We start from the raw sequence: 114,315 nt of genomic DNA, 5'->3' as shown, positions 1-114,315 counted from the left end.
CCGCCGAACCACCGCCCGAGCCCCCGGGGATGCGTTCCAGGTCCCACGGGTTATGGGTGGTGAAGTAGCCCGAGTTCTCGGTCGACGAGCCCATCGCGAATTCGTCCAGATTGGTCTTGCCGAGGATCACCAGGCCGGCGTCCTGGACGCGCCGGGTCACCGTGGCGTCGTAGGGCGGACGCCAGCCCTCGAGAATCCGGGAACCTGCGGTGGTCGGTACCCCTTTGGTGCAGAAGATGTCCTTCACCGCGATCGGGACGCCGGCCAGCGGCCCCAGTTCCTCGCCGGCGGATCGCTTCGCGTCGATCACGTCCGCGGCGGCCAGAGCACGCTCGCCGTCCACGTGCAGGAAGGCGCGGACGTCGCCGTCCACCGCGTCGATCCGGTCCAGGTGAGCCTGGGTGACTTCGCGGGAACTCACCTGCCCCGACGCGATCCGGGTGGCCAGTTCGGCGGCACCGGCCGTCAGGAGTTCACTCACTGCTCCTCCCCGAGGATCCGGGGCACTCGGAAACGGTCGTCCTCGACGGACGGTGCTCCGGCTAGCACCTGCTCGACCGGCAGCGACGGGCGCACCTCATCGGCCCGGAAGACGTTGGTCAGCGGCAGCGCGTGGGACATCGGCGCGACGTCCGCCCCGGCTACCTCGGTGACTTGCGCCACGGCGTCCAGGATGACCTCCAACTGCGGTGCGAGTCGCGCCACCTCGTCGGGCGACAGCTCGATCCGAGCCAGCCCGGCCAGCCGGGTTACCTCTGCTGTGGTCAGGGCCACCGTTGCTCCTCGCGCTCGTCTGAGGCGGCCCATCGTAGTGGTGGCGGCCTGCGGTGCAGGCCCGATCTTGAACCGCCGAAGACCTCGCAGCAGGCGGTCGCGAATCACCGACGGAGAGGCAGATACGAGCATCTGTAACAAATTTGCGAAAGACTGACGGGGTGTTCCTGCTGCGCGTGGCCCTACCCGATCGACCCGGTTCGCTGGGCGCGGTCGCAACTGCCATGGGTACCAGCGGTGCCGATATTCAGGCGGTCGAGATCGTCGAAAAGTACGAGGGTTTCGCGGTCGACGATTTCATGGTCGAGGTCCCGGTCGGAACTCTGCCGGACGCGCTGATCACCGCCTGCACCAGCATTTCCGGTGTGACAGTGCTCTGGTTCGCGCACTACCCCGAGGGCTGGGGGCTGCAGGCCGATGTCGCGGTGCTGGACGAGATGACGGAGAGTCCCGAGAAGGCTGAGGCGATCCTGACCCTTGCCGCCCCGACCGTCTTCCGGGTCAACTGGGCCGCCCAAGTCGACCGGATGAACGGCCAGGTGATCACCCGCACGCCGATGGCGCCGGCCGTGGATCGTCTGCCGGTGTCCGCCCTCGGCGGACTGGATGCCTCCGGATGCGCCGAGTTCCCGGACGGCTGGCTGCCCGGCTGGCCCGAGACCCTGGTCGCGACCGCGCCGTTCAAGCACCGGACGGCATTGGTGGTGGCCCGCAAGGGTGGCCCGGCGTTCCTCAAATCGGAACTGGCCCGGCTGCGGCACCTCGCTGCACTAGCCACCTGAGTACCGCAACAAAGAAACTTAGGTGTGCTAAAGTGATCGTCACCGGTTGATAGCCGCTAGTCGGCCCCTGGGGCCCGCGGACGCAGAAGTGCAACGACTGCGCGTCGCCGTCCCGCAGTACGCGCGGCTGTCGAACGGTGAACCGAGGATCGGGGGCCATCGGTGGCGGTTGTGCCGGGGTTTGCACTCGCGGCACAACCGCTGGCCCGGTCAGCCGGAACCGCTCATCATCGTGAAGATGTACCAGCCGTAGCCGAACAGCGCCGCCGCGGCTGCCACGAACCCGAGCGACACCCACCAGCGCAAACGCTTCTTCTGCCTGGTGGACGGCACATCTGCCGGTCCCCACTCGCCCAGCTTCGGCCACACCCGAGGCGGCGCGCCGGCATTGAGATTCAGCTCGCTGTTCAGGCCCTCCACGGCGGTGAGTCTAGTCGGGCCCGAGCAGCGACACTGCGCCTAGGACTCCTTGGCGACCGCACGGGCGGCGTCGGGTCCCTCGGATAGCAGCACCTCGAAACCGGCCGCGTCCAGGATCGGACGCTTCAGGGCAACCGCCTTGTCATACTTCGAGCCGGCGTTCTCGCCGACCACGACGAAGTCGGTCTTGCCGGAGACCGAGGCGGCTGAGCGCCCTCCGCGCGACGTGATCGCCTCGGCGGCACTGTCCCGGGTGTAGCCGGGAATGGACCCGGTCACCACCACCGAAAGGCCGGTCAGCGTCTGCGGCCGATCGTCCCCGCCGTCGACGGGTTCGTCGGCCAGCACGCAGCCGGCCTCCACCCACTTGCGGACGATCTCGGTGTGCCACTCCACGGTGAACCAGTCCCGGATCGCCGCCACCAGCGTCGGGCCGATCCCCTCGACCGCCCCCAGTTCCTCTTCGGACGCCGACCGCAGCGCCTCAATGTCGGGGAAGGCGGCCGCCACATCGGGCGCCACTCCCTTGCCGATGTGCCGGATCGACAGCGCCACCAGGAACCGGGCGAACGGACGCCTCTTCGCCTCGGCCAGGTTGGCCAGCAGCTTCTCGCCGTTGGCCGACAGGTACCGTCCGCCCGCGTCCTCACCCCTGCGCGGACCGCGGGTGAACATCGGCACGGTGACGAGCTTCTCGGCGTCCAGAGCGAACAGGTCGCCCTCGTCGGCCAGCAGGCCAGCGCTGAGCAGCGCGTCGGCCGCCTGCCAGCCGAGCACCTCGATGTCCAGCGCCTGCCGGGACGCCAGATGGAACAGTCGCTCGCGCAGTTGAGCAGGACACGAGCGGGTGTTCGGACAGCGCAGATCGGCGTCCCCCTCCTTCTCGGGCGCCAGTTCGCTGCCACACGCGGGGCAATGGGTGGGCATCACCCACTCGGTCTCGGTGCCGTCACGCAGCGCCGCCACCGGTCCGAGGATCTCGGGAATGACATCGCCGGCCTTGCGCAGCACGACGGTGTCGCCGACCAGCACGCCTTTGCGCTTCACCTCGGACGCGTTGTGCAGGGTTGCCTGCTCGACCGTGGAGCCGGCCACGAACACCGGCTCCATCACCGCGTACGGGGTGACCCGGCCGGTGCGTCCGGTGTTCACCCGGATCTCGAGCAGCTTTGTCGTCACCTCTTCGGGCGGGTACTTGTAGGCGATCGCCCAGCGCGGCGCACGTGAGGTGGAGCCGAGTTGGTCCTGCCGCTCGCGATCATCGACCTTGATCACCACGCCGTCGATCTCATGCTCGACCCCGTGCCGGTGTTCACCGAAGTGGGCGATGTAGGCCCAGGCCTCGTCGACGCTCGGCACCACCCGATAGTGGTCGGAGGTCGGCAAGCCCCAACTCGTCAACAGCTCGTAGCCGTGCGATTGGCTGTCGATGGGTAGCCCGGACACCTCACCGAGACCGTGACACAGGAACCGCAGCTTCCGCGACGCCGTCACCCGCGGATCTTTCTGCCGCAGCGAGCCGGCGGACGAGTTGCGCGGGTTTGCGAACGGGGCCTTGCCGGCCGCCACCAGCCCCTCGTTCAGGGTGGTGAAGTCCTCCGGACGCATGAACACCTCGCCACGGACCTCGACGACGTCGGGTACCTCTCCGCTCAACCGGGTCGGGATGGACGCGATGGTGCGCACGTTCGCGGTGACGTCCTCCCCCACCCGTCCGTCGCCGCGGGTGGCAGCGCTGGCCAGCCGTCCGCCGCGGTACACCAGGTCGAGAGCCAAGCCGTCGATCTTCAACTCGCACAGCCAGCCGGTGACCGGGACGTCCTTGGTCACCCGGTCGGCCCAGCGCCGGAAATCCTCCTCGGAGAACACGTTGTCGAGGCTCATCAGCGGCCGCAGATGGGACACCGCGCTGAAGGTGGCCGACGGCGCACCGCCGACCTTCTGGGTCGGCGAATCGGGCGTCCGCAGTTCCGGGTGCGCGTCCTCGATCGCCTCGAGCTCGCGCATCAGGACGTCGAAGTCGCCGTCGCTGACCGTCGGTGCATCGGACACGTAGTAGCGGAAGCGGTGCTCCTCGATCTCTTGGGAGAGTTCGGCGTGCCGGGCACGGACGTCGTCTGCGATCACGACGCGAAATCTACCGGGCGGGACCGACACTCCAGGGAACCGGCCCGTCCAATCACCAGATCAACTGGCGCGCTCGATGAGCGGATCGCCGGTTCGCGCAGCGGCCGGTCAGCCCACCCTTCTCCGGCACCCACAGCCCAACCGGCTGGCTGCGCAGCTGCCGGCTGGTCGGCGATCTCGACATCGCCACCCGATGCGGGGAAAGCTCGCCAATTTCGTGTCACGACCCGAAATCGGACGGCGATCCCACCACCGGCGAGCGATCTCGACATCGCCGCCCCCGGACAAGCCACCTACGGCACGACAGCGGGAGATGCCGGCCGGCAAGAGACCGGCCCGCTCGGTTAGGGTCGCCGGGTGACTCCACGCATTCGCAACATCGCCGTCGGGCTGGTGGTTCGGGACGGTCGGGTGCTGGCGGAGGAGCATGCGGTCGTCCCTGGTCATCACCGTTTCGCCCGGGCTATCGGCGGGGGAATCGAGTTCGGCGAACGTGCGGAACAAGCGTTGCGGCGCGAGTTTCGCGAGGAGCTGGGTGTCGAGCTGACCAGCCGAACTGCTCGCCGTGACGGAAAATCTGTTCGACCTCGCCGGCGCACCCGGTCATGAGATCGTGCACGTATTCGCCGTCCGCTGTGCCGAACTGGAGTTGATGCCGTTCGCCGCCAGCCGCCCGGTGCTCGACAACGACTCTGTCGCTCGCTGGTACCGGCTCGCCGACCTGGCCGACAGCAACCCGCCCCTCTATCCGGACGGCATGACCCAGTTGGCCCGCAGGTTGCAGAACTGACGAAGCCCGGAGGAGCTGCCGCTCATGGAGGATGGTGTGCTAGCGACGCACCGCCAGCGCGGAATCGATGCCACACGCGGCGATCGCAACCGCACCGTCCGCCGATTCCAACTCGGCCTAGACAGCAGGCGGAAGCACGGCGCTCGTCCGTATCGTCACAACACAGGTGTGGCCACCCGACGAGACGGTCAACCTGCCCGTGTACGTCGCTGCCTGGCCCGCCGGATAGCTCACGGTTATCGCGCGGGTGTCGCCGGGCGCCATCGGCGCGCTATCGGCCAGCACTGCCGTACACGGCGCGGTGACGGTAACGGCGGCATCCGCAAGCGCCAACTCTGTTGTGCCGATATTTGTCAGATAGGCGGAAGCCTCGCCGTTCTGGTTCCCGTTGTAAGGGATTAGGAGCACAGCCGGCGCCAGCGCAAGGTTGTTGTCGGGTTCGGACTTCTCGGTCGACGACAGGATCACATCGACGACACGCTTGATCAGTTCTCGGAAGGTTTCTTCTCGATATCCGACGACGAAGCTGATAACAACCATCACCGCAATCGACGAAGGTGTTGTATTGCTATTGTCGGGAGTAGCTTCCAGAGTGCGCAGTACGAACAAGAGAGTGAGCACTGCCACAGTTCCGGACACTCCACCCAGCAATGGACGCAGCAGGTGCCAGACGCCGTACAGCGGAGCATTCCATTCGTGGTTGTGGCGCGCGACCCCGACGAGACTGATTGTCATGCCGCCAAGTGCGCCTGCCCACGGCACCCAGAGCGGTAGGACCTGCTCGAAGGCGTACCTCGGGACCCACGGCCGCGGCGGAATCCCGTTCGAAATCAGGACGGAGGCCAGCAGAAGGACGAAAACAATGATCTGGACGATCACCACAAAGCCGGGGCTGATGCGGTCGGTCCAGCGGTTTGGCACCTGGTTTGCGGCAAGCATATTTCCTCCTCTGCCGCGGCATGGTACTCCCTTGCAGAGACGCCCGTCCAGATGCCTCGGGAAGTCTTTAGGAACCCCTGATCACTGCTCTCCAGAGCGAGGAAACACACGACCAGATAGGCGATAATACCGACAGTCTCGGTGCATCGGAGTGGGCGGCCCAGAATAGGGCGTCGATAGCTCATGAAATGCCGCAGCAGCGAACGCGTCGTTTCGGCCCTCCGCGTTGCGTGCGGGTGATGATCCCGGTGACGTTGGACGATGCTGAACCTGGCACACCTGCATTCGGGACCCAAGGGGGATGGAGATCTCAGCCCCGGAACAACCCTGCCACCATGACCACAATGCCGATCGCCCCCATCACGAAGCCGAGATACTGCAGCGGTATGAAGAACAGCGAGTGCCGGTTGGTGAGCGCGGCCCGGACTTTGGCGCTCTCCTGCTGCAGCACGTACTCGCCCACCGCCCAAGGGTCGGCCGCCTGCCCGGGCCGCTGCGGGTCGGCCACGTTGTGATAGGCACCCCCGCGCACCTGGGCCGCCACTTCGTCGCGGCGACGCGCGTACCAGCTGTCGAACTCGGCGATCGGCTTCTTCTGGTTCAGATGGTTACCCAGGAACCAGGTGCCGACGCCGCCGGCGATCAGCATCAACCCGACCAGGATCGGAGTCAGCGCACGATTTCCGACCGACATCGCCGCACCCAGCCCGGCCGCCGCGCCGCCGATCAGGATCGCCAGAATGCCCCAGCCACGCCAGATGATCATGCCGGGACTATAGGCAGACGACGGACCGGAGGGCCGAGGCGTCCCGCGGCGTGACCGGTCGTGACCCGTCGACACCCCGGGCGGGCCGCGAATAGTGTGGCCCGATGGGCACGCCGACGTCCGTCCTCGGCGGTGGGATCGCGCGGCACCCGCCGGACGCCGACCGTGCCTGACGCGGCCTGGGGTGAGCGTCTGGAGCGGCTTCGCGCCGCCGGGTTCGTCGGCCGCGCCGCCCCGCTGGCGGCCATCAAGGGCTCGGTCGACGGCCTTCAGCCGCACCGGGTGCATCTGGTGCACGGCCCCGGCGGCATCGGGAAGACCTCGTTGCTCGACGCCGCACAACGGGTGGGTCACGCGGCGACCCGGACGGTTCTGCGGCTGGACGCCCGCGACGTGGTCGGATCGCCCGACTCGGTGATGCGCTGGTACCAGCCGGCGGCCGGCGCAGAGACCCCGACGTTGCTGCTGATCGACGGGTACGAGCTGCTGACGCCGCTGGACGAGTGGTTCCGAGCCGTCTTCCTGCCCACGCTGCCGTCCGAGACCGTGACCGTACTGGCCGGACGCGCCCCGCCGTCCGACGGCTGGTGGCTGGACGCCGGCTGGCGAGCCCTGGCGGCTACCCACGAGCTCGAACCCCTCGATGCGGCCGAAAGCGACAGCCTGCTCGGCGGGCTCGGGGTGCCGCAGACGGCCCGCAGCGAGCTGATCCGGCTGTCCACGGGTCATCCACTGGTGCTGGTGCTGCTCGCGGAGGCGAGCCGGCGGCGGCCCGGGCTCGCCGACTTCGCCGACGCCCCCGACGTGGTGAGCAGGCTCTGTGCCCGGATCATGGACGACGTGCCCACCCCGGCCCACCGCCTCGGACTGGCCACCTGCGCGCATGCGGCGCAGGCGACCCAGGACCTGCTTCGGCGGACCGTGGGCGACGACGCCGAGCCGGTCTGGGCCTGGCTGGCGGCGCGTCCCTACGTGCGGCAGGGCCCGTTCGGCCTGTACTTGCACGACGTGGTCCGGGGACTCTTCGAGGCCGAGTTCCGGCATCGCTCGCCCGAGGCGTACCTCGGGCTGCACCGCACGGTTCGGGAGTACTTCGCCCAGCGCGTCGACGACCCGGGCGAGCCGCACTCATTGCGGGCGGCCACCGAGATCCTGCTGCTGCACCGGCGCAGTCCGCTCGGCCGCGACGTCGCCGATCTGCCGTCCGCGACGGTGCCGCCGGTGGAGCGGGCCACCGCGGCCGATCACGGCTGGATGCTGGACCTGCTGCAACGAACTCAGGGCGAGCGGACCGCCCGGCTGGCCGAGCGATGGTTCGCCGATGTTGCCGGCAGCGGCTACCGCATCGTCGTTCCCGGCGGCCCGCGCGCCTTCGCCTATCACGGCTACCTCGACGCGCCGCCCGACGACCTCGACGACCCGGTCGCCAGCGCGATCTGGCACCTGGTCGACGCTCACGGCGCGCTGCGCCCCGGCGAACGTATTCACGTCAACCGGTTCGGTGGCGTCGAGGGGAGCCTGACCGATCCACTGATGCTGCTGGTCAGCGGCACGTCCAACGCGTTCGAGTGGCGCCGGCACACGGCCGCGTGGACGTTCCTGGTGGCGCCGGCCCCCGAGCACTACGGGCCGTTCTTCGAGTACCTGGGCATGCGGCACATGCTCACCCTCGACCTGGGCGACGGTCCGGTCGGCGGCTGGGGCTGGGACCGCCGGCGCCTCGACGTCGACGGCATGTTCGAAATGATGGCGCAGCGCGAGCTGAGCGGCGAGAGCGGGCCGCCGCCTACCGAGCTGCTCAAGCCCGCCCCGCTCGGCCGTGCCGACTTCGACCGGGCCGTGCGGGCCGCGTTGACCGCGCTTCGGCGTCCCGACGTGCTGGCGGGCTCGCCGCTGCTCGGAACCGCACTGGCCGGCGCCGGCGAGCCCGACGACCTGGCCGATGTGCTCATCTCCGCGATCGCGGGCTTGTCGAGCGAGCCCCGGGGGGCGGAGCATCGCCGGGTGCTGGAACGCACCTACCTGCGCGGCGCGCCGTCCCAGGAGGCGGCGGCCGAGCTGCTCGATCTGCCGTTCAGCACCTACCGGCGACACCTCGGTCAGGCGGTCCAACGGCTGTGCGACGTGCTGTGGGCGGTCGAGATCGGCGCCGTCAGCGCAGCCAGGACTGAGCAGAAACTGAGCAGAGACCGGCCTGGAGGGTGAGCACCGATCGGTCGCATCGTGGAGCTGACCGAAGGAGCCTTTCCGATGACTCACCGACCACTCGACATCGCCGTTCTCGGCGCCGGACCCACCGGCCTGACCGCCGCGCTGCTGCTGGCCCGTGACGGTCACCGCGTCACCGTGTGCGAGGCCGACGCCCGACGGTGCCAAGACGGCTCCGCAACCCCGAGGCCCGGCGTGAGCCAGTTCGGGCTGCCGCACGTGCTGCTGCCGCGCTGGCGCCACGAGATGGATGCGGCCCTGCCCGACCTTGTGCCGGCCCTGCTGACGGCTGGTGCCCGTCCTGTCAACCTGCTGCACCTGCAGGAGCCCGGCACGACCGGTGCCGCGCGCGCCGGGGACGACTGGTTCGGCACCGTGGCCGTCGGCCGGGCGGTGCTGGAGCAGGTGCTCAGCAACCTCGCGGCCGGAGATCCGAACGTCCGGTTCCGCTTCGCGACCCGAGCCACCGGAGTGCTGCCCTCCCCGCGCGGGGAAAGATGCCTGGGCGGGCTGCGCACCGAGGACGATGACGTGCCCGCGGACCTGGTGATCGACGCAGGCGGAGGGCACTCGCCGGTTCCCGGCTGGCTGCACGACACCTACGGCATCCCACCCCAGCAGCGCCGCCTCGGCCCTCGGCTGACGTTCTTCTGCCGCCACTTCGAGGATCCGGGCGGCCCCCTGCCGCAGGCCGGCCCCATCCTGACCCACCATCCGTCGTGGTCGCTGCTGACCCTGCCGACCGGACACCGGCGGTTCGCCATCGTGGTGGCCGCCACGGCCGACGACAGGGCGCTGCGTGCGCTGCGCGACCCGGACGCCTGGCACGCCGCGGTCGAGTCCACCGTCGTCGGGCGGGCCTGGGCCGAGCACGGCCGGCCGGTCTCCGGCGTTCTGGTGCACTCCGCCGCGGACGCGGTTCCCGCAGAGGCCGGGCCAGCCGCCGTCGGCCGGCTCGTCGCCCTGGGCGACGCCCAGACGGTGACCAATCCCCTGCTCGGACGCGGTGTCACCATCGGAGCGCTGAGTGCCGTCACGCTGCGCGACAGCATCCGTGCTGCCGACGACGTGCCCGAGGCCCTCGCCCGCTACCAGAGTGGCTACGCCGAACGGGTCGCGGGCTGGGTCGACTCGTCGCTCTGGTTGACCCGGCACCGCGTCGCCGAGCTGCGGGCGCAGGCCGCGGGTGAGCCGTACCGGGCCGACGACGCCCGCTGGGCCATGACCGTCGCCCTGCGCGTCGGAGCCCTGCAGGATCCGGTGCTGGCCCGGGCGTCCACCCTGGTCGGCGGCATGCTGGCCGACGCGGCCGCGGTCTTCGCGGACCCCGAGGTACGCAACCGCTGCAGCCGCTACCTGGGTGCTCCCGCGACCCCGAGCAGCCCCGTCGGCGCCAGCCAACACGGCGCCGTCCGCCCAACCCCACCGACTTCCCCGATCGGGGAGGAACCATCCACCACCCAAGGAGCCCATCATGTCCACCTCGCTCGATGAACGCACCGCCGATCCCCTGCCGCCGCTGCCACCCGGGTCACTGCGTCTGATCGACCTTCCTCAGCTGACCCGCGACTACCTCGACTCCGTGCAGATCACACTGAACCGGGTCACCGGCAACCTGGTGCCCGGCGACGAGGGGACGTTCTCGGTGCGCGTCACCAACGGCGCGGTGCGTCTGACCAGCTGGACGCTGCACCTGTTCTCCAGCGACGCCGACGTCGCGACCATCAAGGCCGAGCCCGGGCTGGTCATCACCTACCGGCTGACCGGGGACCGGAACACGCCCACCGTCGAGCCCGGCTCGACGCACGATGAGTTGTTCGCCTTCTTCCTGCAGGACACGCCGTCCGAGCCCAACAACGTGCTCGAGCCCGATGAGGTTCGCGACCTGCGGTTCAGCTACGTCGCCGAGGGTGCCGGTGACGCGGTATTCACCGCCCATCTGCACGGCACCGTGGACATCGACTCGCTCTTCCCACGGGGGAACGGAGCGGACGCCACGGGCGACGTCACCGTGCGGCGGCCACCATCCAGCCCGAACTGAAAGCTGAGCTGTCTCGAACTGCTCGCCGTCGCCGAGAACCTGTTCGAGACGGTCCAGCAGTCACCGACCGCAAACAACGATCCGGATCGGGCCGGGACAGACCCGCCCGATCCGGATCCTTGTTTATCCAGTGACGGGCGACCTCCTCGCGCTACTGCCGCAGCGCATCGTCCACGAGCTCGGACGCCCGGCGGAGCGCCGACAACGCCGTCGACGCCTGGCGGGCGGAGAAGCCGGCCAGTCCGCAGGCGGGGGCGAGCACCAGGCGGTCCGCTAGCGCCGAACCCAGTTCGAGTGGCCGCAGCAACCCCAACACCCTGGTGACCAGGGCATCCGGCGTCCAGGTCCGCGTCCGGCCCGATGTCGGCAGACAGCCCAGATACAGTCCGAGCCCTTCATCGACGGCCTGGGCCACGGCATCGATGTCGGTGATCAACTCCTGGTCGACAGACACCGCGGTGAAGCCGGACGCCCGCACCAGATCCACACCCAGACCGGGTGCGCAGCAGTGCAGCACCCCGGACGCCGTCGCCTCAGCGAGCGGCCGGAGCGCCTCGGCGACCTCCGGCGGGTGCACGGCCCGGTGCCGGAAGTAGCCGCCCTCGGTCGGCACCGCCCCGTTCAGCACCGCCGGCAGCGACGGCTCATCGACCTGCAACACCAACGTCGCGGACGGCAGCCGCCGTCGCAGCTGAGCCACCAGGTCACCGACCCCGTCGGCCAACGACTGGGCCAGGTCGCGCCGGGCGGCGCGGTCGCCGAGCACCCGTCCGCCCAGCGGCAGGAACATCGACGCGGCCAGCGTCCAGGGGCCGACCACCTGCAGCTTCACCGTGCCGGCGTAGTCGTGGGCGTCCTCCTCGAACCGGTCCAGATCGTCACGAAGGGTGGCCTGAGCACGCCGCTGGTCGATGCCGGGATGGTCGCTGAGCCGCCACTCCCCCGCCACCAACTCGGCCGGCAATTCGGTCAGCACCGCGGTGCCGCGTCCGATCAGGGACGCCCAAGGCCCACGAGCCGGCAGCTCGGGCAGGTGCGGGATGCCGCCGTCGGCGCCCAGGACGTCCATCACCAACCGGACGGCAGCCGGATAGTCCGTGCCGGGCAGAGACCCGACCCCGGTGAAACCGACCACTGTCAGCGCCCGGTGGCGGCGATGGTGGCCGAGCCGACCACCCGGTCGCCGGCATAGCAGACCACCGCCTGACCAGGGGCGATGCCGTGTGCAGCGGCGTCCAGAGCGACGGTGATGCCGTCCTGGCGGCCGTCGATCGTGGCCGGCAGCGGCTCGCCGTGAGCCCGCAACTGCACCAGACCGCGCCACGGCCCGAACACCGGCTGCTGGGTCCAGGTCGGACGGATCCCCTCGATCAGGCTGATCGCCAACGCTTCGTGCGGTCCGACCACGACCCGGTTACCGACCGGCTCGATGCCCAGCACATAGCGCGGCCGTCCGTCGGACGCCGGGACGCCCAGATGCAGGCCACGTCGCTGCCCGACGGTGAACTGGTGGCTGCCGGCGTGGGCGCCCACCACCTCGCCGTCGAGATCGACGAACTCGCCCGCCGTCGAGCCGAGATGGCGATTCAGAAAGCCCGCGGTGTCACCGGTGGGAATGAAGCAGATGTCGTGGCTGTCCGGCTTCTTGGCCAGGTACAAGCCGCGTGCCGCGGCTTCGGCACGGACGTCGGCCTTGGCGGTGTCGTGGCCGAGCGGGAACAGGCAGCGGCTCAACTGCCGCTGGTCGAGCACCCCGAGCACGTAGCTCTGGTCCTTGGCCGCCTCGGCCGAGCGCCATAGCTGAGTCTCGTCGTCCGACTCGCGCAGCACCGCGTAATGGCCGGTGGCGATGGCGTCGAAGCCGAGCGCGATGCCGCGCTCCAGGACGGCGGCGAATTTGATCTTCTCGTTGCAGCGCAGGCAGGGGTTGGGCGTCCGGCCGGCGGAATACTCGGCCAGGAAGTCGTCCACCACGTCGGCGGCGAAGCGGTCGGAGAAGTCCCACACGTAGAACGGGATGCCCAGCACATCGGCGGCGCGGCGGGCGTCGTGCGAGTCTTCCAGCGAGCAGCAGCCGCGAGCTCCGGACCGGTAGGTCTGCGGGTTCTTGGACAGGGCCAGGTGGACGCCGGTGACGTCGTGTCCGGCGTCGACCATCCGCGCGGCCGCCACCGCTGAGTCGACGCCGCCGGACATGGCTGCCAGAACACGCACCGGAGCAGTCTACAAACCTGGGTTGCCGGACGTTCGCACGCTTCCGGATGCACCTCGCCTCCGGACGTCGCGGCCGTGCTCACCGGCGGGGGGTTAACGGCGCCGTTGATAACGATCTCATCACGATGTGAATTACTGGCCGACGCTTATCCGAAGGCCGCGCGAGCCCGCTCCGCGGCGTCCGGCAGCACCGCGAGCAGCCTCTCGATCGCCGCGGCATCGGTGCCGCGTCCCAGCGAGAACCGCAGTGAAGCGGACGCCTCGTCCGCCGTCCGGCCCATCGCCAGCAGCACCTCACTTGGCTGATGGACGCCGGCGGTGCAGGCCGAGCCGGTGGAGCAGTCGATGCCGGCGGCGTCCAGGATCAGCAGCAGGTCGTCGGCGCGACAACCGGTGAAAGTCACGTTGAGGATCGCCGGGCTAACCGGCTGCGCGCCGTTCAACCGGACGTCGCCGACGCCCGCGACGATCCCCCGCGACAGCGACTCACGCAACCCCTCGAGCCGCGCCGACTCGGTCTCCAGATCGCCCATCGCCACCCGCGCTGCCGCAGCGAAACCCGTAGCCAGGGCCGTCATTGCGGTCCCGGAGCGAACCCGGCGTTCCTGCCCGCCGCCGAACCCGGGCGCGGCCAAGGTCAACTCCCGGCGGATCACCAGCGCCCCGATCCCGACCGGGCCGCCGATCTTGTGCGCCGTCACCGTCATCGCGTCCACGCCCAGCGTCCCGAAGTCCAGCGGCAGGTGCCCGAAAGCCTGGACTGCGTCGGTATGCACCCAGGCATCCACCTCAGCGGCCCGGTCCCGCACCGGCGCCAGGTCGGCCACCACACCGGTCTCGTTGTTCACCAGCATCACCGACGCCAGCGCGGTCTGTGCGCGGATCATCGCCTCGGACCCCTCGGCCAATAGCCCGGACGGCGCCAACGGCAGCACGTCCACCCGGCCCGGCGACCGTTCGACCACACCGGCCACCGAAGGATGCTCTCCCCCGCCGATCGCCAGCCGCGGGCGTTCGGTCCGTGCGCCGGCGGCCCCCAGCAGGACCAGGTTGTTGGCCTCCGTCCCACCTGAGGTGAAGACCACCTCGGTCGGCAAACAGCCCAGGCATTCGGCCAGTGACTCCCGGCTTTCCTCCAGCGAGCGCCGCGCCGCCCGTCCCGCGGTGTGCAGCGAAGACGGGTTCCCGGGCTGCCGCCAGACCGCGGCCATCGCCTCGGCCGCCTCGGCCAGCAGCGGTGCGCCGGCGGCATGGTCCAGGTAGACCCGCTCGGCCATCGCGCCTCCTCGCCGCCGGCTCCCGCGGCAGCCGGACGATGCTTGCTTCGTCACCTACTTACGGCACTATATGAACCCGATACTCCGCGGCGGCGGTTTCATTCGCCGGATCGCGGCGCGTCCGTCCATCGAATCGAAGGCAGCCTATGTCCGAGCCCGTGCCCAGCGCACCGGCCACCAGCGTTCCCCTCGGCGCGCACATGCGCGACAACGGCACCGAGTTCGCCCTCTGGGCTCCGCGCGCCGAACGCGTCGAGTTGGCACTGGTCGACGCGGCCGAGCATCAGACCAACGTCGATCTCAGGCTGAACACCGACGAGGGCATCTGGAGCGTCTTCGTGCCGGGCGTGGGCGCAGGTCAGCGCTACGGCTACCGGGTGCACGGCGAGTGGAACCCTGAGGACGGCCGGCGGTTCAACCCGGCGAAGCTGCTGCTCGATCCGTATGCGCGGGCCATCACCGGCTACGTCGACTACCGCGGCCCGATCAGCGACCACACCACCACGTCCAACTTCGAGAGCGATACTACCGACTCCTTCGGCGCCGTCCCGCTCAGCGTGGTGGTCGCTGACACCCCGCCGCCGACCCCGCTGGCGAACCGGTTGCCGCTGGACGAGATGGTGATCTACGAGACTCATCTCAAGGGCTACACCCAACGCCACCCCGAGGTGCCCGAGGGGCTGCGCGGCACCTACGCCGGCTTCGCCGACGACGCCGTCGTCCGGCACCTGGTCGAAACCGGCATCAACGCCGTGGAGTTCCTGCCACTGCAGCACTTCGTCTCCGAACCGTTCACGGTCGGGCGCGGACTGGTCAACTACTGGGGCTACAACACCCTCGGCTTCTTCGCTCCGCACGCGCCCTACGCCAGCGCGACCGCCGGCACCCTGGGCGGCCAGGTCGCCGAGTTCAAGCACATGGTCAGCAAGCTGCACGAGGCCGGCATCGCGGTGATCCTCGATGTGGTCTACAACCACACCGGCGAGGGCGGCCACGACGGCCCCACCCTCTCCTTCCGGGGCATCGACCACGGCGGCTACTACCGGCTGACCAGCGACAACCGCAACGACTACGACGTGACCGGCTGCGGCAACGCCGTCGACACCTCCAACCCGCGGGTGCTGCAGTTGGTGCTCGATTCACTGCGCTACTGGGTCGCCGAGATGGGCGTGGACGGCTTCCGCTTCGATCTGTGCACCACGCTGATCCGCGACGCGGAGCATCACGTCCGGCAGGATCACCCGTTCAAGCACTGGATCTCCGCCGACGAGGTGCTGGCCGACACGATCATGATCGCCGAACCGTGGGATCTGGGTCCCTACGGCTATCAGGTCGGACGCTGGGGCCAGGGCTGGTCGGAGTGGAACGACCACTTCCGCGGCTACACCAGGGACTTCTGGCGGGGCGCGACCCACGGCGTCCAGGAGTTGGCGACCCGGTTGTCGGGTTCGACCGACACCTTCGACCACGGCGGACGCCCGGCGTCCAGTTCGATCAACTTCGTCACCGCCCACGACGGCTTCACCCTGCGCGACGTGGTCACCTACGACCTGAAGCACAACGAGGCGAACGCCGAACGCAACCGTGACGGCACCGACGACAACCGGTCCTGGAACCACGGCTACGAAGGCGACACCGACGACCCCGCGATCGACGCGGCCCGGCAGCGCACCGCCCGCAACATGATGGCGATGCTGTTGCTGTCGGCCGGCGTGCCGATGATCACCGCGGGCGACGAGATGGGCCGCACCCAGCAGGGCAACAACAATGCCTACTGCCAGGATTCCCCGGTCTCCTGGGTGGACTGGCACACCGGTGAGGAGTGGGGCGGGCAGACCGAGCTGACCCGCAAGCTGCTGCGCCTTCGGGCCGAGCACCCGGTGCTCCGGAACCGATGTTTCCGGACCCACCAAGAGGTGCGCGACGACGCCGGCATCGGGCTGGGCCGTTCCGAAGTCGCCTGGTTCTCCGAGCACGGCACCGAGATGACCATCGACAACTGGCACGATCACTGTCGCCGCACGCTCGGCCAGTACGTCTGCGATGTCGATGAGGCGTTCCTGATCTTCGTGCACGGCGGGGACGCCCCGATCGAGCTGACGCTGCCCGGGCAGCCCTGGTCGGTGGGCTGGCAGGTCGCCGCGCACACCGGGCTGGACACTGAGCTGCCGCACCGGCCGCTGGGGGTCGGGGCGACGATCAGCGTTCCGGGCCAGACGGTGGTGGTGCTGCGCGGACAGGTGCTCAATCATCCCCGGTCGGTCGCGGCATCGCCGGCCAGCCCGGACCCGCAGCTGTTGGCGGCCGAGGACCCACAAGCCGGCGAACTGCCCGCCGAGGCCGGAGCCGGTGAACCGGCCCCGACCGGGCCGGGATCCGGCGAGCAAGCCTGAGCTTCGTACCGGAGTGCGGATTGTTCGGCTCCGGGGTGCAGCACTGGCCGGGGGTCAGCCGGTAGGTTGGCCCGCGTGAGCGAACTGACGAACGCGGGCGCTGATGCCCCCCTCGAGGTTGACTTGTCCCCCACCATGACCGGCCCGTTCGGCTTCGGCCGGATCCCGGTTGCCAAGGTCTCGCCGGTGATCGAAGGCGGCGCCTACGCCGCGAAGGCCGCCGTCGGCGAACTGATCCCGATTCGCGCCAAGGTGTTCCGCGAAGGCCACGACGCGGTCAACGCCTCGGTGATCCTGACCAGCCCGGCCGGCGTGGAGACCCGGGTCGACATGACCGCCACCGAACCGGCCGGCCTGGACGGCTGGGAGGCCTGGGTGCGCCCGGACGCCGAGGGCGCCTGGACCTTCCGGGTCGAGGGCTGGTCCGACCCCTGGGGCACCTGGCACCACAACGCCGAGGCCAAGCTCGCCGTCGGAGTCGACGTGGAGCTGGTCTGCCTGGAGGGCCGCGACCTGCTGGAGCGCACCGCCGCGATCGCGGACGAGGCCGGCGACCCGATCGAGGCGTCCATTCTGCGGGCCACGTCGCAGCTGCTGATCCCGCAGCGTCCGGCGTCCGACCTGCTCGAGGTGGCAAACGGGGCCGGGCTGGCGGTGGCCATGAAGAAGTACGGTCCGCGTGAACTGGTCTCGCCGACCGCCGATTTCCCGCTCTGGGTGGACCGCCGCCGGGCGCTGTTCTCGTCCTGGTACGAGTTCTTCCCGCGCTCCCAGGGAGCCAGCTACGACGACGCCACCGACACCTGGACGTCCGGCACCTTCGACTCCTCGCACGGCCGCCTGGAGGCGGCCGCCGCGATGGGCTTCGACGTGATCTACCTGCCGCCGATCCATCCGATCGGCAACGCGTTCAAGAAGGGCAAGAACAACACCCTGGACGCCACCGACAAAGACCCCGGCTCGCCGTGGGCGATCGGCAGCGCGGCCGGCGGGCACGACGCGATCCACCCCGATCTCGGGGACTGGGAGTCGTTCGACCGCTTCGTCGCCAAGGCGGAAGAGCTGGGCGTCGAGGTGGCGCTCGACTTCGCCCTGCAGGCCAGCCCCGACCACCCGTGGGTGACCGAGCACCCGGAGTGGTTCACCACCCGGATCGACGGCACCATCGCCTACGCCGAGAACCCGCCGAAGAAGTACCAGGACATCTACCCGATCAACTTCGACAACGATCCGGCCGGCATCTACAACGAGGTGCTGCGGCTGTTCAAGCTGTGGATGAGCCATGGCATCCGGATCTTCCGGATCGACAACCCGCACACCAAGCCGGTCGAGTTCTGGGGCTGGATCCTGGACCGGTTGCGCGAGACCGACCCCGATGTGATCTTCCTGGCCGAGGCGTTCACCAAGCCCGAGATGATGCACGCGCTGGGCAAGGTGGGCTACCACCAGAGCTACACCTACTTCACCTGGCGGACGGCCAAATACGAGCTCGAGGAGTACCTCACCGAGCTGTCCACCGAGATGGCGTCGTTCTACCGGCCGAATTTCTTCGTCAACACCCCCGACATCAACCCGTTCCACCTGCAGTCGGGCAATCCGGCGATGTTCGCGATCCGGGCGATCCTGGCGGCCACCCTGTCGCCGACCTGGGGGGTGTACTCCGGTTTCGAGCTGTTCGAGCACGAGGCGCTGGCGGCCGGCCGGGAAGAGTACCTGAACTCGGAGAAGTACGAGTTGCGGCCCCGCGACTACGACGCCCAGCCGAACCTCAACCTGCTGATGGGCACCCTCAACTCGGTCCGCAACGCCCATCCCGCGCTGCAGCAGCTGCGCCGGATCCACTTCCACCACGCCCCGCACGGCGGGGTGATCGCCTACTCCAAGCAGGACGGCGACGACGTGGTGATCGTGATCTGCAGCCTCGATCCGGACAACACCGTCGAGTCCGACGTCTACCTGGACCTGGCTGCGCTCGGGCTGCCCGGGGCGTCCTCGGTGAACCTGCGCGACGAGCTCACCGGCGCCACCTTCACCTGGGGCGAACGCAACTTCGTCCGGCTCAGCCCCGGGTCGCCGGCACACATCCTGCATGTGCGGAGCGCGTCCTGAGGCGTCGCGGATCGGTGGGGCGCTGTTGCGCGGGACGCTTTCCTGACAGGATGAACCGGTGACCGAACAGCCGCTCGCAGCCTGGTGGGGACTGATTTCGGCGGCCCGCTGGTTCGGTGGCAAGGGGCTGGCGGGACGTCTGGAGTCGCTCACCCCGCAGCCCTGGCTGACTGCGCCCGAGCGGCTGCCGGCCGTCCGGGCGGAGATCGCCACCATCGGCTACAGCGACGGTCGCCGCGAGCACTACGCCCTCCTGGCCGGCTACACCGACCAGGACTCCCCGGCGGTCGTCGCCGAGGTGGACGACCCCGGCTGGGGCCCGGTCCGGGTCGTCGACGCAACGGCCGACCAGGAGTGTCTGCGGGCGCTGCTGGAAGCACTGGTCGATCCGGCCCACCCGGCCATGGAGTGGATCGACGCCACCGCGATCGTGCCGACCGAGCCGACCCGGGTGTGGCCGGGCGAGCAGAGCAACACCACGCTCTGCATCGGCGCGGACCGGATGCTGAAGCTGTTCCGCAAGGTCGAGGCCGGCCGCAATCTTGATGTCGAGGTGCTCACCGCGCTCAACGGCTCCGGAGTCACCCCGGCGCTGTACGGCACCCTGGTCGGAGAGCTGCCGGACGGTCAGCTGGCCGATCTGGGCATGTTCGTCGAACGCGTGCAGGGTGTCCGGGACGGCTGGGAGTGGGCCTGCGAGGCCTGCGGTCAGGACCGCGACATCGCGGCCGAGGCGGCCGGCCTGGGCCGGGCACTGGCCCGGGTGCACGCGCGGCTGGCGTCCGCCTTCGGCACCTCGGCCGGCTCCGGGACGGCGCTGGCCGCCACGATGCTCCAGCGGCTGGACGCGGCGGCCACCCAGGTCGGCGAGTTGTCCGCCGTCCGGGACTCGGCCGAGGCGGTCTTCCGCGGCCTGGCCGGCATCGAGCTGGCCTCCCAGCGGGTGCACGGCGACTTCCACCTCGGCCAAGTGCTCTACGCCCCCGACGGCTGGACGATCATCGACTTCGAGGGCGAGCCGCTCAAGCCGCTGGCCGAGCGCCGGCAACCCGACAGTGTGTGGCGCGACGTCGCCGGCATGCTGCGCTCCTTCGACTACGTGCGGGGAGCCCACCCAGATCCCACCTCCAGCCAGGCCCGCGCCTGGTGCCGGTCGGCGCGCCGAGGTTTCCTCGACGGGTACTGCGAGGATGCGGTACCCGAGGCCTCGGTGCTCGACGCCTATGAGCTCGACAAGGCGATCTACGAGGTGGTGTACGAAACACGCAATAGACCCGCATGGGTTCACATCCCACTCGGTGCGGTCCGCGATGTCGCAGGACGGACGGCGCTGTCCGCTACGCACAACCAAGAGGAGAACTGATGGCACACGATCCAAACGGCGGCCTGGCCGGCTGGGATCTCGAAGGATTCCACAGCGGCGGAGACACCGAGGTCTGGCGCCGGCTCGGGGCGCACCCGGTCACGCTGCACGACGACGAGCGCGGCGAGATCCACGGCACCCGGTTCGCGGTCTGGGCTCCCAACGCCCAGGCCGTCCGGCTCAACGCCGATTTCAACTGGTGGACCGGCGATCAGATGCAGCTGGTTCCCGGGTCCGGGGTCTGGGCGCTGTTCGTCGAGGGCGTGGGCGACGGCGCCCTGTACAAGTACAACATCCTCGGCGCCGACGGGGTCTGGCGCGAGAAGGTCGACCCGATGGCGTTCTTCGCCGAGCAGGCACCGGCCAACTCCTCCATCGTCTACACCAGCAAGTACGGCTGGGCCGACGACGAGTGGATGACCCAGCGCGCGGCGACCCGTCCGCACGAGTCGCCGATGTCGATCTACGAAGTGCACCTGGGCTCGTGGCGCAAAGGCAAGACCTACCTCGACCTGGCCGAGGAACTGGTCGAGTACGTCACCTGGCAGGGCTTCACCCACGTCGAGTTCCTGCCGGTCACCGAGCACCCGTTCGAGCCGTCCTGGGGCTACCAGGTGACCAACTACTTTGCACCGCAGTCCCGGTTGGGCAAGCCCGACGAGTTCCGCTACCTGGTCGACCGGCTGCACCAGGCCGGCATCGGCGTGATCCTGGACTGGGTGCCCGGGCACTTCCCCAAGGACGAGTGGGCGCTCGGCCGCTTCGACGGCACCGCGCTCTACGAGCACGCCGACCCGCGCCAGGGCGAGCACATGGACTGGGGCACCTACATCTTCAACTACGGCCGCAACGAGGTGAAGAGCTTCCTGGTCTCCAACGCCCTGTACTGGGTGACCGAGATGCACATCGACGCGCTGCGGGTGGACGCGGTGGCGTCCATGCTCTACCTCGACTACTCGCGCAAGGACGGCGAGTGGGTGCCGAACCAGTTCGGCGGCAACGAGAACCTGGAGGCGATCGACTTCCTGCGCTACGTCAACAAGCACCTCTACGAGCGGGTGCCGGGGGTGTGCATGATCGCGGAGGAGTCGACGTCGTTCGGCGGCGTCACCAAGCCGGTCGACCAGGGCGGGCTCGGCTTCGGCTTCAAGTGGAACATGGGCTGGATGAACGACTCGCTGCGCTACCTGGCGCTCGAGCCGGTGTACCGCCAGTACCACCACCACGAGATGACCTTCGCGATGGTCTACCAGTACTCGGAGAACTTCGTGTTGCCGATCAGCCACGACGAGGTGGTGCACGGCAAGGGGTCGATGATCAACAAGATCCCGCAGGACCCCTGGCGGCAGTTCGCCACCCTGCGCGCCTTCTACTCGTTCATGTGGGCCTTTCCCGGCAAGCAGCTGCTGTTCATGGGCTGCGAGTTCGGCCAGCGCACCGAGTTCAACGAGGCGACCTCGCTGGAGTGGTGGGTCTCCGACCTGTGGGGTCACCACGGCCTGCAGCGGCTGATCAAGGACCTCAACGAGCTGTACACCAAGCATCCCGCGCTGTGGAAGCTCGACTCCGACCCGGCCGGCTTCCGCTGGATCAACGCCGACGACGCCAGTGGGAACACGTTCAGCTGGCTTCGCACCGACGGCGACGGCGAGCAGATCGCGGTGCTGGTGAACTTCTCCTCCGAGCCCTGGCACGGCTACAAGATCGGGCTGCCCAAGGCCGGCGTCTGGAAGGAGATCCTGAACTCCGACGCCGGTATCTACGACGGTTCCGACTCGCACGGCAACCTCGGCCAAGTCGAGGCACACGAGGAACAGTTCAACGGCTGGGACGCCGCCGCCACCGTGACGGTGCCGCCGCTGGGTGCCGTCTTCTTCCGGTACGAGGGCTGACCACGGAGCCCGAGGAGTTCGAGGTCCAGCTCCGGGCCGCCGACGGGGTCGGCGTCCTGGAGTGGGCGGGCCGTGCGTCCCAGGAGACCGTCGACCGGGCGGTCAGCCTGGCCGCCGATGACGGGCTGATCATCCGCGGCCTGCGCCGCATCGAGGTGTCGCTGCCGGCGTCCGACACGGTCGCCCGGCGGGCGGTTCAGCGGGCCGGGTTCCGGCTCGAAGGCGTCCGCCGGGAGGCCGTCGCCGATGCCGACGGCAGCTTCGGCGACGTGGTGCTGTACGCGCGGCTGGCCAGCGACCTGGTCTACGGGCCGGGCGGTTTCACCGGGGTGATGAACTCGGTGCTGCCCCGCAAGCGATTGATCGCGCACGCGCTGATCACCGACCCGTGGGACCGGGTCTGCCTGTTGGAGACCACGTTCAAGCCGGACTGGGAACTGCCCGGCGGCATCGTGAACCCGGCAGAGTCGCCCTGGGCCGGTGCCGTCCGCGAGATCGATGAAGAGCTGTCCCTCGATGTCGGTGTCGGCCGCGTCCTGGTCGTGGACTGGCTGGCACCCTACCTGGGCTGGGAGGACGCCGTCGAACTCATCTTCGACGGCGGCGTCCTGACCCAGGATCAGATCGACGCGATCGTGCCCGATCCGGGCGAGATCCGCGCCGTGCACTGGCTGGCGCCGGACAAGGCCGCCGACAAGATGGCACCGTTCGCCCGCGGCCGGATGCTGGCCGCCGTCGCCTGTCGGGTGGGTGGCGGCACGCAGTATCTGGAGCGCGGGCTCCCCCGCCGCGACTAGGCCCGTTGTCGAGCCGGGCGTCCGCCCCGCGCTCCCCGAACTACTTAGCGCTCGCTGAGTTCAGCGAACCCTAAGCGGGATGGTCGGAGCGGGGTGCTTGGCTCAGAACAGAGCGCTCATCAGGTCTCGGCGCGCCTTGAGCACGGCCGGGTCAGCCGGGCCGACGATCTCGAACAGCTCCAACAGGCGCACCCGGACGGCGTCCCGTTCGGCACCGGCGGTCTCGCGGATCAGCGCGATCAGCCGGGTGAAGCCCTGATCGGGACGTCCGGACAGCACTTCCAGGTCGGCGGCGGCCAGCTGGGCCTCCACCGAGGTCGGCTCGGACGCCGCTCGCGCCAACACCGCGGCGGGATCGACGCCACCCGAGCGGGCCAGCAGGGCGACCTGGGCGCGTCCGATCTTGGCCTCGGGGTCGTTCGGCGTCTGAGCCAGGATCTTGTCGTACTCGGCGAGCGCGGTGGCGAAATCGCCGCGTTCCAGGGCGGAGTCGGCCTCGGCGAACCGCGGATCGGCCTCGTCGGTCTCCCCTGCGCCGCCGGCGACCGGCTCGGCGCGTCCGACCAACCCGTTGGACGCCGCGACCTGCAGCAGCTGCGCGATCACCGTCTCGGCCTCCGCCTTCGACCGGGTGCCCTGGAACAGCGGGGCCAGCTGGCCGGCGATCACCCCGATCACGGTCGGAACGGCCTGGATGCCGAGAGCCTGGGCGATGGTTCCCGAGGCGTCCACGTTGACCCGGGCCAGCAGGTAGGCACCAGCGGCGGCGTTGGCCAGTGCGATCAGATCGTCCGACAGGGCTTGGGCGTTCGCCCGCGGCGAGTACAGCTCGACCACCACCGGATGCCGGGTGGACAGCTGCATCACCGACTCGAAGTTGCTCTCGTCGACCTCGATCACGAACGAGGCGCCCGGGGGTACCGGCGGAGCCTTGGCTGCGGCGGCGATGCCGGAGAGATCCATGGCGCGGGAGGTGAACTTGGGCAGGGTCATGGGGCTCATTGTGTCAAAGTTGGCGGGTGGCACCCGCACCGCTCATCGCGATCATCCAGCATCAGGACGAGTGCCCGCTCGGCCGGCTCACCGGCTGGCTCGACGAGGCCGGTGCTGAGGTGCGCATCGTCCGCCCGGACCTGGGTGTCGAACTGCCCGATCTGAACACCGTCGACGGCCTGGTCGTCCTGGGCGGCGTGATGGGTGCCACCGACGACGCCGTCGCGCCCTGGCTGCCGGCGGTGCGCGGGCTGATCGCGGCGGCCGCCGCGGCCGGGGTTCCGACGCTGGGCATCTGCCTGGGCCACCAGCTGGCCGCCGCCGCCCTCGGTGGCCGGGTGCTGCGCAACCCGAACGGCAAGCAGCGCGGACTCACCGCGATCGGCTTCACCGCCGACGCAGCGACCGATCCGCTGTTCGGCGACACGGCTTTGGGACTGCGCGGCGTGCACTCCAACAACGACGTGGTCACCGCCATGCCCGCGGGCGCGATAGCCCTGGCACTGGCGCCCGGGGGCGAGGTGCAGGCCGCCCGGTTCGCCGCCGCGACGTGGGGCGTCCAGTGGCATCCGGAGGTGGACGAGGAGATCTTCGCCACCTGGTGTGCCATCGATCCGCCGGCGGATGAGACCCGGGCCCAGCAGCTGATCGCCGAGGTGGCGGACGCGCGGGATGAGCTCGCGGCCGCCTGGCGTCCGTTGGCGCTCCGGTTCGTGGAACTCTGCCGCGAACCGTCCCACTGAGGCCTCCTCGCGCCGACGCACGAACGAACCGCCGGGGAAGGCTCGCCGTGCCGCGCTGGCATTGGCATGATGGCGGCATGGTTCATGAACGCGCCGGGCAGGTTGCGCTGCCCGAAGATCTCGTCGACGTCGACGCAATGCTCGCCGCCTATTACGACCTGGTACCGGATCCCGACAACATCGATCAGCGGGTGGTCTTCGGCACGTCGGGGCACCGTGGCTCCAGCCTGAAGACCTCCTTCAACGATCTGCACATCGCCGCCACCACCCAGGCCATCGTCGAATACCGCGCCGCCCAGGGCGTGGACGGCCCGCTGTTCATCGGCAAGGACACCCACGGGCTGTCCCTGCCGGCGTGGAAGACGGCGCTGGAGGTGCTGGTCGCCAACGGGGTCGACGTCCGGGCCGAGAAGGAGGACGAGTACACCCCGACCCCTGCGGTGTCCCGGGCGATCATCGTCTACAACCGCGACAACGAGGGTCCGCGGGCCGACGGCATCGTGGTCACCCCCTCCCACAACCCGCCCACCGACGGCGGCTTCAAGTACAACCCGCCGCACGGCGGACCGGCCGACACCGATGCCACCTCCGTCATCGCGGCCCGGGCGAACGAGCTGATGGCCGCCCCCGACGGCATCAAGCGCGACCTGTCCTACGACGAGATCGCCGACGGCATCGCCCGGCACGACTACCGGACGGCGTACTGCGAAGACCTGAAGAACGCCATCGACCTGGACGCCATCCGCTCCGCGGGGCTGAAAATCGGGGCGCATCCGCTGGGCGGCGCCGCCGTCCAGTACTGGCAGTACATCGCGGACAACCTCGACATCGGCCTGGAGGTGATCGACGCCACCGTCGACCCGGCCTGGCCGTTCATGACGCTGGACTGGGACGGCAAGATCCGGATGGACTGCTCCAGCCCGTACGCGATGGCCTCGCTGATCGAGAACAAGGACAACTACGACATCTCGACCGGCAACGACGCCGACTCCGACCGGCACGGCATCGTCACCCCCGACCACGGGTTGATGAACCCCAACCACTTCCTGGCCGTGGCGATCTCCTACCTGTACACCCACCGTCCCGGGTGGAAGCCCGACGCCGGCGTCGGCAAGACCCTGGTCAGCTCGTCCTTCATCGACAAGGTGGCCGCCGACCTGGGCCGCACCCTGGTCGAGGTGCCGGTCGGCTTCAAGTGGTTCGTGCCCGGGCTGATGACCGGCGACATCGGCTTCGGCGGCGAGGAGTCCGCCGGGGCGTCCTTCCTGACCCTGGACGGCCAGACCTGGACCACCGACAAGGACGGCATCCTGCTCTGCCTGCTGGCCTCCGAGATCCGCGCGGTGACCGGCAAGTCGCCGTCCCAGATCTACGCCGAGATGGAAGCCAAGTACGGCCAGAGCACCTACGCCCGGGTGGACGCCCCGGCCAACCGCGAGCAGAAGGCGAAGCTCGGCAAGCTGTCGCCCGAGGATGTCACCGCCACCGAGCTGGCCGGCGAGCCGATCGTCGACAAGCTGACCCGGGCGCCCGGCAACGACGCGGCGATCGGCGGACTGAAGGTGACCACCGAGCACGCCTGGTTCGCCGCGCGTCCCTCCGGCACCGAGGACGTCTACAAGATCTACGCCGAGTCGCTGAAGGGCCCCGAGCACCTGGCTCAGGTCCAGGCCGAGGCCCGCGAGGTGGTCAACGCCGCCCTCGGCTGAGCTACCCGCCGATCATCGTCGGTTGAGCTTGTCCAGACCTGACCTGTGCGCTCCGGCAGGGGTTTCGACACGCTCAACCCACGGTGGGCACGCTCAACCCACGGTGGTCGGGACACGCTCAACCCATGGCTGGTTGGGTTTGATCGGCGCTTCTGTTCAGCGCACGGCCGAGCGAGGGATCAGTCGCCGCTGGCGATGTCGGCGGCGTCCACCCGTCCGGTCAGCCCGGCGCGGATCACCACCTGCTGGAACAGGTGCAGCCGGGCGTCCGGCTCGCCGACGAAGTCGATCTCACGCAGTCCCTGTTCCTGGGCCGCGCTCTCGAAGACGAAACTGGCATAGCCGAAGATCTGCCCCCAGAACGGACGCTGCATCGACATGTCCAGCACCCGCGACAGCGGCATCGACGCGAAGCGCTGTTCGAGCACCCCGTTGACTCGGAAGACCCGCAGGTTGGTCACCACGAACCTGTCCATGTATTCGACATGCATCCGCCAGAAGCCCTGCACCCCCAGCACCAGGCCGAGCGCCATCGCCGCCCACCAGAAGTGCCCGAGCAGCGGCATCGCGGCGAGCGCGGCCATCCCCAGCAGCACCCGGATCGCCGGCCACAGCCGGGTGACCCAGTGCCGCCTGATCTCGTCGAGCACATACTCGCCCTCTTCGGCGATCAGCCGATCGTCGACGTGCGGGTCGAGGAACCGCGACCAGCCCAGTTTCACCTGAGTGAATCGGGGTACCACCGGAGCGGACACTCGCCGGTCACTTCGACAAGGCGATGAAGAACCGGCCGATCGCGTCGAACGCGCCGAAGAACGACTTCACCGCCTGCGCGGCGGCCTCGGGCCGGTTGAACAGGTAGTACAAGCAGAAGCCGACGACGAGCACCACCAGGATGGTCTTGATCCACTTGCTCATCGATGCCTCCCCAGGCTCGCCCACACCATACGCACCATGCCATTCTGCGCAGCCCGCGCGCCGCCGGCGCCCCGCCACGCCGCGATTCGCGACCGGTTCGGCAAACCCTCAACGACGACTCGAAGGATGTGCCAGGCTGACTGTATGAGCACGGATCTGTTCGTCTGTATTGATCACGTCGGCCTCGCGGTACCCGATCTGGACGAGGCCATCCGCTTCCACACCGAGGTGATGGGGTGGCGCGTCCTGCACCGCGAAGAGAACCAGGAGCAGGGTGTCGCCGAAGCGATGATCGGCACCGGCGACCAGGGTCCGGAGAATGCCCAGATCCAGCTGCTGGCGCCGCTGAACGAGAACTCCACGATCGCGAAGTTCATCAGCCGCAACGGCGCGGGCATGCAGCAACTCGCCTACCGGGTCGACGACCTGGACGCGGTCAGCACGACCTTGCGGCAACGGGGCGTCCGGCTGCTGTACGCCGAGGCGAAGCGCGGCACCCACGGGTCGCGGATCAACTTCTGCCACCCCAAGGACACCGGGGGCGTGCTGCTCGAATTGGTGGAACCACCCAAGGGGTGAGTGTCCCGGCTCCGGCGGGGTCCAGAATGAGTAGCATTCGTCGCGTACACCCCTACGAAAGGACCCCCGGGTGAGCCAACAGCCAGAAGAGACCGTCGGACTCGACCTCTTCGATGAGACAGCCAGTGCTGCAGGCAGCTTCCCGCACTCAATGCTGGGCTACGAACGCCAGGCGGTCGACGCCTACATTCGCGACATCGAACGCCAGCTGAGTTCCGCCAAGCGCAAGGTCCGCTCCCTGCAGCGACAGCTCGCCACCAAAGCTGACGAGACCGACTACTCGCGTCTCGGCACGCACACCGGTGACCTGCTGCGCTCGGCCGAGCGCGAGGCCGCCGAGATCACCCAGTCCGCGCAGCTGCAGGCCGAGCAGATCGTCGAGTCGGCTCGCCGCGAGGCCGCTGAGTTCGCCGCCCACGCGAATCAGGACGCCAGCCAGGCGATGGCCACCGGCCTGGACGACCTGCACCGGCTGCGCGATGATCTCGCCGGACAGACCAGCGCCGAACTCGCCGCCGCCCAGGAGCAGGCCCGTACGCTGCGCGAAGCCGCCCAGAGCCACCGGGCGATGGTTCTCGCCGATGCCGAGCGCAATGCCGCCGCCGTGCGTGAGCAGGCCGCGCTCGAGGCCGATCAGATCCGCCAGTCCGCGCAGCGCGAGGCGGCCGACGTCCGCGCCGCCCTGGCCGCCGAACAGGCCCAGGCGATCGAGTCCCTGCAGAACCGGCATGCCGAGGTGACTCGGACCCTGATCGAACTGTCCGAGCGCGCCCGGCAGCAGTCGGACGAGTTCGGCGTCCAGATGGCCCAGGACGCCCAGCTGGCCGACGAACGTCGGCAGAAGGCTTTCGCCGAGGCCGATCAGATCGTCCTCTCCGCCAATGAAGAGGCCCGCGCGGCGGTCGCCGACGCCCGGGCCAGGGCGGCGAAGCTGATGACCGACGCCGGTGTCGCCGAAGCCCAGAAGATCGAGCAGCTGAGCCAGGAGATCGCCGGTCTCGAGCGGCGCAAGAAGGCGCTGGTGGACGGCATGCGCAGCCTGTCCTCGCTGGTCAGCTCGAGCGTGGCCGACTTCCACGGCGACGATGCGGCCGAGGCCAAGGCGTCCGAGGTGGCCCGGGCTGCCGACGAGGCCGAGACCGCGGTGCTCGACATGGACTCGGTGGCAGCCACCGCCGTGCAGCCCGCGATCGACGCCGACGAAGCCGCGACCCAGGTGCAGCCCGCGACCGCCGGAGGGCAGCAGCGCTGACCATCCAGCCGGACGACGGGCCCGCCCCGGGTGATCCGGGTTCGGCCGGCACGCCTTCGGAGGCGGTTGCGCCGCGTCCGACGGCGACGCCGGGCCGGCCGCGAGGCTGGCTGCACCGGATCCGCCGGGTGACCCAGCCGACCCCCGCCGACCTGGACGCCGACGCGCTCGTGGCCGGGCCGCGGAGCGAGGTCAGCCTGGCCCGGCGCAGCCCGTTCGCGATCGGGTTCTTCATCACCCTGGGTGCGCTCACCGCGGGCGGCCTGGTGTTCGGGCTCTACCGGATCTCGTCGGTGGTGCTGCTGGTGATGCTCGCGCTCTACCTGGCGCTCGGGCTCAATCCGCTGGTCGAACGGCTCTCGTCCGGGGGGCTGCGGCGCGGGGTCTCGGTGCTGCTGGTGGCGCTGGCCGTGCTGTGCGTGCTCGGCCTGGCGGTCTGGGCGGTGTTGCCGGTGGCCACCGAGCAGATCAACCGGTTGCTGCTCAACGCTCCGGCCCTGCTGCAGGAACTGCGGGCCAATCCGCAGATCGCCGACCTGGACACCCGCTACGACATCATCAACCGGGTCAGCACCTTCCTCACCTCGGGCGAGCTGCTCAGCACCCTGTTCGGCGGGCTGTGGGGCGCCGGGCAGGCGGTGATCGGCCTGGTGCTCAGCGGAATAGTGACGATCGTGCTGACGGTCTATCTGCTGGCCTCGCTGCCGAGCTTCAAGGAGGCGATCTACGATCTCGCGCCAGCGTCTCGGCGGCCCCGGGTGCGCTATCTGGCCAACGAGATGTTCGGCCGGATCGGCGGCTATGTCACCGGCCTGTTCATCGTGATCATCTGCTCGACGACAGTCGCCTATGTCTTCCTCAACATCGTCGGGCTGGCCCAGTACGCGCTGGCGCTGGCCGTCGTGGTGGCGCTGTGCGCGATCATTCCGCTGATCGGGTCGACCCTGTCGATGGTGATCGTCTCGACGGTCGCCTTCACCTTCTCCCCCACCCAGGGCTTCATCACCTTGGCCTTCCTGCTCACCTACCAGCAGATCGACAACTACTTCATCCAGCCGCGGGTGTTCCAGCGCTCGGTCAGCGTGCCCGGCCCGCTGGTGATCCTGGCCGCGCTCGCCGGTGGCGTCCTGTACGGCTTGCTCGGCGCGCTGCTGGCGATTCCGTCGATGGCAGCGGCGATGCTGCTCTATCGCGAGGTGCTGATCCCGGCGCTCAACCGGCGCTGATCACCACCGCTGGTTGAGCGAGTCGAAACCGACCCACTCACGCTGGTTGAGCGTGTCGGGGCTCGACCAACGACAGCCAGTCAGAACAGCCGGTCCTCGGCGTTGTCCAGCCCGCGCAGCAGGTCGTAATCGACGCTGACGCAGGCGATCCCCCGGGTTCCGGCCAGGGTTTTCGCTTGCGGCTTGATCAGCTGGGCGGCGAACACGCCCCGGACCGGCGCGAGCAGCGGGTCGGCGTTCATCAGCGCCAGGTAGCGGGTCAGCTGCTCGACGCCGTCGATCTCGCCGCGGCGCTTCACCTCCACCGCGACGTAGCCGCCGGCGGCGTCCCGGAAGAGCAGGTCGACCGGGCCGATCGGGGTCAGGTACTCGCGCTGCACCAGGTTCCAGCCGGCGCCGAAGGTCTCCGGGTGTTCGGCCAGCAGCGCCTGCAGGTGGGCCTCGACGCCGTCCTTGACCAGGCCCGGGTCGACGCCGAGCTCATGGGAGGAGTCGTGCAGCACCTCGGCGATCGAGATCACCAGTGTGTCGGCGTCCTTGTTGCGCAACTCCCAGACCTCGGCGAAATCGGAATCCTCCGGGGTGCTGACGGTCAACGTGCACGGCGGGTTCATCCAGTTCAGCGGCTTGTAGGCGCGGTCGTCGGCGTGGATCGACACCGAGCCGTCCGCCTTGGCGAGGATCAGCCGGGTCGCCAGCGGCAGGTGTGCCGACAGGCGTCCGGCGTAGTCGACCTGACAACGGGCAACGAGCAGACGCACCCGGCCACCGTAGCGCGCGGGGCACTACGCTGACCTGCATGCCCAAACGACCCAGCAAGCACCTGCGCCCGCCGCGGCCGCTGTCGTCGTCGTTCGCCTCGGCGGTGGACAAATCGGACGGCCGCTGGATGACGCAGACCATGCCGGGTCAGGCAGCTACCAAGCAGTATCACTGTCCGGGCTGCGACCGGCCGATCGCGGTCGGCACCCCCCATGTGGTGGTCTGGCCCCAGGTGCCGACGGTGGGCTCCAGCCGGGCGGTCGACGAGCGGCGGCACTGGCACAACTCCTGCTGGAACCGGAGGCGCTGAATGGCTCTGTTCACCCAGTTGATCGGCGACGGACGCCCGGACGTGGTGTTCCTGCACGGCCTGTTCGGACGCGGCAAGAACTGGGCGGGGATCGCCCGGGCGCTGGCCGAACAGGGCCACCCGAGTGTGCTGTTCGACCTGCCCAACCACGGCCGCTCGCACTGGACCGAGAGCGTGGACTACGCGGCGATGGCCGGCGAGGTGGCGGACGAGCTCCGGCTGCGACTGGGCAGCGCCGCGTCGATGACCGTGGTCGGGCACTCGATGGGCGGCAAGGTCGCCATGGTGCTCGCCCTTGAGCACCCCGAACTGGTCAGCCGGCTGGTGGTGGTGGACATCGCGCCGGACGTCTCCGACCAGGTGCGCACCTCGGTCCCGCTGGTCAAGGCGATGCGCGAACTCGACCTGGACGCCGTCGCTAGCCGCGGTGCGGCCGAGCGGGCGCTGGCCGCCGACGTGGACGACGCCGCGGTGCGACTGTTCCTGCTGCAGAACCTGAAGCACACCCGGACGGCGGAGAATCGCAACGGCTGGCAGTGGGAGGTCAACCTCGGCCTGCTCGGCGACCACCTGGACGAGGTGGCCGCCTGGCCGGAGGTGGGCGAGGCCCGCTACGACGGCCCGGTGCTGTGGGTCGGCGGTACCGAATCGCTCTACATCAGGCCGGAGCACGCCGCCGGGATGCGAAGGCTCTTCCCCCGGGTCCGCCAGGTGTGGATCGAAGGCGCCGGGCACTGGGTGCACGCGGACGCCCCGGCCGAGCTGACCGCCGAGCTGCTCGCGTTCCTCGGCGAGGACTGAAGCCAGATCGACGCGGTGTTTCGCCGGTTGAGCTCGAAACCGCCTGCCCGAGAGGTCTCGACAAGCTCGACCAACGAAGATCTGGGCCAAGTCACCCCACGCTGGCGCTGAGGATCCGGAACGCATTGACCGGCTTGCCGGTGCCGTCGCCGTAGCGGTTGTCCTGCCCCTCGGCGGCCATCGTCTTGATCACCTTCAGCGAGGCGGCATCGACCCGTCCGAGCACGGTGTAGTTGGCCGGCAGCGCGGTGTCGCCGTAGACGATGAAGAACTGCGAGCCGTTGGTGTCGGGTCCGGCGTTGGCCATCGCCACCGTTCCCGCCGGGTAGCCGGTGCCGGGAGCGATCTCGTCGACGAAGCTGAAGCCGGGCCCGCCGCGTCCGGTGCCGGTGGGGTCGCCGCACTGGGCCAGCAGCATGGTCGAATCGGCCAGCCGATGACAGGCGGTGTCGTCGAAATAGCCCTGCTTGGCCAAGGACTCGATCGCGTTCAGGGTGCACGGCGTCCGGGCCCGGTCGCCGGTGATGGTCACCTCTCCCCCGGTCATCCGCAGGGTGAGACTCACCATCCCCACGGTGGACGCGACCGCCGGCGGCGCGGTCACCGGCTTCGCCGCCGTCCCCGACGCTGGGTAGGAACAATGCACGGTGCCGGCGGCGGGCGGACCGGCCGGGGCGGCGGTGCCGGAGGAACAACCCGCCAGCACCAGGGCGCCGAGCAGGGGGACGAGCAGACGATTCACCCGGCAGAGTCTGCCACGCCCCCCGCTCGGCATGCAGGTCAGACCGTGGCGGCGGCGATCCGCAACAGGTCCAGATAGCCGTCGATCTGCCAGGCCGAGCGGCCGACGAACAGTCCGGTGACACCATCGACACCCAGCGTCTCCGCGGCGTTGCCCTGGTTCACCGACCCGCCATAGAGGATCGCCTCCACCCGGTCGCCGTACTCGGCATCGAGGGCGGCGAACACCGCGACGATGTCGTCCGGACCGGCTTCGCGGCCATGCTCGCCGATCGCCCAGATCGGCTCGTAGGCGATCAGCACCCGGCCGACGTCGTCGACACCCTCCAGGGCCGCGGCGACCTGCGCCATGATGTGCGCGACGCTGCCGCCGGAGGCGAAGACCTCGGCCGGTTCACCGACGCACAACAGCGGACGCAGGCCGTGCCGCAGCGTCGCCTTGACCTTGAGGTTCACCGTCTGGTCGGTCTCGGCGAAGAACTCCCGCCGCTCGGAGTGGCCGATCTCGACCAGGGACGCGCCGGCGTCCGCGGCCTGGGGCACCGAGATCTCCCCCGTCCAGGCCCCGGCGTCCTCCCAGTGCGCATTCTGGACGCCCACCTCGACCGGCGAATCGGGTCCCAGGATCGCGCGCACCGTGGTCAGCGCGGTGGCCGGCGGGATGATGAACGGCTGGACGCCGGCGGGCGCACCGCCGGCCACCGCGTCCAGCAGGCCGTTGGTGAAGTCGGTGGCTTCGGCCAGCGTCTTGTTCATCTTCCAGCTGGTGCCCACCCACAGCATCAGTCGGCCTCGTAGCTGCAGATCGCGTCCACCTTGGGGGCGGACGGCGAACTCGGGTCGAAGGTGTAGTCGAAGAACTCCTTGGCCAGCCGGCGGGCCAGCTCGATGCCGATCACCCGTGCCCCCAGGCAGAGCACCTGGCCGTTGTTGGAGAGCACCAGCCGCTCGACCGAGAAGCTGTCGTGGGCGGTGCTCGCCCGGATGCCGCTCACCTTGTTCGCCGAGATCGCTACGCCCATGCCGGTGCCACAGATCAGGACGGCCCGGTCGGCATCGCCGGCGGCCACCATCCGAGCGGCCCCGACCGCGGTGTGCGCGTAGGCGGTCTGGTCGTCGGTGGACCCGACGCCGAAGTCGACCACCCTGTCGATCCGGGATCGGCCTCCAGGTCGGCCTTGATCTTGTCTTTGTACTCCACGCCGGCGTTGTCCGCGCCGACCGCTACCACGTAGCCCATCTCATCCCTTTCGTTCATCGGCCGGATCGATCGGCACCGACCCGGTTCCTCCATTGGCCGGTCGGGCCGGCGCCCAGCTGACCGGGCGCCGGCCGCCAGGCTTCAGGCCGTCGCCGCCAGCTTCGCCTCGTGCGCCATCTTCAGGCCGGCGTAGTAGGCGGCCACCCGGGTGGACTCGACCATGCTGCCCCCGTTGGCGATGCCCTTGCCGGCGATGTCGAAGGCGGTGCCGTGGTCGACCGAACTGCGCATGAAGGGCAGTCCCATCGTGATGGTGACGGCCTTTTCGAAGTCCAGGGTCTTGCAGGCGATGTGCCCCTGGTCGTGGTAGAGCGACAGGATGCAGTCGTGCTGGCCGTCCAGGGCGAACGCGAAGATCGAGTCGCCCGGAAAGGGGCCGCGGGCGTTGATGCCCATCGCCTGGGCCTCTTCGACCGCGGGGATCAGGTGTTCGATCTCCTCGGTGCCGAACAGGCCGCCGTCGCCACCGTGCGGGTTCAGCGCGGCCACCGCAATGGACGGGTTCTCGAAGCCGTAGGTGCGCATCTCCCGGTCGATGTCCTTCAGGTACGCCAGCGTCCGCTCCTTGGTGATCTGGTCGCAGGCCTTCCGGACCGACACGTGCCGGGTGAGGAAGAACACCCGCAGCTTGTGCACGTTGAACATGGTGAGGGCGTACGGCGATTCGGTCAGCGCCTCGAAGATCTCGGTGTGCCCGATGTGGTCCACCCCCGCCTCCTTCAGCGCCACCTTGTGGATGGGCGCGGTGGAGACCGCGTCCAGCCGTCCGGCCAGACCGAGCTCGATCGACTTCTCCAGGTAGGAGTACGCGCGCAGGGCGGCGTCGGACTGCACCTCGCCGTAGACGATCTTCGCGCCCGGGGCTGCCCCGGTGTCCAGCAGGTCGACCGTCCCGAACTCGTACTTCGCCTCCTCGGGCTCGCTGATCTCGTTGATGGTCAGCTTCACGCCCTTGACCGCGGCCGCCTCCTCGAGGTGCTCGCGCGCGCCGATCACGAAGGGCTTGCAGACCTCGTAGATCATCTGCGACTGGACCGTGTCCACGACGATCTCCGGGCCGATGCCGGCGGGGTCACCGATCGTGATTGCGGTGACCGGCCTGATTTGGGTTTCTGGCATTTGTCTTTCACTCCATCTTTTCGTCGAAGATCCGATTGACACATTGGATGGCGGTCTGTTCCGTTCCGGTCAGACCACCCTTGCAGATGACCGGTAGGCCGGCCCACGGCCCGCCTACCAGCACGGCCTGATCGGCCTGCGGGATGACGTAGTCGACCAGGCCGAGCCCGCTGGCCTCCAGGGCGGCACAGGTGTGCACCATGATGTCGCCGCCGGTGAGGTACAGACCCGCCAGCTCCTCGGCGAGCGACTGCACGACGCGCCGGGCCAGTTCCCCCACCCGGACCGGGATCAGTCCCTTCGCCTCCCCCGGCTGCAGACCCGCTCGCCTTTCCAGAGCGGCCAGGTCGCCCAGGTCGCCGCTGATCGTCGAGTCGAGGGCGAGCATCAGCACCCGGGGCGGAACCGGCTGACTCATGAACCGGTCCGCCTCGCCCAGCACCCGGGCGGTTTCGCGGGAGTAGTGGCCCTCGTCGCCGATCAGGTCGCCGATGTCCACACCGATCACGTCGGTGCCCGGCACGCCGGCGAGCTCGACCATCTGCAGGTGGGTGACCCGCATCGCGCTGCCGGCGACGACCAGGACCGTGCCGGCGTCGGTGTCGGCGGACGCCGTCCGCAGGGTGCGCTCCTTCACTGGCCGGGTCTCGACCACCCCGCTGCGGATGGCCAGCCGTTCGGTGAACGGTCCCGGGTCGACACAGACGACCTTCCAGTCCAGCCCGGCCAGCGCTTGCGCGATCGAATCGACGTCCTCCAGGGACGCCGCGTCCACCAGGATCAGCCGGTCCCCCGCCTCCCGTCGTGCCACCAGTGCGGCCTGGATCTGGTCGATGCCACCGATCACGGCACTGATCGGGACGTGGCCGACGCCGAGGGTGCACTGCGCTGCCATCAGCGTCGGCAGGTGGGACTCCGTGACCGGGGTGCGGACGTCCTGCGCCACCGGCGTGCGGGCGAGCAGCACCGAGTCGATCAGCGAGTAGCCGTCCACCACGATCCGGCGGGACTGCGGCATGGCAGGCACCATGATGGCGATGTAGTCCTCGGGCAGGGCGCTCAGCATGCCCTCCACCTCGGGACCGATCCCGCCCCGGCAGGTGGTGTCGATCCGCTTGGAGAACTGCCGCGCCCCGGCCGCGACCAGGTGCTCGGTCGCCCGTCGCACCCGGTCGGACGCCTCGGCGGCCGGCAGTGGACGGGAGTCCGAGTTGACGATCAGTGCCTCGTGATCGGAGGTCAGCGAGGACACGCTCGCCGGGTCGAACAGCACCGCCGTGTCCACCCCCACCCTGGCCAGCAGCGCGCCGACCGTGGTGGCGCCGGTCAGGTCATCGGCGACGATGCCTAGCTTCGGCATGCCGGCACCACCGTTCCGGTCGCGGTCGAGCCGGTCACTTGGCCGCAACCTTGTCCTCGACCACGTGTTCGGTCGCCTTCGGCCGGGCCTCGACCAGGCTGAAGATCACCAGCAGGGCGATGACCAAGACGATGGCGAAGTAGCTGAACGCCACCGAGTAGTTGCCGCCCGAGCGGTCGAGCAGGATGCCGACGATGATCGGCGCGAAGAAGCCGCCCAGGTTGCCGCCGGAGTTGATGATGCTGATCGCGAACGGGTAGGTCTTGTTGTTGGTCAGTCCCATCGGGTAGGCGGTGAACATCGGCCAGCCGATGTTCAGGAAGAAGCCGGTGGCGATCAGGCTGGCGACGATGGCCGGAATATTGTTCGGCGCGTTGATGACCAGCACGATCATCACGGCGGCGAAGAAGGCCGTGATGATCATCTGGGGCTTGCGCCGACCCTGGAAGACGCGGTCCGAGACCACGCCGCCGAGCATCGCGCCGATCAGGCCGCCGACGGCCGGTGCCGCGGCGATGAACGCGACGCCGGCCAGGTTGATGCCGCGGGCCTGGACGAGGTACAGCGGCACCCAGGTGAGCAGGCCGTAGTTCACGTTGTTCATGAAGAAGTAGGCCAGCGTGTCGCCCCAGATGTTCCACGACTTCAGCACCTTGCCGTTGGTGTCGAGAGTCTCGGTGTCCCGGAGCCGGATCAGCTTGTCGAGCCAGGGAATCGGCCGGAAGGTGACCTTCTTCTTGGTCGGGTCCTCCGAGGTGTCGTAGATGTGGGCCAGCTCGGCGGCGTTGACGCGGTTGCTCTGCTCGGGACGGTTCCGGACGATGAGCCACCACACCACGGCCATGATGAAGCCCGGGATGGCGAACCAGATGAACACCCAGCGCCAGCCCTGGGTGGTCGCGATCCCGATCACGATGGCCGGGACGATGATCGGGGCGAACTGCGTGGACGCGATGTACAGCCCGGTCGCGGTGCCCTTCTCGCGCGGCGGGAACCACGCGTTGACCGTCGAGGTCATGCCGACCGGCGCCGGGCCCTCGGTCAGGCCGAGCAGCAGGCGCAGCGCCAGCAGCATGACGGCACCGGTGGTGAACCCCATCAACAAGGTGACCAGCGAGAAGGCCAGGATGGCCATCGAGACCACCGCTCGGGTGCCCTTCTTGCCCATCACCAGGCCGGCCGGAATCTGCGAGACCGCGTAGCCGAGGAAGAAGAAGCTGGAGATCGCGCCGATGGTGAAGTTGTCGATGTGGAATTCCTCTTTGATGAACGGCAGTACCGCACCGATGTTGGCGCGGTCGGCCATGCACACCACGTAAGCGGCGAAGATCGTTCCCATCACGACCCAGCGGTACCGGGTCGGCTTGTCGGTTGGAAGGTTGGCGCCCACCGAAGTGGTCGCGCCCGCAGAAGATGACATGTGTCCGTGCTCCTAGTGTCAGTGTCCGAGAGACGGGTCGGCGATCTGCCCCGCGCCCGGTCGACTGCGACCGAACGCGAGGTGGCTCCGACCGACCCGAGGACACCAACCGGGCACCCAACCGACACCAGGTTCGCCGGGTGGGTCACGGTCCGCGCATTGCCGTGACTCCACCGGATCCTGTTGTGCGTCGGTCGCGATGCCGGAACATCGGGCCGCCACCTCCGTGCTGCACTGCCCGGAGCGTGGCGGATTACCAACTCTGCGCAGAGAGTACCCACTGCGTCCGCGCTGCGCCAGTGGTTCGGCACTAGTCCGGTACCGCCGCGGGCCTTGACCTCGCTGGCGCGATGGGACGTCGACGGCGAGCAACACGCTCTGCGCGCTTCGATCATTCATCGCGTACCAATCTGCTCAGATCCTGCGGTTCCGTAGGTCTTGACAGGATTCTATGCTCTGTTCGATCATTGTGTCATCCAATCGTGATCGGACCGCGCAAAGGTAGCTCTGGTTCCGACCCCGGAGACCGAGCACGGATGGCGTCCAGGCTGAGCAGTGGACGATCCGGTGGAACCCGTCTGCTCAACACCCGCTGTCCGCGGGTTCCACCAACCAGCAATTGCAGGAGGATGAGGGGCATGCAGGACCTCGCAGCCACATCCTCCGTCGACATCCACGAGCAACCGGACGCCGGTCCGGCAAAGGCCAGCAAGGGCCAGCGCCGGCGCCAGCGGATCCTCCAGTTGCTCACCACAGATCCGGAGGCGAACGTATCGGTGAGCGACCTGTCCGACACTTTCGGGGTCTCGGTGGCGACCATTCGCCGAGACCTCGCCGACCTGCAGGACCGCCGGCTGGTCACCCGCACCTACGGTGGCGCGGCGCTCCAGCATCGCCCGCGCACGGAGTTGACGATGCGTGAGCGGCTGTCGGCGCACGCCGAAGCCAAACGGGCGATCGGCGCGGCGGCCGCCGCGCTGATCGAGGACGACGACCTGATCATCCTCGACTCCGGATCGACCACCGAGCAGATCGCCGCGGCACTGGGCAACCGCCCGGTCTCGGTGATCACCAACGGCCTGATGGTCGCAAACCAGCTGGTGTCGAACGACCAGGTGGCGGTGACCATCCTGGGCGGCACGCTGCGCGGCTTCAATGCCACCATCACCGGCCCGGACGCCGAATCGATGCTGAACCGCGTCCAGGCCACCTACGCCTTCATCGGCACCGACGCCGTCGATCCGCTGCGCGGGCTGACTTCGCGGACCTATGCCCAGGCCAGGCTGAAGGCCGCGATGATGGACAACGCGCTGCGCACCTACGTGGTGGCCGACTCGTCCAAGCTGGGTGAGCACGGGCTGTTCCATTACTGGTCGGAGTTGCCGGATTCCTGGGGGCTGGTGACCGACGAGGCCGCCGATCCGGCGGTGCTCGCCGGCCTGCGGGACGCCGGCGCCGAGTCGATCATCCTCGCCCCACCACTAGACACCCAGGACTGGTGAGATTCCATGCAGCAAGCCGTGCTGTACCGACCCGACGAACTCCGGGTCGAGGAACGAGACGTCCCCGCCCTCGCCGAGGGCGAGGTCCTGCTCAAGGTGACCGCCGCGCTGTTGTGCGGCACCGACCTGCGGATCTACTCCGGCAGCAAGACCAAGAACGTCACTCTGCCGTCGGTGCTGGGCCATGAGATCGCCGGCGAGGTGGTGGACGCCGCCGGCCCGCTCCCGGAGGGTGTCGCGCTCGGCGATCAGGTGTGCGTCTACCCGTTGGTGCCGTGCGGTGAGTGTGTCGCCTGCCGGAAGAACCACCCCAACATCTGTCGCAGCCGGGTGGCCTTCGGCTATCAGTTGCCCGGGGGTCTCTCGCAGTACATCGTCGTTCCCGCCGACGCTCGGCAGAACATCGTGCCGCTGCCGGGGGTCTCGGCACCCGAGGCGGCGCTCGTCGAACCGCTGGCCTGCGCGCTCAACGGCCAGAATCTGGCCAGGGTCGCCGAGGCCGAGGCGGTTCTGGTGACCGGCTGCGGGCCGCTGGGGCTGATGCACATCCGGCTGGCCAAGGCCCAGGGCGTCCCGACCGTGATCGCCGTCGATCCCAACACCGCGCGGCACCAGATCGCCCGGGAGTCGGGCGCCGACCTGGTCTTCTCCCCCGGCGACGACACTCCTGGGCGGATCTTCGACGCCACCGACGGCGGGGTCGACGTGGTGATCATGGCCATCGGACGGGTGGACGCACTCACCCCCTACCTCGGCATCCTGGCACCGGGAGCCAGGATCTCCGCCTTCGCCGGATTCAACTCCGGCGACGTGCTGAGCATCCTCGCCAACGACATCCACTACAACGAGTACGAGGTGGTGGGGGCCTCCTCCTGTCGGCTGGAGAACTTCCACGCGGTCGCCGGACTCGTGCTCGCCGGCAAACTCCGGGTCGCCGACCTGGTCGGCACCCAGCTGCCGCTGGCCCGCGTCCACGAGGCGCTCGACCTGGTCGCCTCGGGCAAGGACCTGCGGGTCGGCATCGATCCCTGGGCCTGACGCCCGCTCTCTCCTCTCCATTCCTTTCCCACATCACACCGAAGGATTTGTCATGGGCATTTTCGAACTGAACCCCGTCGGCACCACGTCCGCGCTCGGCCGGGAGATCCGGCTGCGCCGGATCATGGGCACCGACGGACGGCTGATGACGGTCGCCCTGGACCAGGCCGTCCCGCGCGGCGTCGCACCCCGGCTGGCCGACCTGAAGACCGTCTTCGACACGATCGCCGACGCCGAGCCGGACGCCTTCACGGTGTTCAAGGGCGTCGCCGGCCACCTGCTGTCCGGACGGGCCAAGCAGGTGCCGCTGATCATCAAGGGCTCCACGTTCTGCGTCGACTTCCACCTCACCTACGACGCCACCGTCGCACAGGTGGCGGACTGCCTGCGGCTCGGCGCGGACGCCATCGCGGTCGGCATCTCGGCAGGCTCGGAGAACCAGGTGGCGATGCTGGAGATGCTGAGCAGTGTCGTCGAAGAGGCGCACAAATGGGGCCTGCCGGTGGTCTGCCACGCGTATCCCAGCGGTGAGCTGTGGGGCGACCGGAAGGGCAGCACCGAGTCGGTGATGTACGCCGCGCGTGCCGCCGCCGAATGCGGCACCGACATCGTCAAGACCTGGTACACCGGCTCGGCCGACGAGTTCAAGAAGGTGGTGGACGCCACCCCGACCCTGGTGGTCGCAGCCGGCGGGGCACCCACCCCGAAGCCGATCGACGTGCTGAACCAGGCCGCCGCGGTGATGGACGCCGGCGGCGCCGGGATGACCGCCGGCCGGAACATCTGGGGTGCCGACGATCCGGGCGCCATGGTGCACGCGCTCAAGGCCGTCATCCACGACGGCGCCGACCCCGGCGAAGCCGCCAAGCTGCTCGGCTGAGCCGCAGCCAGGACAAGGAGACTCAACGGTGAGAACCTTCCTCGGCCTCGATCTGGGCACCTCGGCGACCAAGGGCGTCATCCTGTCCGCCGACGGCCGGGTGGTCGCCCGCGCCCGCGCCGTCCACCCACATTCCCGGGGCGGCGGCGTTGGCCGGGCCGACCCGGCCGCCTGGGAGCAGTCCGTGCTCGCGGTCTGCCGCGCGTTGGGCCCGGAGCTGGCCGGGATCAGCGGGGTGGGCCTCGACACCCATTGCCCCACGGTCGTGCCGATGGGCCTCGACGGCTATCCGGTCACCCTTGCCGTCACCTGGGACAATCCGGCGCTGGCTCCCTACTTCGACCATTACAGCCCGCTGCGCTCGACCAAGGCGATCCGCTCGACCGGGAACCACCCGTCCCGGGCGACCTTCGCGGCCGTGGCCTATCACTACCTGCGCGAGGCCGAGCCGGACGCGTTCGCACGGCTGGCGACGCTGGGGCTGGCGGGTACCTGGCTGGGCCAGTTGCTGACCGGCGCGGTGGCCATCGACCCGACCCAGGCGTCCTACACCGGGGTGTTCGACACGGTCGGCTACGAGGCGTCCTGGCTGCCCAAGACGCTGGCCGAGCTGGGCATCGACGCCTCCGTACTGCCACCGGTCCGGCAGGCGATGGACGTGCTCGGGGAGACCTCCACCGGTTTCGTGGAGCTGGCCGGGATCCCGCTCGGGGTGCCGGTGATCGTCGGCTGCGCGGACACGCCCGCGGCGTCCTATGCGCTGGGGACGGCCCCGGGCACCAGTCCGTTCCTGATCATGGGCACCACCCACGTGGTCAACAGCTGCCTGTCCGGCCCCGACCTCAGGGCCCGGGCGCTGCAGCGCCGCGGGCTGCGACCCGGCGAATGGCTGATCAACGGCGTCACCAACGGCGGCGACTGCCTGGCCGTCGCGGCGAGCCTGCTGGGCTTCGGCGGCAAGGAGTCCGCCGTCCGCGAGGTGATCCGGTTGGCGAGCGGGCTCTCCCCCGATGAGGTCGAGACCGCGCCGTTCTTCATTCCGCATGTGATGCCCGAGCGTGGGCCGTTCTGGTTCGAGCAGCCGAGCGCCGGGCTGACCGGGGTGACCCGGTCGACCACCCGCGAACAGCTGGCCCGGGCGATCGTGGACGGCGTGATCTACGTCGACCGGATGGTGCTGGAGGCCACCGTGCCGCCGGGTGACCAGGCGATCTACCTCACCGGAGCGTTCGGCGAGGACCCGGTGCTGCCCAGGTTGCTGGCGGACGCGACCGGCCGCACCTACGATGTGGCGCTGGAGCCGGACCTGCCGGCGATCGGCGCGGCGGCGATGTGCGCGGAGGCCGTCCATCGGGTGGTGCCCAGGCACCTGTCCACCAGCCGGATCAAGCCGCGCGCGAAACGCCGCGCCATGGCCGAGCGGCGCTGGCACCGTTTCCGCGAAGAATGGTCCAAGGTCACCGGACGCGATCCGCTCGCCCCGCTGCTGCCCGAACCCGCACGATCCAGGAGTTGACTCGAATGTCCGACCGTTTGTACGTCGCCCGCAGGCTCACCGAGGCCGTGATGGAGGAGTTGCCCGCGCTCGGGTTCGACCTGGTCGTCGGCGACGTCGCGCCGCCGTCCCGGGACGCGCTGCTCGGCGGGGTGGCCGGCGCCTCCGGCGCGGTCGTCACCCTCACCGAGCGGATCGACGCCGAGTTCTTCGACGCCGCCGGCCCGCAGCTGCGGGTGGTCGCCAACGCCGCGGTGGGCTTCGACAACATCGATCTGGCCGAGGCCAAGCGACGCGGAGTGGTGATCACCAACACCCCCGGCGTCCTGGACGAGGCGACCGCCGACCACACCTTCGCGATGCTGCTGGCCGTCACCCGCCGGGTGGTCGAGGCCGATCGCTTCGCCCGCTCGGGCGAGCCGTGGATCTGGGGCCCGACCATGCTGGTCGGGCTCGACATCAGCGCCGGTGCGACGCTCGGCATCATCGGCCTCGGCCGGATCGGACGCGCCGTCGCCCGACGGGCGCAGGCGTTCGGGATGCGGGTGGTCGCCAGCCATCCCAGACTCGAGGTGGGCACCCAGCCCGACGGGGTGGAGCTCGTCGATCAGGCGGAGCTGCTGGCGACGTCCGATGTGGTGACGCTGCACGTGCCGCTGCGGCCGGACACCAGGCACCTGATCGACGCCGGCGCCCTGGCGTCCATGAAGCCGGGTTCGTACCTGGTCAACGCCGCCCGCGGCGGCATCGTCGACGAGACGGCCCTGATCGACGCCCTACGCAGCGGCCACCTGGCCGGTGCCGCCCTGGACACCTTCGAGGGCGAACCGGTGATCAACCCGGCCCTGCGCGAACTCGACACCGTGGTGCTGCAACCGCACATCGGCAGCGCCGGGAACGTAACCCGCGACAACATGTGCCGGCTCGCCGTCCACAACGTCACCCAAGTGCTCGCCGGTAAGCCGGCCGAGACCCCCGTCCCGCTCCCGTGACCAAAAGAACCGTCCCCGCGGTCACCGGGGACGGTTCTCTTGGTCACCGGGGACGGTTCTCTTGGTCACCGGGGACGGTTCTCTTGGTCACTTCGCGTGCCGTACGCGCGAACAGAGCCCTCGGCCCACGGTCGGGCGACTCACGTCGAGCGGGCTGCCGGAATCAGCAGCACTGCCAGCGCTCCGGCGATCGTCGCGATCTGGCTCACCACGTTGAGCCACTGGTCGAGCGTCTCGTACACGTCCAGATGAGCGACGTGATAAGCGAAATGCAGACTGGAGAACACCAGCCAGGCCAGCCCCGCGAGCCGAGCGGACGCCACCCCGCCGGTCGTCGCGGCGACCAGCGCGACCACGGCAAGGGCGAGGAACATCGCACCCACGTCGCGGATCAGGTGCTCGTTGAAGGGTCCGTCCACCGCGACCCAGGGCGGGCGCAGCACCGGGAAATCGGAGTAGAAGGACTCCGGCAGAAAGGCCGCCCACACCCCCGGCACCAGGCCGAACAAGACCCCGAGGACGAGCAGCAGGACGCGCGTGATCGGCCGGCTCACCGGACAGCTCCCGCCCGGACGACTTCGGGCCGGCCGGCGCTGCGGCTCAGCCAGTGCTCGAAGCTCTCGGTGCCGCGCGGCCCGGGCTCGGCGGGCACCAGGGCGCCGGACGCCGCGGCGCGCGCCGTGGCGCCGAGGGCAGGCAGCTCCCACACCGGACGGCGCAACCCACGCGTCCGAACCAACCGCCGGGCGAGGTCCGCCATCCGATGGGTCGCCGGCCCGGCGATCTCCGGGGCACGGCCGGCCGGCCGTGCGTCCGCGAGCACAAGCAGATGGGCGGCCACTTCGCGCGCCGCGATCGGCTGGCTCAGCATCCGCGGCACCACCGCCACCGGACCCGGCACCAGCCCCAGCAACTGCTCGGTGAACTCGTAGAACTGGGTGGCGCGCAGGACGGTCCACGGCACCGGACCGCCGGCCACCACCTCTTCCTGGCGCCGCTTACCCGCGTAGTAGCCAGTGTCGACCCGGTCGATGCCGACGATCGAAAGGGTCAGGTGATGGCGCACCCCGGCCCGCCGTCCGGCGGTGAGCAGGTTCCGCGAGACAGTTCCGAAGAACTCGACCGCGGCGGACCGGTTGGCGCTGCCGATGTTGGTCACATCGACGACGGTGTCGACGCCCTCGAGCGCCGCGTCCAAGCCGGCTCCGGTGGTCAACTCCACACCGGTGGAGCGGGCCAGGACGATCGGCGTCCAGCCTCGTTCACCGGCCAGGTCGACCAGCATCCGGCCGATCAGCCCGGTGCCGCCCGCCACGGCGAGTCGTCGTTGAGCGATTGTCATGTCATTCCTTTCAAACTCTGTCGCTGATGGGACACCGCGGTCACGCCGAATGTGACGCGAGCGTGGCGCGGACGCCGTGGCGATAGGGCGTGGGAGTCACCCCGAATGCTTCGGCCGTGGCGCTGCCGTCCACGACGAAGGGTTGTTCGAACTGGTAGATCAGTTCGGCCCCGTCCCGGGCGAGCGGCACGATCGCGCCGAGGGCGCGCAGCTGCCGGCGCGTGACCGCGGTCACCCGGGTTCGGCGGCCGGCCTCGGCAGCAGCCAGCGCAATCAACTCGCGTCCGGTCGTCGGGACAGGATGCGGGACGTGCCACACCCGGGAATCTCCGCTGTCGCGCCGTCCGACGACCGCGATGGTGCGAGCGAAGTCATCGATGTAAGTCGGTGTGATCGGCAGATCGGGGTCACCGAACCAGCGCGCGCCGTGTCCACGGTGCACATTGCCGAAGACCGTGCCCGCGATCATCGACCGGACCTGCGGCCCGTACAGCTCACCGGCCCGGACGATGGACAGCCGCAGCCGACCCGCGGCGGCCGCGTGACTGAGCCGCTCGGCGAGCCAGGCCCGCAGGACGCCGAGGCGACCGACCGGACGGTAGGGCAGGTCCGGCGCCATCGGACCGCTGACCCGGCCATACATCCAGGTGTCGTCGGCGTAGACGACGCGCGCGCCGGTCTCGGACGCGGCCTGGATGATCGAATCGGTCAGCGGCGGGAAGTCGCTCAACCAGCGTCCGATCGGCGGCATCGCGCAGTGGTGAATGGCCGTCGCGCCCTCGGACGCCGCGGTCAGAGCGGCCGGGTCGGCGGCGTCCACGGCTCGAAGCTCAGCCCCCGGCGAACCCACAAGACGACCGTCGCGCGTCAACGCCCGGACCCGGCAGCCGGCCGCCAGCAGATGCCCGACCACGAGCCGTCCGGTCGCACCCGCTGCGCCTACCACGACGTGACGTTCAGCCGTTTCCATGTCTCCTCCTTGACGCTACAGCCGTAGCACTACATTTGTAGCGGCTACACTACACCTGTAGCACGCCACGTCAAGCCAGGAGGATTCTGTGCCCCTCACCACCGAACGTCCGCAACTCTTGGCCGACGCCGCGATCGCACTCATCGCCAGGAACGGCATCCGCGCGCTCACCCATCGCGCGGTCGACGCCGAGGCCGGGGTGCCCAGCGGCACCGCCTCATACCACTTCCGGACGCGCCGTGAGTTGCTGCGCGGTGTGCTGGTGCGGATCGCCGACGTCAACGCGGACCGGTTGGCGGAACTGCCCGGGCCACCCACCGACCCCCACGGGGCGCCGACCGGGCGAGGCGGCCGGGTGGCGGAAGCCGAGCGACTGGCGGAACGGGTCGCGGTGTTCGTCGACGGTCAGATTGGCGAGCGACGGGACAGCACGCTGGCCCGGATGGCGTGTGAGATCGAAGTCGCGTCCGACCCTGATCTGCGCGAAATCCTGCACGCCGGCGGCATCTTCCGGCGGCTCGCCATCGGTGCCGTCACCCGACTGGGCGGCAGCGATCCGGACCGCCAAGCCGACGGCCTGATCGCGCTGCTCGACGGACTCCAGTACGACCGGCTGGTGGGGGTCGGGTCGTTGACCGCGGCCGCGCCGGGAACCCCACAATCGCGCGCCGAGGTCGCGGCGGTCGTCCGGACCTACCTGGTCGGGTTGGTGCCCGACTAGCGCAGACGCCCTCCCGGTGACCAAGAGAACCGTCCCCAGTGACCAAAAGAACCGTCCCCAGTGACCGAAAGAACCGTCCCCGGTGACCAAAGGAACCGTCCTCGGAGCATTCGGGCCGGCATAGGGTGATGGCATGGTCCACCTCACCAAGATCTACACCCGTACCGGGGACGCAGGTCAGACCCGGCTGTCCGACAACTCGGTGGCCACGAAGACCGATCTACGCGTCGAGGCATACGGGCAGGTGGACGAGGCCAACGCCGTTCTCGGCGTGGCGACCGCGCGCGGCGACCTGCCCGGCAACCTGAACGCGGCCCTACGGCTGATTCAGAACGAACTCTTCGACCTCGGCGCCGACCTGTCCACGCCGCTGACCGAGAACCCGCCCTGGGAGCCGCTGCGGATCGTCCAGAGCTGCATCGACCGGCTGGAAGGCTGGTGCGACGAGTATTCCGCCCAGGTCGGGCCGCTGAACTCGTTCATCCTCCCCGGCGGCACCCAGACCGCTGCCCAGTTGCATGTCGCGCGGACCATCGTCCGTCGCGCCGAACGCACCGGCTGGCGAGCCGCCGACGAGTACGGACTGGACGTGGAGGGCGGGCTCAATCCGCTCGCCCTGACCTACCTGAACCGGCTCTCCGATCTGCTGTTCCTGGCCTCGCGGGTCGCCAACGCCGATATTGGGGACGTCTTGTGGGTACCCGGCACTGACCGGACGCCGGACGAACCTCGCGCCGCCGAGCGACGCCGGAAGGCCGCCGAAGCCGGCCGAGACTGAGTGCTGACAGTGTGCCGGTGACCAAAAGAACCGTCCCCGGTGACCACAAGAACCGTCCCCGGTGACCACAAGAACCGTCCCCGGTGACCACAAGAACCGTCCCTGGTGACCGGGAGAACCGTCCCCGGTGACCGGGACAACCGTCCCCGCGTACCGCGGGCTACTCGGGAGAGACCGGTGACGGCCGGTAGCGCATCCCGGGGGGAGCGGCCTCGAGCCAGCTGAGCAGGCCGGTCAGCGAATCCCGGGCCATCGCCAGTTCGACCTGGTCGGGGCCTTGGAGGCTGACGATGCGTTGGTCCTGGGGCAGTTCAACGGCCTCACCGGCGTCCGGGGACCTTTGGTCGCCCGCCCGCACGTGGGCGCGGTCGAAGCGCCGCACCGGCCACAGGGACAGCGAGAATGCCGGGAACCACTGCAACTCGTGGGCCCGGTAACGAGCGACTCCGAGCACCCAGCGGGTCCTCGGAGTCCTCGGTACTGCCTGCAAGCTACAAGCGAACGTGCCGCCGGCACGAGAGAGCCAGCGACGGCGCAGCCAGAGCCAGCTCAACGCGATCGCCAGGGCGAGCGCGGCAATGATCAGCACCCATTCGGCGATGCCGATCAGGTCCACGAGCCGAGCCCCTCTCCCTGCGCGTCAGTGCGTGTCTTGCACCCGGGTGGCGGCGGCGAGCTGGGCCGCTGCCCGGTCGTGATGCTGCCGGGTGGTCTCGCTGGTGTCGCCCTGCTCGAGCTTCTTCTCGGCGTCCATCAGCTCGCGCTCGGCCTCGGCCAGCGAGATCTCGTGCGCCAGCCGGGCGTACTGGCTGAGCACGGCGACCCGGTTCTCGGCGACCGAGATGAAGCCGCCGTCCACGGCGATCACCTCGCGCCGGCCGTCGACGGTCAGCACCTCGGCGGCCGAGGGCACCAGCAGACCGAGGAAGGGCTCGTGGTTGGCCATGATGCCGATGTCGCCCTCGGTGGTGCGGGCGATCACCGAGATGGCTTCGCCCTCCCAGACCCGCCGGTCGGCTGCCACCACCTCGACGAACAGGACGTCGCCTTCGGCCACGATCAGCCTTCCTTCTGGATCCGGTCCCAGTTCTCCATCACCATGTCCATGCCGCCGACGTTGAAGAAGGCCTGCTCGGCGACGTGGTCGACCTCGCCGTCGCAGATCATCTTGAACGACTCGATGGTGTCGGCCAGCGGGACGGTGGAACCGGGGACGTTGGTGAACTTCGTCGCCATGTAGGTGTTCTGGCTGAGGAACTGCTGGATCCGCCGGGCCCGGCCGACCAGGATCTTGTCCTCTTCGGAGAGCTCGTCGACGCCGAGGATGGCGATGATGTCCTGCAGTTCCTTGTTGCGCTGCAGGATCTGCTTCACCCGGGTCGCGGTGTCGTAGTGCTCCTGGCCGACGAACTGCGGGTCGAGGATCCGGCTGGACGAGGTGAGCGGGTCCACCGCCGGGTACAGGCCACGCGAGGCGACCTCGCGGGACAGTTCGGTGGTGGCGTCCAGGTGGGCGAAGGTGGTCGCCGGCGCCGGGTCGGTGTAGTCGTCGGCGGGCACGTAGATCGCCTGCATCGAGGTGATCGAGTGACCGCGGGTCGAGGTGATCCGCTCCTGCAGCTGGCCCATCTCGTCGGCCAGGTTCGGCTGGTAGCCCACCGCGGACGGCATCCGGCCGAGCAGCGTGGAGACCTCCGAGCCGGCCTGGGTGAACCGGAAGATGTTGTCGATGAACAGCAGCACGTCCTGGTTCTGCACATCGCGGAAGTACTCCGCCATGGTCAGCGCCGACAGCGCCACCCGCAGCCGGGTGCCCGGCGGCTCGTCCATCTGGCCGAAGACCAGGGCGGTGTCCTTCATCACGCCGGCCTCGATCATCTCGTGGATCAGGTCGTTGCCCTCGCGGGTCCGCTCCCCCACGCCGGCGAACACCGAGGTGCCGCCGAAGTTGTGCGCGATCCGGTAGATCATCTCCTGGATGAGCACCGTCTTGCCCACGCCGGCGCCGCCGAACAGGCCGATCTTGCCGCCCTTGACGTACGGGGTGAGCAGGTCGAGCACCTTGATGCCGGTCTCCAGCATCTCGGTCTTGGGCTCTAGCTGGTCGAACCTGGGCGCGGCCCGGTGGATCGGCCAGCGCTCGCCGATCTCGACGCCGGACGGGTCCTCGTTCAGGCACTCGCCGGTCACGTTCCAGACCCGGCCCTTGGTGATGTCGCCGACCGGCACCGAGATCGGGGCCCCGGTGTCGACCACCCGCGAGCCGCGGCGCATGCCGTCGGTCGGCTTCAGCGAGATCGCCCGCACCATGTTGTCGCCGACGTGCAGCGCCACCTCGGCGTAGATCGTCCGGCTCTCGTCACCGGCGTCGATGTCGATCAGCAGGGCGTTGTAGATGTCGGGCATCGCGTCGGCGGGGAATTCCACGTCGACGACCGGGCCGATCACCCGGGCCACCCGGCCGACGGCACCCTGGGCGTCGTCGGTGGCGGTGTTGCTGTCCAGTGTCACGGTCATTGATCCACTCTCGTCTCGTGCCCTAGTCCTGGGCGGCCGCATCGGCGAGCGCACCCGCGCCACCGACGATTTCACTGATTTCCTGGGTGATCTCCGCCTGGCGGGCCTGGTTGGCCTGGCGGGTCAGGCTCTCGATGAGCTGTTTGGCGTTGTCGGTCGCCGACTTCATGGCCCGCTGCTGGCTGGCCAGTTGGGACGCCGCCGACTGCAGCAGGTAGAACCAGACCCGGCTGCGGACGTACATCGGAAGCAGCGCGTCGAGGACGGTCTCGGGGTCGGGCTCGAACTCGTACAGCGGCAGGATCTCGTCCTCGGCCGGCTCGTGCACGCCTTCGACGATCTCCAGCGGGAGCAGCCGACGGGCCCGCACCTCCTGGTTGATCATCGAGTTCATCCGGGTGTAGACGCCGTAGATGGCGTCCACGCCGCCGTCCTCGTAGGGGGTGAGGAAGTCCTCGATCAGGGCGTCGGCGATCTCCTGGGCGTGCTGGAAGGTCGGCGCGTCCGAGAAGCCCTCCCAGGACCGCCGGATCGGCAGGTGCCGGAAGTTCATGTAGGCGATGCCCTTGCGGCCGACGGCGTAGCGGACCACCTCGACCCCCTCGCGTTCAAGACGCTCCCGGAGCCGGGCGGCGGTCTTGATCGCATTGGTCGAGTAGGCGCCGTTCATCCCCCGGTCCGAGGTGATCACCAGCATCGCCACCCGGCGGTCCTTGGTGTGCGCCTCGGTCAGCGGGTGCTGATCGTGGGAGTAGGTGGCCACCGCCGAGACGGCCCTGATCAGTTCGGTGATGAACGGCTCGCCCTCTTGAGCCGTCCGCTGCGCCTTGATGATCCGGGACGCCGCGATGAGTTCCATGGCGCGCGTGATCTTCTGGGTCGCGGCCACCGACTTCCGGCGCTGCCGCAACTCACGCAAACTCGCAGCCATCGTCAGTCCTTCTGGGTCTCGATGGTCTCCACGCCGATATCGGAATCGCTCAGCGGCTTGTGACCCCGCTCGGAGGCCTTCACCGTCTGGTCGTCGCGGGCGTGGAACTGGCCCTTGAAGTCGGCGATCGCCTTCGCCACGGCGTTGGCGGTGTCGTCGTCCCAGTTGCCGGTCTCGGCGATCGTGCTGAGGATGTCGGTGCGGTGCCGCAGGTAGCTCATCAGCTCGGTCTCGAACCGCAGGATGTCGGTCACCGGCACGTCGTCGAAGTGGCCGTTGGTGCCGGCCCACACGCTGACCACCTGCTCGGCGACCGGGAACGGGCTGTACTGGGGCTGGCGCAGCAGCTCGGTGAGCCGGGCGCCGCGCTCGAGCTGGCGCCGCGAGGTGGCGTCCAGGTCGGAGGCGAACATGGCGAACGCCTGCATGTCGCGGTACTGGGCCAGGCCGATCTTCAGCGTGCCCGAGACCTTCTTCATCGCCTTGACCTGGGCGTCGCCGCCGACCCGGGAGACCGAGATGCCGACGTCGATGGCCGGGCGCTGGTTGGCGTTGAACAGGTCGGACTGGAGGAAGATCTGGCCGTCGGTGATCGAGATCACGTTGGTCGGAATGTAGGCCGAGACGTCGTTGGCCTTGGTCTCGATGATCGGGAGGCCGGTCATCGACCCCGCGCCCAGCTCGTCGGAGAGCTTCGCGCAGCGCTCGAGCAGCCGGCTGTGCAGGTAGAACACGTCGCCAGGGTAGGCCTCGCGGCCCGGCGGACGACGCAGCAGCAGCGACATCGCCCGATAGGCCTCGGCCTGCTTGGTCAGGTCGTCGAAGACGATCAGGACGTGCTTGCCGTTGTACATCCAGTGCTGGCCGATCGCCGACCCGGTGTAGGGGGCGATGTACTTGAAGCCGGCCGGGTCGGACGCCGGCGCGTGCACGATGGTGGTGTACTCCATCGCGCCGGCCTCTTCGAGCACCCGGCGCAGCGCCGCGATGGTGGAGCCCTTCTGGCCGATCGCCACGTAGATGCAGCGGACCTGTTTGGTCGGGTCGCCGGTTTCCCAGAATTCCTTCTGGTTGATGATGGTGTCGATGGCGATGGCGGTCTTGCCGGTCTTCCGGTCGCCGATGATCAGCTGGCGCTGGCCACGTCCGATCGGGGTCATCGAGTCGATCGCCTTGATGCCGGTCTGCAGCGGCTCCTTCACGCTCTGCCGGTCCATCACGCCGGCGGCCTGCAACTCCAGCGCGCGCTGACCCTCGAGATCGGTGATCTCGCCGAGGCCGTCGATCGGCTGGCCCATCGCGTCCACGACCCGGCCGAGGTAGCCGTCGCCGACCGGCACCGACAGGATCTCGCCGGTCCGCTTGACCGGCTGGCCCTCTTCGATGCCCTCGGACTCGCCGAGGACGACGACACCGATCTCACGGACGTCGAGGTTCAGCGCGATGCCGCGGGTGCCGTTCTCGAACTCCAGCAACTCGTTGGCCATGGCCGACGGCAGGCCCTCGACCTTGGCGATGCCGTCGCCGGAAACAGCCACGGTGCCCAGTTCTTCCCGGGCCGCACCTTCGGTGGAGAAGCTCGAGACGAATTTCTCCAGGGCCTCCCGGATCTCGTCCGGACGAATAGTCAGTTCCGCCATTTCTTGGATCCTTGTCCTGTTCTTCGTTCGCGTTGATGTCGTTCAGCCGAGCTGACGGCGGGCGTTCTCAAGCCGCCCCGCCACGGTGCCTTCGATGATTTCGTCGCCCACGGTGACCCGCACCCCGCCGATCACGTCCGGATCGACCAGGACCTGCAGGACCACCTCGCGGCCGACCTGGCGGGCCAGCGCCGCCGCCAACCGGTCGCGCTGTTCGGCGGTGAGCGGACGCGCCACCACCACGTGGGCCAGAGCACGCCGCCGCAGGGCCGCGGCCAGCGTCAGGTAGCCGTCCACGGTGAGTTCGAAACTGCGGGTCCGGGCCGCGACCGCCCGCCTGGCGAGGGTGGTGGTGGCCGCGTCGGCGCGGTCGCCGATCAGGTCGGTGACCAGTTGCTGCCGAGACTCCAGCGGTGCGCTGCGGTCGCTGATCGCGCTGCGCAGGGCCGCATCGGCGCTGACCACCCGCTCGAACCGGAACAGCTCGTCCTCGACCGCGTCCAGGTTGCCGGCGTCCTGCGCGCTGGTGAGCACGGCCCGCACCCCCTGCCGCTCGAGCGCGGCTGCGAGACCCGAGGCACTGCCCCAGCGCAGGCCGACCGCCGCCCGGACGACGTCCACGGTCGCCGCTCCGAGCCGGTGGCCGAACAGCGCGTCGAGCAGCGCTCCACGCTCGTCCGCACCGGCCCCGGGGTCGGTCAGCGCCCGGCGCAGGGCCGGTTGCCGGTCGAGCAGATCGACCACCGCGAACAACTCGCCGGCGAGCTGTTCGGTGACCTGGACCGAGTCCAGCACCCCGTCCAGCTCACTCAGCCGAGCCTCGCTGGTGCCGGTCATACCCGCTCCGCGTCAGTCGCCTCGAGGTCGGCCAGGAAGCGATCGACGGTGCGCCGGGCCCGGTCCTCGTCGTCCAGCGATTCGCGGACGATCCGGCCGGCCAGGTCGGTCGCCAGCGAGCCGATCTCACCGCGCAGATGCTGAACGGCCTGAACCCGCTCGGCCTCGATCTGAGCCTTGGCCTGTTCGAGCAGCCGAGCCGACTCCTCCTGGGCCTCGGCGCGCATCTCGGCGAGGATCTGCGCTCCTTGGGCCTTCGCCTCTTCGCGGATCCGGCTGGCCTCGTCCCGGGCTCCGGCGAGCTGCTCGCGGTACTGTTCCAGCGCCGCCGCAGCCTCGGCCTGGGCGGCCTCGGCCTTCTCGATGCCGCCCTGGATGGCCTGGGCACGTTCGGAGTAGGTCTGTTCGAATCGCGGCACCACGAGCTTGGCGATGCCGTACCACACCGCGAGGAACAGCAGGATCCCCGCGATGAGCTCGGGCAGCGCGGGCGCCAGGGGCCCGAAACTGATTTCGAGGGTCATCGCGCTGGTCTCAGCCGAGCACGAAGGCCAGGGCGATACCGATGATGGCCAGCGCCTCGACCACGGCGAAGCCGAGCCAGGCGGTGCCCATCAGCGCGCCGCGGGCCTCGGGCTGCCGAGCCGTTCCGTTGATGACGGCGGCGAAGATCAGGCCGACGCCGACGCCGGGGCCGATCGCGGCGAGGCCGTAGCCGACCATGTTCAGCGAGCCGGAGATGTCAAGAAGGGTGAGCATCGATGAGGTCCTTTCGGATGGGTTTCTTTCGGGTGGAACGATTCTCAGTGCTCTTCGGCCAGGGCCGAGGAGATGTACTGGGCGGCCAGAACGGTGAAGATGTAGGCCTGCAGGCAGGCCACGAAGATCTCCAGGGCGAAGATCGGGGCGCTCATCAGCCAGGACGCGACACCGGCGACCATGTAGCCGGCCTGCGCGCTCTCGACCAGCAGCGTGCCGCCGACCACGAAGACGATCACCAGCAGGTGGCCGGCAAACAGGTTGGCGAAGAGTCGCAGGGCCAGGGTGACCGGGCGGACGATGAAGTTGGAGAGGAACTCCAGCGGGATCAGCAGCGGCCACATGAACACCGGAACACCCTCGGGCAGCGACATCCGCCGCACGTAGGTGAAAAATCCCCACTTCTTGATGCCGACGGCGTTGTACATGATCCAGACGATCAGCGCCAGCGCGTACGGGAACCCGATGCTGGAGAACGTCGGCAGCATGAACAAGAAGAACTGCCCGAACAGGTTGTTGATCAGGATGAAGCTGAACAGGGCGAGCAGGAACGGCAGGAAGCGGCGGTACTCCGGCCCCAGCACGTCTCGGGCGATCCCGTTGCGGACCAGGTTGTAGAGCGTCTCGCCGGCGAACTGGCGCTTGCCGGGGACCGTCGAATGCCGACGAGCCAGCCACACCCAGACGACCACCGCCAGGACGGCGCCGAGCACCGCCTGGAACTGGTGATTGTCGATCCAGTCGACACCTGCCCCGGGAAACAGCGGGCGGGGGTCGAAGCTGTGCACCCCCGGCGGCCAGTGGTGGGCGTCGTCGCCGCCACCTTCCATGGGGATGATCAGGCTCAGGCGGCCCATCGCACCTCCAGTTCCGTCGTCATGCGGTTCGTCCGTAGCGTTTGTGGATCAGGTACACGCCGCCCGCGGCACCGAGCACGATGCCGAGCGGGAGGAGGAATGCTGTGCCGAGCCACTGATCCAGCAGCCAACCAGCACCGCCATAGAGCAACACCCCGCTGAGCAGGTAGCTGACACAGCGCAGCCCCTCATCGAGACCGCGACGCTCTTCCATGACCCGGCTGAGCCTAGCAGTCAGGCGCCTCCGCGGGCCACAACGCAGTAATTCATCGAGCCGCGTCGTCCGGCTCATCGAAAACCGGAATCCGCAGCCGGCTGAAGGCCCGGATCTCGGCCGCGAGCCAGCCCACCACGACAGCGATGGTGGTTGCCGCGACGGCGATCCGGTCCATTCCGGCGAGCCGCTCCGGACGCGCCACGGCGACCACCAGGAAGACCCCTGGAACCCCCACCCGGAACACATAGGAGATCAGCCAGGCGGTCATCATCTTCACCGGCGGGGCGTCGGCCAGCCGGACCTGCACCCACTGGCCGAGCCCCATGAACCCCAGGGTCACCGCCGCCGCGACGAGTGCGCTCAGCCCGGCGTCGAGGCCTCTCAGCAGCCACAGGGCGAGCACGGCGATGACGGCGACGACCGTTCCCCCAGCAGTCCGGCCCGGAACAGCGTCCGGGCGCGGCCGGCGTTGGCGGACAGCGCTTGTTCAGCCATGGGAGCCTTTCCGCTTCGCCCAGGTGGGGTGCCAGGTCAGGAATGCCGCGACGGGGATGCCGACACACAGCAGCAGGATCGCCCAGGCCTGGCCGTAGGGGCCGATGGCGACCACGCCGAAGGCGAGCAGCGCCGTCCACAGCCAGAGCAGGGCGACGGCGCGCCGGTGACTGTGCCCGAGTTCGAGCATCCGGTGGTGCAGGTGCTGCTTGTCGGCCTGGAACCACAGCCGGCCGGCGATCGTCCGCCGGACGTAGGCCAGGATCAGGTCGCCCAGCGGCAGCGCCATCACCGCCAGCGGCAGGATCAGCGGCAGATAGGCGTTGATCGCCAGCCCGGAACCCTCGACCGCGATCTGGGACGGGTCGAGCTGGCCGGTGAGGCTGATCACCGAGGTGGACATCAGGAAGCCGAGCAGCATCGAGCCGGAGTCGCCCATGAACATCCGTGCGGCGTGCACGTTGTAGGGCAGGAAGCCGAGGCAGACGCCGACCGTGACCACCGTGACCAGGCTGGCCGTCGTCGCCCGGACGAGTTCCTGCTCGTAGCTGAGCCAGTAGGCGTAGCTGAAGAAGGCCAGGGAACCGATCGCCACCACCCCGGCGGCCAGCCCGTCCAGCCCGTCGATCAGGTTGATCGCGTTCACGCACAGGAAGATCAGCGCAACGGTGAGGATGATCGAGGTGGCGTCGTCGAGGCTGATGATGGTGCCGGGCAGCGGGATCCAGTACACCTTGACGCCGTTGAGCACCACGATGCCGGCGGCCAGGATCTGCCCGGCGATCTTGGCCAGCGCATTCAGGTCGAATTTGTCGTCGAGGACGCCGACCGCGCAGATCACCGCCGAACCGATCAGCACCGCGCGCGTGTCGTGCTCGACCAGGTCGAAGCGGCCCAGCCAGGGCAGCTGACCGGCCACCATGAACGCCGCCGCCACCCCGCAGAGCATCGCGATGCCACCGAAGTACGGGATCGGACGGGTGTGCACGTCGCGGTCGCGAACGATCGCCACCGCGTTGTAGCGGAACGCCAGCCGGCGGCACAGACCGGCCAGCAGGTAGGTCACCCCGGCAGCGATCAGCAGGACCAGGATGTACTCACGCATCGTCGCCGAACAGTCCGGGGACGGCCTGCGTCAACTGCTCGCGGGTCAGCTGGCCTTCGCGAAGGATGCGTGGCTCGCCGGTGAGGTCGACGATGGTGGACGGCACCGGCCCGGCCGCCGGGCCGGCGTCCAGGTAGACCGCCACCGACTCGCCCAGTTGCTCGACGGCCTCGTCGATCGTCTCGGCGGCGGGGCGTCCGCTGACATTGGCGCTGGAGACGGCCAGCGGGCCGGTGTGCCGCAGCAGGGCGCGGGTGAACGCGTGATCGGGGACCCGGACGGCGATCGTGTCACCCCGGTCGCCCAGGTCGAGCCGCAGGTCGGGATGCGCGGTGACCACCACGGTGAGCGCCCCCGGCCAGAACGCCTTGGCCAGCGCCAGCCCGTCGGCGGTCAGCCCGGTGGCCAGCGAACGCAGCATGGACGGCTCGGCGATCAGCACCGGCGGCGGCATGTCCCGGCCACGCTGCTTGGCGTCCAGCAGTCCCTGGACGGCCGCCGCGTCGAAGGCGTTGGCCCCGATCCCGTAGACGGTGTCGGTGGGCAGCACGATGCAGGCGCCGGCGGCGATCGCGTCCTCGGCGGCGGCCAGCGCCTGATCGGCCTGGGTGGCACAGTCGAATCGTTGCGGAGCCTGCGGATCGGTCACGGGGTCATCCTGCCACCGTGCCGACCCGGCGGGCGGTCACGAACCGCGGACGGTCGTTGAGGTCGCGATGGTCCCGCACCTGGTCGAAGCCGCCGTGGGCGACGAAGACCGCCGGTGCGGACGCGTGCTGCAACTCGGCGTGTTCGGCGCAGACCCGTCCGCCGGGCTTCAGCAACCGCGCGGCGACCCGGGCCAGCACGCGGATGGCGTCCAGGCCGTCCGGCCCGGAGAACAAGGCGAGCGCCGGCTCGTGCTCACGCACCTCGGCCGGGATCCCGTCGTAGGCCTCCAGCGGCACATACGGCGGGTTGGCGATCACCAGGTCGACGGTGCCGTCCAGCTCGAGCAGCGCGTCGGCCATGTCGGCCTGGACCAGGTCCACCCCGGTTCCGGCCAGGTTGGCCGCGGCGTAGCGGACGGCGTCCTCGCTGAGTTCGACGGCATACTGCCGGGCGGCCGGGAACTCGTCGGCGATCGCGAGCGAGATCGCGCCCGAGCCGGCGCAGAGCTCGACCACCAGCGGCGACTCCCCCGCCTCGGCCAGCCGCTCAAGTGCCCAGCCCGTCATCGCCTCGGTCTCCGGACGCGGGATGAACACCCCGGGCCCGACCGCCACCTCGACGTGCCTGAACGGCGCCGTCCCGCTCAGGTACTGGGCGGGGACGCCGGACTCGCGGCGGGTGAGCAGTTCGTCGAACCGAGCCGCCGCGTCCGGATCGATCGCTGTCAGAGTGAGCAGCCGGGACGCCGGGACGCCGAGGGTGTGGGCCAGCAGCAGCCGCGCGTCGGCGTCCGGGACGCGACCGGCGGCGCTCCTCAGCAGCCGGGACGCCGACGTCACCCGATGCCTTCGAGCCGTTCGGCCAGATCCGCGGCCTGCAGCGCGTCGATCACGCCGCCCAGGTTGCCGGCCAGCACCGAGTCCAGGTTGTAGGCCTTGTAGCCGATCCGGTGGTCGGCAATCCGGTTCTCGCCGAAGTTGTAGGTGCGGATCCGCTCGGAGCGGTCGACCGTCCGCACCTGTGAGCGACGGGCCGCGGACGCCTCGGCGGCGGCCGCCTCGGCGGCGGCTGCCACCAGCCGGGCGCGCAGCATCCGCATCGCGGAGTCCTTGTTCTGCAGCTGGGAGCGCTCGTTCTGGCAACTGACCACGATGCCGGTCGGCAGGTGGGTGATCCGGACGGCCGAATCGGTGGTGTTGACCCCCTGCCCGCCCGGGCCGGAGCTGCGGTAGACGTCGATCCGCAGGTCGTCGGGATCGATGTCGACCTCGGTCTCCTCGGCCTCGGGCATCACCAGGACGCCGGCCGCGGAGGTGTGCACCCGGCCCTGGGTCTCGGTCACCGGCACCCGCTGCACCCGGTGCACGCCGCCCTCGAATTTCAGCACGCCGTAGGGGAAGTTGTCCGGATCGGTGCCCTTGGCCTTGATCGCCAGGGTGATCGACTTGAAGCCGCCCAGATCGGTCTCCTGGCTGTCCAGCACATCGACCGCCCAGCCGCGGGCCTCGGCGTAACGGGTGTACATCCGGAACAGGTCGGCGGCGAACAGGGCCGACTCCTCGCCGCCCTCGCCGGATTTGATCTCCATCAGCGCGTCGGAGGAGTCGTGCGGGTCGCGCGGGGCGAGCAGCTTGGTCAGCCGCGCCGTCACGTCGTCCAGCTGAGCGGTCAGGGTTACGGCTTCCTCGGCGAACGACGGGTCGTCGGTGGCGAGCTCCTTGGCGGCGGCGAGGTCGTCGCTGATCCGGTCGTAGGCGTCCAGGCCCTTCACGATCGGGGTCAGTTCGGCGTAGCGGCGTCCGGTCTTTCGGGCCAGCGCCAGGTCGGCGTGGGTCGCCGGGTCGGCCAGCCGCTGCTCGAGTTCGGCGAACTCAGCGCGCAGGCCCTCGGTTGCCTCGAACATCCTGTGACTGCCTCTTCCCCGGTGGGTGCTGGGACGACGAAGCGCCGGAGCCCCGACGGGCTCCGGCGCTGCGGTCGGCTACTTGCTGGCCGGCTTCTTGGCGTAACGACGCTCGAACCGGGCCACGCGGCCGCCGGTGTCGAGGATCTTCTGCTTGCCGGTGTAGAACGGGTGGCAGGCCGCACAGACCTCGGCGTGAATGACGCCGTTCTTGGCGGTGCTGCGGGTGCTGAAGGTGTTCCCGCAGGTGCAGGTCACCTCGGTCACCTGGTAGTCGGGATGGATTCCCTGCTTCATGATCTGGCTCCTTGTTCTGCGCCGGGTCGCCCGAGTGGGAAAGGTGGGGCTGGATGGACCCCCTGGCGTGAACCGGCAACGACCGTCCATTCTGCCCGATCGGGCTGGACGACGGCAAAACGCCGGCCGGCAGGGATTCATTCCCTGCCTGGCTCCTGCTCTCCACCGCTCGGGCGGCAGTAGGCTTCGCGGTCATGGGTCACGTCGAGTTGTCCGGAATCGGGTACGACCTGCCGGACGGCCGTCCGCTGTTGACCGACGTCTCGTTCCGGGTCGGGGACGGCGCGGTGGTGGCTCTGGTCGGAGCCAACGGTGCTGGCAAGACCACCCTGTTGCGGATCGTCGCCGGTGATCTGAGCCCGCATGAAGGCAGCGTGTCGCGAGTCGGCGGACTGGGCGTGATGCGCCAGTTCATCGGCAGCGTCCGGGACGAGAGCACCGTGCGAGATCTGCTGCTGTCGTTGTCGCCGGCGCGGATCACCGAGGCGGCGGCCGCCGTGGACGCCCTCGAACTGGCGCTGATGGACGACGACGCCGAACCGGTGCAACTGGCCTACGCCGAAGCGCTGGCCGAGTACGCCGACGCGGGCGGGTACGACCAGGAGGTGGTGTTCGACGCCTGCTGCCAGGAGGCCTTGGGCGTCGGCTACGACCGCACCAAGTGGCGCGCGGTGAGCAGCCTGTCCGGCGGCGAGCAGAAGCGGCTCGCGCTGGAACTGTTGCTGCGCGGCCCGGACGAGGTGCTGCTGCTGGACGAACCGGACAACTACCTCGACGTGCCCGGCAAGCGCTGGCTCGAGGACCAACTGCGGGCGACCACCAAGACGGTGCTGCTGGTCAGCCATGACCGCGAACTGCTGGCCAGGGCCGCGACCGCGATCGCGGCGGTCGAACTCGGGGCCGGCGGAAACACCCTGTGGGTCCACGGCAAGGGCTTCGACAGCTTCGCTGAGGCCCGCCGGGAGCGTTTCGCCCGCTTCGAGGAGCTGCGCCGACGTTGGGACGAGGAGCACGCCAAGCTCCGCGCGCTGATGCTGATGTGCAAGCAGAAGGCGGCCTACAACTCCGACATGGCCTCGCGCTACCAGTCCTCGGTCACCCGGCTGGAACGCTTCGAGCGGGCCGGGCCGCCGCAGGCGATCCCGCTGCGCCAGCAGGTCGCGATGCGTCTCACCGGCGGGCGCACCGGACGCCGTGCGGTGGTGGTGGAGAAGCTGGAACTGACCGGCTTGATGCGACCGTTCGACCTGGAGATCTGGTACGGCGACCGGGTGGCCGTGCTCGGCTCCAACGGCTCGGGAAAGTCGCACTTCCTGCGGCTGCTGGCGCGTGGGGGCTCCTCGCCCGAGGCCGGCAACACCTCCGTCGACGCCGCCCGGATCGAGCCGGTCACGTTCACCGGCGTGGCCAAGCTGGGTGCCCAGGTCCGTCCGGGCTGGTTCGCCCAGACCCACGCCCATCCCGAGCTGACCGGACGGACGCTGCTGGAGATCCTGCATCGCGGTGACGACCACCGCGAGGGCATGGGACGCGAGGCGGCGTCCCGGGCGCTGGACCGCTACGAGCTCGCCCAGGCCGCCGAGCAACGCTACGAAACCCTGTCCGGCGGCCAGCAGGCCCGGCTGCAGATCCTGCTGCTGCAGCTGGCCGGGGCCACCTTGCTGTTGCTCGACGAACCCACCGACAACCTCGACCTGGAATCGGCCGAGGCCCTTGAGGCCGGCCTGGACGCCTTCGACGGAACGGTGATCGCGGTCACCCACGACCGTTGGTTCGCCCGCCGTTTCGACCGCTTCCTGGTCTTCGGCGCGGACGGCGCGGTCTACGAGGCCGACGAGCCGGTCTGGGACCAGGGCCGGGTCGTCCGGGCACGCTGATCAGGCCCGGGCGCTCCGGTCGAGCAGGGTACGCAGGGCACGGGCGAAGCGCTCGCGTCCGGCCGGATCGCTGGTGTAGCCCAGCACTTGGCGCCCGTCCAGCAGCCGGAGCAGGCGCTCCTGGGGGGTGCCGACCCTTGGTCGATCGAACATCCTGCCCAGCTCGCGCAGATCGCCGACCAGGACGATGCGGTTGCCATGCCGGCGAGCCAGTTCCTCGATCTCCCACAGGACATGCTCGGTGGGCTCGGTGACATCGATCAACGGCACGGTCGCGGTCTTCGCGAAGGTCAGCACGGTCTCGCGCCATACCGACGAATCCACCCGGATGACGAACAGCCGCGGGCTGAGCAGCTTGGTGCTCTGCTCCCTGATCCGGCCGCCGACGGTAGCGATCGAGACCCGGTCGCCGATGGTCAGCGATTTGCTCGCTTCCGCCGCGGTGATCGCCGTCCGCAGCGGTTCGAAGATGCCGAAAGCGGACGAGGGCAGCACGGCGAGCACAGTGACCAGCCAGCCGGCCAACGCGAGCGCGAGCAGCGCCGTGCCGACGCGGAAGACGAGCGCCCACGGGGACTCGATCCGCCGATACCAGTCGAGCAGGCCCGCCAGCACCCCGTGCGGGCTGAGCAACGCCCGCACCGGGTCGCCGCCGGCATCAAGGGCCAGGGCGATCGCGGTGCCTAGCACCAGCACGAGCCCGAGCCCGCCGGCGAGAAGGGCGGGGCGGTAGGCCCGGCGGGCGAGTTCGGCCAGCCGGTGGCTGCGGTCGTAGGCGGCGGCGAAGCCGGCTGCGCCGCGGCCCACCCCGGACGCCTGTACCTCGCGGTCGTCCAAGGTGACCAGTCGCCAGACCAGGCCGAACTCGCGGGTCGCCCCGGCCACCACGTCGGTGGCGTCGGAGCGACGGAAGCGTCGCAGGAACAGCGCCAGCCGGCGCTGCCCGCGCAGCAGCATGCCGCCGGACGTACTGGCGGCGATGGCAACCGTCACGCTGATCCACAGCGCCGGCCACCACCAGTCGGCGATCTCGGCCGGCACCTCGCCCAGTTCGCCGGCCAGCGCGAGAGGGATGGCCAGCACGCTCAGCCCGGCGAGCGGGACGGCGGGCACGCAGGCTACCCCGCCGAGCGCCTTGAGGGTCGCGCCGAGCATCACTCGGAGGCCCCGGACGGCGCGCTGCCCGGTGCCGCCGGGGGCGTCCAGGATCACGGTGAAGGCCATGACGGAACTGTGCCCCGTCCGACACCGGAGGAACAGTCGCAGATGTGCGCCCGCATCAATCGGGCGACGGTTGCATCAGACCGCGAGTTCGGACGGCAGGGGCTCGGCGTGCACCACCTGCAGGCCGCTGACCGCCCTGGTCAGGCACACATAGAGCCGGCGCAGGCCGGTGGTCCGGTCCGGTTCGGCGGCGACGATCGCGGACGGCTCGAGGAGCACCACCTGGTCGAACTCGAGGCCCTTGGCGAGGGTGGCCGGCACGACATCGAGCCGGTGGTCGAACTCCTCGCCGGGCTCGCCCAGCACGCCGAACTCGACGCCGGCGTCGTCCAGGGTGTCGATCACCGCGGTCAGCTGGTCATCGGCGACGATCACGCCGACGGTGCCTTCCCGGCGCAGAGCGTCCGCCGCCGCGTCGGCGAGCGCGTCCAGTCCGCCGCCGATGATCCGGAAGTCGCCGGCAGAGCGGCGCACCGAGTGCGGCGGGGCCAGGGTGGGCGCGATGCTGGGCAGCAGCCGGGCGGCGTACTCGATCACCGACCGCGGCACCCGGAATCCGGCCACCAGTTCGGTCACGGTGCTGTCCGGCTGGCCGAGGTGGTGCAGCGACTCGGCCCAGCTGGTGGTGGCGTGGGCGGTGGTGGCCTGGGCCAGGTCGCCGAGCACGGTCACCGAACCGGTGCTGGCCCGGCGTCCCAGCGCCCGCAGCGCCATCGCCGAATGGTCCTGGGCCTCGTCCACGATCAGGTGCCCGATGCTGGGCGTCCGGTTGAGCAGGTCGGACGCCTCGTCGATCAGCACCAGGTCGGCCAGGCTCGGACGCCAGGCGGCGACGGTCCTGGGCGTCTTGATTCCGCGTCCGCGGGGCAGCTGCAGCAGCCGTTGCTCGTCGGCAGCGAGCAGGTCGTCGGCATGCCGGGCCAGGAACTCGGAGTCGCTGACCAGGCGAAACACCAGTTTCACCGCGTCCAGCGCGGGCCAGCGGGCGTCCACGTAGGCCTTCACCGGACGCGACCGGGCGACCGTGTTCTGAACCCGGTCGTCGGGCGACTCCCCGGATGCCTCCATCCGCAGCAGCACCTGGTGGGCGAGCCGCTGGGCGAGCATCTCGCGTCCGGCGGCGTACCGGACGCCGCGCCCGCGTAACTCCTCGATCACCGCCGCGCAGCGGTGCGGCGGGATCCGCCACTGCGCGGAACCGCGGGGCACCACCAGTGTCTCGGTCGGCTCCACGATCGAGTCCCAGACGGCTCGGTGCAGCAGCTCGGCCATCCGCGGATCACCCTTGAGCACCGCGACGGACGCCTCGTCGGTGCCGGCGACGGGGCGTCCGGACGAGCGGGTGACCAGCGATTCCAGGGTTTCCTGGGCGGCGTCGATCTCGCCCAGCGCCGGCAGCACGTCGCCGATGTAGGACAGGAAGGACGCGTTCGGACCGACCACCAGGACGCCGCTGCGGCTGAGCTGGTCGCGGTGCGCGTAGAGCAGATAGGCGGCGCGATGCAGGCCGACCGCGGTCTTGCCGGTGCCGGGTGCGCCCTGGACCACCACCGACCGCTCCAGTGGGGCTCGCACGATCAGGTCCTGCTCGGGCTGAATGGTCGCGACGATGTCCCGCATCGGCCCAGTGCGCGGACGCTCGATCTCGGCCTCCAGGATGCTGGAGTGGCCGAAAGGCTCGTCCTTGTCACCGGCTCCGGCCAGCTGCTCGTCCTCGAACGCGGTGATCCGGCCGTGCTGGAAGCCGAACCGGCGGCGCAGCGCAACCCCCATCGGCTCGGTGCGGCTGGCCCGGTAGAACGGCAGCGACACCGGAGCCCGCCAGTCGTAGACCATCGGCTCGCTGCCCATCTCGCGGGTCACGTGCAGCCGTCCGATCCAGCAGTCCTCGTCCTCGTCGGCGCCCGAGTTGATCCGGTAGTCGATCCGGCCGAAGAACAGCGGCGTGTCCGGGTCGTCGCGCAGCGCCACCATCCGGCGGTACAGCGCCTGCTTCAGGTACTCCCCCGACAGCCGGTCGCCGGCCAGCGCCTCCAGCGACGCGGTGTGTTCCCGCATCTCACGCAGCGCGTCCCTGGACTCGATCAGGTGTTCCCGGGCTTCGGTCAGGGCATCGGTCGTGGGCATGACAAGACCTCCGGAGTCGTGGGCAGCCGGTCAGCTTAACCCCACGTCCGTCCGGAGCCCAAAGCTCGCCCTCGGGATCGGCCGGCACACGAACCCTCCCTAACTACCTGTGCCCTCCCACAGGTGGGAGGGCACAGGTAGTTAGGGAGGGGTTTACCGCGTCCGGGCTAGGGACGACGGGACAGCGCCGGTCAGTTCTGGGACGGGGTGGTCCGGGTGACCTGGATCAGGAACTCACGGTTCGACTCGGTCTTGCGCATCCGCGACAGCAGGGTCTCCAGGGCGGCCTGCGGGTCGAGGCTGGACAGCACCCGACGCAGCTTCCAGATGATCTGCAGCTCCTCGCGGGTGAACAGCATCTCTTCCCGCCGGGTACCGGACGCGGCGACGTCGATCGCCGGGAAGACCCGCTTGTCGGCCAGGTCACGACGGAGCCGCAGCTCCATGTTGCCGGTGCCCTTGAACTCCTCGAAGATCACCTCGTCCATCTTCGAGCCGGTCTCGATCAGCGCGGTGGCCAGGATGGTCAGCGAGCCGCCGTCCTCGATGTTCCGGGCGGCACCGAAGAACTTCTTCGGCGGGTACAGCGCGGCCGAGTCGACGCCGCCGGACAGGATCCGTCCGGACGCCGGCGCGGCCAGGTTGTAGGCCCGGCCCAACCGGGTGATGCCGTCCAGCAGGATCACCACGTCGCGGCCCAGTTCGACCAGTCGCTTGGCCCGCTCGATGGCCAGCTCGGCGATCGTGGTGTGGTCGTCGGCCGGCCGGTCGAAGGTGGACGCGATCACCTCGCCCTTGACCGAGCGCTGGAAGTCGGTGACCTCTTCGGGACGCTCGTCGACCAGCACCACCATCAGGTGCACCTCGGGGTTGTTGGTGGTGATCGCGTTCGCGATCCCCTGCATGATCAGCGTCTTGCCGGCTTTGGGCGGCGACACGATCAGGCCACGCTGGCCCTTGCCGACCGGCGAGACCAGGTCGATGATCCGGCCGGTCATACCCACCGCGGACGTCTCGAGCTTGAGCCGCTCCTGCGGGTACAGCGGGGTCAGCTTGCCGAACTCGGGCCGGTCCCTGGACTTCTCCGGCGCCTCCAGGTTGACGGTGTCGAGCCGCACCAGCGGGTTGAACTTCTCCCGGCGCTCGCCCTCACGCGGCTGCCGGATAGCGCCGGTGACGATGTCGCCCTTGCGCAGCCCGAATTTGCGGACCATCGACAGCGACACGTAGGCGTCGTTGGGGCCCGGCAGGTAACCGGAGGTGCGGACGAAGGCATAGTTGTCGAGCACGTCCAGGATGCCGTTGACGTTGACCAGGACGTCGTCCTCGCCGACGGCGGTGTCGACCTCCAGCCCCGCCATCGAGCCGGACTGGTTGCCGCGGTTGCCGCGCCGGGTCTGCCGGTCCCGGTTGCGGCGCCGTCGCGAACGCCGTCCGTTGCCGTAGTCGTCGTCGTCGCGGGCCTGCTGACGGTCGGCCTGCTGAGTCCGCGAGTCCACCGTCGCCTCGGGCGCCGCTTCGGCACCGTTCGCGGCCGCCGGTTGGTCGTTCGCCGCGGTCTCGCCGTTCTCGGCCCCGCCCCGGTTGCGGCGGCGCCGTCCGCGCTCACCCTGGAGCGCCTCGAGCCGGCTGGCCACGTCGTCGTTGCCGTCCGCAGCGGGGGCGGTATCGGCCGGGCCGGACGCCTCGGCGGCCGGCGCCGCGGTCTGCGGGAGAGCGGCCTGGTCAGTGTTCCTGGACCGCTTGGCCGACCGCGCGGCCGGTTCCGCACCGTCGGCCTGCTCACCACGTTCGGCTCGCGGGGCCGGCTCGGTGGCCCGCGCCGCCGGTGCGGACGCCGGTGCACCACCACCCTGCGCGGTGCGGATGGCATCGATCAGCTGGCTCTTGCGCATCGCGCCGGTGCCCTTCAGGCCCAGGGAGGCGCCGAGCTGCTTCAGTTCGGGAAGCAGCATCGCGGTGAGGCCCTTGTTCCTGGCGGGGGCGGCTTCGATCGTGTCGGTCACGTAGGTCCTTTCGGGACGTCCGCACGGGTGGGGCCACCGGCGTACGAACAAAACATGGTGAGGAGTGTGACAACTCCGGTTCAGATCACGGACGTGTCCATCTGCACGGTGGCCGGTGATGAATCAGATCCTTGACGATGGTGCTCGTCGCGCCCGATCTGGTGAGGCGTCGGTTGAAAACTACAACGCTTCTTTACTGTAGCACTGCGGTGCTCGAATGCTGATAACGACCCGGCCGAGGCGGATATTCCGCGGGTCGAAAACCGATTCCAGCACGCCCGACGGATGCGCAGCGGTACTAAGCGGGGATGGCGTCGCGGAGCTGCCGCTGAGCCCTGACCCGGTCCCGTCCCCAGGGTGTGAAAGCGGCGACCACACAGGCGGCCAGGATGCCCACCCCCAGGAAGACGCCGAGGTTGTCGATCATCATCAGTGGCAGCGGATAGCTCAGTTCGACGTTGTCACCCCCGGGCAGCAGTTTGAACGGGGCCGCCGCCGTCCAGATCGCGTACAGCAGTCCGGGCACGGTGAGGTACACCGGCAGCCGGCGATTGCGGAGCAGTTCGATCCCGAACGGCACGATCCAGACATAGTGATGCGACCACGAGATCGGCGACGCCAGCAGGCTGGTCAGCCCGGCCAGGCACAGCGCCAGCGGCACCTCGCCGGCGCGGTGCATCAAGACGGCGGCCACCACGCCGAGCACGGCGACCAGTGCGGCCAGGATCAGGCCGCCCCGGGCCGCCTCACCCATCACCCGCGTCCACACCCCGAGGACCGACTGATTGGTCTTGAACACGATGCCGGTGTTCAGGCCGGAGTCACCGGAGAGCAGCCGTCCCCAGTAGGTGAGCGACGGTCCCCACAGCACCACGAAGCCGATCATCGTGCAGGCCACGAAGGTGACGAAGCTGACGATCCCGGCCTTGCGCTTGCCGGCGAAGAAGTTGTAGACCGCGATCATCGCCGGGGTGAGCTTGACCGCGGTCACCAGCCCGGTGAGCCAGCCCTCCGGCAGCAGCCGGCGGCGGAAAACGGCAGGTCCGGGCATCGAGTCGAGCACGGCGGCGGTGACCAGGAAGATCGCCAGCTGCCCGAAACCGAGGGTCTCCCGGACGGGCTCGACCAGCAGAATGATGGCGGTCGCCGCCACACTGAGCCGCCAGCCGCTCAGACCGAGCCGGTACAGCATCGCCAGCAGGCAGGCGACGCACAGCCCCAGCCAGACCACCTGCGCGGCCGTCTGCGTCATCAGTGCGAACGGGACGGCGAGCAGAGCCGGGAACGCCGGGTAGATCCACGGCAGCCAGGCCTCGACGTTGTAGAAGTCCTGCCCGTGCAGCACCAGCTCGCCGGTGCGGCGGTAGACATCCAGGTCGATCATCGCCGGCGCCCATGGGTAGAACACCCCACCGGGGATCGTCGTCGCGCCCGCCCATAGTGCGACCAGCATCGGGGCCAGGGCGAGCAGCAGGACATAGCCGATCCGGGCGGGCAGGCTTTTCACGGGCGCAAGTTAACCACTAGACCTCACCGGACCCGGACGCCGACGCGCGCCACCCGGCTCCGTGGGCAGGTCGCCTCGGTAGGGTCGGCCCATGCGACGACCCGATCCGATCCAGGCCGCCGTCTTCGACTTCGACGGACTGCTGGCCGACACCGAGGGCATCTGGGGCCGGTTGGAACGCGACATGTTCGCCGCCCGCGGCCGCGACTACGGCGCCGCCGAGCGGGAGATGTTCCTGGGCATGTCGGTGGTGGGTTCGGCGCAGCTGATGGCCGAGTTGTTCGACGAGGACGAGTCCGACCTGCTGGCCGAGACCGTGCGCCGGGCCACGGACGCCTTCCGCGGCGGCGTGGCGACGATGCCCGGAGCCGAGCCGCTGCTGCGCACCCTCAGCCGTCACCTGCCGGTCGCCATCGCCTCGAACAGCAGCCGCGAGGTGCTGGACGCCGCGCTGGTCGCGTCCGGGCTGGACGGCCTGGCTCGCGCGGTGGTGGCCGGCGACGAGGTCGCGCAAGCCAAGCCGGCGCCGGACATCTACCTGCGCGCCTGCGAGTTGCTGGAGGTTGCGCCGCACCGCGCAGTCGCCTTCGAGGACTCCCCCACCGGTGCCCGGGCCGCCCGGCTGGCCGGCCTGTACCTGGTCGCCGTCCCGGCGGTCGAGGGTTCGATCGGGGACGCCGACCTGATCGTGCCCGCGCTGAGCGACCCGCGGGTCGCTGAGCTGCTCAGCGCCGTCCTGCGGGCCTGAGCCTCAGCCAACGTAGGTCCAGCTGGCCGAAGGCCCACGTCGTAGGGATCTCGACAAGCTCGACCAGCGGATGGGTTAGCCGAGCCGTCCGGCGGCCGCGGCGAACTCGGCACGCAGCTGGTCGTAGTCGGTGGCGACCGGGAATTGGGGGAACTCGGCGATCACGTTGGCCGGCGGGCGGAACAGGATGCCGGCGTCGGCCTCGCTGAGCATGTTGGTGTCGTTGTAGGAGTCGCCGGTGGCGATCACCTGGTAGTTCAACTCATGGAAGCGGCGGACCGCCTCGCGCTTCTGGTCGGACATCCGCAGCGTGTAGTCGACGATCTTGTCATTCTCGATCTCAAGCTTGTGGCAGAGCAGCGTCGGGTGGCCGAGCTTGGCCATGAACGGCATCCCGAACTCGTAGAAGGTGTCGGACAGGATGATCAGCTGGAAGTGCTCCCGCAACCAGCCGACCATCTCCACCGCCCCGGGCATCGGATCCAGCGTGCCGATCACCCGCTGGATCGCGCTCAGGCCGAGCCCGTGCGCGTCCAGCAGGTCGAGCCGGTAGCGCATCAGCACGTCGTAGTCGGGCTCGTCGCGGGTGGTTCGGCGCAGTCCGTCGATGCCGGTGGCCTCGGCCACCGCGATCCAGACCTCCGGGATCAGCACCCCTTCCAGATCGAGGCAGGCCAACCGCATGACTCAGCCCTCGACCCGCATCAGGGCGATGTCGCCGCGGACGTCGGGAAGCGCCTGCAGCTCCTCGACCGCGGCCCGCATGTCGCCCACCCGGGCGGCGTGAGTCAGGATCGCGAGCTTCGCGCCCTGGCCGACCGGACGGTTCGGCTCGCTCTCCTGCCGGACGGCCTGGATGGAGACCTGGTACCGGGCGAACGCCGCCGCGATCCGGGCCAGCACGCCCGGCTCGTCCTCGACGCTCAGCGAGACGTAGAACCGGGACGGCACCTGTCCGCGCGGGGTGATCGGCCGCGCCGAGTAGGACGACTCCCCCGGACCGGACGCTCCGCGCACCCGGTTGCGGCCGGCGGTCACCACATCGCCCAGCACCGCGGACGCGGTCGGCGAACCGCCCGCGCCGGGACCCATGAACATCAGCTGGCCGGCGTGCCGGGATTCGATGAAGACCGCGTTGAACGCGCCGGAGACATTGGCCAGCGGATGGGTGGCCGGCACCATCGTCGGGTGGACGCCGACCGAGATCGAGCCGTCCGGGGCGAGCGCGCAGCGGGCCAGCAGCTTGATCACGAAACCGAGTTCCTTCGCCGTGGCGACGTCGTCGGCGGTGACCTTGCTGATCCCCTCGCAGTCGACGTCGTCGAGCTTCACCCGGCTGTGGAAGGCGAGGCTGGCCAGGATCGCCGCCTTCGCCGCGGCGTCCAGGCCGTCGACGTCGGCGCTCGGGTCCTCTTCGGCGAAGCCCAGCCGCTGGGCCTCGGCGAGCACCTCGGCGAACGAGGAGCCCTCGGTGTGCATCTTGTCCAGGATGAAGTTGGTGGTGCCGTTGACGATGCCCTTCACCGCCGTCACCTCGTCGCCGACCAGCGACTCGCGCAGCGGCCGGATGATCGGGATCGCGCCGGCCACCGCCGCCTCGAAGTACAAGTCGACGCCGGCCTCGGCGGCCGCGGTGTAGAGCGTCGCGCCGTCCTGGGCGAGCAGTTGCTTGTTCGCGGTGATCACCGACGCACCATTGCCGATCGCGGTCAGGATCAGCTCGCGGGCCGGCTCCACCCCGCCCATCACCTCGATCACCAGGTCGACGCCGCGCCGGCCGACCAGGGCCTTGGCGTCGTCGGTGAGCAGCTCGGGATCGATGCCGGGACGGTCCTTGGCCAGGTTGCGGACGGCGATGCCGACCAGCTCGAGCCGGCGTCCGATTCGCGCCTGGAAGTCGTCGGCGCTGTCGAGCAGCAGCCGGGCCACCTCCGAACCCACCACTCCGCAGCCCAGCAGGGCCACCTTGAGGGGTTTGGCTGGTGTCATCGCGGGTCCTCTTTCTCGGCTGTCGGGGTAGCGGCTGTGGTCGGCGGTCAGGCGCCGGCGTCCAGGGCCAGCAGGTCGTCCAGGGTCTCGCGTCGCAGCATGGTGGTGAGCCTGCCGTCGGCGACGGCCACCACCGGCGGACGCGGTACGTGATTGTAGTTGCTCGCCATCGATCGGCTGTACGCGCCCGCCGCCGGGATCGCAAGCAAATCTCCGGGTACGACATCGTCGGGCAGGAATTCGTCGCGGACGAGGATGTCTCCGCCCTCGCAATGCTTGCCGACCACCCGGGACAGCACCGGCCCCGCGGCGCTCGCCCGGTTGGCCAGGGTGGCCGAATACTCGGCCGCGTACAGCGCGCTGCGGATGTTGTCGCTCATCCCGCCGTCCACCGAGATGTAGCGGCGGGACTGGCCGCCGCCGATCTCGACCGCCTTCACCGTGCCGACCGTGTACAGCGCCGTCCCCGGCGGTCCGCAGATCGCCCGGCCCGGTTCGATCGACATGGCCGGCACGCTCAGCCCGAAGCCCCGGCATTCGTGTTCGACGATGCTGCGCAGTCCGGCTGCCAGCTCTTCCGGTGTCGCCGGTGTGTCCTCTTTGACGTACGCGATGCCGAAGCCGCCGCCCAGGTCGAGTTCCCCCAACTCGGTGCCGGTGGCCTCCTTGAACTGGGCGATCAGCTTGAGGGTGCGCCGGGCTGCCACCTCGAAGCCGTTGGTGTCGAAGATCTGCGAGCCGATGTGGCTGTGCACCCCGCGCAGGTGCAGGTGCGGGCTGTGATGGCTGCGGACCAGGGCGACCAGGGCGGCGCCGCCGTTGATCGAGAAGCCGAACTTCTGGTCCTCGTGGGCGGTGGCGATGTACTCGTGGGTGTGCGCCTCGACGCCGGTGGTGACCCGGATCATCACCTCGGCGACGGTGCCGAGTTCGGCGCAGAGCCGTTCCAGCCGGGTGATCTCCTGCGGCGAGTCGACGATGATCCGGCCGACCCCGGCCTCCAGCGCGGCCCGCAGTTCGTCGTCGCTCTTGTTGTTGCCGTGCAGCCCGATCCGAGCCGGGTCCATTCCGCCGCGCAGCGCCACCGCGAGCTCGCCGCCGGTGCAGACGTCCAGGCCGAGACCCTCCTCGGAGATCCACCGGGCGACCGTCGTGCACAGGAAGGACTTGCCGGCGTAGAACACCTGCCAGCCGGCGAACGCCTCGCGCCAGCGCCGGGCCCGGGCCCGGAAGTCGTCGGCGTCGATCACGTAGACCGGGCTGCCGACCTCGTCGATGATGGACGCCGCGGTGCGGCCGGCGATCTCCAGCTCGCCGTCGGCGTTGCGGTGCGCGTTGCTGCTCCACAGTCCCTCGGTGAGCGCGTTCACGTCCTCGGGACGGGTCAGCCACTGCGGCGCGTGCGAGGTCGCGTCGGCGTGGATCGAGCCGGCGACGTGCATGTGGGTCATGGCGGACAACTGTGCCAGAGCGGCCGCTGACCAGGCGGTCCGCTCCGGCGGCTGGACGTTTAGCGGACGGCGATCTCGAGCCGGGTGGCCACGCTCGCCAGCCGGAGCCGATCGGGCTCGGTGACCTCTTTGCCGTCCACGCGGACGGTGAGGCTGCCACAGGACGCGCCGAGACAGTTCCGGTCGAACCGGACGCCCCAGAGCACGAAGAACTGCCCCAGGGTGACCTCGGACGCACCGCGTCCCTCGAGCCAGACCACCCCGCTGTCGTCGTGGGTGTGAGCCGGTCCCTGCAGTGCCCGCGGCCGGTCCATGCCGATGTGCGGCACCAACGGCACCGCCCTGCCGTCGATGGTCAGGGTCAGGGTGAAGCGGCGCTGGTTGGTGGTGTCGTCCAGCCGGGACGGCTCCAGCCCGGCCGCCTGGATCTGGGCCAGGCCGTCCCGGGGCGCCGGCCACGGTGGCGGCGTGCCGCGCAGCACCGGCTGGCCCGGGCCGTCGGTGCGTCCGGCACATCCGGCGAGCAGCACGACGAGCAGCAGCGCCACCAGACCTCGCATGAGCCCGAGGGTAGTTGTGGGACGCGGACACAGACCCCACGGTCCATCGGCGCGGCGTCGAGCGTCCCGCCGGCGAGATGGAGCGGGATCTTCCGCCCTTCCGCCGCTTCGCCGCGCAGCGGCGTCCGGGACGGCGCGCCATTTCCCGGGGCCGCCGGCACCGATCGATTGGGTTCCGATCGAGACGATGCGCTACAGTCGTGGCCGGCCCGATGGCTCGGGCCCCCGTAGCTCAGGGGATAGAGCGCCGCCCTCCGGAGGCGGGTGCGCAGGTTCGAATCCTGCCGGGGGCGCCATAGTTGGTTGAGCGTGTCGAAACCACTTCCCGACCTCAGGTGCGGGGGTCTCGACAGGCTCGACCACGGCGTCCGATCTGTCGTTCAGGTTCCCCGCTCAGCCCCAGTTGGCGGCTTTGGTGAGGCAGAACGGGTGGCCGTCCGGATCGAGCAGCACGATCCAGTCCTCACTCGGCTGCGGCTCTGCGCGCCGGGCGCCCAGTTCGGTCAGCCGCTTCGCGGCAGCCTCCAGGTCGTCCACCGCCAGGTCGAGGTGGAACTGCTTGGTGCCGTCCGGGTTGGGCCAGGCGGGTGCCTGCCAGCCGTCGGCCCGGCCGAAGCCGAGCCGGAGCGTGCCGTTGGTGGCCAGGCCGTAGTCGGCATCGGAGTAGGTCACCTCCCAGCCCAGTGCGGCAGCCCAGAACTCGGCTTCCTTGGCCGGGTCGGCGCAGTCGATCGTGACCATGGCCAGGGCGGCCGGAGCGTCGGTCATCGTTCCTCCTTCGATGCGGTGTCGGTCCAGACTTCTACACTCCCGTCTGTGGCGGCTAGTACGAATGCGACAGGACGCCTGCCGGCGTCCAAGGGGCTGCTGCGGCCGGAGGAGTTCGCCCAGCGGGTCAGCTTCGACGAGGTGCCGGCGTCCGGTCCGGCGGCACGCTGGGTCGAGCGGGTCTGGTCGTCCCGTTGGGATCTGCCCGAAGGGTCCGTGCTGACCACCTCGCTGCTGCCACACCCGGCGGTCGAGCTCACCATCGAGCGGGGCGAGTTGTCCCGAGCCGGTCATACCGGCGACGGTGTCTGGCTCACCGGGGTGGTCAGCCATCGGTTCGACGTGACGCTGCGCGGCCGCGGCGGTGTCGTCGGGATGAAGTTCCGGTCCGGTGGCTTCACCGCCTGGTCCGGGGTTTCCGCCCACCGGTTGACCGATCGGGTGGTGCCGGCCGCCGAGCGACTCGCGGACACCGAATCGCTGCGCCGGTTGGAGCTGTCGGCGAGTGATTCCGCGGCCGCACTACGGGACTTCGTCGAACAACGCGCGGACGCCGCCGGCCCGATCCCCGAGCTGGTGGACCGGGTCATGACGCTGCTCCGGCAACCCGCGCTAACCAGGGTGGACGCGCTGGCCGAGCGCTGCGACTGCTCGATCCGGACGCTGCAGCGCACGCTCCGCCGCTACGTCGGGGTAGGTCCGAAGTGGTTGGTCCGGCGGCACCGGATGCACGACGCGGTCGCGGCGCTGGACGCCGGTGCGACCGAGGGCCTGGCGGACCTGGCTGCCCGGCTCGGCTGGTACGACCAGAGCCAGTTCGCCCGTGACTTCGTCCGATTGGTCGGGGTCTCGCCCGGCGCCTATCGGGACCGCAGCCGCACCGGGACCGGGCGAGCCGGCCTCGCGGATTCGTGACGCGTCAGTTCGATCTGCGGCATGGCCGGTTCCACCCTCCGCTCAGTCTTAGTAGCATCGAACAGGTGCAGGCGTTGCTGCCTGCCCAAAGCTACGGAAGAAGGCGATCGTGCCCCTCGCGCCCGAGAATCTGACGGCGACGGACCAGCAAACCGACGAATTCGGCGCCAACGACTGGTTGATCGATGAGATGTACCAGGCCTACCGAGACGATCCGGCCTCGGTGGATCCACGTTGGCAGCGCTTCTTCGCCGAGCGCGCCGAGACCGCTGCCAACGGCACGCCGGTGGGAGCTGCTCCGGCGGGCACGCCGGAGGAGAAGCCGGCCAGCACCGCACCCGCCCAGCCGGCAGTTTCCGGCGTCGAGAAGCCGGCGGACCGCGCCCCCGAGAAGCCGTCCGCTCCCGCTGCCAAGCCGGCGCCGAAGCAGGCAGCTCCGGCCGCCGACGCCGCCGATCGAACGCCGGCCCCGGCGTCCCCGGACTCCTACTCGGTGGTCTCCGATCGCCGGCAGCGCAGCACCGCCACGCCGACCCAGCGGCCGGCGCCGGCGAAATCGCCGTCCGCCGCCGAGAGTCGCACCCAGCCGGCCAGGGTGGAGCCGACCGGCGGCGCCCGGCACGATCCGGCACCGGACTCGCCCGGCTCCGGCATGGGCCTGTCGGCCAACCGGCCGAATCTCGCGGTCCGGAACGCGGCGGCGTCCGAACCGACCAGGACGCAACTGCGCGGCGCCCCGATGCGCACCGCCCGCAACATGGACGCCTCACTGGCGATGCCGACGGCAACCTCGGTCCGCAACGTGCCGATGAAGCTGGCCATCGACCAGCGGCTGATGGTGAACTCGCATCTGGCCCGGACCACCGGCGGCAAGGTGTCGTTCACCCACCTGATCGGCTACGCCATGATCCAGGCGCTCAAGCGGGTGCCGGCCATGAACAACGCCTACGACGAGGTGGACGGCAAGCCTTTCCTGGTCGAGCCCAACACGATCAACCTCGGTCTGGCCATCGACCTGCCGCGTCCGGATGGCACCCGGCAGCTGCTGGTGCCGACCATCAAGGGCTGCGAGAACCTCAACTTCGGCCAGTTCTGGGCCGCCTACGAGGCGACCGTGCGCAAGACCCGCTCGGGCAAGCTGGAGGTCTCCGACTTCCAGGGGACGACGGCGACGCTGACCAATCCGGGCGGCATCGGCACCAGCCACTCGGTGCCCCGGCTGATGTCGGGCCAGGGGCTGATTCTCGGTGTCGGCTCGATCGACTACCCGCCGGAGTTCCAGGGCGCGTCCCAGCGCCGGATCACCGAGGCCGGGGTGTCCAAGGTGACGACCCTGACCTCGACCTACGATCACCGGATCATTCAGGGCGCCCAGTCGGGCGAGTTCCTCAAAGTGATCCATGAACTGCTGCTCGGCAAGCACGGCTTCTACGACGACATCTTCGCGTCGCTGCGGATTCCCTACGCACCGATCCGCTGGGCCCAGGACGTCAGCGCCGAGCGGCCCGGGCAGATCCCCAAGTCCGCCCGGGTGTTCTCGCTGATCGCCGCCTACCGGCAGTTCGGCCACCTGATGGCCGACATCGACCCGCTGGAGTACCGGCAGCGCTCGCATCCCGAGCTGACCCTCGAATACCACGGCCTGACCCTGTGGGACCTGGACCGCGAATTCCCGGTCGGCAACTTCGGCGGTCACGACGGCGAGGTGATGCAGCTGCGCGACATCCTCTCCACCCTGCGCGGCTCGTACTGCCGCAGCGTCGGGATCGAGTACATGCACATCCAGGACAACGATCAGCGGAGCTGGATCCAGGAGCGGGTCGAGGTGCAGCACGCTCCGTGGCCGCGGGAAGAACACCTGCGCATCCTCGATCGGCTCAACGAGGCGGAGATCTTCGAGACCTTCCTGCAGGCCAAATTCGTCGGCCAGAAGCGCTTCAGCCTCGAGGGCGGCGAGTCGACCATCGTGCTGCTGGACGAGTTGTGCGACCAGGCCGCGAACGCCGGCCTCGACGAGGTGTGCATCGGCATGCCGCACCGCGGACGGTTGAACGTGCTGGCCAACATCGTCGGCAAGAGCTACGGCCAGATCTTCCGCGAGTTCGAGGGCAACGTCGATCCCCGCCTCGCCCAGGGCACCGGTGACGTCAAATACCACCTGGGTGCCGAGGGCGAGTTCACCGCCCTGTCGGGAAAGACGATCAAGACCTCGGTGGCCGCCAACCCCAGCCACCTGGAGGCGGTCGACCCGGTGCTCGAGGGCATCGCCCGGGCGAAGCTCGACCAGCTCAGCGGCGCCGAAGGGTTCCCGGTGTTGCCGATCCTGCTGCACGGGGACGCCTCGTTCGCCGGCCAGGGCGTGGTCTACGAGACCCTGCAGATGAGTCAGCTGCGGCCCTACAAGACCGGCGGCACCGTCCACGTGGTGGTCAACAACCAGGTCGGCTTCACCACGTCCCCGTTCGACTCGCGGACCTCGGTGTACTGCACCGACGTGGCCAAGGCCATCCAGGTGCCGATCTTCCACGTCAACGGCGACGACCCGGAGGCGTGCGCCCGGATCGCTCAACTCGCCTTCCAGTACCGGGAGCGGTTCAACAAGGACGTCGTGCTCGACATCGTCTGCTACCGCCGCCGCGGCCACAACGAGGGCGACGACCCCAGCTTCACCCAGCCGCGGATGTACGACCTGATCGAACAGAAGCGCAGCGTCCGCAAGCTCTACACCGAGGCCTTGATCGGTCGCGGGGACATCAGCACCGAGGACGCCGAGACCGTCCTGACCCGGTTCCGCGACGGCTTGGAGAGTGTGTTCAAGGAGGCTCGTGAGGACGCCGAGGAGGACACCGGCTACCGCCGGGTGCCCTACTACCCGCCCAAGCTCGGCAAGACCCAGGGCACCACGATCAGCGCCCAGACGATGGCGACGATCGCCAACGCCCACGTCACCTTCCCGGACGGGTTCGCGGTGCATCCGAAGGTGCTGCCCCAGTTGCAGCGCCGTGCCGACGGCATCCTGAACGGTCCGATCGACTGGGCCACCGGCGAGTTGCTGGCGTTCGGCTCATTGCTGCTCGAGGGCCGTCCGGTTCGGCTGGTCGGCCAGGACAGCCGGCGCGGCACGTTCGTCCAGCGTTTCGCCACGGTGATCGACCGGAACTCTGCCGAGGCGTACGTCCCGCTCAACCATCTGGCCGACGACCAGGGCACCTTCCACGTCTACGACTCGCTGCTCAGCGAGTACGCGTCGATGGGCTTCGAATACGGCTACTCGGTCGCTGCGCCGGATGCGCTGGTCTGCTGGGAAGCCCAGTTCGGCGACTTCGCCAACGGCGCTCAGACCATCGCCGACGAGTTCATCGCCTCCGGCAACGCCAAATGGACCCAGAAGTCCGGCGTGGTGCTGATGCTGCCGCACGGTTACGAAGGCCAGGGACCCGACCACTCGTCGGCCCGGATCGAGCGCTGGCTGCAGCTGTGCCATGAGGGTGCACTCGCGGTCTGCCAGCCGTCCACCCCGGCCAGCTACTTCCATCTGCTGCGCACCCACGCGTACGTGAACTGGCATCGTCCGGTGGTGATCGCCACCCCGAAGTCGATGCTGCGCAGCAAGCAGGCAGTTTCCCAGCCGACCGACTTCACCCAGGGACGCTGGGAGCCGGCGATCGCCGACGCCACCATCGCCGATCCGTCCACGGTGCGGCGGATCCTGCTCTGCTCGGGCAAGATCCGCTGGGAACTGGTCAGTGCCCGGGCTGAGGCCGGCCTGGACGGCCAGGTGGCGATCATCCCGCTGGAGCGGTTGTACCCGCTGCCGGCCAAGGAGCTGGCGGCTCAACTGGCCGGCTATCCCTCCGACGCCGATATCCGCTTCGTCCAGGACGAGCCCGAGAACCAGGGTCCGTGGTGGTTCATGCAGCAGCATCTGCCCGAGGCGGTGGCAGCCTTCCTGCCCGGCTACCGGCTGAAGCTGACCGGCATCACCCGGCCGGCGGCGTCCGCACCATCGGTGGGCTCACTGAAGGTGCACCGGCAGCAGCATGACGAGCTGATCGCGCGCGCGTTCGCCTGAGAGCTCTTCCGCCGGTCGAGCCGGCCGTCGGTCGTCGGTCGTCGGTCGTCGGTCGTCGGTCGTCGGTCGATGGTTGAGCCTGTCGATGGTTGAGCCGGCCGAAACCCCCTGGTCAGCAGCATGATGCCCAGGGTCTCGACGGACTCGACCCGGAACGTCTCAGCGCGGGGTCCGGGAATCCCGTCCGAAGCGGGCGAACCAGCCCTGCCCCTCGACCTGCGGACGCTCGCCCTCGCGCGACGAGCGACTCTTCAGCGCCCGACTGGTGCTGGGCATCGCAACCCCGACCACCGCGCCCAGGCAGGCGAGTACCAGCAGCCACATCCAGGGCTGCTCGAGCAGGTACTCGCCGAAGCCGAAGCCGGCCATCAGGGCGAAGGCGACGACCGGTCCACGGGCCCAGAGCCGCAGTTGCCACAGACCTACCGCCGAGCCGATCAGGATCAGCCCGTAGGCGGCGAGCAGGATGCCGATCTGGACGCTGAAGACGCCGTGACCGGCGGCCGCGCTGATCCCGGCGAGGACCAGGAAACCCACCCCGAGCGCGATCGCGCAGCCGACCGCTATCCTCAGCCCGACGGGGCGCTCCTGTTGCACGCCCCCACCGTAGACCACCTGCCGGAAAATGCGCCGTCAGCAGAATCATGGTCGAGATCGGCTCACTGGTTGGCGGGGGGCTTGTACTGGACGCCTACCATTGCAAGGCTTCTATCTCGCACTCGTGTGCCGCATCGAAGATCGGGCGTCCACGCCCCTCACGGCACCGCTGACTATTCCACTAAGAAGGAGTTGGAAACCGCATGGATTGGCGCCATCGTGCCGCCTGCCTCACCGAGGATCCGGAACTGTTCTTCCCGGTTGGCAACACCGGGCCCGCCCTGATGCAGATTCAGGAGGCCAAGAAGGTGTGCAAGCGCTGCGACGTCCGCGAGGCCTGCTTGCAGTGGGCCCTGGACGCCGGGCAGGACCACGGCGTATGGGGTGGGCTCAGCGAGGACGAGCGCCGGGCGCTCAAGCGCCGCGCCGCCCGATCGCGGGTGCGCACCGGCTGAACCTTCTTGGCTCAGGCCAGTGGAATGGCCACCCGCGCCACCGTGCCCACGCCGGTATCGGAGGTGGCCAGCGAGAACTCGCCGCCCAGGTCGTCCACCAGTGTGGTGACGATCGACAGACCGAGGCTGTTGGTGGTGCTCAGCGAGAAGTCCGCCGGCAGCGGCGCGCCCTGATTGGTCACCTCGACCACCAGCCGGCCGTCGTCCTGGCAGGGCTTCACCCAGACGATGCCGCGCTCCTGCCCCAGGCCGTGCTCGATCGCGTTCTGGCAGAGTTCGGTGAGCACCAGCGACAGGCTGGTCGCGACGTCGGCGGGCACGTAGCCGAAGGTGCCCTCGCGGCGCAGCTGCACCGGGCCGCCGGTGGCGGCGACGTCCACCACCATCCGCAGCAGCCGGTCCGCGACGTCGTCGAATTTGACCGCGGTGTCGAACGCCTGGGACAGGATCTCGTGGACCACCGCGATCGCACCGACCCGCTTCATTGCGTCGGTGAGGGCATCGGTCGCCTCGGGCGAGGAGATCCGGCGCGCCTGCAGCCGCAACAGCGCCGCCACGGTCTGCAGGTTGTTCTTCACCCGGTGGTGGATCTCGCGAATGGTGGCGTCCTTGGTGACCAGCTGGCGTTCCCGGCTGCGCAACTCGGTGGTGTCGCGGCAGAGCACCAGGCGGCCGCACGGGCCGTGGGCGTCGTTGAGGTTGATGATCCGCAGCCGCAGCTGGACGTCGGGGGTTTCCACCTCGACCTCGCGGTGACCGCGGCCGCCCAGCACCGTCGGCAGCGCCATCTCGACCGGCGCGCGGTCGCGCAGCAGCGACATGGTGACCGATGCCAGGTTCTCGCCCTCCAGATCGGTCGGCAGGCCGAGCCGGCGGTAGGCACTCACCGCGTTCGGGCTGGCGAAGGTGACCAGGCCGGTGGCGTCCACCCGGATCATTCCGTCGCCGACCCGGGGCGACACCCACGGCACGGATTTGTCGCTGCCGGCCGGGAACTCGGCGCGATGGACCATCCCGGACAGCACGTCGGCAGCCTCCAGGTAGGCGTCCTCAAGCGCACCGGGCGCCCGGACGCCGAGCCGGTTGGTGTGCGCCTCGACGATCCCGATCACCCGGCCCCGACGGACCACCGGGATGGCGTGCACGTCGACGGGAATACCCGCGTTGAGCTGGTTGTCACTGGTCCGGGTCACCTCGTGGGAGAGGTAGGCCTCGGTGACCTGGTGCTCGGGGTCGTAGTGGATGTCCTCGCCGACCACGTCGTCCTCGAGCGCGGTCGGCCCGGTGGTCGGACGCACCTGGGCGCAGGCCCAGAACACGTTGTCGTCGACGTCCGGCACCCACAGGATCAGGTCCGAAAAGGCGAGATCGGCGAGCAGGTGCCACTCGGCGACCAGGTGCTCCAGCCAGTCGACGTCGTCGTCGGCTAGGGCCGTGTGCACGCTGATCACCTCGGCCATCGACAGCATGCCTGTCACCCTATGGCAGAATGGCAAGCCGCGCCGACGGCGCCCCACGAGCAGAACGACGACAGGAGACAACGATGGGCAAGGGTGGACGCAAGCGTCGCTCGCGCAGGCGGAACAAGGCGAATCACGGCAAGCGTCCCAACGCCTGAGCCTTCGACGTCGAGGGCCTGGCGCAACTGGCCAAGGCCCTCCCTAACTATCTCTGCCCTCCCACATGTGGGAGGGCAGAGATAGTTAGGGAGGGCCTGGTCGATTGTGGGTGTTGCGCTACGCGATCTGCACGGTGGATACCGGACGAGGGCTCAGCTCTCGTCGACGATGACCGTCATCGTGGTGACCTGGGTGACCCGGACGCGCAAGGTGTCGGGTGCCCGCGAGGTCGAGCAGCAGCGCTTCACCAAGGCTCGCAGATGCTCCTCGGTGCCGAACCGGTCGAAGCACGGCTCGCAGGCGTCCAAGTGGGCACGGATGGTGTCGGCGTCCGCGTCGTCGAGCTCCTTGTCCAGGAACTCGTACAGCCGGGCCAGGGCCGACGCACAGTCACCGCTGGTCATCGTCGTCACCCCGCTTGGACAGGCCGTGCTCGACGGCGTAGTCGGCGAGTGCGGTCCGGAGCTGGTTGCGGCCGCGGTTCAGCCGGGACATCACCGTGCCGATCGGGGTGCCCATGATCTCGGCGATCTCCTTGTAGGAGAAACCCTCGACATCGGCCAGGTAGACCGCCAGCCGGAAGTCTGGCGAGAGCGCGTTCATGGCGTCGGTGACCGCGGAGTCGGGCATCCGGTCCAGGGCGTCCATCTCGGCGGTGCGCAGGCCGTCGGAGGTGTGCGCCTCGGCCCGGGCCAGCTGCCAGTCCTCGATCTGGTCGCCGCCGGAGGTCTGCGGCTGCCGCTGGCGCTTGCGGTAGGTGTTGATGTAGCTGTTGGTCAGGATCCGGTACAGCCAGGCCTTCAGATTCGTTCCGGGGGTGAACTGGTGGAACGATGCGAACGCCTTGGCGTAGGTGTCCTGGACCAGGTCCTCGGCGTCCGCGGGGTTGCGGGTCATCCGCAACCCGGCGCCGTAGAGCTGATCCAGGTAGCCCATCGCGTCGCGTTCGAACCGCGCGGCGCGCTCGCTGGGGGTCTCCGTCGCCAGATCGACGACGGTCTCCTCGTCGGCAGCAGGAATGGTCATCGCGTACGAGAGTAGCGGGTCGGCCAGCCGGGCCGCCGGACGCTCGGTGCGCGCCGTGCTGAGGGTGCTCATCACATGGCTGGCAACGCCTCATGCCACGCCGGTATTCCCACCGGTGGCGCTCACGACTCCGCGAGCGGCTCGATCAGTTCCGGTCCGTCATTGCCCACCGTGCTCACCAGCCGGGACACCGCGTACGCCTCCAGCGCCGCGCCCGGGACGTCCAGCAGGTCGAGTGCGCCCTCGGTGCGCTGCGGGTCGAGCCAGGCGTCCCAGCGATCGGGGCGGACGGTCATCGGCATCCGCTCGTGGATGTGGCCGACGGCGTCCGCGGCGGTGGTGGTGATGATCGTGCAGGTGCTCAGCCACTCCCCCGCCGGCGACTTCCAGAACTCGTACAGGCCGGCCATCGCCAGCGGCGTGCCGTCGGCGGGATGAATGAAGAACGGCTGCTTGGGCGGACGCCGCTTGGCGGGCAGTTCGGCATCGCCTTCCGCCGCGTACCACTCGTAGAAGCCGTCGGCCGGCAGCAGGCACCGGCGCACCGCCAGCGGACGCCGGAAAGCAGGCTTGCTGTCCAGCGTCTCGAACCTGGCGTTGATCATCCGGGCCGCACCCTTGGGGTCGCGCGACCAGGACGGCACCAGTCCCCAGCGCAACTCGACCAGCTTGCGGACGACCTGGGCGGGGGCGTCCTTGGGGGCACGCTCGACCACCGCGACCACGGGGTCGGTCGGGGCGATGTTGTACCGGGGGCCGGGCAGCGGATCGGCCACCTCGTCGATCTCGTAGACCTCTTCGAGCCATTCGGTGTCCGCCGACGATGCATACCGTCCACACATGTGGGTGAGAGTAGTCCGAACCCGCTTGGACAACGGGCCGCCAAGCGCTAGACATAGTGCATGAGTCTGCTGCGCTTCGCGGCCCGCACCATGCTGGCCAGCTTCTTCGTCGTCAACGGTGTCAAGGCGATGCGTGATCCGGGGCCGCTGGTGGCCGCGACCGAGCCGCTCGCCAAGACCCTCCTGCCGCTGGCGGAGAAGTCGCTGCCGCCCCAGGCCGCCGCCTACCTGCCCGAGGACGCCAAGGGCCTGGTCCGGCTGACCGGCCTGGCCCAGGTGGTCGGCGGGCTGAGCCTGGCGACCGGCATCGGACGCCGGATCGGCGCGTTCGCGCTCGCCGCGAGCATGGCTCCGCAACTGCTGGCCAGCAACCCGTTCACCGGGGACTCCGGCGAGGACGGCGGCGTCAAGGACAGCTTCCTGCGCAACCTCGCGCTGACCGGCGGGGTGCTGTTGGCGGCCCAGGACACCGAAGGCCGGCCCGACCTGGCCTGGCGGGCGAAGAACCGGGCCGAGCTGCTGAGTCGCGAAGCCGGGCACACCAAGGCCGCGATCTCCCGCGAGGCCGCGCACACCAAGGCGACGCTGTCGCGGGAGGCCGCCCACGCCAAGGCCGGCCTGGCTCGCGAAGGCAAACGTGCCGCCCGCAAGGCCAAGAAGGTCGCCGGCAAGGCCACCAAGACGATCGAAGGTGCCCTGAAGTGACGCCGGTGGCGGCCCCGGAGCGTTCCGGGCCGCTGCGGGCCACCCTGGTCGTCCCCGGTTCGAAATCGGCCACCGCGCGCGGCTACCTGCTGGCCGCGTTGGCCGACGCACCCTCGGTGTTGCGCGGCGTCCTCGACGCTCGGGACACCCGCCTGATGCGCGCTGCCCTGACCGCGCTGGGGGTCGGTTTCACCGACCTCGGCCCCGACCAGGTGCGGGTGCAGCCGCCGGACGCGTTCACCCCGTCCGACATCGAGGTCGGCCTGGCCGGCACCCTGATGCGGTTCCTGCCGCCGGTCGCCGCGCTGGCTGCCGGCGCCAGCCGGTTCGACGGCGACCCGGAGGCCCGGCTGCGCCCGGTCAGGCCGCTGCTGGACGGGCTGGCCCAGGCCGGCGTCCGGATCGATCACCCGGAGGCGCTGCCGTTCACCGTGCGCGGGACGGGATCCGTCGCCGGCGGCCGGGTGAGCATCGACGCCTCCGGATCGAGCCAGTTCGTCTCCGGGCTGCTGCTGGCCGGTGCCCGTTTCGACGCCGGCCTCGACCTGGCGCACCTCGGCGGCACGCTGCCGTCCCGGCCGCACATCGGGCTGACCGTGGCGATGCTGCGCGACCGCGGCGTCCGGATCGACCAGATCGAGGGCGAGGATCGCTGGCGGGTCGCGCCGGGCCCGATCGCCGCCCGCGACGAGACGATCGAACCCGACCTGATCAACGCAGCCACCTTCCTGGCCGCGCCGCTGCTGCTCGGCGGCGAGGTCACCACCGCCTGGCCGCGGCACACCGTCCAGGCCGCCGACACGATTCTGGAGGTGCTCTCCGCGCTGGGCGGCACGGTGCGCACCGCGTCCGACTCGGTGACCGTGTCCGGCACCGGCAGCGTGCGCGGCGCCGACCTCGATCTCTCCCTGGCCAGCGAGCTCACCTGCGTCGCCGCGGCGCTGCTCGCGGTGGCGGACGCGCCCGGCAGCATCCGGGGGGTGGGGCACGTCCGCGGCCACGAGACCGACCGGCTGGCCGCACTCGAGTCCGAGATCAACGCCCTCGGCGGAGAGGTGTCGCAGACCGCCGACGGACTGCGGATCACGCCGCTGCCACTGCGCGGCGGCATCTTCCACACCTACGCCGATCACCGGATGGCACACGCCGGCGCGCTGCTCGGCCTCGCCGTCCCCGGGTTGCGGCTCGACGACGTGAGCTGCACGACCAAGACGTTGCCGGACTTCCCGGGTCTGTGGAGTCGGCTGGTGGACGGCGCGTGAGTCGTCGGTTGAGCGGTGCGGTCACCGAGGACGACCACACCGGTTTCGGGCGCCCGCCCCGCCGCACCCGGCCGCGGACCAAGGACCGCCCGGACTACTCCGATGCCCCGCAGGCCATCGTCACCACCATCGACCGCGGCCGCTACCGGTGCCTGCTCGCCGACGTGCCGCTGACCGCCACCAAGGCGCGCGCCCTCGGCCGGAAGGGCGTCATCGTCGGCGACCGGGTGGGCGTGGTCGGTGACCTCAGCGGCGGTGAGGGCACGCTGGCCCGGATCGTCGAGGTGCTGCCCCGCCGCACCGTGCTGCGCCGCACCGCCGACGACACCGACCCGTTCGAACGGCCGATCGTGGCCAATGCCGACCAGCTGGTGATCGTCACCGCGCTGGCCGATCCGCCGCCCCGGACCGGGATGATCGACCGCATCCTGGTCGCCGCCTACGACGCCGGTCTCGACCCGGTGCTCTGCCTCACCAAGGAGGACCTGGCGCCGGCCGACGAGCTGGTCGCTGCCTACGCCCCGCTGGACGTCCCGATCGTGACCGTCCGTCCGGGTGCCGATCTGACCGAGCTGCGGGAACTGCTGCAGGACCGGACCAGCGTGCTGATCGGGCATTCCGGGGTGGGCAAGTCCACGCTGGTGAACGCGCTGATCCCCGGGATCGGCCGGGCCACCGGCGAGGTGAACGAGGTCACCGGACGGGGCCGGCACACGTCCACCTCGGCGATCGCGCTCGAGCTGCCCGCCCATGCCGGCTGGGTGATCGACACCCCCGGCGTCCGCTCGTTCGGGCTGAGCCACGTCACCCGCGACTCGATCGTGGCCGCCTTCGGCGACCTCGCCGAACTGACCGCCGAATGCCCGCGCGGCTGCACCCACGGCACCGACGCGCCCGAATGCGCCCTGGACGTCGCGGTCGCCGACGGACGGCTGGCGCCCGAGCGGCTGGAGTCGTTCCGCCGGATGGAAGGTGCCTGGGCGGACCGCCCGGCCTCCGGCTGACGGTTCCCCCAGTCACCGGGGACGGTTCCCCCAGTCACCGGGGACGGTTCCCCCAGTCACCGGGGACGGTTCCCCTGGTCACCGGGGACGGTTCTCTTGGTCACCGGGGACGGTTCTCTTGGTCACCGGGGACGGTTCTCTTGGTCACCGGGGACGGTTCCCCCGGTCACCAGGGACGGTTCCCCCGGTCACCGGGGACGGTTCTCCCGGTCACCAGGGACGGTTCTCCCGGTCACCAGGGACGGTTCCCCCAGTCACCAGGGGAAGTTCTCTTGGGCACGACCGCTGCAGGCGCCGGGAGCGCAGGCACGCCGCCGAACCGATAGGTTGAGCCATATGGCGGAGCAGAGCTACCTGGACGATCTTCGACTGGCCCATGTGATGGCTGACAACGCCGATTCGCTGACCATGAGCCGGTTCAAGGCGCTCGATCTGAAGGTCGACTCCAAGCCCGATCTCACCCCGGTCAGCGACGCCGACGTCGCCGTCGAGGACGCCATCCGCCGCACCCTGAAGACCGCTCGTCCCCGTGACGCCGTCCACGGCGAGGAGCGCGAGGACACCGGCTGGGGTCCGCGGCGCTGGATCATCGACCCGATCGACGGCACCGCCAACTTCGTCCGCGGCGTCCCGGTGTGGGCGACGCTGATCGCGCTGATGGTCGAGGGCGAGGTGAAGGTCGGCGTGGTCTCGGCCCCCGCGCTCGGACGCCGGTGGTGGGCCAGCGTCGGTGGCGGCGCGTTCTGCGGTAAGACCCTGCTGCAGGGCCAACCCTGCCGGGTGTCCGCCGTGGCCAGCATCGAGGACGCGTCGCTGTCCTACTCGTCCATCCACGGTTGGGTGGAGACCAGCCGCGGCCAGCAGTTCGTCGACCTGATGCGCGGCTGCTGGCGGACCCGCGCCTACGGCGACTTCTGGAGCTACATGCTGCTCGCCGAAGGCTCGGTCGACATCGCCACCGAACCCGAACTGGCGCTGCACGACATGGCCGCCCTGGACGTCATCGTCCGCGAGGCCGGCGGCCGGTTCACCAACCTGGACGGCGCGGACGGCCCGCACGGCCCCGGCGCCATCGCCACCAACTCCTTCCTGCACGACGCCGTCGTCGAGCAACTAGCCGAGTAGGCCGAATTCGAGGGCCCCCCGCGATCCTGCGCGATCCCCTCCACCGGCGACCTGCCCCGCACTGCTTGAGCCCGCAGCCACGGCACCCGACGAGACCTCCGATCCCGCATCACCGTGGCTCCGCGATCTCGACAACGCCGTCCGATGGAGGGAAAGCTCGGCGATTTCGTGTCACGACTCGAAATCGGACGGCCTTCCCTCCATCGGTGAGCGATCTCGACATCGCTGCCTCCTCGGGAAGGCACAGAGATCTGACGAGAGCGCCCAGATCGTCCCGCCAACCTCGCAGCTCCCGCCTCGCGGGTATTGCGAACCCGCTGAGCGCCGGTGTCGCCCAGCACCTGGGTGTTGCGTGCTGCCACATCGGCACCTATAGTCCACATTGACTAATCGATCCGGATCATTACAGCCGAACCATCCGAGGTGACTGCATGAGGGACGACGTCGACCGGCTGACTCCGTTGGGCGTGATGGTGCTGGCGCTGCTGCGCGAAGGCGACATGCACCCCTACGAGATGATCCGGCTGATGCGCCAGCGGCACGAGGACCGGCTGGTTCCGCTCACCAACGGCACGGTGTACCACACCGTGGCCCGGCTGACCCGCGCCGGCCTGCTCACCGAGGTGGGCACCGACCGCGAGGGCAACCGTCCTGAGCGCACCACCTACACCCTCACCGACGGCGGCCGGGACGCGGTGACCGACTGGGTCCGCCGCGAACTGGGCCGGATCGACCGTCCCGCCGAGTTCCGGATCGCGCTGGCCGAATCGCACAACCTGCCCCGCCATGAGGTCGAAGACCTACTGGGCGGACGCCAAGCGGCTCTCACCGCCGAACAGACGATCCTGCGCGCCGGCCTGAACAAGGCCCGCAGTCGGGACGTCCCCGAGCAGTACCTGGTCGAGATCGATCGCCAAGCCACCCTGCTGGAGGCCGAGCTCCGCTGGACAGCGGAGTTCCTCGTCCGGCTTCAGAACAACGACATCGACTGGGGCCCGCCGTCGCATCGCGCACCGGCCAGCGGCTCCGCCTATCGAGAGGCAACACAATGAGCGAACCAACCCGGGCGATCACCGCCCACTCCCCGGGCCACGGCTCGCAAGGACCGGCCAACCCCTGGCCGGCCCTGTGGGCGCTGGTGGTCGGCTTCTTCATGATCCTGGTCGACACCACGATCGTCTCGGTCGCGAACCCGGCCATCAAGGCGGCCCTCGACCCGACCACCAACAACCTCGACAACGTGGTGTGGGTGACCAGCGCCTACCTGCTCTCCTACGCCGTCCCGCTGCTCATCACCGGACGCCTCGGCGACCGGTTCGGCCCGCGCACCATCTACCTGATCGGGCTGGCCATCTTCACCCTGGCCTCGCTCGGCTGCGGCCTGTCCACCTCGCTGGGCATGCTGGTGGCGATGCGCGCCGTACAGGGCATCGGCGCCTCCCTGATGACTCCGCAGACCATGGCGGTGATCACCCGGACCTTCCCGGCCGAGCGGCGCGGCGCCGCGATGGGGCTGTGGGGCGCCACCGCCGGGATGGCCACCCTGGTCGGCCCGCTCGCCGGCGGCCTGTTGGTGGACGGCTTGGGCTGGGAATGGATCTTCTTCATCAACCTGCCGGTCGGCGTGATCGGTTTCGTGCTGGCCTGGGTGCTGGTGCCGAAGCTGCCGACCCATCCGCACCGGTTCGACGTTCTCGGCGTCGTGCTCAGCGCCGTCGCCCTGTTCCTGATCGTGTTCGGGCTGCAAGAGGGCGAGGCCTACGCCTGGGGTCCGATCTGGGGGCCGATCTCGGTGTGGGAGCTGATCGTCGCCGGCGTCGTCGTACTGGCGGCCTTCGTCTGGACGCAGGCCCGCACCCGCAACGAACCCCTGGTGCCGCTGGAACTGTTCCGCGACCGCAACTTCTCGGTGTCCAACCTCGCCATCGCGGCGGTCGGGTTCACCGTGACCAGCATGTCGCTGCCGCTGATGTTCTTCATCCAGCTGGCGATCGGATTGAGCCCGACCCAGGCGGCGCTGCTGCTGATCCCGATGGCGGTGCTGTCCGGCGTCCTCGCGCCGTTCGCCGGCCAGCTGCTCGACCGCACCGATCCGCGGATGCTGCTGGTGCCCGGACTGCTGCTGACCGCCGGCGCACTGTTCTGGTACGCCGCGCTGATGCACGCCGACACCCCGGTCTGGATGTTCCTGCTGCCCTCGGCGATGATGGGCATCGGCAACGCCGGCATGTGGGGTCCGCTGGCGACCACCGCCACCCGCAACCTGCCACCGCGCCAGGCCGGAGCCGGTGCCGGCATCTACAACACCACCCGGACGATCGGCTCGGTGGTCGGGTCCGCCGCCATCGCCGCCTTCATGCAGGCCCGGCTGGCGGCGAACCTGCCCGGCGCCGCCCAGCACAGCGGCGGGTTCGGCGAGGGCAAGCTGCCCGCCTTCGTGCTGGAGGGCTTCTCCGCCGCAATGGCGCAATCGGTGCTACTGCCGGCCAGCGTGCTGCTGGTGGGCGTCGCCGCGGTGCTCTTCCTGCGCCGTCCGGAGGCACTGAGCAGCGGCTACCGGCCCGCCCGCGCCATCGAGTTGCAGCCGGACCCGGTGCCCTGATCCGGGCCGGCTGGTCACAGCGGGTTTCGACAAGCTCAACCAGCGGTCCGCCGTCGATCGAGCCTGTCGAGATCCCGGTTTCGACAGGCTCAACCACCGACAGGCTCAACCACCGACAGCTCGACCAGCGGAGTTCAGCTGGTCCGCAGCCGGGGAATCGCGGCGATCAAGGAACGCGTGTAGTCGGCGGACGGCTGGGCGAACACCTGCTCGGCGGGACCTTGCTCCTCGATCCGCCCAGCGCGCAGCACCACTACGGACTCGCACAGGTGACGCACCACCGACAGGTCGTGGCTGACGAAGATCAGGGTCAGCCCGCGGGAGGCGACCAGGTCGGCGAGCAGGTTCAGCACCTGCGCCCGGACGCTGACGTCGAGCGCCGACACCGGTTCGTCGGCGATCAGCACCCGTGGGTCCGGCGCCAAGGCACGGGCGATCGCGATCCGCTGCCGCTGCCCGCCGGAGAACTCGTGCGGGTAGCGGGACGCGGCATCCGCGGGCAGGTCCACGGCGTCCAGCACCTCACCCAGCCGGACCCGGGAGTCCACCGGGTCGAGGGCCTGGCGCAGGTGCCGCGACCGCAGCGGCTCGGTGACGATCGAGCCGACGGTCATCCGCGGGTTCAGCGAACTGCGCGGATCCTGGAACACCAGCTGGACGGCGGCCCGCAGGAAACCGAGCCGGGGCTCCCGCAGGCCGCTGACCTGCTGGCCCTCGAAGGTCACGGTGCCGGACGTCGGACGATCCAGCGCCGCCATCAGCCGGATCAGGGTGGACTTCCCCGATCCCGACTCCCCCACGATGCCGAGCCGCTGACCGGCGCTGACGTCGAGACTGACGCCGTCCAGCGCCCGGACGCGTCCGTCGCGACCGAAGGTCCGGGTCAGGTCCCGCACCTGGTAGAGCGGCACTCCGGTGGTCATCGCACCTCCCGCGGGTAGAAGTCCTCGACGGTGGGCAGCCGCTGGCCCGCCGGCACCTGGTCGATCCGCGCGGTCGCCACCAGTCCTGTCGTGTAGGGGTGCTCGGGTGCGGTGAACAGCTTGGCCACCGGCCCGGCCTCGACGATCCGGCCGTCCAGCATCACCAGTGCATCGCTGCAAACCTGCGACACCACGGCCAGGTCGTGGCTGATGAACAGGCAGGCGGCGCTTTCGGCGGTCAGCACCTCGTCGAGCAGCCGCAGCACCTTGGCCTGCACCGTGACGTCCAGGGCCGTGGTCGGCTCGTCGCAGATCACCAGATCGGGCGAGTTGATCAGCGCCATCGCCAGCAGACAGCGCTGCCGCTGACCGCCGGAAAGCTGATGCGGGAAGCTGTCGGCGATCCGCTCGGCATCGGCCAGGCCGACCCGTCCGAGCATCTCGATCACCTGCGTGCGCGCGGTGCCCGACCGCTCGGGAGCATGCAGCCGCAGCACCTCGGCTACCTGCCGCCCGACTCGCATCGTGGGATCGAGCGCCGTCATCGGCTCCTGGAAGACCATCGACACCAGATCGCCGCGCAGCCGGGCGTGTGCGGTCTCGTCCAGCCCGATCAGCTCGCGGCCGGCCAGCCGCACCGAGCCGCTGACCTGGGCGTTCTCCGGCAGCAGCCCCAGTACGGCCAGTGCCGTCACGGTCTTGCCCGAGCCGGACTCACCGATGATGCCCAGTCGCTGTCCGGCGTCCAGGGTGAAACTGACCGCGTCGACGGCGACCCGGCGCCGGCGTCCGAACGCGACCGACAGCTCGGTGACTTCGAGCAGGCTCACTTCACCTCCCGCAGCCGCGGGTCGAGCAGATCGCGCAGGCCGTCGCCGAGCAGGTTGAAGCCGAGCACGGCGGTGGCGATCGCCAGACCCGGCCAGACCGCCTGCAGCGGCGCGTTGAACATCACCGACTGGGCGTCGCGCAGCATCTTTCCCCAGGTCGGCACGATCGCCGCCGTGGAGAGGCCCAGGTAGCTCAGCGCCGCCTCGGCCAGGATCGCCAGCGCGAAGGTCACCGAGGCCTGGACGCCGATCAGCGGCGCGATGTTGGGCAGCACGTGCCGCAGCGAGATGCCCGGCCAGCGGGTGCCGGAGGACCGCGCGGCCAGCACGAAATCGCTGCTCATCACCTGCAGGGTGCCGGCCCGGGTGATCCGGGCGAAGCTGGGAATGGTGGCCAGGCCGATCGCGGTCATCGCCGTCACCGGCGACGCACCGAACCGGGCCGCCAGCAGGATCGCCAGCAGGAGGGCGGGGAAGGCGTAGGCGATGTCGGTGATCCGCATCACGATCTCATTCAGCCAGCGCGGACCCTGACCGGCGAGCATGCCGATCGGGACGCCGAGCAGCGCGGCGATGCCGACCGAGACCACGCCGACCACGATGGTGGTCCGCGCGCCGACCAGGATCCGGCTGAGGTTGTCGATGCCCATCCCGTCGGTGCCGAGCCAGTGCGTGGGGCTCGGTCCGCGCAGCCGCTGCCCCGGCACCACCAGGGTCGGGTCGTACGGCGTCCAGACCAGCGACACCAGGGCCATCAGCACGACCACCACGACCAGCGTCGCCCCTAGCCACAGCCCGGCGCGGCGCATCACGCCCGCTCCGTCCGGAGCCGGGGATCGATCCACGCGTACGACAGGTCGACCAGGAAGTTGATCAGCAGCACCGAGGCGGCCAGGAACATCACCACGCCCTGCACGATCATCAGGTCGCGCTGCGAGACGGCGGTGAGCAACTGGCTGCCGAGCCCCGGCAGGGCGAACACCTGCTCGATCACGATGGCACCGACCAGCACCGCGGAGAGCTGCAGGCCCACCACGGTCACCAGCGACAACGCCGCGTTGCGCAGCCCATGCCGCAGCAGTGCCGGGAACGGCCGCCAGCCCACCGCCCGCGCCGTCCGGTAATAGTCCTCACTGAGCACCTCGATGAAGGCCGAGCGGACGTAGCGGACCAGCACCGCCGACTGCACGATCGCCAGCGACACCACCGGGAGCACCAGATGGGACGCCCACTCCAGCGGGCTGACGGCGAGCGGCACGTAGCCGTTGGCCGGCAGCCAGCGCAGCCCGACGGCGAAGACCAGCACCAGCACGATCGCCGCCCAGAAGGCCGGGACGGCCATGCCCAGCTGGGACGCCGCCGAGGCCACGAACCCCTGCCAGGAGCGTCGCTTCATCGCGGCCAGCATGCCCACCGGAAGCGCGACGGCGATGGCCAGCAGCAGCGCGAAGATCACCAGCCACAGGGTCACCGCGATTCGTGGCGCCATCAGGTCGGTGACACTTTGCCGAGTGAAATAGGAGTGCCCGAAATCGCCGTGCAGCATGCCGCCCGCCCACTGGAAGTAGCGCACCGTCCAAGGCCGGTTGAGCCCCAGTTCGGCAGTGAGGGCATCGATCTGCGCCTGGGTGGCGCCGTCGCCGAGCATCACCTCGGCGACCTGGCCCGGCAGGGCCGAGCACACCGCGAACACCAGCAGGGACGCGCCCAGCAGGCTCAACGCGAAGATCGCGAGCCGTCGCCCGAGGAACGCCAGGATCGGCACGGAGCGCTCTGTTCTAGCGGTTGGCGATCGTGGTGAGGTCGAAGCTGAGCGCGGCCGCGTTCTGCGGCACACCGGTCACCGTGTTCTTGGTGATCACCAGGTTGGGCAGTGCGAACAGCCACACCGCCGCGGCATCCTGGGCGAGGGTGCGGACGGCCTTGCGCATCATCGGCACCAGCTCGTCCGCGGTGGCCTCGTCAGCCGCCTCGAACTGCTTGTCGTAGGTGGGGTTGTCGTAGTGGAAGTAGTAATTCGGATCGGTGAACCGGCGCAGGTCGCGGGCCTCGACATGGGCCACGATCGACATGTCGTAGTTGCCGCCCGGGTGATCCTTGCCGCTGCCGTGCACCTCGTTCAGCCAGGTGGTGAAGTCCAGCTCCTCGACCGTCACCTTCACCCCGACCTGTCGCAGCGCGCTCTCCACGAACTGGGCGCTCTTGGTGGCGTAGGCGGTGGTCGGGACGCGCAGCTTGAGCGACAGGTTGGTCGCCTTCGCGTCCGCCAACAGCTTCTTGGCCGCGCTGGGGTCATAGCCGTTGATCGAGGTCAGATCCTCGTACCAGGGATCGGTCGGGACGGCCATCGAACCGATCAGCGTTCCCTTGCCGTTCCAGACGTTGTCGAGCAGCGACCGCTTGTCGATCGCCATCGAGATCGCCTTGCGGACCCGGACGTCCTTGAATGCCGGCCGGGCGTTGTTGAGCGCCAGCACGACCTCACCGGTGGTGGTGCCGTCGATCACCGTGAAGCGGCTGGGATCGCCGAACTGGTCGAGCGCGTCCGGCGCTTGCAGGTTGGAGATCACATCGATGTCGCCGGCCAGCATCGCGGCGTTCATCGCGTTCGGGTCGAGGAAGTACCGGAAGGTGACCGAATCGAGCCGCGGCGGCGTCCCCCAGTACGAGCGGTTGGGCCCCAGCACCACGCACTGGCCCTTGTTCCAGCTCTGCAGAGCGAACGGGCCGGAGCCGGCGGGAGTGGTGTCCAGGGTGGCGAGACCGGCCGGGTCGTAGATGATCCCGACGGTCGAACTGATGTCGTAGAGCCACAGGTTGGACGGATGGTTGAGCGTCACCTTCACGGTGTGGTCGTCGACCGCCTCGGTGGACTTGACCACCGCCATCTGGTCGACCAGTGAGGACACGATGCCGGATTCGGTCTTGATCCGGTTGAAGCTGGTCACCACGGCCTGCGCGGTGACCGGCTTGCCGCTGGCGAAGTGGGCTGCCGGGTTGAGCCGGAAGGTGTAGACCGTGCGGTCCTTGCTGACGTCCCAAGTCTGCGCCAACAGCGGCACCAGCTTGCCCTCGGGGTTCATCTTCACCAACGTCTCGTAGACGTTGTAGAGCAGCACCTGCGGGATGGACGCCGCCGAGGATGAGCTCGGATTCATCGTCGGCGGTTCGAGAGTCGCACCGACCGCCAGTGTGTGCGTCGGTGCCGGAGTGTTCGCGGGCGGCTGGCCCATACAGCCGGACAGCAGGGCAACTACGGCGAACAGCGCACCCCAGCGCCAGCCTCGGAGCGGTCCAACTGCAGCGGTCGTACTGGAGACCATCGGTCCTCCTCGTAGCCTGCCCCCGGCCGGGGCAGCGGATCGCCGGGAAGTCTAGCCGAGCGATGCCGTCCCATCTCCACCACGACGTCCCGGCGCGTCCGGTGTCGATTTGGGACTGGTGGCGGACTCCCCTATAGTTGTTCGAGCGACGCGGGGTGGAGCAGCTCGGTAGCTCGCTGGGCTCATAACCCAGAGGTCACAGGTTCAAATCCTGTCCCCGCTACCAACGAAACCGCCTCTGGCTCGGTCTGTGACTGAGTCAGAGGCGGTTTTCCTTTGTCGCTGGGCGCGCCAGGGAAGCGATGATCGGAACGGGGCTTCGCTGGTGGAGCTTGTCGAAACGTGTTGCAGGTGAGATCTCGACAAGCTTGACCGACGACGACCAGCACTTCCCTAGCTGGCGGTGAGCTTCACCGTGCGCTTGGCGTTGCTGGTGACGCAGCCCCCAGAGGTGCAGGCCGTGACAGACGCCTGGACCTTCACCTTCCCGGTGGTGAACCGGAAGTCAGCGGGCTGCACCGTGGCCTTCCAAGTGACAGACTTCCCGGTGCACGGTGCGGCGCTCCCGGTGAACGCACGAGTGTGAGACACCCGGCGGTATTCCTGGGTGAGGGTGCCGGTGATCGGATTGGTCGTAGTCGTGCCGGTGCACACGACCTTTCCCGACAGTTTGACGACACCCTTCTTCTTGTTCACCGTCCCCGTGGACGCAATGGTGAACTTCGTTATCGACGGTGGCACGGGAACCGCGGCCACGTTGATGGTGACCTGTCCGGAATTCCGCACCTCGTCCACTCCGTAAATGCCGATCCGGTAGCTCACACCGGCCTGGGCCTCGAACTGAGCACTCGTGTCACCGTCACAGCGCCACGTGCTCTGATCATCCCGCGAGGAGGCGATGACCAGATACGCCCCAAAGTCGCTGCTGATGTCGACGGTCAGCTTCCGGGTCGTCGGAACCGTCACCGAGTACCACACGCTCGGGCCGAAGCCGAATTTGTTGTAGCAGACCGGTTCGGACGGCTCTCGGGTCGCCATCGTGGTGTCTTGGGTGGCCGTAAAGGGAAGGGCGGTGATCGGTGTCGCATCCGCGAAGTCGTCGTTGCCGGGCCTCACGCCCGTGCTCGGGTAGACCCCGACGTGCGGGGCCACGATGCTGGGGTCGGTAGGTGCCCGGTAGTAGGTGACGATGTACAGCGACTCGCCGGCGTTGAGGGTGAAGGCTCCGGCGTCGGAGATGCTCGAACCCTCGACTCCGCATTTGAGGACGGATCCGAGGCCGCCGGCGACCACGGCCATGCCGATCGGCTCTTCGACACTTGGACCACTGACCGCAAGCGCGGCATGGACGACGAACGTCGACCTGCTCGCCGGCGTGTACTTCCACCACGCGGTGCCATAGATCGCGCTGCCACCGTTGCATTCGGTCGCCACCAGCTGACCCGCGGGATCGCTCGCGATTGGGTTGTCGACCGGAACTGTGCCATAGACGTCATAGGGGACACCGGCGAACCCGACCGCATTGGCGGGAGTGTTGTTGGGTGCCGGATCGGCCGACGCCGCCCCGGTGGAAGCGATCAGCGACACGGTGGCCAGCAGCATGAATGCCAGGCCTGCGGCCGCTCGGCGCCGATGCGCGGCGGTGGAGATATTCTTCATCGATTCCCCCGAGGTTCGACTGCGGAGAGCTTCTGGCCCCGCGTGGCCCGTCCGCTATCCAAACTGATAGTAACCACGATGCCTCCATTGTTGGGAGGCCTCGGCACACGCGATTTCACCTCAACCGACCCGGCCGCGGCACACCCCATGGGGTCAGACCTTGCCGGCACACGTCAACCGAGGTGTTCGGCGGCCGGCGCGGAGGATGCAGTCACCTGGTATCCAGGTACCGGACGGAAAACGTCCGGTACCCGCTCTACCCTCGACGCATGGCTATCGCACGATTTCCGAGTTTCGTCATCGACTGTCCCGACCCGGCGGCACTGGCCGGCTTCTACCGCCAACTGCTGGACTGGCAGGAAAAGATCGACGACGACTGGGCCGAGATCCGGGACGCATCGACGGGTCAGTGCATCTGCTTCCAGCAGGTGGCTGACTATCGAGCACCCGAATGGCCGGGCCAGGACGTCCCTCAACAGATGCATATCGACGTGGTCGTGGACGACTTGGACGCCGCCGAGGCGGACGCGGTCGAGATCGGCGCGACCCGGGTGGAGCACCAGCCAGGCACGACGTTCCGAGTGCTCCTCGATCCCGCCGGACATCCGTTCTGCCTCTGCCTGAGCTGAGCGGGGCGGGGCTGGGTTTGAACCCCCGCCTCCTGGAACCGACACGACGCCGGTGGCGACAACCTGAGGACCGCCTGAGTACTCTATAGTGCGGGTAGTTTTTTGGGGGGTCGATGAGCGGTCAGCTCGTTCTTCGGCTGCGCGTCGCCGTCGTCGGTGCCGCAGCGGCGCTGAGCGCTACCCTCTTCGCTGCCGCCCCGGCCCTCGCCGATCCCGAACAGCCACGCTGCCCGAGCGAGACTCCCGGGTGCACGAGCAGTGCGCAACCCAGCCCGTCCCGGAGCAGCCTGACCGTCGCATCACCCACGCCGCGCGACTCGGACCCCACGCCGTCGCCGGGCTCGGCGACTCCGCGCGAGACCGACCCGGCGACCGCACCGCCGACCAAGCCCGGTTCGCCGAGCCCTTCGCCCACGCCGACCTGGACCGACCCCGACTCAGCGCCCACCATCGCGCCACCGACGCTTCCCAGCGAACTGCCGACCCTCATCCCGTGGCCGCCCACACCGACGCCGACGCCGACCACGTCGTCCGTCCGGCCGCCGATCGACAGACCGACCGTCTCGGTGCCGCGACCATCCTCGCGCCCAGCTGAGCCGGTACCAGCATCCCCGCGGGCAACGTCGCTCCCCCGCTCTTCCAGCGACAGCAAGACGTCGCCGCGGCCATCGTCCACGGTGCCGGCACCATCACCACAGGAGACGCCGTCCAGCCAGCCGGTGCCCGTTCCGCAGCCTCCGGACGGCTCGGGCCCCTGGCCGCCGGTCGATTCGCTCTCCCCTGACCGCGGACTGTCGGCGGCGTTGCCGATGCTGGCCGGCGCGGTCCTGGTGATGGGTCTCACCTTGCTGCTGAGACCGCCGCGGTCGGCGCTCGGTTGAGAGTGGCCCGGCGGATCCGAGCGTCCGTTGGTCGGTGCCGTGATGGTGTGGTTCGATGACGAACATGTCCCTCGCCGTCCGCTTCCCGCTGCATGCCTCCACTTTGGACAACGGGTTGCGGGTCATCGTCAGCCCGGACCACACCGTCCCGGTGGTCGCGGTGAATCTCTGGTTCGATGTCGGCTCACGCGACGAACACCCCGGCCGGACGGGGTTGGCCCACCTGTTCGAGCATCTGATGTTCGAGGGCTCCGCCAATGTGACGGCCGGCGAGCACCTGGCCAGCATCCAGGGCGTCGGCGGCTCGGCGAACGCGACCACCTGGTTCGACCGGACCAACTACTTCGAGACGGTGCCGACCAACGCGCTCGACCTGGCGCTGTGGCTCGAAGCAGACCGGCTGGCCAGCCTCGACCTCAACCAGGACACCCTGGACAACCAGCGCGACGTGGTGCGTGAAGAGAAGCGACAGCGCTACGACAACGTCCCCTATGGTGACGTCCTGATTCACCTGGTCGAGCTCACCTTTCCCGTCGGCCATCCCTACGGTCATCCCACGATCGGCTCGATGGCCGATCTCGCCGCGGCCGATCTCGACGACGTCCGGCAGTTCTTCGCCACCCACTACGCGCCGAACAACGCCGTCTTGACCCTGGTCGGCGATCTTGCCCCCGAGGACGCCCTGACCAGGGTGAACAAGTATCTGGGTGGGGTGCCGGCGGGCCCGGAGCGGAAGCGCAGACCGTCGATACCGCTGCCGCCACTGCAGGGAATACCGCGTACCGAGGTTCGTGCCGACGTGCCGACGGACGCGGCATATGCGACCTGGCGACTGCCCGCGTGCGACACGCGCGAGTTCCTCGCGCTGGAGCTGGCGCTGGCGATTCTCGGCGACGGGCAAACCTCGCGGCTGCATCGTCGGCTGGTGCGGGACGACACCATCGCCGAGGGAGCCGGCGCGTCCGGACTGGGCCTGATCGGTGGCAACAGCATCGCGTTCGCGCAGGCTCGAGCGTTGACGAGCGTGCCCGCCGAGGCTCTTGAGACCGCGATCATCGAGGAGTTCCACAGGTTCCTCGCCGACGGCCCCCGGCCCGCCGAACTCAACCGGGCCAAGGCCCAGTTCGAGCGGGAGTGGCTTACCCAGCTGGGCCGCTTCGCGGCACGCGCCGATCTGATCGGCTGCTACGCCACCCTGTACCACGACCCCGAACTGGTGAACCGGCGACTGGACGAGGTGCTCTCGCTCACCCTGGACGAGGTTGCCGACGCAGCGCGTGCCCACCTGCAGCCCGAACAGCGAGCCGTGCTGACCTACCGGAGGGAATCCGCATGAAGCGTCCCGCGGTGCCCGCGCCACAGGCCTGGGACTTCCCCAGCCCCCGGACGGCCAGGCTGGACAACGGGCTGCGTGTGCTCGCGTTCGACCGTCCCGGCCAGCACCTGGTCAACGCCACCCTGGTGCTCGAGCAGCCGCTGAACGCGGAGGCATCCGACCGCGAGGGAGTCTCCGCGATCCTGCAGCGATGTCTGGACGAGGGCAGCCTGAGCCACCCCGGCACCGAGTTCGCCGACGAACTCGAGGGCTGCGGGGCCGTGCTTACCGGCGGCTGCAGCCACTCCGCCGCGCATCTCGGCCTCGAAGTACCCAGCACCCGGTTCGCCGCGGCGCTGCCGCTGTTCGTCGAGGCCGTCCGGGAGCCTCAGCTGACCGACGCCGACGTCCAGCGGCATGTCGATCTGCGGCTGGCCGAGATCGCCCAGCAGCAGGCCCACCCGTCGCAGCGCGGTGCGATCGCGTTTCGCGGTGCGGTCGTCGACCACCGCTGCCGGTCATCCCGGCCCGCGGCGGGCAGTGCGGACGGCGTCGCCGGGATCACCGCCGCGGACGTCCGGGCCCAGCACCTGGCTCACTACGGCCCCGAACGCGGCACCTTGGTGCTGGCCGGGGACTTCGGCGAGGACCCGCTGGATCTGGTCGCGGACGCCTTCGGCCGCTGGCGCCAGCCGGTAGCGGAAGCTGTTCACGAGATGCCCACCGCGGCGCCCGCCCGTACCGTGCTGCTGCACCGCACGGGCGCGGTTCAGGCCGATGTCCGGCTGGGTCGGTTCGGGCTGGATCGGCGGCACCCCGACTACGCGGCAGCGCGACTGGGTGCCTTCGTGCTGGGCGGCGGGTTCCTCAGCCGGCTCAACCGGGTGCTGCGCGAGGAACGCGGCTACACCTACGGCGTCCAGTTGGCCAACACTCCCGCCCGCTCCGGTGGCCTGGTCACGATGAGCGCCTCGTTCCGCACCGAGGTGGCCGCGGCGGCGATCGCCGAAGCGTTCGAACTGCTCCGGGTGGACGCCGACCGCGGCATCACCGGCGCCGAACTGACCGAGGCGGTCAACTTCCTGGTCGGGATCGCCCCGCTGCGGTGCGCGACGGCGTCCGGGGTGGCCGACCAAGTCGCCGCACTGGCCGAGGCCGGCCTGGATCCGGACTTCGTGAACGCGCATACCGCCGCCCTGCTCCGGGTCACCCCCGACCAGGCGACGGCCGCTGTCTCGGAGTTGCTGGCGCGCGACGATCTCACCCTGGTCGTGGTGGGCGACGCGGACGTCCTGGCCGGCGGACTGAGCGCGGCCGGCCTGACACCGCAGGTCAGTTGACCGCCTGAGCCCCCGCTGAGCGAATAGGGCCATGTTTCAGGATGCGACCGATTGTCGGCAACCCATAGGTCTGCTGTAACTTAGGTAAGGCAAGCCTTAGTCAGTTGATTACCACGCCACACCAGAAGAACTTCGGGGGAAGTTTGCCCATGTCACTCCGCACCGTTCCCGCGCACCCGCGGGTCAGCATCATCGTTCCTACCTACAACGAGGCGCCGAACCTCGTCCGTGTCCTGCCCACGCTGCCGGACGTGCACGAGGTCATCGTCGTCGACGGTGGCTCCACCGATGGCACCGTCGAGACCGCCCAACAGGTGATGCCCTCGGTGCGGGTGCTGCAGCAGTCGCGGACCGGCAAGGGCAACGCGCTCGCCTGCGGCTTCGCTGCCGCGACCGGCGACATCGTGGTGATGTTCGACGCCGACGGGTCGGCCGACGCCAGGGAGATCCCCCTGATGGTGGCCGCCCTGCTCAGCGGAGCCGACTTCGTCAAGGGCAGCCGGATGCTGCACGGCGGCGGTTCGGCCGACCTGACCGCCACCAGGGCCCTGGGCAACCGCGCCCTGACCGGTCTGGTCAACACCCTGTTCCGCACTCGCTACACCGATCTGTGCTACGGCTACAACGCGTTCTGGCGCGACGTGCTGGACGTCTTCGACCTTCCCGACCCCGAGGCCGGCGGCACCCGCTGGGGCGACGGCTTCGAAATCGAAACCCTGCTGAACTGCCGGGCCGCCGCCGCCCGGCTGACTATCCTGGAAATCCCCAGCTATGAGCATGACCGGATCCACGGCACCTCCAACCTGCGGGCGCTGCCCGACGGCATGCGGGTGTTGCGGACCATCGATGCCGAGTTCCGCCGACTGCGGATCCTGCGTTCCGGAACCCGGCACCTCGGTGCTACCGCCCGGTTCTCGACCCGTCCCGGGCAACGGCCGAGTGGCGTCCAGCCCCTTCGCAGCCCGCATCGGGTCGCCGGCTGAGCCTGCCGGTCACCGGCCGCGGAACCCCGGCCGTCGGTGGCCAGGCAGGGCGTGTCCCGGGCACGCTCCGGCGGGCGACTCCCGCTCGACCCGCGGCGATCGTCGCGTACGCCGGCTCGCCGGCACCCCCTGTGCGCTTCGCCCTGCCCACCCCACCCGGACCAGGCGAAGCGGCATCCATCCCCCCACCTAGGAGACCCCCCGTGTCCGCTGCCGCTGTCAACCAATCCGACCAGTTCACCGCGGCCCCGAGCGCGGCGTCCGCCCCGTCCCGGCTGCAACAGCTCAGCCTCGGCCTGCTGCGTGTGGGCTTCGGCTGGGCGCTGTTCTGGTCGGGGATCGACAAAGTGTTCGGCCTCGGCTTCGCCACCAAGCCCGAGCAATCCGTGCTGGCCGGCGTCTCGCCGACGAAGGGCTTCCTGATGCACGGCCTGGACGCCGACGCCCCCGCCGCAGCGCTGCTCAAGCCGCTGGCCGGCAATCCGGTCGCCGACGCACTGTTCCTGCTTGCCACCGTCGGAGCCGGGCTGGCGTTGCTGCTCGGCATCGGCACCCGGGTCGCGGCGATCGGCGGCGGGATCCTGATGCTCAACCTCTGGTTCGCGTCGCTGCCGCTGCAGTACAACCCGGTTCTCGACCAGCACCTGCTCTACGCCATCGCCGCACTGTCGGTGCTCGCCTTCGACTCCGGCCGGTACCTCGGATTGGGCACCTGGTGGCGTCAGGTGCCGTTGGTGCGGGCCAACCGCTGGCTGATCTGAGCCCTGCCGGGCGATAGTTCCTCGGCCGGTCGCGGGCAGGTTTCCTGCTCACGACCGGCCGTTCGCCGTCTCGGCAGCATTCTCCGCGGTCGAGCCCGCCGGTCCTGCTCGTTGAGCGCCGCCACCCCCGACCGGAAGTCCGGACCAGTTCCTTCCCGGAGCCTCAAGACGAGCTGGACTTGATCTTGACGATGCCTTGATCCGGGATTCATTGCTCTTTGAGAAGCCCTTGCACTTGCTGGACGAATCTGTTCTCACGACAACGAGGTCAGAAGGAAACCCTCGAAAACCCCAATTCGAGTCCACCAGCAAGGAGACAGAAGTGAACAAGACCATCGCAGCCGTGGCCGCCTCCGCGACCATTCTTGGTAGCACTCTAATCATCGCCGCACCGTCCGCTTCGGTTGTGTCTCCGGCGCCGGAGAACGGAATCTGCTATGCCACCTCGATCGTTCACGAGTCGCGCTACAAGAAGGTCGTTCAGGGCGAGCAGGAGACCTCGAAGACGGAGTACCGCTTCCGCAGCCGCACCGCTCTCTACGGCTCCAAGGAGATCAAGTCAGTCGAGGGCTTCGATTTCGTCGACGGTGGCACCACAAAGGTCGCCGGCAAGGTCATCGCCGGGCATTGGGTGAAGTCGGCCGGATTCCACCAGATCCCCGACGTGATCATCAACATCGTCTGGGGCAAGGACGGCGTGCCCGAGCGTTACCTGGGCACCGGTTCGGTCTCGCTGAGTGCCTACGGCGGCCCCAATGTGACCGTGAAGTACAAGGCCGAGAAGGTCGAGACCGACAAGGAATTCACCGACTGGGGTCCCTGGTCCGACTGGACCACCGACAACCCCGGTGGCACCACTGAGACCCGCGACGTGGACAGCCGCCAGGTCGGCAACGGCGACGGAACGCCTGACCAGACCGTCTACTACCAGCCCGGTGGCGGCACGTCGACGGAGCTGGGCGAGGCCAACTGGACCACCGATGTCCCCGGCGAGAGCTGGACCCTGATCGATGTGCGCGACCGCGAGACCAGGACTTCGGTGGAATGCCCGCCGACGGCACCCGAGGCCAAGGTCGTCACCCTGAAGGTGCAGGTCGACAAATACGCGACCACCACCGGGAAGCTGCGCTCGAAGGCCGTCGGCTACGACGACGACGGGTTGCTCCGCAAGAGTGAGGACAAGCCGCACTGGGGCAAGTCCGCTTGGGAGATCGTCACCGTCACCGGCACCACCGAGACCACCCCGTCGGAATGGCTCAGCAAGATCAACAAGGCCACCAGGAAGCTGCCCGATGTGACCTCGTCGAGCAAGTGGACGGCCAGCGCCGCCAAGGGCAAGAAGTCGATCACGGTCGCCTGGATCATCAGCGGCGACGGCCAGCCGACTGCCTGGTACTACAAGCACACCAAGACCAACGTCGCGCAGCGGTTCTTCGCCAGCAATCGCTGATTCATGGCAGCGCGGGCTGCCATCGTGGAGATCACGATGGCAGCCCTTTCTGCTGTCATTCAACTCATCGGAATATTTCCCGCCGGAGCCGAAGCAGCGGAAATGGACGGCCCTGGTCATCGACCTCGGCTCGACCCACCTGCAGAAAACCCCGCGCGGCATAGAACGCACGGGCGCCGGGATTCTGCTCGTTGACCTCGACGTGGAGCACCGCGAACTCGGTTGCTATTTCGGCGAGCAGCGCGGTGCCCACACCGCGGCCGTGGGTTCGAGGATCCACGAACAGCATGTGGATGTGACCGTCGTCCTGGGCGATGAAGCCGAGCGGGCTCCCGTCGCCGTCGGCGTAGGCATCGACGGCGACGCGGAGATCGGCCATTAGCGGCAGGTAGCCGGCCACGATCTCCTGGTACCAGTCGACATCGGCCGGTGTCAGGAAGTCGTGACTCGCCTCTACCGCCCGGCGCCAGAGGGAGAGCAGCCGGACGTGCTCGTCGGCATGTGCGGCGCGGATCCGGTACGACATGCGATCAGTGTCCACCACCTGCCGAACCGAACCTACCCATCTTGACGTAATCGAACAATCGTTCGATCATCGATGCATGACGAACGCCGCCACTGCCGCTCCGCCGGTTGCGGACGCGCGCCTGGATGATGTCCGGCGGCTGCAGGGTGACGTCCGCTGGACAGGCGCCCGTCCCGGCCGGGTGGTGCCGGTTCCCTCCGCACTCACCGGCTTGCTGCCGGGAGGCGGTTTGGCGCCCGGCTCGGCGTACTCGGTCTCCCCCGGACTGCTGTTGCTGGCACTGCTGGCAGAGTCCTCTCGAGAGGGCACCTGGTGCGGAGCGATCGGCTTGCCGGAGTTCGGTGCCGAGGCCGCCGAACATGCCGGGCTGAGCCTCGAACGGGTGGCGTTGGTGCCCCGTCCGGGTGAGCGCTGGTTCACGATCACCGCCGCACTGGCCGAGGTGATGCCCCTGGTCGCGGTCCGCCCGGGTGGACGCGTCCGGGACGCCGACGCCGCCCGACTGGCCGCCCGGTTGCGCAGCAGCGGAACCGTCCTGTTGGTGGCCGGCCGCTGGCCACGTGCCGAGGGAACCCTGAGCGCGTCAGCGCCGCGCTGGTCGGGGATCGGGGCGGGTCACGGCTGCCTGACAGTCCGAGAGGTGATGGTGACGGTCACTTCGAAACGGCTGCCGTCGCCGCGGCAGGCCCGGGTGTCGTTGCCGGACGGCTCCGGTCGGCTGTCGGCGGTCGATCGCGTCCGGGCCGGGAAACTCCCGTTGCGGGTTGTGAGTTGATGGCCGGCCCCGAGCCCCGGCGGTGCCTGGTGATCTGGTTTCCGGACTGGCCGGTGACCGCCTGGTACCGCACCGAAGCGCCGGCGCTGGTCGATCCCCTTCCCTTGGCCGATCTCCCGTCGGTCGAGTTTGTCGAGGCCGCCGCGAAAGATCCGGACCCGCTCGATCAGCGACCGTTTCGACCGGTGGCGATCCTGGAGGCGGGCACGATCACGGCCTGTTCGCCGGCAGCACGGGCCGACGGAGTGAGCGAGGGCATGCGGCGCCGCGAGGCACAGGCCCGGTGCCCGGAACTGGTCGTGGTGCCGTCCGACCCTCGACGCGACGACCGGGTCTTCGCCATGGTGCTGGATCGCTTGGAGCAGGTCGCGCCCGGTTTTCAGGTGGTTCGGGCCGGGTTGTGCGCGCTGCCCTCCCGCGGGGTGGCCCGCTACTACGGCGGTGAGTTGGCGGCCGCCGAGGTGCTGCTGGACGTCCTGGTCGAGTTCGGTCTGCCCGATGCCCGGATCGGGGTGGCCGATGGCCTGTTCACCGCCGAGCAGGCGGCCCGGCTTTCCGCCCCACTGAGCCGGGTCGAGATCGTCGCACCCGGCGAATCCGCAGAGTTCCTGGCCGCACTCCCGGTGACGGTGCTGAGCGATGCCGCCTTGATCGTCCTGCTGCGAAGGCTCGGCGTCCGCACCCTGGGCAGTTTCGCGGCATTGGAGGCCGGGGCGGTGCGACACCGGTTCGGTGACCACGGTGCTCGGTTGCACGCGTTGGCCGGCGGCCGGGATTCCCGGCCGCACGTCCCCCGGACCCCGCCGCCGGAACTGGTCCGCGAGGCACACTTCGAACCGCCGCTGGAGCTGGTCGACCAGGTGGCGTTCTCGGTGCGTTCGGTGGCCGACGAGTTCGTGGCCACGCTGAGCGGGCACCGTTTGGTCTGCACCGAACTGCGGGTCGGCTGCACCGACGCCGACGGACGGCTCAGCGAACGGGTCTGGCTGCACCCGGCCGCCTTCGACGCCGCGGCGGTGGTCGACCGGGTGCGCTGGCAGCTGTCCGCCGCTGAGGGGCTGCGCGGCGGCATCGCCGCCGTCCAGCTCGAACCGGTGGCGGTCGACGACGCCGCCCACCATGAGCCTGGCCTGTTCGGCGCCGGGGTGGACGAGCGGATGCACCACGCGCTCTCCCGGGTGCAGGCGATGCTGGGCCACGACGGGGTGGTCACTCCGGTGATCGGCGGCGGCCGCTGGCTGGCCGAACGGCAACAGCTGGTGCCCTGGGGTGAACGGGCCGTCACGGCAGCGTCCCGAACTGAGCCGTGGCCGGGATCACTGCCGGCACCCGCTCCGGCGACGGTGTTCCCGCGGCGTCATCCGGTGGTCGTGCTGGACGCCGCGGACGCGGTGGTCGCGGTGAGTGAGCGCGGCGAGGCCTCGGCATCCCCGGCGGTGCTGGTGGAGGGGGCGCGGCGGCGTCCGATCGAGGCCTGGGCCGGACCCTGGCCGATCAGTGAGCGGGGCTGGGACGCCGTCCGCGGCAGATCCGCGCACCGCTTCCAGGTGGTGGACACCGACCAGACCGCTTGGCTGCTGGTGCTCGAGCAGGGCTCGTGGTGGGCCGAAGGGAGGTACGACTAGGCCATTCGTTGTTGAGCTTGTCGAGATCTGATGTGGGGTCTCGCAGGTTGAGCTTGTCGAACCCCGTTGCCGGAGAGGTCTCGCCAAGCTCGACCAGCGATGATCAGTGCTTCCTGAGGTGACGCTGACAAGCGGTTCGACAGTTCAACTCGCGATTGCGCAACCAGTGACCGCAACCAGGAGAAGGAAGGAGGGTGCGGTGGGTTTCAACAATCCGGAGATCAGCTGGCGGCAACTGGAAGGGACGCTGAGCGGTCGCCGGGTGGCGCGCGACGACGCGCCGTTCTCGTGGAAACGGAAGCCCTATCAGCGACCGCCGATCCGGCGTCCGGACGACGCGGTGCCCTATGCCGAGTTGCACGCGCATTCGTCGTTCTCTTTCCTGGACGGGGCCTCGGCGCCGGCGGCGCTGGTCGAAGAGGCGGAGCGGCTCGGCCTGCATGCGATGGCGCTCACTGATCACGACGGCTTCTACGGGGTGGTCCGGTTCGCCGAGGCGGCCGAAGCGACCGCGGTGCGGACGGTGTTCGGGGCCGAGCTCTCGCTGGATCTGCCGGCCCCGCAGAACGGACGACCCGATCCGGCCGGCGTCCACCTGCTGGTGCTGGCCCGCGGCGAGGAGGGCTATCACCGGTTGGCTGCCGCGATCACCCAGGCGCAGCTGGCCGGTGCCGAGAAGGGCCGGCCGCGCTATCGGCTGGAGCAGTTGGCCGAGCGGGCCGGTGGGCATTGGGGGATTCTCACCGGCTGCCGCAAGGGCGCCGTCCGGCGGGCGCTCGCCGATGGCGGTGCCGCGGCGGCCGGTGCTGCGCTGGATGAACTGACGGCACTGTTCGGACGCGACGCGGTCACCGTGGAACTCACCGATCACGGCATGCCGCTGGATTCGACGCACAACGACATCCTGGCCGGGCTGGCCGCCGATCGCCGGTTGCCGCTGGTCGCCACCGGCAACGTCCACTACGCCCGGCCGCAGGATCACCTGCTCGCCCAGGTGGTGGCCGCCGTCCGGGCCAACCGCAGCCTCGACCAGCTGGACGGCTACCTGCCGGCGTCCGGCGCCGCGTTCCTGCGCTCCGGGGCCGAGATGCAGCACCGTTTCCGGCGTTACCCCGGCGCGGTGGAGTACAGCGTCACCTTGGCCGACGAGCTCGCCTTCCCGCTGCGCCGGGCCAAGCCGGCGCTGCCGTCCCAGCAGGTGCCGGACGGCCATACCCCGATGAGCTACCTGCGGCAGTTGGTCTGGGAAGCCGTCCCCCAGAAGTATCCCGACCTGAGCCCGTCCGATGCCGATCGGATCGAACGCGAACTGGCGGTGATCGAGACCAAGGATTTTCCGGGCTACTTCCTTATCGTCTGGGACATCGTCGATCAGGCCCGCCGACTCGGAATTCTGTGCCAGGGGCGGGGTTCGGCTGCGAACAGCGCAGTGTGTTACCTGCTCGGCATTACCGCGGTGGACAGCATCGCCTACCAATTACCGTTCGAACGATTCCTGTCGGCACTACGCAATGAAGAACCCGACATCGATGTGGATTTCGACTCTGACAAGCGCGAGAAGATCATCCAGTACGTCTACGACAAATACGGACGGGACCGGGCCGCCCAAGTGTGCAACGTCATTCAGTACCGGCCGAAGAACGCGGTGCGCGATATTGCGGGGGCGCTCGGTTTCGGACCTGGCCAGCAGGACGCCTTCTCGAAACAGATCGAGCGCTGGGGACCACTCGCCGACGCCGACGACCACGACATTCCGCCGCAGGTGGTCGAACTGGCCGACCGGTTGCTGACGGCGCCGCGGCATCTGGGCATCCATTCCGGCGGCATGGTGCTCACCGATCGTCCGGTCAGCGAGGTGGTTCCGATCGAACCGGCGCGGATGGAGAACCGCACCGTGATCCAGTGGGACAAGGACGACACCGCCTGGATGGGGCTGGTGAAATTCGACCTGCTCGGGCTGGGCATGCTGGCTGCATTGCAACACACCTTCGACCTGATCCGTGGCGCGACCGGCGAGACCTGGGAACTGTCGACGATTCCGAAGGAGGAGCCGGCGGTCTACGACATGCTCTGCCGGGCGGACTCGATCGGGGTCTTCCAGGTGGAATCGCGGGCCCAGATGGGCTTGTTGCCACGGCTGCAGCCGCGTCGGTTCTACGACCTGGTGATCCAGATCGCACTGATCAGGCCGGGGCCGATCCAAGGTGGCGCGGTGCACCCGTTCGTCCGCCGAAAACTCGGTCGAGAGCCGGTCAGCTATGCCCATCCGAAGCTCGAGCCGGCATTGAAACGCACCCTGGGCGTACCGGTTTTCCAAGAACAGTTGATGCAGATGGCGGTGGCGATCGGCGATTGCAGCGGTGAGGATGCTGATCTGCTGCGTCGGGCGATGGGTTCGAAACGCGGTGAGGAGCGGATCGAATCGTTGCGCGAGAAACTCTATGCCGGCATGGCGCGCAACGGATTGACCGGGAAGGCTGCCGACGCGATCTATCAGCAGATCCAGGCGTTCGCGAATTTCGGCTTCGCCGAATCGCATTCGCTGTCGTTCGCACTGCTGGTCTATGCCAGTTCGTGGCTCAAGCTGCACTATCCGGCGGCGTTCCTGGCCGGCTTGCTGCGTTCGCAGCCGATGGGTTTCTACTCCTCGGCCACCCTGACCGCGGACGCCGTCCGGCACGGGGTGACGACGTTGCGGCCCTGCCTGGAGCGATCCGGGGTGGACGCCGGGCTGGAGACACATCCCGATGGTGGAGCGCACCCCGATGGTCGAGCGCACCCCGATGGTCGAGCGCACCCCGATGGTCGAGCGCACCCCGATGGTCGAGCTTGTCGAGACCCTTTGCAGACCGACCCCACTGGACTGGCGTCCTGCCTGGACCGCCGCCAACCCCCGGTCGGCGATTTCGACCGCGATGCTCCCGACGAGTCGGCCGCGCACCGCAGAGACGGCAGGTTCGCCGTCCGGCTCGGGCTCGCCGGCGTCCGCGGCATCGGCCCTGAGGCCGCCGCGAAGGTCGTGACGGCGCGGGAATCCGGCGGAATGTTCACCTCGATGGAGGATCTGGTACAGCGGACGGGTTTGACCGCCCAGCAACTGGAAGCGCTGGCGGCGTCCGGTGCGTTGGAGTGTCTGGGCCTGACTCGGCGAGAGGCGTTGTGGCGGGCCGGTACCGCCGCGCTCAATCAGCCGGGCTTCCTGCCTGGGACCCTGCCCGAGGTGCAGCTGCCGCTGTTCCCCGACCCGACGGCGTTCGAGACCCTCGCCGACGACCTGTGGGCAACCGGCATCGCCACCGACGACCACCCGCTGGCGCATCTGCGCGCCGGTCTCGATGCCCGCGGCGTGCTGCCTTCATCCGCGCTGCGCACCGCCGAAGTCGGACGCCGCGTCCAGGTCGCCGGGGTGGTCACCCACCGGCAACGCCCCTCGACCGCGTCCGGGATCACCTTCCTGAACCTCGAGGACGAGCACGGCCTGATCAATGTGGTCTGCTCCCAAGGGGTCTGGACGCGACACCGCCGGGTCGCCCGGGACTCCTCCGCCCTGATCGTCCGCGGCATGCTGGAACGCTCCCCCGAAGGCGTCACCAACCTGCTCGCCGACCACTTCGAGCCGCTCAAACTCAAGATCCGGCACACCTCCCGCGACTTCCGCTGACCAGGGCCGGTCCGCACATCCGGGGACGGTTCTTTCGATTCGAATTTCGCACCCCGGGGGACGGTTCTCCCGGTCACCAGGGACGGTTCTCTTGGTCACCGGGGACGGTTCTGATCACCGGGGACGGTTCTTTTGGTTACCGGGGACGGTTCTCCCGGTCACCGGGGACGGTTCTCTTGGTCACCGGGGACGCGTACGGCTGAGGTGCTCATAGACGCCAACGGCATCCGCGACAGAAGTCAGGACCCACTCATCGGACGGAGTGGACACCCTCGTTGAGGACCCGCAGCACGGTCCCTGGCTCGTCTCGCCGAGGGTCCGACTAGTCGGCGTGGTTGGCGTCCCGCGCGGAATTCGATGGCCCACGAAGCTCGTGCGGAATCTCCGCCGCGGGAGAGAGCCGTCGAATGCCACCGGCGTCTTCCCGACCGGTGCGATCGAGCAGCACCTCCCACAGGGGCGCTGGAGCCGACTGCCGAACTCAGCTGCGTTAGCGTGCCATCGCTTCGGCTGACCGTCGCCGCACGGACAGCCGAACGGAATCGAAGGGTGTCGGACGCCCTGCGCGTCACTGAGTCGGAATCACAACGCCTCCCACGCGCAGCCGCACCGCCTCCACCATGTGATCCAGATGACCTCGCTGGGTGACCACCAAGCCGGTGGGCGGGAGGGTTTGCCTGCCAGCGGACCTCGGTCGTCCCAGGAACGGATGGTCAGCAGCCGGCACCTCGTCCTCGGAATCGCCGGAGATCCCTTCAGGCGCAACTCGGCCAGCAGGCTCCACTTCCCTCGGCGTCCGCAGGAGGACCACGAGTCTCACCCGCGCGGCCGCGCAGCGGCTTCACGGCACAGCGGATCGGCCCGAGGTCTGCCGGGATCTCCCGTGACCGGGAGAACCGTCCCCAGTGACCACAAGAACCGTCCCCAGTGACCAAAAGAACCGTCCCCGGTGACCAAAAGAACCGTCCCCGGTGACCACAAGAACCGTCCCCAGCGACCAAAAGAACCGTCCCCAGCGACCAAAAGAACCGTCCCCAGCGACCGGGAGAACCGTCCCCGGGGTCAGGACCAGGGGGTGAGGGGGAGGCCGGTGTAGCTGTCAGCGAACCAACGGGCCAGCGGGCCGCCGTCGGCCAGGGTACGGAGTTGTTCGGTGCGAAGCTCCTCGCCGAACTCGTCGGCGTCCAGCTTGTGCAGCAGATCGGTCATGTACCAGGAGAAATGCGTCACCTGCCAGACCCGGCGCAGGCAGGCGTCCTGATAGCCGGCGAGGGCAGATTCGTCGCCGTGCCGGACGGCTCTGCCCAGCCGGAAGGACAGCTGGGCCATGTCGGCCACCGCCAGGTTGAGGCCCTTCGCGCCGCTGGGTGGGACGACGTGGGCGGCGTCCCCGCCGAGCAGCAGCCGGCCGAAGCGCATCCGCCGGTGCACCACGCTGCGCAGCGGGGTGATCGACGACTCCAGGAACGGCCCCTCATTGACCGGACGGCCGGGCAGGTCGAGCCGGCGGTGCAGCTGCTCCCAGATCCGGTCGGCGCTCCACGCGGCGAGCGTGTCGCCGGCGGGCACCTGCAGGTACAGCCGGCTGACCTCGGGCGTCCGCATGGACGCCAGCGCGAACCCCTCGGGATGCCGCGAGTAGACAAGTTCCTGGCTGGGTGGCGCCGCCTGCACCAAAACTCCTAGCCAGGACGCCGGATAGGTCCGCTGCAGAGTCTCCCGGACGCCTGGATCGAACAGATCGAGCAACTGCGCGGTGATGCCGTGGGCGCCGTCCACCCCGGCCACGTACCGCGCGCTGATCACGCTCTCGCCTCCGTCGTCGCGGCAGTGCACCGTCACCCGGTCCTGATCGAGGCCGTCAAGGCCGACCACCTCGCACCCGAAGCGCAGTGGTAACCCGTCCGCCTCGCGCAACTCGATCAGGTCGCGGACCAGTTCGCGCTGCCCGTACACGGTCACCGTCTTGCCGCACAGCGCGGTGAAGTCGACCCGCTGCCGCACCACCGCGCCACCGCGGCGATGCTGCAGCTGTACGCCGTCGTGCACCAGCCGGTCGGCGAGCATCCGCTCCCCCACCCCAAGTTCGACCAGCAGTTCGGCCACCGGCTGCTCGATGATGCCGGCCCGGACGCGTCCCAGCACGTACTCGCGGGACCACCGCTCCAGCACCACCGCGTCCAGTCCCTGCAGCTGCAGCATCCGGGCCAGCACCAGGCCGGCCGGGCCCGCGCCGACGATCGCGACGTCGACCTGAGTCGGTTTCATCGGTTCCTTCCGTCCGGAGCGGGCGCGTCGAAGATCGCCGGTGAGAACCACTCCACGAAATAGCCCAGCGGACGGCCGTCCCCGGGCAGGGTCATCACGTATTCGCGGCCAGGAACCAGTTCGGTCTCCGAGTCGACGCCCACCAGGTGCGCCGCCCAGCGGCCCGCCGGACGCCGTCCCCAGCCGGTCAGCCGGCGGGCGGTCACCACCCCGGCCTCATGCAGGGTCCGGCCGATCGGCGCCTCGGACGTCGACAGCACCCGGACCACCTGCTCGGGCAGCCGGTCCAGCACGCAGCTGACGCTGGAGCTGGCCCACACTTGGGACGCCCCGCGCAGCAACACCTCGCGGACCAGCAAAGACTCCGCCGGCAACAGCTCCAGCAGGTCGTGCGCCCGCCGCAGTTCCGCGGCGACCGCCAGCGACGCCGTCCCCGTATACGGATCGGCACCGCCGCCGGACAGGTCGTCGGTGGCGGCGACCACCCAGTGCTGCAGCGGACGGGCGGTCACCTGCTCGCCGGTCAGCACCTCCAGCGACGTCGTGGTCAACCCATCCCCGCGCAGGACCAGCTGCTCGAGGCGTCCCAACCCGGACAGCCGGTCGGTGGCCGCTCGGACGCGCCGCGTCCGGTCAGCCAACGCGGGCGCCCAACGCCTCGCCGACCAGGGCAGCGATCCGGTTCACATACGGCGGCTTCAGGATCGCGACGTGCCCGCATTCCACCTCGTGAAGACGGTATTCGCCGGTCAGGACGTGCCGCCACCAGCCCCGGTCGTCGAGGTTCTCGGGCGTCAGGAACACCTCGGTCGGACCGTCCCAGGGACGCACCCGGTACCACTCGGTGAGCCGCAGCCCGTGCTGGAAGAAGA

108 protein-coding genes, 2 tRNA genes and 2 pseudogenes (2 of these 112 only partly in view) are annotated in these 114,315 nt (G+C 69.5%); 49 read left to right on the top strand and 63 right to left on the bottom strand.

Features of this window, described 5'->3' with window-relative positions; translation table 11 throughout:
• On the bottom strand, nt 1-481 hold the 5' portion of the coding sequence (gene gatA / locus QM711_RS02365) for an Asp-tRNA(Asn)/Glu-tRNA(Gln) amidotransferase subunit GatA (protein ID WP_415096107.1). It extends 1,031 nt beyond the left edge of the window; the window shows 481 of its 1,512 coding nt (coding positions 1-481); the start codon lies at nt 479-481; its stop codon lies off the left edge, out of view.
• The gene (gene gatC, locus QM711_RS02360; protein WP_415096106.1) at nt 478-774 is read right to left on the bottom strand and encodes an Asp-tRNA(Asn)/Glu-tRNA(Gln) amidotransferase subunit GatC; all 297 of its coding nucleotides are present in this window, start codon (nt 772-774) and stop codon (nt 478-480) included. Before gatC ends, gatA begins: the two co-directional genes overlap by 4 nt.
• A 161-nt stretch (nt 775-935) precedes the next feature.
• On the opposite strand from gatC, the gene QM711_RS02355 reads away from it, so the two are divergent.
• On the top strand, nt 936-1,556 hold the full coding sequence (locus QM711_RS02355) for an amino acid-binding protein (RefSeq protein ID WP_415096105.1): 621 nt from the start codon (nt 936-938) through the stop codon (nt 1,554-1,556).
• Between the two features lie 210 nt (nt 1,557-1,766).
• On the opposite strand, the gene QM711_RS02350 is transcribed toward QM711_RS02355, so the two are convergent.
• A complete protein-coding gene (locus QM711_RS02350; protein WP_415096104.1) occupies nt 1,767-1,976 on the bottom strand; it encodes a hypothetical protein in 210 nt (69 codons plus the stop codon).
• Between the two features lie 39 nt (nt 1,977-2,015).
• On the bottom strand, nt 2,016-4,103 hold the full coding sequence (gene ligA / locus QM711_RS02345; RefSeq protein WP_415096103.1) for an NAD-dependent DNA ligase LigA: 2,088 nt from the start codon (nt 4,101-4,103) through the stop codon (nt 2,016-2,018).
• 357 nt (nt 4,104-4,460) lie between these two features.
• On the opposite strand from ligA, the gene QM711_RS02340 reads away from it, so the two are divergent.
• Together QM711_RS02340 and QM711_RS02335 are read left to right on the top strand one after the other, a co-directional pair.
• Complete coding sequence (locus QM711_RS02340; RefSeq protein ID WP_415096102.1) at nt 4,461-4,712, top strand: NUDIX domain-containing protein; 252 nt, start codon at nt 4,461-4,463, stop codon at nt 4,710-4,712.
• A complete protein-coding gene (locus tag QM711_RS02335) occupies nt 4,669-4,893 on the top strand; it encodes a hypothetical protein (RefSeq protein WP_415096902.1) in 225 nt (74 codons plus the stop codon). The genes QM711_RS02340 and QM711_RS02335 overlap by 44 nt, the downstream gene beginning before the upstream one ends.
• A gap of 117 nt (nt 4,894-5,010) precedes the next feature.
• On the opposite strand, the gene QM711_RS02330 is transcribed toward QM711_RS02335, so the two are convergent.
• Both QM711_RS02330 and QM711_RS02325 read right to left on the bottom strand, forming a co-directional pair.
• Nucleotides 5,011-5,832 carry a hypothetical protein gene (locus QM711_RS02330; protein ID WP_415096101.1) on the bottom strand — a complete coding sequence of 274 codons (822 nt, stop codon included), beginning with the start codon at nt 5,830-5,832 and terminating at the stop codon, nt 5,011-5,013.
• Nucleotides 5,833-6,142: 310 nt separating this feature from the next.
• The gene (locus tag QM711_RS02325) at nt 6,143-6,598 is read right to left on the bottom strand and encodes a hypothetical protein (RefSeq protein ID WP_415096100.1); all 456 of its coding nucleotides are present in this window, start codon (nt 6,596-6,598) and stop codon (nt 6,143-6,145) included.
• Nucleotides 6,599-6,763: 165 nt separating this feature from the next.
• Between QM711_RS02325 and QM711_RS02320 the strand changes: the two genes are divergently transcribed.
• From QM711_RS02320 to QM711_RS02310, 3 genes are read left to right on the top strand one after another with little or no spacing between them, the layout of a single operon-like run.
• Nucleotides 6,764-8,803, top strand: coding sequence for a hypothetical protein (locus QM711_RS02320; protein ID WP_415096099.1), 2,040 nt, complete (start codon nt 6,764-6,766; stop codon nt 8,801-8,803).
• Between the two features lie 45 nt (nt 8,804-8,848).
• Nucleotides 8,849-10,300, top strand: coding sequence for an FAD-dependent oxidoreductase (locus QM711_RS02315; RefSeq protein WP_415096098.1), 1,452 nt, complete (start codon nt 8,849-8,851; stop codon nt 10,298-10,300).
• On the top strand, nt 10,281-10,847 hold the full coding sequence (locus QM711_RS02310) for a hypothetical protein (protein ID WP_415096097.1): 567 nt from the start codon (nt 10,281-10,283) through the stop codon (nt 10,845-10,847). Before QM711_RS02315 ends, QM711_RS02310 begins: the two co-directional genes overlap by 20 nt.
• A 151-nt stretch (nt 10,848-10,998) precedes the next feature.
• Here the strand turns inward: QM711_RS02310 and QM711_RS02305 are convergent, their stop codons facing one another.
• From QM711_RS02305 to QM711_RS02295, 3 genes are all read right to left on the bottom strand, one after another.
• Nucleotides 10,999-11,982 (bottom strand): methionine synthase, encoded by a 984-nt coding sequence (locus QM711_RS02305; RefSeq protein ID WP_415096096.1) that lies wholly within the window; start codon nt 11,980-11,982, stop codon nt 10,999-11,001.
• A 2-nt stretch (nt 11,983-11,984) separates the two neighbouring features.
• On the bottom strand, nt 11,985-13,061 hold the full coding sequence (gene mnmA, locus QM711_RS02300; protein ID WP_415096095.1) for a tRNA 2-thiouridine(34) synthase MnmA: 1,077 nt from the start codon (nt 13,059-13,061) through the stop codon (nt 11,985-11,987).
• Nucleotides 13,062-13,207: 146 nt separating this feature from the next.
• Nucleotides 13,208-14,338 carry a cysteine desulfurase family protein gene (locus QM711_RS02295; protein WP_415096094.1) on the bottom strand — a complete coding sequence of 377 codons (1,131 nt, stop codon included), beginning with the start codon at nt 14,336-14,338 and terminating at the stop codon, nt 13,208-13,210.
• Between the two features lie 146 nt (nt 14,339-14,484).
• Between QM711_RS02295 and glgX the strand changes: the two genes are divergently transcribed.
• The 5 genes from glgX to QM711_RS02270 all read left to right on the top strand — a co-directional run bounded on the left by glgX (nt 14,485) and on the right by QM711_RS02270 (nt 22,892).
• Nucleotides 14,485-16,731: a glycogen debranching protein GlgX gene (glgX, locus tag QM711_RS02290; RefSeq protein ID WP_415096093.1), complete on the top strand. Its 2,247-nt coding sequence runs from the start codon at nt 14,485-14,487 to the stop codon at nt 16,729-16,731.
• 135 nt (nt 16,732-16,866) lie between these two features.
• Nucleotides 16,867-18,840 (top strand): alpha-1,4-glucan--maltose-1-phosphate maltosyltransferase, encoded by a 1,974-nt coding sequence (locus QM711_RS02285; protein WP_415096864.1) that lies wholly within the window; start codon nt 16,867-16,869, stop codon nt 18,838-18,840.
• A gap of 58 nt (nt 18,841-18,898) precedes the next feature.
• On the top strand, nt 18,899-20,203 hold the full coding sequence (locus QM711_RS02280) for a phosphotransferase (RefSeq protein ID WP_415096092.1): 1,305 nt from the start codon (nt 18,899-18,901) through the stop codon (nt 20,201-20,203).
• Entirely contained in the window at nt 20,203-22,095 is a 1,893-nt protein-coding gene (gene glgB, locus QM711_RS02275) for a 1,4-alpha-glucan branching protein GlgB (RefSeq protein WP_415096091.1), read from the top strand. The genes QM711_RS02280 and glgB overlap by 1 nt, the downstream gene beginning before the upstream one ends.
• 155 nt (nt 22,096-22,250) lie before the next feature.
• Nucleotides 22,251-22,892: an NUDIX hydrolase gene (locus QM711_RS02270; protein ID WP_415096090.1), complete on the top strand. Its 642-nt coding sequence runs from the start codon at nt 22,251-22,253 to the stop codon at nt 22,890-22,892.
• Nucleotides 22,893-22,994: 102 nt separating this feature from the next.
• Here the strand turns inward: QM711_RS02270 and QM711_RS02265 are convergent, their stop codons facing one another.
• Nucleotides 22,995-23,885 carry a tetratricopeptide repeat protein gene (locus QM711_RS02265; RefSeq protein ID WP_415096089.1) on the bottom strand — a complete coding sequence of 297 codons (891 nt, stop codon included), beginning with the start codon at nt 23,883-23,885 and terminating at the stop codon, nt 22,995-22,997.
• Between the two features lie 26 nt (nt 23,886-23,911).
• On the opposite strand from QM711_RS02265, the gene QM711_RS02260 reads away from it, so the two are divergent.
• The gene (locus QM711_RS02260; protein ID WP_415096088.1) at nt 23,912-24,628 is read left to right on the top strand and encodes a type 1 glutamine amidotransferase; all 717 of its coding nucleotides are present in this window, start codon (nt 23,912-23,914) and stop codon (nt 24,626-24,628) included.
• Between the two features lie 77 nt (nt 24,629-24,705).
• Nucleotides 24,706-26,337 carry a phosphoglucomutase (alpha-D-glucose-1,6-bisphosphate-dependent) gene (pgm, locus tag QM711_RS02255; protein WP_415096087.1) on the top strand — a complete coding sequence of 544 codons (1,632 nt, stop codon included), beginning with the start codon at nt 24,706-24,708 and terminating at the stop codon, nt 26,335-26,337.
• Between the two features lie 179 nt (nt 26,338-26,516).
• On the opposite strand, the gene QM711_RS02250 is transcribed toward pgm, so the two are convergent.
• Nucleotides 26,517-27,092, bottom strand: coding sequence for a PH domain-containing protein (locus QM711_RS02250; protein WP_415096086.1), 576 nt, complete (start codon nt 27,090-27,092; stop codon nt 26,517-26,519).
• A 7-nt stretch (nt 27,093-27,099) separates the two neighbouring features.
• On the bottom strand, nt 27,100-27,255 hold the full coding sequence (locus QM711_RS02245; protein WP_415096085.1) for a hypothetical protein: 156 nt from the start codon (nt 27,253-27,255) through the stop codon (nt 27,100-27,102).
• Nucleotides 27,256-27,399: 144 nt separating this feature from the next.
• Here QM711_RS02245 and mce point away from each other — a divergent pair, with 144 nt between their 5' ends.
• The 3 genes from mce (at nt 27,400) to QM711_RS02230 (ending at nt 30,312) form a co-directional block, all read left to right on the top strand.
• Nucleotides 27,400-27,834, top strand: coding sequence for a methylmalonyl-CoA epimerase (gene mce, locus QM711_RS02240; RefSeq protein WP_415096084.1), 435 nt, complete (start codon nt 27,400-27,402; stop codon nt 27,832-27,834).
• 70 nt (nt 27,835-27,904) lie between these two features.
• The gene (locus QM711_RS02235) at nt 27,905-29,086 is read left to right on the top strand and encodes a DivIVA domain-containing protein (protein WP_415096083.1); all 1,182 of its coding nucleotides are present in this window, start codon (nt 27,905-27,907) and stop codon (nt 29,084-29,086) included.
• Between the two features lie 128 nt (nt 29,087-29,214).
• Nucleotides 29,215-30,312, top strand: coding sequence for an AI-2E family transporter (locus QM711_RS02230; protein ID WP_415096082.1), 1,098 nt, complete (start codon nt 29,215-29,217; stop codon nt 30,310-30,312).
• A gap of 80 nt (nt 30,313-30,392) precedes the next feature.
• Here the strand turns inward: QM711_RS02230 and nucS are convergent, their stop codons facing one another.
• Nucleotides 30,393-31,073, bottom strand: coding sequence for an endonuclease NucS (nucS, locus tag QM711_RS02225; protein WP_415096081.1), 681 nt, complete (start codon nt 31,071-31,073; stop codon nt 30,393-30,395).
• 38 nt (nt 31,074-31,111) lie between these two features.
• Here nucS and QM711_RS02220 point away from each other — a divergent pair, with 38 nt between their 5' ends.
• Nucleotides 31,112-31,384, top strand: coding sequence for a hypothetical protein (locus tag QM711_RS02220; RefSeq protein ID WP_415096080.1), 273 nt, complete (start codon nt 31,112-31,114; stop codon nt 31,382-31,384).
• Entirely contained in the window at nt 31,385-32,185 is an 801-nt protein-coding gene (locus QM711_RS02215) for an alpha/beta fold hydrolase (RefSeq protein ID WP_415096079.1), read from the top strand.
• A 91-nt stretch (nt 32,186-32,276) separates the two neighbouring features.
• On the opposite strand, the gene QM711_RS02210 is transcribed toward QM711_RS02215, so the two are convergent.
• The 6 genes and pseudogenes from QM711_RS02210 to QM711_RS02185 all read right to left on the bottom strand — a co-directional run bounded on the left by QM711_RS02210 (nt 32,277) and on the right by QM711_RS02185 (nt 38,086).
• Nucleotides 32,277-32,927, bottom strand: coding sequence for a peptidylprolyl isomerase (locus tag QM711_RS02210; RefSeq protein ID WP_415096078.1), 651 nt, complete (start codon nt 32,925-32,927; stop codon nt 32,277-32,279).
• Nucleotides 32,928-32,965: 38 nt separating this feature from the next.
• Nucleotides 32,966-33,709: a triose-phosphate isomerase gene (locus tag QM711_RS02205; protein WP_415096077.1), complete on the bottom strand. Its 744-nt coding sequence runs from the start codon at nt 33,707-33,709 to the stop codon at nt 32,966-32,968.
• Nucleotides 33,709-34,166 (bottom strand): annotated as a pseudogene (locus QM711_RS02200) (ribose-5-phosphate isomerase). The gene QM711_RS02205 and the pseudogene QM711_RS02200 overlap by 1 nt, the downstream one beginning before the upstream one ends.
• 102 nt (nt 34,167-34,268) lie before the next feature.
• Nucleotides 34,269-35,306 (bottom strand): 4-hydroxythreonine-4-phosphate dehydrogenase PdxA, encoded by a 1,038-nt coding sequence (gene pdxA / locus QM711_RS02195; protein WP_415096076.1) that lies wholly within the window; start codon nt 35,304-35,306, stop codon nt 34,269-34,271.
• A gap of 7 nt (nt 35,307-35,313) precedes the next feature.
• A complete protein-coding gene (locus QM711_RS02190; protein ID WP_415096075.1) occupies nt 35,314-36,666 on the bottom strand; it encodes a four-carbon acid sugar kinase family protein in 1,353 nt (450 codons plus the stop codon).
• Nucleotides 36,667-36,700: 34 nt separating this feature from the next.
• On the bottom strand, nt 36,701-38,086 hold the full coding sequence (locus QM711_RS02185; protein WP_415096074.1) for an MFS transporter: 1,386 nt from the start codon (nt 38,084-38,086) through the stop codon (nt 36,701-36,703).
• A 638-nt stretch (nt 38,087-38,724) separates the two neighbouring features.
• Here QM711_RS02185 and QM711_RS02180 point away from each other — a divergent pair.
• From QM711_RS02180 to QM711_RS02160, 5 genes are read left to right on the top strand one after another with little or no spacing between them, the layout of a single operon-like run.
• On the top strand, nt 38,725-39,588 hold the full coding sequence (locus tag QM711_RS02180) for a DeoR/GlpR family DNA-binding transcription regulator (protein ID WP_415096073.1): 864 nt from the start codon (nt 38,725-38,727) through the stop codon (nt 39,586-39,588).
• A 6-nt stretch (nt 39,589-39,594) separates the two neighbouring features.
• Nucleotides 39,595-40,626 (top strand): alcohol dehydrogenase catalytic domain-containing protein, encoded by a 1,032-nt coding sequence (locus tag QM711_RS02175; protein WP_415096072.1) that lies wholly within the window; start codon nt 39,595-39,597, stop codon nt 40,624-40,626.
• Between the two features lie 52 nt (nt 40,627-40,678).
• Complete coding sequence (locus QM711_RS02170) at nt 40,679-41,506, top strand: class I fructose-bisphosphate aldolase (RefSeq protein WP_415096071.1); 828 nt, start codon at nt 40,679-40,681, stop codon at nt 41,504-41,506.
• Nucleotides 41,507-41,534: 28 nt separating this feature from the next.
• Nucleotides 41,535-43,022 carry a xylulokinase gene (locus QM711_RS02165; RefSeq protein WP_415096070.1) on the top strand — a complete coding sequence of 496 codons (1,488 nt, stop codon included), beginning with the start codon at nt 41,535-41,537 and terminating at the stop codon, nt 43,020-43,022.
• Between the two features lie 5 nt (nt 43,023-43,027).
• Complete coding sequence (locus QM711_RS02160; protein ID WP_415096069.1) at nt 43,028-43,993, top strand: 2-hydroxyacid dehydrogenase; 966 nt, start codon at nt 43,028-43,030, stop codon at nt 43,991-43,993.
• A 140-nt stretch (nt 43,994-44,133) separates the two neighbouring features.
• Here the strand turns inward: QM711_RS02160 and QM711_RS02155 are convergent, their stop codons facing one another.
• From QM711_RS02155 to QM711_RS02145, 3 genes are read right to left on the bottom strand one after another with little or no spacing between them, the layout of a single operon-like run.
• Nucleotides 44,134-44,547 carry a hypothetical protein gene (locus QM711_RS02155; protein ID WP_415096068.1) on the bottom strand — a complete coding sequence of 138 codons (414 nt, stop codon included), beginning with the start codon at nt 44,545-44,547 and terminating at the stop codon, nt 44,134-44,136.
• Nucleotides 44,544-45,335, bottom strand: a complete 792-nt coding sequence (locus QM711_RS02150; protein ID WP_415096067.1) for an SDR family oxidoreductase — start codon at nt 45,333-45,335, stop codon at nt 44,544-44,546. Before QM711_RS02150 ends, QM711_RS02155 begins: the two co-directional genes overlap by 4 nt.
• A 40-nt stretch (nt 45,336-45,375) precedes the next feature.
• Nucleotides 45,376-46,305 carry an NAD-dependent epimerase/dehydratase family protein gene (locus tag QM711_RS02145; protein ID WP_415096066.1) on the bottom strand — a complete coding sequence of 310 codons (930 nt, stop codon included), beginning with the start codon at nt 46,303-46,305 and terminating at the stop codon, nt 45,376-45,378.
• 88 nt (nt 46,306-46,393) lie between these two features.
• On the opposite strand from QM711_RS02145, the gene QM711_RS02140 reads away from it, so the two are divergent.
• Together QM711_RS02140 and QM711_RS02135 are read left to right on the top strand one after the other, a co-directional pair.
• Entirely contained in the window at nt 46,394-47,026 is a 633-nt protein-coding gene (locus QM711_RS02140; RefSeq protein WP_415096065.1) for a TetR/AcrR family transcriptional regulator, read from the top strand.
• 133 nt (nt 47,027-47,159) lie between these two features.
• Nucleotides 47,160-47,804, top strand: a complete 645-nt coding sequence (locus QM711_RS02135; RefSeq protein ID WP_415096064.1) for a cob(I)yrinic acid a,c-diamide adenosyltransferase — start codon at nt 47,160-47,162, stop codon at nt 47,802-47,804.
• A gap of 160 nt (nt 47,805-47,964) precedes the next feature.
• Here QM711_RS02135 and QM711_RS02130 read toward each other — a convergent pair whose 3' ends face one another.
• The 16 genes and pseudogenes from QM711_RS02130 to rpmE all read right to left on the bottom strand — a co-directional run bounded on the left by QM711_RS02130 (nt 47,965) and on the right by rpmE (nt 60,013).
• Nucleotides 47,965-48,420 (bottom strand): DUF2550 domain-containing protein, encoded by a 456-nt coding sequence (locus tag QM711_RS02130; RefSeq protein WP_415096063.1) that lies wholly within the window; start codon nt 48,418-48,420, stop codon nt 47,965-47,967.
• Between the two features lie 24 nt (nt 48,421-48,444).
• A complete protein-coding gene (locus QM711_RS02125; RefSeq protein ID WP_415096062.1) occupies nt 48,445-48,861 on the bottom strand; it encodes a F0F1 ATP synthase subunit epsilon in 417 nt (138 codons plus the stop codon).
• 2 nt (nt 48,862-48,863) lie between these two features.
• Entirely contained in the window at nt 48,864-50,321 is a 1,458-nt protein-coding gene (atpD, locus tag QM711_RS02120) for a F0F1 ATP synthase subunit beta (protein WP_415096061.1), read from the bottom strand.
• Nucleotides 50,322-50,343: 22 nt separating this feature from the next.
• Nucleotides 50,344-51,252, bottom strand: a complete 909-nt coding sequence (locus QM711_RS02115) for a F0F1 ATP synthase subunit gamma (protein WP_415096060.1) — start codon at nt 51,250-51,252, stop codon at nt 50,344-50,346.
• Nucleotides 51,253-51,400: 148 nt separating this feature from the next.
• Nucleotides 51,401-52,892 (bottom strand): annotated as a pseudogene (gene atpA / locus QM711_RS02110) (F0F1 ATP synthase subunit alpha); the annotation flags it as partial.
• Nucleotides 52,893-52,934: 42 nt separating this feature from the next.
• A complete protein-coding gene (locus QM711_RS02105) occupies nt 52,935-53,729 on the bottom strand; it encodes a F0F1 ATP synthase subunit delta (RefSeq protein ID WP_415096059.1) in 795 nt (264 codons plus the stop codon).
• Complete coding sequence (locus QM711_RS02100) at nt 53,726-54,253, bottom strand: F0F1 ATP synthase subunit B (protein ID WP_415096058.1); 528 nt, start codon at nt 54,251-54,253, stop codon at nt 53,726-53,728. Before QM711_RS02100 ends, QM711_RS02105 begins: the two co-directional genes overlap by 4 nt.
• Before the next feature lie 10 nt (nt 54,254-54,263).
• Complete coding sequence (atpE, locus tag QM711_RS02095; RefSeq protein WP_415096057.1) at nt 54,264-54,488, bottom strand: ATP synthase F0 subunit C; 225 nt, start codon at nt 54,486-54,488, stop codon at nt 54,264-54,266.
• A gap of 44 nt (nt 54,489-54,532) precedes the next feature.
• On the bottom strand, nt 54,533-55,318 hold the full coding sequence (atpB, locus tag QM711_RS02090; protein WP_415096862.1) for a F0F1 ATP synthase subunit A: 786 nt from the start codon (nt 55,316-55,318) through the stop codon (nt 54,533-54,535).
• Between the two features lie 46 nt (nt 55,319-55,364).
• Nucleotides 55,365-55,559: an AtpZ/AtpI family protein gene (locus QM711_RS02085; protein WP_415096056.1), complete on the bottom strand. Its 195-nt coding sequence runs from the start codon at nt 55,557-55,559 to the stop codon at nt 55,365-55,367.
• A 52-nt stretch (nt 55,560-55,611) separates the two neighbouring features.
• Nucleotides 55,612-55,965 carry a hypothetical protein gene (locus tag QM711_RS02080; RefSeq protein ID WP_415096055.1) on the bottom strand — a complete coding sequence of 118 codons (354 nt, stop codon included), beginning with the start codon at nt 55,963-55,965 and terminating at the stop codon, nt 55,612-55,614.
• Between the two features lie 84 nt (nt 55,966-56,049).
• On the bottom strand, nt 56,050-57,162 hold the full coding sequence (locus QM711_RS02075) for an MraY family glycosyltransferase (RefSeq protein WP_415096054.1): 1,113 nt from the start codon (nt 57,160-57,162) through the stop codon (nt 56,050-56,052).
• Nucleotides 57,155-57,811 (bottom strand): L-threonylcarbamoyladenylate synthase, encoded by a 657-nt coding sequence (locus QM711_RS02070; RefSeq protein ID WP_415096053.1) that lies wholly within the window; start codon nt 57,809-57,811, stop codon nt 57,155-57,157. The genes QM711_RS02075 and QM711_RS02070 overlap by 8 nt, the downstream gene beginning before the upstream one ends.
• Nucleotides 57,812-57,815: 4 nt before the next feature.
• Nucleotides 57,816-58,652 (bottom strand): peptide chain release factor N(5)-glutamine methyltransferase, encoded by an 837-nt coding sequence (gene prmC, locus QM711_RS02065; protein WP_415096052.1) that lies wholly within the window; start codon nt 58,650-58,652, stop codon nt 57,816-57,818.
• Complete coding sequence (gene prfA, locus QM711_RS02060) at nt 58,649-59,716, bottom strand: peptide chain release factor 1 (protein ID WP_415096051.1); 1,068 nt, start codon at nt 59,714-59,716, stop codon at nt 58,649-58,651. Before prfA ends, prmC begins: the two co-directional genes overlap by 4 nt.
• 78 nt (nt 59,717-59,794) lie before the next feature.
• Nucleotides 59,795-60,013: a 50S ribosomal protein L31 gene (gene rpmE, locus QM711_RS02055; protein WP_415096050.1), complete on the bottom strand. Its 219-nt coding sequence runs from the start codon at nt 60,011-60,013 to the stop codon at nt 59,795-59,797.
• A 194-nt stretch (nt 60,014-60,207) separates the two neighbouring features.
• Between rpmE and QM711_RS02050 the strand changes: the two genes are divergently transcribed.
• Nucleotides 60,208-61,890: an ABC-F family ATP-binding cassette domain-containing protein gene (locus QM711_RS02050; protein WP_415096049.1), complete on the top strand. Its 1,683-nt coding sequence runs from the start codon at nt 60,208-60,210 to the stop codon at nt 61,888-61,890.
• On the opposite strand, the gene QM711_RS02045 is transcribed toward QM711_RS02050, so the two are convergent.
• The 4 genes from QM711_RS02045 to QM711_RS02030 form a co-directional block, all read right to left on the bottom strand.
• Nucleotides 61,891-63,114, bottom strand: coding sequence for a hypothetical protein (locus QM711_RS02045; protein WP_415096048.1), 1,224 nt, complete (start codon nt 63,112-63,114; stop codon nt 61,891-61,893). It lies immediately after the preceding gene.
• Between the two features lie 75 nt (nt 63,115-63,189).
• Nucleotides 63,190-65,241 carry a HelD family protein gene (locus tag QM711_RS02040; protein WP_415096047.1) on the bottom strand — a complete coding sequence of 684 codons (2,052 nt, stop codon included), beginning with the start codon at nt 65,239-65,241 and terminating at the stop codon, nt 63,190-63,192.
• Nucleotides 65,242-65,432: 191 nt separating this feature from the next.
• Nucleotides 65,433-67,247, bottom strand: coding sequence for a transcription termination factor Rho (gene rho, locus QM711_RS02035; protein WP_415096046.1), 1,815 nt, complete (start codon nt 67,245-67,247; stop codon nt 65,433-65,435).
• Between the two features lie 298 nt (nt 67,248-67,545).
• Nucleotides 67,546-68,754 (bottom strand): glycosyltransferase 87 family protein, encoded by a 1,209-nt coding sequence (locus QM711_RS02030; RefSeq protein ID WP_415096045.1) that lies wholly within the window; start codon nt 68,752-68,754, stop codon nt 67,546-67,548.
• Nucleotides 68,755-68,845: 91 nt separating this feature from the next.
• Here QM711_RS02030 and QM711_RS02025 point away from each other — a divergent pair, with 91 nt between their 5' ends.
• A complete protein-coding gene (locus QM711_RS02025; protein ID WP_415096044.1) occupies nt 68,846-69,502 on the top strand; it encodes an HAD family hydrolase in 657 nt (218 codons plus the stop codon).
• Between the two features lie 75 nt (nt 69,503-69,577).
• Here the strand turns inward: QM711_RS02025 and thrH are convergent, their stop codons facing one another.
• The 4 genes from thrH to QM711_RS02005 are packed head-to-tail and all read right to left on the bottom strand — an operon-like array spanning nt 69,578 to nt 73,502.
• A complete protein-coding gene (gene thrH / locus QM711_RS02020; protein ID WP_415096043.1) occupies nt 69,578-70,186 on the bottom strand; it encodes a bifunctional phosphoserine phosphatase/homoserine phosphotransferase ThrH in 609 nt (202 codons plus the stop codon).
• A gap of 3 nt (nt 70,187-70,189) precedes the next feature.
• The gene (locus tag QM711_RS02015; RefSeq protein WP_415096042.1) at nt 70,190-71,491 is read right to left on the bottom strand and encodes a homoserine dehydrogenase; all 1,302 of its coding nucleotides are present in this window, start codon (nt 71,489-71,491) and stop codon (nt 70,190-70,192) included.
• Between the two features lie 47 nt (nt 71,492-71,538).
• Nucleotides 71,539-72,942 carry a diaminopimelate decarboxylase gene (gene lysA, locus QM711_RS02010; protein ID WP_415096041.1) on the bottom strand — a complete coding sequence of 468 codons (1,404 nt, stop codon included), beginning with the start codon at nt 72,940-72,942 and terminating at the stop codon, nt 71,539-71,541.
• A 59-nt stretch (nt 72,943-73,001) separates the two neighbouring features.
• A complete protein-coding gene (locus QM711_RS02005) occupies nt 73,002-73,502 on the bottom strand; it encodes a hypothetical protein (protein ID WP_415096040.1) in 501 nt (166 codons plus the stop codon).
• 221 nt (nt 73,503-73,723) lie between these two features.
• Here QM711_RS02005 and QM711_RS02000 point away from each other — a divergent pair.
• Nucleotides 73,724-73,798: transfer RNA gene (locus tag QM711_RS02000), tRNA-Arg, on the top strand.
• Between the two features lie 97 nt (nt 73,799-73,895).
• Here QM711_RS02000 and QM711_RS01995 read toward each other — a convergent pair.
• Nucleotides 73,896-74,270, bottom strand: coding sequence for a VOC family protein (locus QM711_RS01995; protein WP_415096039.1), 375 nt, complete (start codon nt 74,268-74,270; stop codon nt 73,896-73,898).
• 48 nt (nt 74,271-74,318) lie between these two features.
• Between QM711_RS01995 and QM711_RS01990 the strand changes: the two genes are divergently transcribed.
• Together QM711_RS01990 and QM711_RS01985 are read left to right on the top strand one after the other, a co-directional pair.
• Nucleotides 74,319-75,185: an AraC family transcriptional regulator gene (locus tag QM711_RS01990; RefSeq protein WP_415096038.1), complete on the top strand. Its 867-nt coding sequence runs from the start codon at nt 74,319-74,321 to the stop codon at nt 75,183-75,185.
• Between the two features lie 109 nt (nt 75,186-75,294).
• Entirely contained in the window at nt 75,295-79,257 is a 3,963-nt protein-coding gene (locus QM711_RS01985; protein ID WP_415096037.1) for a multifunctional oxoglutarate decarboxylase/oxoglutarate dehydrogenase thiamine pyrophosphate-binding subunit/dihydrolipoyllysine-residue succinyltransferase subunit, read from the top strand.
• A gap of 159 nt (nt 79,258-79,416) precedes the next feature.
• On the opposite strand, the gene QM711_RS01980 is transcribed toward QM711_RS01985, so the two are convergent.
• Nucleotides 79,417-79,854: a hypothetical protein gene (locus QM711_RS01980; RefSeq protein WP_415096036.1), complete on the bottom strand. Its 438-nt coding sequence runs from the start codon at nt 79,852-79,854 to the stop codon at nt 79,417-79,419.
• Nucleotides 79,855-80,057: 203 nt separating this feature from the next.
• On the opposite strand from QM711_RS01980, the gene QM711_RS01975 reads away from it, so the two are divergent.
• Nucleotides 80,058-80,309: a WhiB family transcriptional regulator gene (locus QM711_RS01975; RefSeq protein WP_415096035.1), complete on the top strand. Its 252-nt coding sequence runs from the start codon at nt 80,058-80,060 to the stop codon at nt 80,307-80,309.
• An 11-nt stretch (nt 80,310-80,320) separates the two neighbouring features.
• Here the strand turns inward: QM711_RS01975 and QM711_RS01970 are convergent, their stop codons facing one another.
• Nucleotides 80,321-81,778, bottom strand: coding sequence for a sensor histidine kinase (locus QM711_RS01970; RefSeq protein ID WP_415096034.1), 1,458 nt, complete (start codon nt 81,776-81,778; stop codon nt 80,321-80,323).
• Nucleotides 81,779-81,852: 74 nt separating this feature from the next.
• Between QM711_RS01970 and QM711_RS01965 the strand changes: the two genes are divergently transcribed.
• A complete protein-coding gene (locus QM711_RS01965) occupies nt 81,853-81,927 on the top strand; it encodes a 50S ribosomal protein bL37 (protein ID WP_413774476.1) in 75 nt (24 codons plus the stop codon).
• Nucleotides 81,928-82,080: 153 nt separating this feature from the next.
• Here QM711_RS01965 and rsrA read toward each other — a convergent pair whose 3' ends face one another.
• From rsrA to QM711_RS01950, 3 genes are all read right to left on the bottom strand, one after another.
• A complete protein-coding gene (rsrA, locus tag QM711_RS01960; RefSeq protein ID WP_415096033.1) occupies nt 82,081-82,332 on the bottom strand; it encodes a mycothiol system anti-sigma-R factor in 252 nt (83 codons plus the stop codon).
• On the bottom strand, nt 82,319-82,954 hold the full coding sequence (locus tag QM711_RS01955; RefSeq protein ID WP_415096860.1) for a sigma-70 family RNA polymerase sigma factor: 636 nt from the start codon (nt 82,952-82,954) through the stop codon (nt 82,319-82,321). The genes rsrA and QM711_RS01955 overlap by 14 nt, the downstream gene beginning before the upstream one ends.
• 122 nt (nt 82,955-83,076) lie before the next feature.
• Nucleotides 83,077-83,796, bottom strand: a complete 720-nt coding sequence (locus QM711_RS01950) for an SOS response-associated peptidase (RefSeq protein WP_415096032.1) — start codon at nt 83,794-83,796, stop codon at nt 83,077-83,079.
• 60 nt (nt 83,797-83,856) lie between these two features.
• Here QM711_RS01950 and QM711_RS01945 point away from each other — a divergent pair, with 60 nt between their 5' ends.
• The 6 genes from QM711_RS01945 (at nt 83,857) to QM711_RS01920 (ending at nt 90,494) form a co-directional block, all read left to right on the top strand.
• A complete protein-coding gene (locus tag QM711_RS01945) occupies nt 83,857-84,501 on the top strand; it encodes a DoxX family protein (protein WP_415096031.1) in 645 nt (214 codons plus the stop codon).
• Nucleotides 84,498-85,763: a 3-phosphoshikimate 1-carboxyvinyltransferase gene (gene aroA, locus QM711_RS01940; protein WP_415096030.1), complete on the top strand. Its 1,266-nt coding sequence runs from the start codon at nt 84,498-84,500 to the stop codon at nt 85,761-85,763. The genes QM711_RS01945 and aroA overlap by 4 nt, the downstream gene beginning before the upstream one ends.
• On the top strand, nt 85,760-86,767 hold the full coding sequence (gene rsgA / locus QM711_RS01935; protein ID WP_415096029.1) for a ribosome small subunit-dependent GTPase A: 1,008 nt from the start codon (nt 85,760-85,762) through the stop codon (nt 86,765-86,767). The genes aroA and rsgA overlap by 4 nt, the downstream gene beginning before the upstream one ends.
• A gap of 336 nt (nt 86,768-87,103) precedes the next feature.
• Nucleotides 87,104-87,892, top strand: coding sequence for an inositol monophosphatase family protein (locus QM711_RS01930; RefSeq protein WP_415096028.1), 789 nt, complete (start codon nt 87,104-87,106; stop codon nt 87,890-87,892).
• Nucleotides 87,893-88,323: 431 nt separating this feature from the next.
• Entirely contained in the window at nt 88,324-88,944 is a 621-nt protein-coding gene (locus QM711_RS01925) for a PadR family transcriptional regulator (RefSeq protein ID WP_415096027.1), read from the top strand.
• A complete protein-coding gene (locus QM711_RS01920; protein WP_415096026.1) occupies nt 88,941-90,494 on the top strand; it encodes a DHA2 family efflux MFS transporter permease subunit in 1,554 nt (517 codons plus the stop codon). The genes QM711_RS01925 and QM711_RS01920 overlap by 4 nt, the downstream gene beginning before the upstream one ends.
• 134 nt (nt 90,495-90,628) lie before the next feature.
• Here the strand turns inward: QM711_RS01920 and QM711_RS01915 are convergent, their stop codons facing one another.
• Genes QM711_RS01915 through QM711_RS01895 form a run of 5 tightly spaced genes read right to left on the bottom strand, consistent with a single transcriptional unit; the run spans nt 90,629 to nt 95,570 of the window.
• Nucleotides 90,629-91,417, bottom strand: a complete 789-nt coding sequence (locus QM711_RS01915; protein WP_415096025.1) for an ABC transporter ATP-binding protein — start codon at nt 91,415-91,417, stop codon at nt 90,629-90,631.
• A complete protein-coding gene (locus QM711_RS01910) occupies nt 91,414-92,247 on the bottom strand; it encodes an ABC transporter ATP-binding protein (protein WP_415096024.1) in 834 nt (277 codons plus the stop codon). The genes QM711_RS01915 and QM711_RS01910 overlap by 4 nt, the downstream gene beginning before the upstream one ends.
• Nucleotides 92,244-93,056 (bottom strand): ABC transporter permease, encoded by an 813-nt coding sequence (locus QM711_RS01905; protein ID WP_415096858.1) that lies wholly within the window; start codon nt 93,054-93,056, stop codon nt 92,244-92,246. Before QM711_RS01905 ends, QM711_RS01910 begins: the two co-directional genes overlap by 4 nt.
• Nucleotides 93,056-94,012, bottom strand: a complete 957-nt coding sequence (locus QM711_RS01900; protein ID WP_415096023.1) for an ABC transporter permease — start codon at nt 94,010-94,012, stop codon at nt 93,056-93,058. The genes QM711_RS01905 and QM711_RS01900 overlap by 1 nt, the downstream gene beginning before the upstream one ends.
• Before the next feature lie 13 nt (nt 94,013-94,025).
• Nucleotides 94,026-95,570 carry an ABC transporter substrate-binding protein gene (locus tag QM711_RS01895; RefSeq protein WP_415096022.1) on the bottom strand — a complete coding sequence of 515 codons (1,545 nt, stop codon included), beginning with the start codon at nt 95,568-95,570 and terminating at the stop codon, nt 94,026-94,028.
• A 149-nt stretch (nt 95,571-95,719) separates the two neighbouring features.
• On the opposite strand from QM711_RS01895, the gene QM711_RS01890 reads away from it, so the two are divergent.
• Nucleotides 95,720-95,796 (top strand) — tRNA-Met (locus tag QM711_RS01890).
• A 167-nt stretch (nt 95,797-95,963) separates the two neighbouring features.
• Here the strand turns inward: QM711_RS01890 and QM711_RS01885 are convergent.
• Complete coding sequence (locus QM711_RS01885) at nt 95,964-97,229, bottom strand: DUF6299 family protein (protein WP_415096021.1); 1,266 nt, start codon at nt 97,227-97,229, stop codon at nt 95,964-95,966.
• A 269-nt stretch (nt 97,230-97,498) separates the two neighbouring features.
• Between QM711_RS01885 and QM711_RS01880 the strand changes: the two genes are divergently transcribed.
• The gene (locus QM711_RS01880; RefSeq protein WP_415096020.1) at nt 97,499-97,858 is read left to right on the top strand and encodes a VOC family protein; all 360 of its coding nucleotides are present in this window, start codon (nt 97,499-97,501) and stop codon (nt 97,856-97,858) included.
• 121 nt (nt 97,859-97,979) lie between these two features.
• Here the strand turns inward: QM711_RS01880 and QM711_RS01875 are convergent, their stop codons facing one another.
• A complete protein-coding gene (locus tag QM711_RS01875) occupies nt 97,980-98,534 on the bottom strand; it encodes a hypothetical protein (RefSeq protein ID WP_415096019.1) in 555 nt (184 codons plus the stop codon).
• Nucleotide 98,535: 1 nt separating this feature from the next.
• On the opposite strand from QM711_RS01875, the gene QM711_RS01870 reads away from it, so the two are divergent.
• From QM711_RS01870 to QM711_RS01845, 6 genes are all read left to right on the top strand, one after another.
• Nucleotides 98,536-98,739, top strand: a complete 204-nt coding sequence (locus tag QM711_RS01870) for a hypothetical protein (protein ID WP_415096018.1) — start codon at nt 98,536-98,538, stop codon at nt 98,737-98,739.
• A 55-nt stretch (nt 98,740-98,794) separates the two neighbouring features.
• On the top strand, nt 98,795-100,075 hold the full coding sequence (locus tag QM711_RS01865; RefSeq protein ID WP_415096017.1) for a M16 family metallopeptidase: 1,281 nt from the start codon (nt 98,795-98,797) through the stop codon (nt 100,073-100,075).
• Nucleotides 100,072-101,394 carry a M16 family metallopeptidase gene (locus QM711_RS01860; protein ID WP_415096016.1) on the top strand — a complete coding sequence of 441 codons (1,323 nt, stop codon included), beginning with the start codon at nt 100,072-100,074 and terminating at the stop codon, nt 101,392-101,394. Before QM711_RS01865 ends, QM711_RS01860 begins: the two co-directional genes overlap by 4 nt.
• A gap of 149 nt (nt 101,395-101,543) precedes the next feature.
• The gene (locus tag QM711_RS01855) at nt 101,544-102,377 is read left to right on the top strand and encodes a glycosyltransferase family 2 protein (RefSeq protein WP_415096015.1); all 834 of its coding nucleotides are present in this window, start codon (nt 101,544-101,546) and stop codon (nt 102,375-102,377) included.
• Between the two features lie 203 nt (nt 102,378-102,580).
• Nucleotides 102,581-103,138, top strand: coding sequence for a DoxX family protein (locus QM711_RS01850; protein ID WP_415096014.1), 558 nt, complete (start codon nt 102,581-102,583; stop codon nt 103,136-103,138).
• 322 nt (nt 103,139-103,460) lie between these two features.
• A complete protein-coding gene (locus tag QM711_RS01845) occupies nt 103,461-104,588 on the top strand; it encodes a hypothetical protein (RefSeq protein WP_415096013.1) in 1,128 nt (375 codons plus the stop codon).
• A gap of 64 nt (nt 104,589-104,652) precedes the next feature.
• Here QM711_RS01845 and QM711_RS01840 read toward each other — a convergent pair whose 3' ends face one another.
• Nucleotides 104,653-105,114 carry a GNAT family N-acetyltransferase gene (locus QM711_RS01840; protein WP_415096012.1) on the bottom strand — a complete coding sequence of 154 codons (462 nt, stop codon included), beginning with the start codon at nt 105,112-105,114 and terminating at the stop codon, nt 104,653-104,655.
• Nucleotides 105,115-105,190: 76 nt separating this feature from the next.
• Here QM711_RS01840 and QM711_RS01835 point away from each other — a divergent pair, with 76 nt between their 5' ends.
• From QM711_RS01835 to QM711_RS01825, 3 genes are all read left to right on the top strand, one after another.
• Nucleotides 105,191-105,889: a hypothetical protein gene (locus QM711_RS01835; RefSeq protein WP_415096011.1), complete on the top strand. Its 699-nt coding sequence runs from the start codon at nt 105,191-105,193 to the stop codon at nt 105,887-105,889.
• 29 nt (nt 105,890-105,918) lie between these two features.
• Nucleotides 105,919-107,514 (top strand): DNA polymerase Y family protein, encoded by a 1,596-nt coding sequence (locus tag QM711_RS01830; RefSeq protein ID WP_415096010.1) that lies wholly within the window; start codon nt 105,919-105,921, stop codon nt 107,512-107,514.
• A gap of 199 nt (nt 107,515-107,713) precedes the next feature.
• Entirely contained in the window at nt 107,714-111,175 is a 3,462-nt protein-coding gene (locus QM711_RS01825) for an error-prone DNA polymerase (protein ID WP_415096009.1), read from the top strand.
• Between the two features lie 1,062 nt (nt 111,176-112,237).
• Here QM711_RS01825 and QM711_RS01820 read toward each other — a convergent pair.
• The 3 genes in view from QM711_RS01820 to QM711_RS01810 are tightly spaced (each overlapping or abutting the next) and all read right to left on the bottom strand, a layout consistent with a single transcriptional unit that may run on beyond the window.
• Nucleotides 112,238-113,443 carry a 4-hydroxybenzoate 3-monooxygenase gene (locus QM711_RS01820; RefSeq protein ID WP_415096008.1) on the bottom strand — a complete coding sequence of 402 codons (1,206 nt, stop codon included), beginning with the start codon at nt 113,441-113,443 and terminating at the stop codon, nt 112,238-112,240.
• Nucleotides 113,440-114,084, bottom strand: coding sequence for a hypothetical protein (locus QM711_RS01815; protein WP_415096007.1), 645 nt, complete (start codon nt 114,082-114,084; stop codon nt 113,440-113,442). The genes QM711_RS01820 and QM711_RS01815 overlap by 4 nt, the downstream gene beginning before the upstream one ends.
• Nucleotides 114,077-114,315, bottom strand: the end of a protein-coding gene (locus QM711_RS01810; RefSeq protein WP_415096856.1) for an alpha/beta fold hydrolase. Its footprint extends 2,281 nt past the window's final position; the window shows 239 of its 2,520 coding nt (coding positions 2,282-2,520); the start codon falls outside the window, past its right edge — the gene reads right to left on this strand; its stop codon occupies nt 114,077-114,079. The genes QM711_RS01815 and QM711_RS01810 overlap by 8 nt, the downstream gene beginning before the upstream one ends.

The organism is Micropruina sp., assembly GCF_047602385.1.
Lineage (GTDB): Bacteria > Actinomycetota > Actinomycetes > Propionibacteriales > Propionibacteriaceae > Micropruina.
Note: the sequence above shows the minus strand (reverse complement) of the source record. Positions and strands in the feature narration are given on the sequence as shown.

Bases quoted from the DNA above. Each gene is read 5' to 3' on its own strand.
- QM711_RS02135 (WP_415096064.1), top strand. From the start codon at position 47,160: ATGGTCCACCTCACCAAGATCTACACCCGTACCGGGGACGCAGGTCAG.
- pdxA (WP_415096076.1), bottom strand. From the start codon at position 35,306: ATGCCAGAAACCCAAATCAGGCCGGTCACCGCAATCACGATCGGTGAC.
- QM711_RS02170 (WP_415096071.1), top strand. From the start codon at position 40,679: ATGGGCATTTTCGAACTGAACCCCGTCGGCACCACGTCCGCGCTCGGC.
- QM711_RS01920 (WP_415096026.1), top strand. From the start codon at position 88,941: ATGAGCGAACCAACCCGGGCGATCACCGCCCACTCCCCGGGCCACGGC.
- QM711_RS02040 (WP_415096047.1), bottom strand. From the start codon at position 65,241: ATGCCCACGACCGATGCCCTGACCGAAGCCCGGGAACACCTGATCGAG.
- QM711_RS01975 (WP_415096035.1), top strand. From the start codon at position 80,058: ATGGATTGGCGCCATCGTGCCGCCTGCCTCACCGAGGATCCGGAACTG.
- QM711_RS02215 (WP_415096079.1), top strand. From the start codon at position 31,385: ATGGCTCTGTTCACCCAGTTGATCGGCGACGGACGCCCGGACGTGGTG.
- QM711_RS02115 (WP_415096060.1), bottom strand. From the start codon at position 51,252: ATGGCTGCGAGTTTGCGTGAGTTGCGGCAGCGCCGGAAGTCGGTGGCC.
- QM711_RS01840 (WP_415096012.1), bottom strand. From the start codon at position 105,114: ATGTCGTACCGGATCCGCGCCGCACATGCCGACGAGCACGTCCGGCTG.
- QM711_RS02190 (WP_415096075.1), bottom strand. From the start codon at position 36,666: ATGCCGAAGCTAGGCATCGTCGCCGATGACCTGACCGGCGCCACCACG.
- atpD (WP_415096061.1), bottom strand. From the start codon at position 50,321: ATGACCGTGACACTGGACAGCAACACCGCCACCGACGACGCCCAGGGT.
- QM711_RS01925 (WP_415096027.1), top strand. From the start codon at position 88,324: ATGAGGGACGACGTCGACCGGCTGACTCCGTTGGGCGTGATGGTGCTG.
- pgm (WP_415096087.1), top strand. From the start codon at position 24,706: ATGGTTCATGAACGCGCCGGGCAGGTTGCGCTGCCCGAAGATCTCGTC.
- QM711_RS01835 (WP_415096011.1), top strand. From the start codon at position 105,191: ATGACGAACGCCGCCACTGCCGCTCCGCCGGTTGCGGACGCGCGCCTG.
- QM711_RS01905 (WP_415096858.1), bottom strand. From the start codon at position 93,056: ATGCGCCGCGCCGGGCTGTGGCTAGGGGCGACGCTGGTCGTGGTGGTC.
- glgB (WP_415096091.1), top strand. From the start codon at position 20,203: ATGGCACACGATCCAAACGGCGGCCTGGCCGGCTGGGATCTCGAAGGA.
- QM711_RS02105 (WP_415096059.1), bottom strand. From the start codon at position 53,729: ATGACCGGCACCAGCGAGGCTCGGCTGAGTGAGCTGGACGGGGTGCTG.
- QM711_RS01950 (WP_415096032.1), bottom strand. From the start codon at position 83,796: ATGTGTGGACGGTATGCATCGTCGGCGGACACCGAATGGCTCGAAGAG.
- rsrA (WP_415096033.1), bottom strand. From the start codon at position 82,332: ATGACCAGCGGTGACTGTGCGTCGGCCCTGGCCCGGCTGTACGAGTTC.
- QM711_RS02025 (WP_415096044.1), top strand. From the start codon at position 68,846: ATGCGACGACCCGATCCGATCCAGGCCGCCGTCTTCGACTTCGACGGA.
- QM711_RS02085 (WP_415096056.1), bottom strand. From the start codon at position 55,559: ATGGAAGAGCGTCGCGGTCTCGATGAGGGGCTGCGCTGTGTCAGCTAC.
- QM711_RS02295 (WP_415096094.1), bottom strand. From the start codon at position 14,338: ATGGCCGAGCGGGTCTACCTGGACCATGCCGCCGGCGCACCGCTGCTG.
- QM711_RS02220 (WP_415096080.1), top strand. From the start codon at position 31,112: ATGCCCAAACGACCCAGCAAGCACCTGCGCCCGCCGCGGCCGCTGTCG.
- QM711_RS02100 (WP_415096058.1), bottom strand. From the start codon at position 54,253: ATGACCCTCGAAATCAGTTTCGGGCCCCTGGCGCCCGCGCTGCCCGAG.
- QM711_RS02315 (WP_415096098.1), top strand. From the start codon at position 8,849: ATGACTCACCGACCACTCGACATCGCCGTTCTCGGCGCCGGACCCACC.
- QM711_RS01860 (WP_415096016.1), top strand. From the start codon at position 100,072: ATGAAGCGTCCCGCGGTGCCCGCGCCACAGGCCTGGGACTTCCCCAGC.
- glgX (WP_415096093.1), top strand. From the start codon at position 14,485: ATGTCCGAGCCCGTGCCCAGCGCACCGGCCACCAGCGTTCCCCTCGGC.
- lysA (WP_415096041.1), bottom strand. From the start codon at position 72,942: ATGACCCACATGCACGTCGCCGGCTCGATCCACGCCGACGCGACCTCG.
- QM711_RS02005 (WP_415096040.1), bottom strand. From the start codon at position 73,502: ATGCGAGGTCTGGTGGCGCTGCTGCTCGTCGTGCTGCTCGCCGGATGT.
- QM711_RS02050 (WP_415096049.1), top strand. From the start codon at position 60,208: ATGGGTCACGTCGAGTTGTCCGGAATCGGGTACGACCTGCCGGACGGC.
- QM711_RS02180 (WP_415096073.1), top strand. From the start codon at position 38,725: ATGCAGGACCTCGCAGCCACATCCTCCGTCGACATCCACGAGCAACCG.
- QM711_RS02150 (WP_415096067.1), bottom strand. From the start codon at position 45,335: ATGACAATCGCTCAACGACGACTCGCCGTGGCGGGCGGCACCGGGCTG.
- QM711_RS02245 (WP_415096085.1), bottom strand. From the start codon at position 27,255: ATGAGCAAGTGGATCAAGACCATCCTGGTGGTGCTCGTCGTCGGCTTC.
- QM711_RS01945 (WP_415096031.1), top strand. From the start codon at position 83,857: ATGAGTCTGCTGCGCTTCGCGGCCCGCACCATGCTGGCCAGCTTCTTC.
- QM711_RS02075 (WP_415096054.1), bottom strand. From the start codon at position 57,162: ATGCGTGAGTACATCCTGGTCCTGCTGATCGCTGCCGGGGTGACCTAC.
- QM711_RS01855 (WP_415096015.1), top strand. From the start codon at position 101,544: ATGTCACTCCGCACCGTTCCCGCGCACCCGCGGGTCAGCATCATCGTT.
- atpB (WP_415096862.1), bottom strand. From the start codon at position 55,318: ATGGAAGGTGGCGGCGACGACGCCCACCACTGGCCGCCGGGGGTGCAC.
- rpmE (WP_415096050.1), bottom strand. From the start codon at position 60,013: ATGAAGCAGGGAATCCATCCCGACTACCAGGTGACCGAGGTGACCTGC.
- QM711_RS01820 (WP_415096008.1), bottom strand. From the start codon at position 113,443: ATGAAACCGACTCAGGTCGACGTCGCGATCGTCGGCGCGGGCCCGGCC.
- QM711_RS01865 (WP_415096017.1), top strand. From the start codon at position 98,795: ATGACGAACATGTCCCTCGCCGTCCGCTTCCCGCTGCATGCCTCCACT.
- prfA (WP_415096051.1), bottom strand. From the start codon at position 59,716: ATGTTCGAGGCAACCGAGGGCCTGCGCGCTGAGTTCGCCGAACTCGAG.
- QM711_RS02310 (WP_415096097.1), top strand. From the start codon at position 10,281: ATGTCCACCTCGCTCGATGAACGCACCGCCGATCCCCTGCCGCCGCTG.
- QM711_RS02145 (WP_415096066.1), bottom strand. From the start codon at position 46,305: ATGGAAACGGCTGAACGTCACGTCGTGGTAGGCGCAGCGGGTGCGACC.
- thrH (WP_415096043.1), bottom strand. From the start codon at position 70,186: ATGCGGTTGGCCTGCCTCGATCTGGAAGGGGTGCTGATCCCGGAGGTC.
- atpE (WP_415096057.1), bottom strand. From the start codon at position 54,488: ATGCTCACCCTTCTTGACATCTCCGGCTCGCTGAACATGGTCGGCTAC.
- QM711_RS02015 (WP_415096042.1), bottom strand. From the start codon at position 71,491: ATGACACCAGCCAAACCCCTCAAGGTGGCCCTGCTGGGCTGCGGAGTG.
- QM711_RS02045 (WP_415096048.1), bottom strand. From the start codon at position 63,114: ATGGCCTTCACCGTGATCCTGGACGCCCCCGGCGGCACCGGGCAGCGC.
- QM711_RS02285 (WP_415096864.1), top strand. From the start codon at position 16,867: ATGACCGGCCCGTTCGGCTTCGGCCGGATCCCGGTTGCCAAGGTCTCG.
- QM711_RS01915 (WP_415096025.1), bottom strand. From the start codon at position 91,417: ATGACCACCGGAGTGCCGCTCTACCAGGTGCGGGACCTGACCCGGACC.
- QM711_RS02205 (WP_415096077.1), bottom strand. From the start codon at position 33,709: ATGCTGTGGGTGGGCACCAGCTGGAAGATGAACAAGACGCTGGCCGAA.
- QM711_RS01995 (WP_415096039.1), bottom strand. From the start codon at position 74,270: ATGACCGACGCTCCGGCCGCCCTGGCCATGGTCACGATCGACTGCGCC.
- QM711_RS02325 (WP_415096100.1), bottom strand. From the start codon at position 6,598: ATGATCATCTGGCGTGGCTGGGGCATTCTGGCGATCCTGATCGGCGGC.
- QM711_RS01880 (WP_415096020.1), top strand. From the start codon at position 97,499: ATGGCTATCGCACGATTTCCGAGTTTCGTCATCGACTGTCCCGACCCG.
- QM711_RS02160 (WP_415096069.1), top strand. From the start codon at position 43,028: ATGTCCGACCGTTTGTACGTCGCCCGCAGGCTCACCGAGGCCGTGATG.
- mce (WP_415096084.1), top strand. From the start codon at position 27,400: ATGAGCACGGATCTGTTCGTCTGTATTGATCACGTCGGCCTCGCGGTA.
- QM711_RS02330 (WP_415096101.1), bottom strand. From the start codon at position 5,832: ATGCTTGCCGCAAACCAGGTGCCAAACCGCTGGACCGACCGCATCAGC.
- QM711_RS01930 (WP_415096028.1), top strand. From the start codon at position 87,104: ATGGCGGAGCAGAGCTACCTGGACGATCTTCGACTGGCCCATGTGATG.
- QM711_RS02185 (WP_415096074.1), bottom strand. From the start codon at position 38,086: ATGTCATCTTCTGCGGGCGCGACCACTTCGGTGGGCGCCAACCTTCCA.
- QM711_RS01885 (WP_415096021.1), bottom strand. From the start codon at position 97,229: ATGAAGAATATCTCCACCGCCGCGCATCGGCGCCGAGCGGCCGCAGGC.
- QM711_RS02175 (WP_415096072.1), top strand. From the start codon at position 39,595: ATGCAGCAAGCCGTGCTGTACCGACCCGACGAACTCCGGGTCGAGGAA.
- QM711_RS01895 (WP_415096022.1), bottom strand. From the start codon at position 95,570: ATGGTCTCCAGTACGACCGCTGCAGTTGGACCGCTCCGAGGCTGGCGC.
- QM711_RS01970 (WP_415096034.1), bottom strand. From the start codon at position 81,778: ATGCTGTCGATGGCCGAGGTGATCAGCGTGCACACGGCCCTAGCCGAC.
- QM711_RS01955 (WP_415096860.1), bottom strand. From the start codon at position 82,954: ATGACCATTCCTGCTGCCGACGAGGAGACCGTCGTCGATCTGGCGACG.
- QM711_RS02265 (WP_415096089.1), bottom strand. From the start codon at position 23,885: ATGACCCTGCCCAAGTTCACCTCCCGCGCCATGGATCTCTCCGGCATC.